91 protein-coding genes, 12 tRNA genes and 2 pseudogenes are annotated in these 110,334 nt (G+C 44.9%); 50 read left to right on the top strand and 55 right to left on the bottom strand.

All coding sequences use genetic code 11. The annotated features are described in order from the left end of the window. Positions 1–135: 135 nt before the first annotated feature. The 6 genes from hisS to DWX84_RS07335 all read right to left on the bottom strand — a co-directional run bounded on the left by hisS (position 136) and on the right by DWX84_RS07335 (position 7,055). Positions 136–1,491 carry a histidine--tRNA ligase gene (hisS, locus tag DWX84_RS07360; protein ID WP_022193202.1) on the bottom strand — a complete coding sequence of 452 codons (1,356 nt, stop codon included), beginning with the start codon at positions 1,489–1,491 and terminating at the stop codon, positions 136–138. Positions 1,492–1,666: 175 nt separating this feature from the next. Further along, positions 1,667–2,353, bottom strand: a complete 687-nt coding sequence (locus tag DWX84_RS07355) for a zinc metallopeptidase (RefSeq protein ID WP_005868492.1) — start codon at positions 2,351–2,353, stop codon at positions 1,667–1,669. A gap of 120 nt (positions 2,354–2,473) precedes the next feature. Further along, positions 2,474–3,745 (bottom strand): adenylosuccinate synthase, encoded by a 1,272-nt coding sequence (locus DWX84_RS07350; RefSeq protein ID WP_005858796.1) that lies wholly within the window; start codon positions 3,743–3,745, stop codon positions 2,474–2,476. A gap of 33 nt (positions 3,746–3,778) precedes the next feature. Further along, complete coding sequence (locus tag DWX84_RS07345) at positions 3,779–4,240, bottom strand: Fur family transcriptional regulator (RefSeq protein ID WP_121961214.1); 462 nt, start codon at positions 4,238–4,240, stop codon at positions 3,779–3,781. 55 nt (positions 4,241–4,295) lie between these two features. Then, positions 4,296–4,991: a DNA alkylation repair protein gene (locus DWX84_RS07340; protein ID WP_121961215.1), complete on the bottom strand. Its 696-nt coding sequence runs from the start codon at positions 4,989–4,991 to the stop codon at positions 4,296–4,298. Positions 4,992–4,994: 3 nt separating this feature from the next. Continuing rightward, a complete protein-coding gene (locus DWX84_RS07335; protein WP_172618170.1) occupies positions 4,995–7,055 on the bottom strand; it encodes a dihydrofolate reductase in 2,061 nt (686 codons plus the stop codon). Positions 7,056–7,225: 170 nt separating this feature from the next. Between DWX84_RS07335 and mnmA the strand changes: the two genes are divergently transcribed. Next, positions 7,226–8,302, top strand: a complete 1,077-nt coding sequence (mnmA, locus tag DWX84_RS07330) for a tRNA 2-thiouridine(34) synthase MnmA (protein WP_005868490.1) — start codon at positions 7,226–7,228, stop codon at positions 8,300–8,302. Between the two features lie 80 nt (positions 8,303–8,382). Here the strand turns inward: mnmA and DWX84_RS07325 are convergent, their stop codons facing one another. Then, positions 8,383–9,324 carry a ribose-phosphate pyrophosphokinase gene (locus tag DWX84_RS07325; protein WP_008772599.1) on the bottom strand — a complete coding sequence of 314 codons (942 nt, stop codon included), beginning with the start codon at positions 9,322–9,324 and terminating at the stop codon, positions 8,383–8,385. Positions 9,325–10,025: 701 nt separating this feature from the next. On the opposite strand from DWX84_RS07325, the gene DWX84_RS07315 reads away from it, so the two are divergent. Together DWX84_RS07315 and DWX84_RS07310 are read left to right on the top strand one after the other, a co-directional pair. Continuing rightward, a complete protein-coding gene (locus tag DWX84_RS07315; protein ID WP_121961217.1) occupies positions 10,026–10,673 on the top strand; it encodes a DedA family protein in 648 nt (215 codons plus the stop codon). A 53-nt stretch (positions 10,674–10,726) separates the two neighbouring features. Beyond that, positions 10,727–10,900, top strand: a pseudogene (locus tag DWX84_RS07310) (inorganic phosphate transporter); the annotation flags it as partial. 161 nt (positions 10,901–11,061) lie between these two features. Here the strand turns inward: DWX84_RS07310 and DWX84_RS07305 are convergent. Further along, positions 11,062–12,765: an alpha-amylase family glycosyl hydrolase gene (locus DWX84_RS07305; RefSeq protein WP_172618169.1), complete on the bottom strand. Its 1,704-nt coding sequence runs from the start codon at positions 12,763–12,765 to the stop codon at positions 11,062–11,064. 59 nt (positions 12,766–12,824) lie between these two features. Next, positions 12,825–13,661 carry a patatin-like phospholipase family protein gene (locus tag DWX84_RS07300; protein ID WP_005868483.1) on the bottom strand — a complete coding sequence of 279 codons (837 nt, stop codon included), beginning with the start codon at positions 13,659–13,661 and terminating at the stop codon, positions 12,825–12,827. 165 nt (positions 13,662–13,826) lie between these two features. Between DWX84_RS07300 and DWX84_RS07295 the strand changes: the two genes are divergently transcribed. Both DWX84_RS07295 and DWX84_RS07290 read left to right on the top strand, forming a co-directional pair. After that, positions 13,827–16,031: a sodium-translocating pyrophosphatase gene (locus DWX84_RS07295; protein ID WP_121773322.1), complete on the top strand. Its 2,205-nt coding sequence runs from the start codon at positions 13,827–13,829 to the stop codon at positions 16,029–16,031. A 145-nt stretch (positions 16,032–16,176) separates the two neighbouring features. After that, a complete protein-coding gene (locus DWX84_RS07290) occupies positions 16,177–18,369 on the top strand; it encodes a glutamine synthetase III (protein WP_048928163.1) in 2,193 nt (730 codons plus the stop codon). Between the two features lie 107 nt (positions 18,370–18,476). Here DWX84_RS07290 and DWX84_RS07285 read toward each other — a convergent pair whose 3' ends face one another. Continuing rightward, positions 18,477–19,364, bottom strand: a complete 888-nt coding sequence (locus DWX84_RS07285; RefSeq protein ID WP_232054478.1) for a TIM barrel protein — start codon at positions 19,362–19,364, stop codon at positions 18,477–18,479. A gap of 74 nt (positions 19,365–19,438) precedes the next feature. On the opposite strand from DWX84_RS07285, the gene DWX84_RS07280 reads away from it, so the two are divergent. Further along, positions 19,439–20,767 carry an MATE family efflux transporter gene (locus DWX84_RS07280; protein WP_005868477.1) on the top strand — a complete coding sequence of 443 codons (1,329 nt, stop codon included), beginning with the start codon at positions 19,439–19,441 and terminating at the stop codon, positions 20,765–20,767. A 70-nt stretch (positions 20,768–20,837) separates the two neighbouring features. Continuing rightward, the gene (locus tag DWX84_RS07275; RefSeq protein WP_048928161.1) at positions 20,838–22,118 is read left to right on the top strand and encodes an O-acetylhomoserine aminocarboxypropyltransferase/cysteine synthase family protein; all 1,281 of its coding nucleotides are present in this window, start codon (positions 20,838–20,840) and stop codon (positions 22,116–22,118) included. Positions 22,119–22,243: 125 nt separating this feature from the next. Here the strand turns inward: DWX84_RS07275 and DWX84_RS07270 are convergent, their stop codons facing one another. From DWX84_RS07270 to DWX84_RS07260, 3 genes are all read right to left on the bottom strand, one after another. Beyond that, positions 22,244–23,398 (bottom strand): glycosyltransferase family protein, encoded by a 1,155-nt coding sequence (locus tag DWX84_RS07270; protein ID WP_048928160.1) that lies wholly within the window; start codon positions 23,396–23,398, stop codon positions 22,244–22,246. After that, entirely contained in the window at positions 23,395–24,165 is a 771-nt protein-coding gene (locus tag DWX84_RS07265; protein ID WP_121961219.1) for a UDP-2,3-diacylglucosamine diphosphatase, read from the bottom strand. The genes DWX84_RS07270 and DWX84_RS07265 overlap by 4 nt, the downstream gene beginning before the upstream one ends. 159 nt (positions 24,166–24,324) lie before the next feature. After that, on the bottom strand, positions 24,325–26,481 hold the full coding sequence (locus tag DWX84_RS07260) for a translation factor GTPase family protein (protein ID WP_048928159.1): 2,157 nt from the start codon (positions 26,479–26,481) through the stop codon (positions 24,325–24,327). A gap of 190 nt (positions 26,482–26,671) precedes the next feature. Between DWX84_RS07260 and hemW the strand changes: the two genes are divergently transcribed. The 3 genes from hemW to DWX84_RS21615 all read left to right on the top strand — a co-directional run bounded on the left by hemW (position 26,672) and on the right by DWX84_RS21615 (position 28,676). Then, positions 26,672–27,799 carry a radical SAM family heme chaperone HemW gene (gene hemW / locus DWX84_RS07255; RefSeq protein ID WP_005868470.1) on the top strand — a complete coding sequence of 376 codons (1,128 nt, stop codon included), beginning with the start codon at positions 26,672–26,674 and terminating at the stop codon, positions 27,797–27,799. A gap of 117 nt (positions 27,800–27,916) precedes the next feature. Then, on the top strand, positions 27,917–28,516 hold the full coding sequence (locus DWX84_RS07250; RefSeq protein WP_005858862.1) for a zeta toxin family protein: 600 nt from the start codon (positions 27,917–27,919) through the stop codon (positions 28,514–28,516). Further along, positions 28,509–28,676, top strand: coding sequence for a hypothetical protein (locus DWX84_RS21615; protein ID WP_005858864.1), 168 nt, complete (start codon positions 28,509–28,511; stop codon positions 28,674–28,676). Before DWX84_RS07250 ends, DWX84_RS21615 begins: the two co-directional genes overlap by 8 nt. 139 nt (positions 28,677–28,815) lie before the next feature. Here the strand turns inward: DWX84_RS21615 and DWX84_RS07245 are convergent, their stop codons facing one another. The 3 genes from DWX84_RS07245 to DWX84_RS07235 are packed head-to-tail and all read right to left on the bottom strand — an operon-like array spanning position 28,816 to position 32,517. Beyond that, a complete protein-coding gene (locus DWX84_RS07245; protein WP_057326595.1) occupies positions 28,816–30,975 on the bottom strand; it encodes a S46 family peptidase in 2,160 nt (719 codons plus the stop codon). Continuing rightward, positions 30,972–31,445 (bottom strand): CYTH domain-containing protein, encoded by a 474-nt coding sequence (locus tag DWX84_RS07240; RefSeq protein ID WP_005858868.1) that lies wholly within the window; start codon positions 31,443–31,445, stop codon positions 30,972–30,974. Before DWX84_RS07240 ends, DWX84_RS07245 begins: the two co-directional genes overlap by 4 nt. Next, positions 31,435–32,517, bottom strand: coding sequence for a DUF2027 domain-containing protein (locus DWX84_RS07235; RefSeq protein WP_122297583.1), 1,083 nt, complete (start codon positions 32,515–32,517; stop codon positions 31,435–31,437). Before DWX84_RS07235 ends, DWX84_RS07240 begins: the two co-directional genes overlap by 11 nt. A gap of 124 nt (positions 32,518–32,641) precedes the next feature. Between DWX84_RS07235 and DWX84_RS07230 the strand changes: the two genes are divergently transcribed. After that, positions 32,642–33,856: an S-adenosylmethionine:tRNA ribosyltransferase-isomerase gene (locus tag DWX84_RS07230; RefSeq protein WP_044545984.1), complete on the top strand. Its 1,215-nt coding sequence runs from the start codon at positions 32,642–32,644 to the stop codon at positions 33,854–33,856. A 60-nt stretch (positions 33,857–33,916) separates the two neighbouring features. Continuing rightward, a complete protein-coding gene (locus tag DWX84_RS07225; protein ID WP_005868464.1) occupies positions 33,917–35,893 on the top strand; it encodes an OmpA family protein in 1,977 nt (658 codons plus the stop codon). Here the strand turns inward: DWX84_RS07225 and DWX84_RS07220 are convergent. The 3 genes from DWX84_RS07220 to DWX84_RS21460 all read right to left on the bottom strand — a co-directional run bounded on the left by DWX84_RS07220 (position 35,885) and on the right by DWX84_RS21460 (position 38,262). Next, positions 35,885–36,253 (bottom strand): hypothetical protein, encoded by a 369-nt coding sequence (locus tag DWX84_RS07220; protein ID WP_036618242.1) that lies wholly within the window; start codon positions 36,251–36,253, stop codon positions 35,885–35,887. The genes DWX84_RS07225 and DWX84_RS07220 overlap by 9 nt on opposite strands. Before the next feature lie 538 nt (positions 36,254–36,791). Next, entirely contained in the window at positions 36,792–37,940 is a 1,149-nt protein-coding gene (locus DWX84_RS07215) for an aldose epimerase family protein (protein ID WP_022193212.1), read from the bottom strand. Between the two features lie 145 nt (positions 37,941–38,085). Continuing rightward, complete coding sequence (locus DWX84_RS21460; protein WP_154396213.1) at positions 38,086–38,262, bottom strand: hypothetical protein; 177 nt, start codon at positions 38,260–38,262, stop codon at positions 38,086–38,088. Positions 38,263–38,333: 71 nt separating this feature from the next. Between DWX84_RS21460 and DWX84_RS07210 the strand changes: the two genes are divergently transcribed. The 6 genes from DWX84_RS07210 to meaB all read left to right on the top strand — a co-directional run bounded on the left by DWX84_RS07210 (position 38,334) and on the right by meaB (position 48,287). Then, positions 38,334–39,128 (top strand): thymidylate synthase, encoded by a 795-nt coding sequence (locus tag DWX84_RS07210; RefSeq protein WP_005858887.1) that lies wholly within the window; start codon positions 38,334–38,336, stop codon positions 39,126–39,128. 75 nt (positions 39,129–39,203) lie between these two features. Next, positions 39,204–39,701 carry a dihydrofolate reductase gene (locus DWX84_RS07205; RefSeq protein ID WP_057326591.1) on the top strand — a complete coding sequence of 166 codons (498 nt, stop codon included), beginning with the start codon at positions 39,204–39,206 and terminating at the stop codon, positions 39,699–39,701. Positions 39,702–39,788: 87 nt separating this feature from the next. After that, positions 39,789–45,470, top strand: coding sequence for an alpha-2-macroglobulin (locus tag DWX84_RS07200; RefSeq protein ID WP_122377457.1), 5,682 nt, complete (start codon positions 39,789–39,791; stop codon positions 45,468–45,470). 192 nt (positions 45,471–45,662) lie between these two features. Continuing rightward, positions 45,663–46,040: a DUF1573 domain-containing protein gene (locus DWX84_RS07195; RefSeq protein ID WP_005858893.1), complete on the top strand. Its 378-nt coding sequence runs from the start codon at positions 45,663–45,665 to the stop codon at positions 46,038–46,040. 27 nt (positions 46,041–46,067) lie between these two features. Continuing rightward, the gene (locus DWX84_RS07190; RefSeq protein ID WP_048928155.1) at positions 46,068–47,177 is read left to right on the top strand and encodes a DUF1573 domain-containing protein; all 1,110 of its coding nucleotides are present in this window, start codon (positions 46,068–46,070) and stop codon (positions 47,175–47,177) included. Between the two features lie 12 nt (positions 47,178–47,189). Beyond that, positions 47,190–48,287, top strand: coding sequence for a methylmalonyl Co-A mutase-associated GTPase MeaB (gene meaB / locus DWX84_RS07185; RefSeq protein ID WP_005867941.1), 1,098 nt, complete (start codon positions 47,190–47,192; stop codon positions 48,285–48,287). Positions 48,288–48,330: 43 nt separating this feature from the next. Here the strand turns inward: meaB and DWX84_RS07180 are convergent, their stop codons facing one another. From DWX84_RS07180 to porQ, 6 genes are all read right to left on the bottom strand, one after another. After that, the gene (locus tag DWX84_RS07180) at positions 48,331–49,803 is read right to left on the bottom strand and encodes a PD40 domain-containing protein (protein ID WP_121961244.1); all 1,473 of its coding nucleotides are present in this window, start codon (positions 49,801–49,803) and stop codon (positions 48,331–48,333) included. Between the two features lie 3 nt (positions 49,804–49,806). Further along, positions 49,807–51,558 carry a DUF6057 family protein gene (locus DWX84_RS07175; protein ID WP_121961243.1) on the bottom strand — a complete coding sequence of 584 codons (1,752 nt, stop codon included), beginning with the start codon at positions 51,556–51,558 and terminating at the stop codon, positions 49,807–49,809. An 82-nt stretch (positions 51,559–51,640) separates the two neighbouring features. Then, the gene (pfkA, locus tag DWX84_RS07170) at positions 51,641–52,621 is read right to left on the bottom strand and encodes a 6-phosphofructokinase (protein WP_005858904.1); all 981 of its coding nucleotides are present in this window, start codon (positions 52,619–52,621) and stop codon (positions 51,641–51,643) included. Between the two features lie 97 nt (positions 52,622–52,718). Continuing rightward, complete coding sequence (locus DWX84_RS07165) at positions 52,719–53,591, bottom strand: 4-hydroxy-3-methylbut-2-enyl diphosphate reductase (RefSeq protein WP_005867938.1); 873 nt, start codon at positions 53,589–53,591, stop codon at positions 52,719–52,721. A 184-nt stretch (positions 53,592–53,775) separates the two neighbouring features. Continuing rightward, positions 53,776–54,465 carry a (d)CMP kinase gene (gene cmk / locus DWX84_RS07160; protein WP_057327887.1) on the bottom strand — a complete coding sequence of 230 codons (690 nt, stop codon included), beginning with the start codon at positions 54,463–54,465 and terminating at the stop codon, positions 53,776–53,778. 20 nt (positions 54,466–54,485) lie between these two features. Next, positions 54,486–55,496, bottom strand: coding sequence for a type IX secretion system protein PorQ (porQ, locus tag DWX84_RS07155; RefSeq protein WP_008772632.1), 1,011 nt, complete (start codon positions 55,494–55,496; stop codon positions 54,486–54,488). 206 nt (positions 55,497–55,702) lie between these two features. Between porQ and DWX84_RS07150 the strand changes: the two genes are divergently transcribed. From DWX84_RS07150 to DWX84_RS07115, 8 genes are all read left to right on the top strand, one after another. Further along, positions 55,703–56,395 carry an energy transducer TonB gene (locus tag DWX84_RS07150; protein WP_048928203.1) on the top strand — a complete coding sequence of 231 codons (693 nt, stop codon included), beginning with the start codon at positions 55,703–55,705 and terminating at the stop codon, positions 56,393–56,395. Between the two features lie 80 nt (positions 56,396–56,475). Then, a complete protein-coding gene (locus tag DWX84_RS07145; RefSeq protein WP_005867931.1) occupies positions 56,476–57,450 on the top strand; it encodes a polyprenyl synthetase family protein in 975 nt (324 codons plus the stop codon). Between the two features lie 3 nt (positions 57,451–57,453). After that, on the top strand, positions 57,454–58,239 hold the full coding sequence (locus DWX84_RS07140; protein WP_048928151.1) for a TatD family hydrolase: 786 nt from the start codon (positions 57,454–57,456) through the stop codon (positions 58,237–58,239). A gap of 147 nt (positions 58,240–58,386) precedes the next feature. Further along, positions 58,387–58,474: transfer RNA gene (locus tag DWX84_RS07135), tRNA-Ser, on the top strand. An 80-nt stretch (positions 58,475–58,554) separates the two neighbouring features. After that, positions 58,555–59,289 carry a MotA/TolQ/ExbB proton channel family protein gene (locus DWX84_RS07130; protein ID WP_122377456.1) on the top strand — a complete coding sequence of 245 codons (735 nt, stop codon included), beginning with the start codon at positions 58,555–58,557 and terminating at the stop codon, positions 59,287–59,289. Positions 59,290–59,298: 9 nt separating this feature from the next. Beyond that, positions 59,299–59,772 (top strand): hypothetical protein, encoded by a 474-nt coding sequence (locus tag DWX84_RS07125; RefSeq protein WP_005867928.1) that lies wholly within the window; start codon positions 59,299–59,301, stop codon positions 59,770–59,772. Positions 59,773–59,804: 32 nt separating this feature from the next. Continuing rightward, positions 59,805–60,395, top strand: a complete 591-nt coding sequence (locus DWX84_RS07120; RefSeq protein WP_005858924.1) for a biopolymer transporter ExbD — start codon at positions 59,805–59,807, stop codon at positions 60,393–60,395. Then, entirely contained in the window at positions 60,395–60,862 is a 468-nt protein-coding gene (locus DWX84_RS07115) for a biopolymer transporter ExbD (RefSeq protein WP_005867927.1), read from the top strand. Before DWX84_RS07120 ends, DWX84_RS07115 begins: the two co-directional genes overlap by 1 nt. Before the next feature lie 56 nt (positions 60,863–60,918). On the opposite strand, the gene DWX84_RS07110 is transcribed toward DWX84_RS07115, so the two are convergent. Further along, positions 60,919–61,467, bottom strand: a complete 549-nt coding sequence (locus DWX84_RS07110) for a GNAT family N-acetyltransferase (protein ID WP_048928150.1) — start codon at positions 61,465–61,467, stop codon at positions 60,919–60,921. 144 nt (positions 61,468–61,611) lie between these two features. Between DWX84_RS07110 and DWX84_RS07105 the strand changes: the two genes are divergently transcribed. Continuing rightward, on the top strand, positions 61,612–62,082 hold the full coding sequence (locus DWX84_RS07105) for an Lrp/AsnC family transcriptional regulator (protein ID WP_005858930.1): 471 nt from the start codon (positions 61,612–61,614) through the stop codon (positions 62,080–62,082). Positions 62,083–62,165: 83 nt separating this feature from the next. On the opposite strand, the gene asnS is transcribed toward DWX84_RS07105, so the two are convergent. From asnS to purB, 3 genes are read right to left on the bottom strand one after another with little or no spacing between them, the layout of a single operon-like run. Further along, positions 62,166–63,572, bottom strand: a complete 1,407-nt coding sequence (asnS, locus tag DWX84_RS07100; protein WP_008772638.1) for an asparagine--tRNA ligase — start codon at positions 63,570–63,572, stop codon at positions 62,166–62,168. Between the two features lie 15 nt (positions 63,573–63,587). Then, positions 63,588–65,075, bottom strand: a complete 1,488-nt coding sequence (locus DWX84_RS07095) for a pseudouridine synthase (protein WP_048928149.1) — start codon at positions 65,073–65,075, stop codon at positions 63,588–63,590. A gap of 59 nt (positions 65,076–65,134) precedes the next feature. Then, positions 65,135–66,478, bottom strand: coding sequence for an adenylosuccinate lyase (gene purB / locus DWX84_RS07090; protein ID WP_005867921.1), 1,344 nt, complete (start codon positions 66,476–66,478; stop codon positions 65,135–65,137). 235 nt (positions 66,479–66,713) lie between these two features. Between purB and DWX84_RS07085 the strand changes: the two genes are divergently transcribed. The 7 genes from DWX84_RS07085 (at position 66,714) to DWX84_RS07055 (ending at position 67,436) form a co-directional block, all read left to right on the top strand. Beyond that, positions 66,714–66,788, top strand: a tRNA-Val gene (locus DWX84_RS07085). Positions 66,789–66,821: 33 nt separating this feature from the next. Continuing rightward, a tRNA-Val gene (locus DWX84_RS07080) sits at positions 66,822–66,896 on the top strand. Positions 66,897–66,929: 33 nt separating this feature from the next. Then, positions 66,930–67,004: transfer RNA gene (locus DWX84_RS07075), tRNA-Val, on the top strand. Positions 67,005–67,037: 33 nt separating this feature from the next. Then, positions 67,038–67,112 (top strand) — tRNA-Val (locus tag DWX84_RS07070). A gap of 33 nt (positions 67,113–67,145) precedes the next feature. Next, positions 67,146–67,220: transfer RNA gene (locus tag DWX84_RS07065), tRNA-Val, on the top strand. Between the two features lie 33 nt (positions 67,221–67,253). Further along, positions 67,254–67,328, top strand: a tRNA-Val gene (locus tag DWX84_RS07060). 33 nt (positions 67,329–67,361) lie between these two features. Beyond that, a tRNA-Val gene (locus DWX84_RS07055) sits at positions 67,362–67,436 on the top strand. 69 nt (positions 67,437–67,505) lie between these two features. On the opposite strand, the gene DWX84_RS07050 is transcribed toward DWX84_RS07055, so the two are convergent. The 12 genes and pseudogenes from DWX84_RS07050 to DWX84_RS06985 all read right to left on the bottom strand — a co-directional run bounded on the left by DWX84_RS07050 (position 67,506) and on the right by DWX84_RS06985 (position 80,048). Further along, on the bottom strand, positions 67,506–67,946 hold the full coding sequence (locus DWX84_RS07050) for a DoxX family protein (RefSeq protein ID WP_005867918.1): 441 nt from the start codon (positions 67,944–67,946) through the stop codon (positions 67,506–67,508). A gap of 1,124 nt (positions 67,947–69,070) precedes the next feature. Further along, positions 69,071–69,469 (bottom strand): lipocalin family protein, encoded by a 399-nt coding sequence (locus DWX84_RS22165; protein ID WP_048928147.1) that lies wholly within the window; start codon positions 69,467–69,469, stop codon positions 69,071–69,073. 76 nt (positions 69,470–69,545) lie between these two features. Further along, the gene (locus DWX84_RS07035; RefSeq protein ID WP_048928146.1) at positions 69,546–71,012 is read right to left on the bottom strand and encodes an Ig-like domain-containing protein; all 1,467 of its coding nucleotides are present in this window, start codon (positions 71,010–71,012) and stop codon (positions 69,546–69,548) included. A 1,351-nt stretch (positions 71,013–72,363) separates the two neighbouring features. Further along, positions 72,364–73,038, bottom strand: coding sequence for a recombinase family protein (locus DWX84_RS07025; RefSeq protein WP_048928144.1), 675 nt, complete (start codon positions 73,036–73,038; stop codon positions 72,364–72,366). 89 nt (positions 73,039–73,127) lie between these two features. After that, complete coding sequence (locus DWX84_RS21815; RefSeq protein ID WP_081024193.1) at positions 73,128–73,403, bottom strand: hypothetical protein; 276 nt, start codon at positions 73,401–73,403, stop codon at positions 73,128–73,130. A gap of 91 nt (positions 73,404–73,494) precedes the next feature. Continuing rightward, a complete protein-coding gene (locus DWX84_RS07015) occupies positions 73,495–73,770 on the bottom strand; it encodes a Txe/YoeB family addiction module toxin (RefSeq protein WP_048928143.1) in 276 nt (91 codons plus the stop codon). Further along, positions 73,758–74,048 carry a type II toxin-antitoxin system Phd/YefM family antitoxin gene (locus tag DWX84_RS07010; RefSeq protein ID WP_048928142.1) on the bottom strand — a complete coding sequence of 97 codons (291 nt, stop codon included), beginning with the start codon at positions 74,046–74,048 and terminating at the stop codon, positions 73,758–73,760. The genes DWX84_RS07015 and DWX84_RS07010 overlap by 13 nt, the downstream gene beginning before the upstream one ends. A gap of 116 nt (positions 74,049–74,164) precedes the next feature. Continuing rightward, positions 74,165–75,181, bottom strand: coding sequence for a DUF3871 family protein (locus DWX84_RS07005; protein ID WP_048928141.1), 1,017 nt, complete (start codon positions 75,179–75,181; stop codon positions 74,165–74,167). Between the two features lie 308 nt (positions 75,182–75,489). Continuing rightward, on the bottom strand, positions 75,490–77,454 hold the full coding sequence (locus DWX84_RS07000; RefSeq protein ID WP_048928140.1) for a hypothetical protein: 1,965 nt from the start codon (positions 77,452–77,454) through the stop codon (positions 75,490–75,492). Between the two features lie 576 nt (positions 77,455–78,030). Beyond that, positions 78,031–78,441, bottom strand: a pseudogene (locus DWX84_RS06995) (tyrosine-type recombinase/integrase); the annotation flags it as partial. 128 nt (positions 78,442–78,569) lie between these two features. Continuing rightward, on the bottom strand, positions 78,570–79,835 hold the full coding sequence (locus tag DWX84_RS06990) for a site-specific integrase (protein ID WP_048928139.1): 1,266 nt from the start codon (positions 79,833–79,835) through the stop codon (positions 78,570–78,572). Positions 79,836–79,974: 139 nt separating this feature from the next. Beyond that, positions 79,975–80,048 (bottom strand) — tRNA-Arg (locus DWX84_RS06985). Between the two features lie 196 nt (positions 80,049–80,244). Between DWX84_RS06985 and asnA the strand changes: the two genes are divergently transcribed. After that, complete coding sequence (asnA, locus tag DWX84_RS06980; RefSeq protein WP_022193225.1) at positions 80,245–81,282, top strand: aspartate--ammonia ligase; 1,038 nt, start codon at positions 80,245–80,247, stop codon at positions 81,280–81,282. 21 nt (positions 81,283–81,303) lie between these two features. Next, positions 81,304–81,975 carry a uracil-DNA glycosylase gene (locus DWX84_RS06975; protein ID WP_005867913.1) on the top strand — a complete coding sequence of 224 codons (672 nt, stop codon included), beginning with the start codon at positions 81,304–81,306 and terminating at the stop codon, positions 81,973–81,975. 70 nt (positions 81,976–82,045) lie between these two features. On the opposite strand, the gene DWX84_RS06970 is transcribed toward DWX84_RS06975, so the two are convergent. The 3 genes from DWX84_RS06970 to DWX84_RS06960 all read right to left on the bottom strand — a co-directional run bounded on the left by DWX84_RS06970 (position 82,046) and on the right by DWX84_RS06960 (position 87,872). Further along, positions 82,046–84,790, bottom strand: a complete 2,745-nt coding sequence (locus DWX84_RS06970; protein ID WP_005867909.1) for a putative LPS assembly protein LptD — start codon at positions 84,788–84,790, stop codon at positions 82,046–82,048. A 65-nt stretch (positions 84,791–84,855) separates the two neighbouring features. Then, positions 84,856–85,398, bottom strand: coding sequence for an HDIG domain-containing metalloprotein (locus DWX84_RS06965; RefSeq protein WP_048928137.1), 543 nt, complete (start codon positions 85,396–85,398; stop codon positions 84,856–84,858). 59 nt (positions 85,399–85,457) lie between these two features. Then, entirely contained in the window at positions 85,458–87,872 is a 2,415-nt protein-coding gene (locus tag DWX84_RS06960) for a DPP IV N-terminal domain-containing protein (protein WP_048928136.1), read from the bottom strand. A gap of 95 nt (positions 87,873–87,967) precedes the next feature. Between DWX84_RS06960 and DWX84_RS06955 the strand changes: the two genes are divergently transcribed. Together DWX84_RS06955 and DWX84_RS06950 are read left to right on the top strand one after the other, a co-directional pair. After that, positions 87,968–89,161 carry an exo-beta-N-acetylmuramidase NamZ domain-containing protein gene (locus DWX84_RS06955; RefSeq protein WP_048928135.1) on the top strand — a complete coding sequence of 398 codons (1,194 nt, stop codon included), beginning with the start codon at positions 87,968–87,970 and terminating at the stop codon, positions 89,159–89,161. Positions 89,162–89,167: 6 nt separating this feature from the next. Beyond that, positions 89,168–91,225 (top strand): TonB-dependent siderophore receptor, encoded by a 2,058-nt coding sequence (locus DWX84_RS06950; RefSeq protein ID WP_048928134.1) that lies wholly within the window; start codon positions 89,168–89,170, stop codon positions 91,223–91,225. 49 nt (positions 91,226–91,274) lie between these two features. Here the strand turns inward: DWX84_RS06950 and DWX84_RS06945 are convergent, their stop codons facing one another. The 3 genes from DWX84_RS06945 to DWX84_RS06935 all read right to left on the bottom strand — a co-directional run bounded on the left by DWX84_RS06945 (position 91,275) and on the right by DWX84_RS06935 (position 93,603). Continuing rightward, positions 91,275–91,724, bottom strand: a complete 450-nt coding sequence (locus DWX84_RS06945; protein ID WP_008772651.1) for an META domain-containing protein — start codon at positions 91,722–91,724, stop codon at positions 91,275–91,277. Then, positions 91,724–92,149 (bottom strand): META domain-containing protein, encoded by a 426-nt coding sequence (locus DWX84_RS06940; RefSeq protein WP_041525709.1) that lies wholly within the window; start codon positions 92,147–92,149, stop codon positions 91,724–91,726. The genes DWX84_RS06945 and DWX84_RS06940 overlap by 1 nt, the downstream gene beginning before the upstream one ends. Before the next feature lie 83 nt (positions 92,150–92,232). Next, positions 92,233–93,603 (bottom strand): MATE family efflux transporter, encoded by a 1,371-nt coding sequence (locus DWX84_RS06935; RefSeq protein WP_048928202.1) that lies wholly within the window; start codon positions 93,601–93,603, stop codon positions 92,233–92,235. Between the two features lie 126 nt (positions 93,604–93,729). Between DWX84_RS06935 and DWX84_RS06930 the strand changes: the two genes are divergently transcribed. Both DWX84_RS06930 and DWX84_RS06925 read left to right on the top strand, forming a co-directional pair. Further along, on the top strand, positions 93,730–95,046 hold the full coding sequence (locus tag DWX84_RS06930; RefSeq protein ID WP_241679011.1) for a M23 family metallopeptidase: 1,317 nt from the start codon (positions 93,730–93,732) through the stop codon (positions 95,044–95,046). Between the two features lie 3 nt (positions 95,047–95,049). Then, positions 95,050–95,418 carry a YccF domain-containing protein gene (locus DWX84_RS06925; RefSeq protein WP_005858967.1) on the top strand — a complete coding sequence of 123 codons (369 nt, stop codon included), beginning with the start codon at positions 95,050–95,052 and terminating at the stop codon, positions 95,416–95,418. A 311-nt stretch (positions 95,419–95,729) separates the two neighbouring features. Here the strand turns inward: DWX84_RS06925 and murI are convergent, their stop codons facing one another. The 8 genes from murI to ribD all read right to left on the bottom strand — a co-directional run bounded on the left by murI (position 95,730) and on the right by ribD (position 104,729). Continuing rightward, positions 95,730–96,560: a glutamate racemase gene (murI, locus tag DWX84_RS06920; protein WP_005867900.1), complete on the bottom strand. Its 831-nt coding sequence runs from the start codon at positions 96,558–96,560 to the stop codon at positions 95,730–95,732. 90 nt (positions 96,561–96,650) lie between these two features. After that, entirely contained in the window at positions 96,651–97,145 is a 495-nt protein-coding gene (locus DWX84_RS06915) for an OmpH family outer membrane protein (protein ID WP_005858972.1), read from the bottom strand. Between the two features lie 74 nt (positions 97,146–97,219). Next, positions 97,220–97,735 (bottom strand): OmpH family outer membrane protein, encoded by a 516-nt coding sequence (locus tag DWX84_RS06910; protein WP_005858974.1) that lies wholly within the window; start codon positions 97,733–97,735, stop codon positions 97,220–97,222. A gap of 172 nt (positions 97,736–97,907) precedes the next feature. Next, positions 97,908–100,598, bottom strand: a complete 2,691-nt coding sequence (gene bamA, locus DWX84_RS06905; protein WP_005867898.1) for an outer membrane protein assembly factor BamA — start codon at positions 100,596–100,598, stop codon at positions 97,908–97,910. 14 nt (positions 100,599–100,612) lie between these two features. Beyond that, the gene (locus DWX84_RS06900) at positions 100,613–101,356 is read right to left on the bottom strand and encodes an isoprenyl transferase (RefSeq protein WP_005858978.1); all 744 of its coding nucleotides are present in this window, start codon (positions 101,354–101,356) and stop codon (positions 100,613–100,615) included. A gap of 11 nt (positions 101,357–101,367) precedes the next feature. Next, entirely contained in the window at positions 101,368–102,072 is a 705-nt protein-coding gene (locus tag DWX84_RS06895; protein ID WP_008772658.1) for a DUF6089 family protein, read from the bottom strand. Positions 102,073–102,153: 81 nt separating this feature from the next. Beyond that, the gene (locus DWX84_RS06890) at positions 102,154–103,530 is read right to left on the bottom strand and encodes a DUF6242 domain-containing protein (RefSeq protein ID WP_005867894.1); all 1,377 of its coding nucleotides are present in this window, start codon (positions 103,528–103,530) and stop codon (positions 102,154–102,156) included. 119 nt (positions 103,531–103,649) lie between these two features. After that, a complete protein-coding gene (gene ribD / locus DWX84_RS06885; RefSeq protein ID WP_048928132.1) occupies positions 103,650–104,729 on the bottom strand; it encodes a bifunctional diaminohydroxyphosphoribosylaminopyrimidine deaminase/5-amino-6-(5-phosphoribosylamino)uracil reductase RibD in 1,080 nt (359 codons plus the stop codon). Positions 104,730–104,785: 56 nt separating this feature from the next. Between ribD and DWX84_RS06880 the strand changes: the two genes are divergently transcribed. The 10 genes from DWX84_RS06880 (at position 104,786) to DWX84_RS06835 (ending at position 110,217) form a co-directional block, all read left to right on the top strand. After that, positions 104,786–105,742 (top strand): HemK/PrmC family methyltransferase, encoded by a 957-nt coding sequence (locus DWX84_RS06880; RefSeq protein WP_044545210.1) that lies wholly within the window; start codon positions 104,786–104,788, stop codon positions 105,740–105,742. Next, complete coding sequence (locus DWX84_RS06875) at positions 105,739–106,239, top strand: regulatory protein RecX (RefSeq protein ID WP_044545209.1); 501 nt, start codon at positions 105,739–105,741, stop codon at positions 106,237–106,239. Before DWX84_RS06880 ends, DWX84_RS06875 begins: the two co-directional genes overlap by 4 nt. Next, entirely contained in the window at positions 106,220–106,909 is a 690-nt protein-coding gene (locus tag DWX84_RS06870) for a ComF family protein (RefSeq protein WP_048928131.1), read from the top strand. The genes DWX84_RS06875 and DWX84_RS06870 overlap by 20 nt, the downstream gene beginning before the upstream one ends. Before the next feature lie 86 nt (positions 106,910–106,995). Then, positions 106,996–107,631, top strand: coding sequence for an orotate phosphoribosyltransferase (gene pyrE / locus DWX84_RS06865; protein WP_005858992.1), 636 nt, complete (start codon positions 106,996–106,998; stop codon positions 107,629–107,631). Between the two features lie 22 nt (positions 107,632–107,653). After that, a complete protein-coding gene (locus tag DWX84_RS06860; RefSeq protein WP_005858994.1) occupies positions 107,654–108,067 on the top strand; it encodes a polyketide cyclase in 414 nt (137 codons plus the stop codon). Positions 108,068–108,080: 13 nt separating this feature from the next. Then, a complete protein-coding gene (gene argH / locus DWX84_RS06855; RefSeq protein WP_044545207.1) occupies positions 108,081–109,421 on the top strand; it encodes an argininosuccinate lyase in 1,341 nt (446 codons plus the stop codon). After that, positions 109,414–109,875, top strand: coding sequence for a (2Fe-2S)-binding protein (locus DWX84_RS06850; RefSeq protein WP_044545206.1), 462 nt, complete (start codon positions 109,414–109,416; stop codon positions 109,873–109,875). Before argH ends, DWX84_RS06850 begins: the two co-directional genes overlap by 8 nt. 73 nt (positions 109,876–109,948) lie before the next feature. Continuing rightward, positions 109,949–110,021, top strand: a tRNA-Gly gene (locus tag DWX84_RS06845). 23 nt (positions 110,022–110,044) lie between these two features. Then, positions 110,045–110,129 (top strand) — tRNA-Leu (locus DWX84_RS06840). A 15-nt stretch (positions 110,130–110,144) separates the two neighbouring features. Further along, positions 110,145–110,217, top strand: a tRNA-Gly gene (locus tag DWX84_RS06835). Positions 110,218–110,334: the final 117 nt, after the last annotated feature.

Raw genomic sequence — 110,334 nt, 5'->3', positions numbered from 1 at the left:
TGGTCGTTTCATTAATTTATAAGTTTAGAACCATTTGAACACGGACTACACGGATGACACGGAACACACGGTATTAGTATTTATCCGTGTGTTCCGTGTCATCCGTGTAGTCCGTGTTCCATAATCCACTATTCTCTAAAAGCGTTCTATCAACTCCTCGATAGTCACAAGGTTTTGCTCACCCGTGAGCATATTCTTTAAGTTGATTTTATTCTCGGCCATCTCATTCTCTCCGACTATCGCGACAAACGGGATTTTCTTAGCGTCCGCATATCCCATTTGCTTTTTCATTTTAGTAGACTCAGGATATAGCTCCGTACGAATCCCCGCCTTGCGAACCTTAGCGATCAACGGCAATAAATGAATCTCCTCTTTCTGTCCGAAGTTCACGAATAGAAGCTGTGTAGTCTTCAAAGACCCTTCCGGATATAAATCCAATTGGTTCAATACATCAAAGATACGATCAGCGCCAAAAGAGAAACCGACACCAGACACGCCTTCCATGCCAAACACCCCTGTCAGATTGTCATAGCGACCACCACCCGTGATACTACCGATCTGTACGTCCAAGGCTTTCACCTCGAAAATCGCACCTGTATAATAGTTTAAGCCACGAGCCAATGTCAGATCAAGCTCTAATTCCGCACGAATTGGCGTATGAGAGATGCGCTCCAAGATAAAATCCAATTCGGCTACACCTTTCAAACCAGTCTCAGACGCAGATAATACCTCTTTCAAGGTAGCGATCTTTTCTTGATTTGAACCCTGCAGCATAATGATCGGCTGCAAACGCTCGATCGCCTCCTCGGGTAAACCCTTGGAACGAAGCTCTTCATTCACGTTGTCCAAGCCAATCTTATCCAGCTTGTCGATAGCTACCGTAATGTCTACGATCTTATCCGCCTCGCCTATGATTTCGGCAATACCGGAAAGGATCTTACGATTGTTCATCTTGATACACACACGAATGCCAAAACGATGGAACACCTCGTCCATAATCTGGATCAGTTCCACCTCATTGATCAAGGAATCAGAACCCACAACGTCGCCATCACATTGGTAGAACTCCCGATAACGTCCCTTTTGCGGACGATCGGCACGCCAAACCGGTTGGATCTGGTAACGTTTGAACGGAAAACTGATCTCATTACGATGTTGTACCACGTAACGGGCGAACGGAACGGTCAAATCATAACGCAAGCCTTTCTCACAAGCCTTAGCAGCAAATCTCAACGGGTTCTTTTCCATTAACTCCTCATCCGAGATACCAGCGAAACAATCACCGGAATTCAATATCTTGAAAAGGAGCTTATCCCCTTCCTCGCCATATTTACCCATCAATGTAGAAAGGTTTTCCATGGCAGGAGTCTCTATTTGCTGGAAGCCATACAAGTGAAATACTTCACGGATCGTGTTGAATATATAATTACGTTTCGCCATTTCCTCCGGCGAAAAATCCCGGGTACCTTTGGGTATGGAAGGTTTTTGCATGATCTTATGTTTTAAATGATTATTCTGTCCGCAAAGGTAATGTTTTTGCTCGAAATAAATAAGAAAATAACAATGCCCACTGTAAGGAGCTTACAATCGCAGTTATAAGCATCTTACAATGGGCATTCTAACATCTTTATAATGGGCATTCGAGGAAAGCCTCCTCCGAGACTTATCAATCCCTGCTTCTTCCCCCCAAGAATATCATTATATAATATAATAATGTAGCAAGCGAACCTAACGCTGCGACCACGTACGTATAAGCGGCGGAACGTAAAGCGTCCTCTGCCTTATCATGCGTATAAGCATTTGTTATACCGGCATTGCTCAACCACGCTAAAGCACGTTGGCTGGCATTGATCTCGACCGGAAGCGTGATAAAGCTAAATAGCGTAGTCGTAGCGAACAAGATTATACCGAATAACAATAGCTGAGGAAACGTATGCAATAATAACATACCACCCAGCAACACCCATGTCATGATATTAGAGGCGAAACTAACAACCGGAACCAAAGCCGAACGCATTCTCAACGGAGCGTAAGCGGTAGCATGCTGCACAGCGTGACCGCACTCATGGGCGGCAACCGCAGCGGCGGCGATACTATTGCTATAATAAACCGACTCACTCAAGTTCACCGTCTGGTTAGCGGGATTGTAATGGTCCGTCAGATGTCCGGGTGTAGAAATCACCTTTACATCATAGATACCATTGTCATGCAACATCTTCTCAGCGACATCTTTTCCTGTCATGCCATTCGGCATAGGGATTTTCGAATACTTCTCAAACTTGCCCTGAAGGCGGGATGACACCAGCCAACTCAATAGCGCAAATCCAATAAATATAATCCAATACATACTCATAAATTTCTATCTTATTTAGTTTTATAAAACAACGACAAAAAGTTTGCCAAAGACAAAAATGGCAGGAGACACCCCTTGAGGAATGTGGTCTTCTGCCATTTTGTACGATTTATAACGAGTTTATTCTTCTGTATATCTGACAATCGTCTGTTCACGATCCGGTCCTACGGAAACGATCTTCACAGGCACACCCAGTTCTTCCTCCAAGAAAGAAAGGTAAGCGTTGAACTCCTCCGGGAACTCGTCCTCGCTCTGCATCTTCGTCATGTCCGTCTTCCAACCCGGTAATTCCACGTATACAGGTTCGATCGTATCATCGATCTCATACGGGAACTCATTAGTCTCGACACCATTCATCTTATAAGCCACGCAAGCCTTGATCGTATCGAAGGTATCCAACACATCACTCTTCATCATGATCAATTGGCTTACACCGTTGATCATCACGGCATATTTCAAGGCTACCAAATCAATCCAGCCACAACGACGTTTACGTCCCGTAACCGCACCGAACTCATGGCCTAATTGACCGATCTTATCTCCCACCTCATCAAACAACTCGGTCGGGAACGGACCGCTACCTACACGTGTACAATAAGCCTTGAAGATTCCATATACCTCACCGATATTCCGGGGAGAAACACCCAGTCCCGTACAACATCCGGCACAGATCGTGTTAGAGGAAGTCACGAATGGATAAGAACCGAAGTCTATATCCAGCATCGTACCTTGAGCGCCTTCCGCCAAGACCGACTTACCTTCCTTCAAATAGTTATTGATGACATGCTCGCTATCAATCAATTTGAATTGTTTGAGGTAGTTCAAGGCCTCCATCCATTGAGCCTCCATCTCGGTTATATCATATTCATAGTTCAATGAACGCAAGATCGCTTCATGTTTTGCTTTAGCGGCCGCATATTTCTCTTCGAAGTTATGCAATAAATCGCCCACACGAACACCGTTACGGCTAATCTTATCCGTATAAGTCGGGCCGATACCCTTTCCTGTCGTACCGATCTTTCCGGAACCTTTTGCGGCCTCATAAGCGGCATCCAAGATCCGGTGAGTAGGTAAAATTAGGTGAGCTTTCTTAGAGATATAAAGCTGCTTGGTGATATCGTGACCACTCGCTGCCAATGATTCCGCTTCCTGCTTGAACAATAACGGGTCCAGAACGACACCGTTACCGATTACGTTTATTTTTCCACCTTGGAAAATACCGGAAGGAATCGAACGTAACACATACTTTTCCCCGTTAAACTCCAATGTATGTCCGGCATTAGGGCCTCCTTGAAAACGAGTTACCACATCGTAATTCGGAGTCAGCACATCGACAACCTTGCCTTTGCCCTCGTCGCCCCATTGCAATCCTAACAAAACGTCTACTTTCATCTTTTCTATATTTATTATAGGCTATTAATATTCTTATTTAACTGACCTTTGCTGCTTAAACTTGCATTTACTGCACAGGCCATAAATGTACAAACAATAATACTCCGGCGTAAAACGAGAAACTTTCAAGTTTCTCATATCCGCTTTCAACGCACTGTTTCGCAGCTCCCGGATGGCCCCGCATCTCGTACAAACCAAATGCAAATGCGTATCGGCATAAATCCTCAACTCATATTGCACCGACTGGACGGTTATTTGATGACGCACCACCAAACCGGCATCAACCAGTACATCCAACGTATTATAGAGTGTTGCCTTACTGACATGGAAGTTGTCTTGCTCCAACCGATCCGAAAGCATACACACATCAAAATGACCGGGAAAAGCACATATCTCCTTGAATATAGCATATCTCTCCTCGGTTTTCCGCAGTTTCTTCTCCGTTAGATATTCGGTAAACAACGCACGTATTTCCGTATAAACTTTCGCTTCCATCTCCTAAAGACCGCACAAACGACAAAGTTAGCGCATTTATTTTAAACGCAAAGCCTTACCGATAATATTCAAACTCGAATTTTAATTCATTATAGATTTCTTGTAATTCCGGCGTGTTTCCCGCAGCCTCCTGAAATTCCTTGAAACCGTCTAGGATCCTTTCCGCATTCCCCTCGGATTGACGCCCATAAAACTTCATGGCTTGAATAGACGCTTGTTTCTCTTTCAGCGTAGACTTAAAACCCTTAGTCTCCGCTAAGCTGCTTAAGGTTTCTACCAAAAAAGATCCTAAAACCACAGAAGACAAGCTACCACCTCGCTTGAAATTCTCGGCCCAAGTAAGAAAGGCGACCGTGCGGGCGAACTCATTTTCCTTATCAGCAACCAGATCAAACGTGAAGTCCTCCATATAAGGCAGATGAACGAACAAGTTCCGGCAACAATGCTCCGCGATCTCTAAATAAGGAATCTCCTTGACCCAACGTTTCGCCTCATCCAAAGGCAACGTCTCGGCAGGTTGGAGAAATGTCGCCAAGATCTTAAACTCACGAATATCTTCTTTCCATAGAGCCGCCGCCAGTTCTCCATTCGGTTTATGCTTGCGGGCGATTTCTTTTATTTCGGGGTACGGAACCCCGAAATTTAACTTATATACGATACCTTTCTCACGCATACTCGTAGAAATCACCCCGTTCATCGCCAAACGAAGTTGCTTGCGGATCTCCCTTATCTCGTCTTGTAAACTTTCCATCTATTAATTATTATAAGTCGGCAAGAAAGAATAATCACGGCCATAACGAAGCATCTGATCTGTATAACCTTCCGTGTAGTCCAAGACAATATCAGTAACCTCACCGTTAGAGTTCTTTACCTCTTTCATCACAGGATTGACAAAACCTTTATAGGGAGCCAAGTTTAACTTAGCATAGCGCTCCAAGACCTCCGCATGCAGCTCCGGATCTACTTTCACGCCGTATCCTTCAACAAGATTCTTTCCGGCCGCATAGTCACCCTCACTCTTGATACGTTGAATCTCAGCAAGCAATGTCCCAAACAACTCACGTAACCTCGGATAGTCATTCACAACCACATAGGTCTTGCCATCCCGTTTTTTCAGTTCGATCACATTCGCTTCCTTCCCTTTCTCGTAAGCCCACTTAGCGATCAACTGGCGGTTACGCATATGCGCCTCTTCTACATTCTTGCCTAGCTCGATGCGAACCAACTGGGTCATCAAGCCATTCATTATATATTTATAGTATTCCGATTTATAAGCCTCGCCGTCCGGAAGCAATCCCAGTTCCACCAGCTTCGGATCTGCCAAATAATACAGGCCAAACAAATCCGCACGGGTTTCCTCCAGTGTAGAGCTATAGGCTTTCAGCGCATCCGGGTCCGTGTTTTCCAGCAATTTACCGGAACCATGTCCCAGACACTCATGTAAATCCGTATGTAGATTATCCGTTAAGAAACCGTACTGTTTCATACCGTTCCGCTCCACGTCACTCCATACAAACTCTTCGCTAAAGCCATTTCCCTGAGATGCCTTATCATAAGCCTCCGTGATATTCTCTATCGTAACAGACTTCGAGCCATGATCTCGACGAATCCAATCCGCATTTGGCAAATTGATACCGATCGGGGTAGCCGGATAGCAATCACCTCCCAACATAGATACCGTGATTACCTTAGCACTGACTCCTTTCACCTTCTCTTTCTTGAAACGCTTATCTACCGGAGAATGATCCTCAAACCATTGCGCATTATCACTGATGATTTTCGTACGCTTAGTCGCCTCCTTATTCGTAAAATTCACGGTAGACTCCCAGCTTGCTTTCATTCCTAACGGATCCCCATAAGTCTCGATAAAGCCATTCACGAAATCCACCTCCGAAGCTGTATCCTCTACCCAAAGGATCGAATAAGCATCGAACGTCTTCAAATCGCCCGTTTGATAATATTCGATCAATTTCCCAATGATCGCTTTCTGCGTATCATTCTCGGCGAAAGGCAAGGCTTGTCGCAATTGATCTACGATTTTTTCTATCGCGGCGGAATAAAGCCCTCCTACTTTCCAAACCTTTTCAACGACCGTACCGTTCTCTTTTACCAAACGGCTATTCAACCCGTAAGAAATCGGGGAAATGGTATCCTTTCCCATTTTCATTTGCGCATAGAAGTCCTCTACCTCTTTTTGACTGATGCCTCCCCCGTAATAATTATTAGAAGAAGCTTTGATCAGATCACCGTCACCGCTTTGTACGCTACACTTTGGCATAACGCCCGGATCAAAGATTACCGGAGCGATCTCGATCATGAACTGATCCACGTTTTGATTCTCACGAAGAGGTAACTTCTTAGCGTCGATTTGGTGAATACAATCCATCAAGAACTCAGGAGAAAACCCCGGGGCAAACTTGTCCAACGCATAATGATGATGGATACCACTGGAGAACCACACCCGTTTCAAATAGGTTTCCAAAGCCTTGAATTGAGGGTCCTCCCGATCTCCCTTATAATTCGTATAAATAGCCTCCAGTGTCCTGCGGATCGCCAGATTATAGCGTCCATTCTGATCGAAGAATATATCACGTCCCATCAAGGCCGCTTCGGAAAGATGATATAATAGTTGCTTTTGTCGCAAGGACAGGGATTCGAAACCCGGAACTTTATAGCGAAGAATCTCCAGATCAGCGAACTGATCCACTACATAATTGAACTCCTTATCGGAATTTTGAGATGCCGTATCCGACTGTTGGCCTGTACAAGCCGTCATAACCATAGCTGTCATAAGCGATAACATTATTTTTTTCATATCTTACTACGATTTGCTTTTCCTATAATATATTACATCTAAAGTACATAGTTTGAAGGCCCGCATTCCAATAAGGGCCAACCGCAAAGATAGAGAATATACAGTCAATATCAAAGGTTTGAGATTTTTTCTCTACTTTTGTAAGTTCAAAAGCAAAGACAAAAAAGAGAATGGAAATAGCGGCATTAGTTTCAGGAGGAGTAGACAGCTCTGTCGTAGTGCATCAACTCAAAGAGGCAGGATACGATCCGACCATCTTCTATATCCGTATCGGTATGGAAGACAAGGATGGCTATATCGATTGCCCGGCGGAAGAGGATATCGAGATCACCTCATATATCGCCCGCAAGTATGGATGCCGGTTCGAGATCGTCTCCTTACACGACGAGTATTGGGATCGGGTGGTAAGCTATACGATCGAATCTGTCAAACGCGGTCTTACCCCTAACCCGGATATGATGTGTAATAAATATATCAAGTTCGGTTGTTTCGAGGAAAAATGGGGCAAGGATTTCGATAAGATCGCTACCGGTCATTATGCCACGACCACGGAGATAGACGGCAAGATATGGCTTTCTACCGCCAAGGACCCGGTAAAAGATCAGACTGATTTCTTAGGGCAAATCACCCGCCTACAGATACAGAAACTCATGTTTCCGATCGGGCATTTAATGAAAAGTGAGGTACGTGCCATCGCCGAGGCCCAGAAATTGCCGAGCGCCAAGCGTAAGGATAGCCAAGGCATTTGCTTCTTAGGCAAGATTAACTACAACGACTTTATAGAGCGTTATTTAGGGAAACGCCCGGGAAAAATCGTGGAACTAGAGACGGGTAAGGTCTTGGGTAAACACAATGGATATTGGTTCCATACGATCGGCCAACGTAAGGGATTGGGATTAAGTGGCGGCCCTTGGTTCGTTATCCAAAAAGACATTAAGCGAAATATCATTTATGTCTCCAACGGCTACGACCCGGAAACGCAATATGGTAAGGTGATCAATATGCAAGGCTTCGATTTCATCACGGAAGATCCATGGGGAGAATTTGAGGGTGAGAAAGAAATCACTTTCAAGATCCGTCATACCCCGGAATTTACGCATGGCTACATCCGTCGTATCGGAGATCTATATCGTGTAGAATCCGACGAAAAGATTCAAGGTATCGCTCCTGGCCAATACAGTGTAATCTACGACAAAGACCATCACTTATGTCTGGGCAGCGGCATGATTATTGATGAGACCAAGTAACACATATTCAGATTTATTCTAAATAAAAAACGGTCGCCTCCAAAAGGAAGCGACCGTTTTTATTTTTCTATCTTATTCTATTAAATAGCATATAAAGAGCTGATAGACTCACCACTACATACACGACGGATCGCCTCTGCAAACATGTCAGCGACAGATAACACCTTTACTTTCTCGCATTTCTTAGCGTAAGGAATAGAATCCGTAAAGATCATTTCCGTTAAAGCGGACTGATCTACACGAGTAGAAGCCGGATCAGACATCACAGCGTGGCTGGCGATAGCACGAACAGACTTCGCGCCATTCTCCAACATCAAGTTCGCAGCTTTCGTAATTGTTCCGGCCGTATCCACCATGTCATCAACCAAAAGGACATCCAAGCCCGTCACATCACCGATAATACGCATCTCGGCCACCTCATTGGCACGCAAACGAGATTTGTGGCAAATGACCATCGGCAAGCCTAAATACTTAGAATAGCTGCTGGCACGTTTCGTACCACCAACATCCGGAGTCGCGATACACAAGTTATCCAAAGGCAAAGACGTCTTGATATAATCCAAGAATACGGAAGAAGCATATAAGTGATCCACCGGCACATTAAAGAATCCTTGGATCTGATCCGCATGAAGGTCCATCGTAATCAAACGATTGATACCTGCCGTGCTCAACATATCAGCGATCAACTTAGCGCCAATAGAAACACGAGGCTTATCCTTTCTATCCTGACGAGCCCAACCGAAGTAAGGGACTACAGCGATGATTGAATGTGCGGAAGCACGTTTAGCCGCGTCAATCATCAGAAGCAACTCCATCAGATTGTCTGAATTAGGGAATGTAGATTGTACTAAGAATACATCTCTACCGCGGATAGACTCTTCATAAGAAACAGAGAACTCACCATCGGCAAAGTGCTGGATATTCATCTGTCCCAGAGGACAACCTAAACTGTTGCAAATTTTCTCTGCAAGATACCGGGAGTTCGTTCCCGAAAACACCAAGAAAGGAGTTTGTGCACTCATTATTCCGAATATTTATCTTAAAGTGAATAGATTTGAATTGTGCCGCAAAAGTACAAAACTTATTTACAATAACCTCTTTATATTTGGAAAACTTTCTATATTTGCAACCGCAATGATGAAGTATTTACTCTATTTCTTCGTATTGGTAAGTGTATTTCTGACTTCGGGTTCTTCATCAACTCCCGAGAACCAACAGAAATACAAGGATATTTACACCATGTACTCTCCGAATGAAGACAAGACGGAATACAATATCCCCCAAACAGATATCGAACGATACGAAAAAAAGCTATACAACGGAAAACAAAGCTATAAGATGGAAGATGGCTATATCAAGGCTTCTTCACTATTCCGCAGCACCTCCACATCAAAAAACTCAAGGACAAACCTATCCTCATCCGCGGAAAGGATCGTACGGTTTATAAAAACTCAATATCCTAAAGAAAGACAAACATTCATTTCATTTTGTATAAATCCCCTTAAATTCTCCTATGGGTACTATATCTATACCCTAAGACGTATTCTCATTTAAACTCTCTTTCCCCCTTATTTCCATCAAAAAAGTAGAAGATAGCACTTTAATGTCTGCTTTCTCACTATTCTTATTTTCTAGATTTCTCAAAGGGAACAGAATAAACATCTATTTTGTTTTCTTATTGGGTCATATAGGATAGTTCTTATCAATTAATAATCAATCTAAAATGGAATTTTTATTAGACTTCATCTTACATATCGATCAGCATATGATCGAGATCGTACAAGAATATCATACTTGGGCCTACGCGATATTATTCCTAATCATTTTTTGTGAAACGGGATTGGTAGTCACCCCATTCTTGCCCGGGGATTCCCTCTTGTTCGTCGCCGGAGCGATAACAGCGTTACCCGGTATGCCTTTAGAGATAAATCTCTTAGCCTTGATATTATTCGCGGCGGCAGTATTGGGAGACTCCTGTAATTATATGATAGGTCATTTTTTCGGTCGTAAACTATTTAACAATCCCAACTCCAAGATATTCAAGAAAAGCCATTTGGATAAAACGCATGAGTTCTACAAAAAATATGGAGGCAAAACCATAATCATCGCCCGATTCGTACCGATTGTCCGTACTTTCGCTCCCTTTGTAGCCGGAATGGGTAAAATGCACTATTACTATTTCATGATCTACAACCTGATAGGCGGCGCTTTCTGGGTACTGCTTTTCTGCTATACGGGATACTTTTTCGGAGATCTTCCTTTCGTACAGCAGAACCTCAAGATATTGATCATAGCAATTATATTCATATCCATACTTCCTGCCGTAATAGAGGTAGTACGGGCAAAACTAAAAGCACGGAAACAGAGATAAAGTTCCGCCAAACGTATTACCATCTATAACCCACGCCCCATCTCTGATAGCGGAGTACCACGCATACGATTACAGGGGCTATTATCGGAGTTGGTGCGACCAAACGTTTCTCAGCCGTTCGTTGGGGAGTAACTCAAAGCTTGATGGCTGCATGGGTTCTTACGATCCCGGGAAGTGGGCTTTTAGCGGCTGGCATTTATTATACGGCTTCCCTTCTTTTCATTTAAATCAAAGGAAAAAGTCACCTAGCTTCATTGGGCAAGTATGTTAAGTTACTTTGGCATTTCACTTAAGTTACTTGCCCGATGAAGCTAGCTGTCCCGTATCAACCACCTAACTCCACCAATGAATTATCTATACAGCACTCCTAAACTTTTCAAGAAAGCTCTTATTTATGGAGAAAAGAGAACTTTAGCATCTTACCGGAATAAGCCGGGAGTTTCACTTGATAAGGATAAGCGTCTGTTAGCGTACTGATAGTCGTTTCCCCGGTTAACAAGTCGGTCAATTCAGCCGGTTTGTTATCCTCAAAATCAAGAGCCTTGAATGCCTCGACCGGGATATTTACCCATACACATTGATCGGCATGGTCGAAATTCACGACCACCAGAAGCACCTCATTCTTCCATTTGCGCAAGAACGCATACTGACGGTTCGGATTGAAATAAGGATTACCGGAGTTCGCGTACATCAAATCATAAAACGCTCCCTCGACAATAACCGGCTCGGATCGTACCACATTCAATAACTTAGCGTACATCTCACGCAACGAGCGTTCTGCCGGCGTTAATTTAGCCCCATCAAAGAGTCCATTATTATTCCAGTTTCGCAAACTCTCGACGCTCCAATAATCGAAGATGGTCGTACGGCCATCACGTCCACTGAAACCTTCCGCGTCCATTCCTCTTTCGCCAAGTTCCTGACCACTATAGATCATAACCGGATTCGTATTCATGGCAGCGGAGACAATCATGCCCGGAATACCCGGACGAGCATCCCCCGCAAAGAAATCAGAAGCGACACGCTGTTCATCGTGATTCTCCAAGAAATTCAACATATTTTTCTGGATTCCCTCCAACGATTGCCAACAATGCGATATATTACTAGCCGGAGCCTGTCCGCACATCACCGCACGAACCGTATCATAAAGACCAACCTTGTCATACAAATAATCAAAGTGTCCCGTATAAATATAATTCCTATACTCATCCGGATTATACACCTCCGCTATAAAGATCACATCACGCACCTTCTTCACCTGAGGAATCACCCAGTTCCAAAACTCTACCGGGACCATCTCAGCCATATCACAACGAAAACCATCCACCCCCTTATCAGCCCAGAACAACAAGATCTCCAACATTTTCTCCCACGTATTGGGAATGGTATTGAAATGGCAAGCACCACCGTGCATATAATCCACGCCGTAGTTCAGCTTCACCGTCTCATACCAATCGTTCTGGCTTGGATAGGCATCGAAATGATTGTTACCGGTCACCTTCGCCGGAAACTCACTATAGGCAAAATCCTCCTCACGCTGCGGATCAAAACGAAGCGTCAAGGTCTGCCCCGGAAGATAATAAAAGTTATTATTCACATCAAAAGCCTTGGACACATTATCCGTTTGACCTAAGTCCTCCACGAAAGGTTCCCGTGCGTCCGAGAAATATTGACGTGCCACATGGTTGGGTACAAAATCGATAATAACCTTCATCCCAGCCTCATGCGTACGTTTCACCAAATCCTCGAACTCACTCATACGGTTCTGGATATTATCCGCCAAATCCGGATCTATATCATAGTAATCTTTTATAGCATATGGAGATCCGGCCTTACCTTTTACTACGGCAGAATGGTCTTTCCGGATGCCAAACATGGTGTAATCGGTTTTTGTAGCGTGCTCTATCACCCCTGTATACCATACATGAGTAACACCTAGTTCTTTGATTTTGGATAAAGCCAAAGGAGTAAAAGCCGAAAACTTACCCACTCCATTCTCGGCTAAACTACCATTCATTACAGGAGATGGTCGCAGATTCCCAAACCAACGCGGGAATACCTGATAAATTACCATCTTGTTTTTTTGTTCCATTGCGTTCATCTATATATAAAGTTTTTGTGGGAAAGCGCTTTGTCCAGACAGACGATTTGTCACGGCATCAGGCCTTTCTTTCTTGCCGCGATCGCTTTCACCAAGGTTTCATATTTATTCTCATCCAACACTTTCTCAAAGCAACGGGCAGCGGCGGAATAGCCAATATTACAAATCACGTCTACATTCTCAAGATCGAATGTCTTATATAAGCCAAACTCCTCCGCCTCTATTAAGACATCACACATCTCTCGATCCTCCAGCGTATTTGCCCGGAACATATAATGATAAGAGCGCTCGGCGATATGGAATATGGTCTGCTTATATTTTTGCGGGATCAACGGGCTTACGTTCACCCCGATAATACGCTCACATTCCTCACGGATGATGGAGACCGGAAAGTTGTGAAATAATCCTCCATCCACATAATGAACGCCATTGATGACTACAGGACTGAAAATAATCGGGATACTACAAGAAGCTGTCACCGCCTCAACAATAGGACCACTCCTAAATTCATGGCTTTCGCCATTATCCAAATCAGTCGCGACAATCACCATCGGAATCTGCAAGTCCTCGATGTTCTTGGTCCGCAAGTGTCGCCTCAAGAAATAACGAAAGCGCTTACTATCGAACAAACCCGCCTTCGGAATCTGCAACTGGGCGAATTCCGAGAACTCACGTCCGGTAAAAAGTTCTTGGATCTCCGCCGCCGAATAGCCATCGGCAAACAAGGTGCCCATTAAGGATCCGACACTGGTACCGGCTATGATATCCGGCTTCAGCCCGCATTCCTCCATCATCCGGAATACTCCGATATGCGCAAAACCTTTCGCTCCGCCTCCGCTAAGCGCCAAGCCCAACCTATAGGGTTTATGGTTTGTCTCTTCTGCCATTTATTTCTTATCTCTTAATCAAGTGACAAATATGCTGTTTTTTTTAATTACAAACATTATTATTAGGGAAAAAGTTTCCATCCTCTTTTATTTTTGCTACATTTACACGGAAAGTAAAGGTGTTGTCACATTGCTTTCTAAGTATAACATTAAATCTACCATGTTATGATTACGAGTATTTTCTGGATTATCCCGTTAGCGTCTGTCCTAGCGCTAGCATTTGCCTGGTACTTCTTCAGGCAGATGATGAAAGAGAGTGAAGGAACTGAGTTGATGAAAAAGATCGCCTCCTTTGTGCGTGAAGGGGCGATGTCGTATCTGAAACAGCAATACAAAGTAGTCGCCTCGGTTTTCGTTGTCCTAGTAATCTTATTCTCTATTATGGCCTATGGCTTCCATGTTCAAAACGAATGGGTTCCGATCGCCTTCCTGACAGGAGGTTTCTTTTCCGGATTAGCGGGTTTCTTAGGCATGAAGACAGCGACTTATGCCTCGGCCCGTACGGCGAACGCGGCCCGCACTTCCTTGAACAAAGGCTTACAAGTCGCTTTTCGAAGCGGGGCGGTCATGGGCTTAGTCGTTGTAGGACTTGGATTGCTGGATATCTCATTCTGGTATATCCTGTTAAATGCTTTCATCCCAGACGAGGCTTTGGACCCGACCCATAAACTCACCATTATCACGACAACCATGCTTACATTCGGAATGGGTGCCTCCACGCAAGCCTTGTTCGCACGTGTGGGAGGAGGAATCTATACGAAAGCCGCCGATGTCGGAGCGGATTTAGTAGGTAAAGTTGAGGCTGGGATCCCGGAGGATGATCCTCGTAACCCGGCGACAATCGCCGATAACGTAGGCGACAATGTAGGTGACGTCGCCGGTATGGGAGCCGACCTATATGAATCTTATTGCGGTTCTATCCTAGCGACCGCCGCATTGGGAGCCGCCGCGTTCGTTTCTTCCGGAAGCGTAGAATTACAATATAAGGCGGTTGTCGCCCCAATGCTTATCGCCGCTGTCGGTATCATTTTATCTATTATTGGTATTTTCGCCGTCCGTACGAATGAGAACGCGACGATCAAGCAACTATTGAAAGCCTTAGCCATAGGAACGAACTTGAGTTCCGTATTGATCGCTATCTCCACGTTCGGGATTCTTTATGTATTAGGCATGGAGAATTGGTTCTGGATCGGTTGTTCCGTGATCGTAGGTCTGCTAGTCGGAATCGTGATCGGGCAGGCGACGGAATATTATACCTCCCAATCCTATAAACCGACCCGGCTCGTCTCCGAAGCGGGACTGACTGGGCCGGCAACGGTTATTATCTCCGGTCTCGGACTAGGTATGCTCTCTACGGCCATCCCGGTACTTGCCGTCGTGGTCGGTATTATTTGTTCCTTCTTGTTCGCCTCCGGATTCGACTTCACGAACGTGGGCATGGGATTATACGGAATCGGTATAGCGGCCGTAGGTATGCTATCGACCTTAGGTATTACGTTGGCTACAGACGCTTACGGTCCCATAGCGGATAATGCCGGAGGCAACGCCGAGATGTGCAACCTAGGGAAAGAAGTCCGCAAGCGTACAGACGCATTGGATTCATTAGGAAATACGACTGCCGCTACAGGTAAAGGTTTCGCTATCGGTTCCGCCGCGTTAACCGGCTTGGCTCTGTTGGCCTCTTATGTAGAAGAGATCAAGATCGGTTTGCTCCGTTTAGGAGAGACCGTCCTGAACTTTACCGATGGCAGGAGTATCGAAATATCTAAAGCCTCATTCTCGGACTTTATGGTATATTATGATGTTACCTTAATGAATCCTAAGGTTTTAGCCGGAATGTTCCTAGGTTCCATGATGGCATTCATGTTCTGTGGCCTTACGATGAACGCTGTAGGGCGTGCGGCCGGGCACATGGTGGAGGAAGTTCGCCGTCAGTTCAAGGAAATCAAGGGTATTCTGACTGGAGAGGCACAACCGGATTATGCCCGTTGCGTTGAGATCTCGACGAAGGGAGCGCAACACGAAATGGTACTTCCCTCCGTTTTAGCTATTATCGCCCCCATCTTAACCGGACTCATATTTGGTGTGACAGGCGTTGTCGGACTATTGATCGGTGGATTAAGCACAGGCTTCGTATTAGCCGTATTCATGGCGAATGCCGGAGGAGCATGGGATAACGCAAAGAAATTCATCGAGGAAGGAAACCACGGCGGCAAGGGTAGCGAGGCGCATAAGGCAACCGTTGTCGGCGATACGGTCGGCGATCCGTTCAAAGACACTTCCGGCCCGAGTTTGAATATCCTTATCAAGCTGATGAGCATGGTAGCGATCGTGATGGCGGGATTGACGGTGGCTTGGAGTTTGTTTTAATAGTTGACCGTTAGTAGTTGGCAATTGACAGTTAGAGAAGTAAATTGACAAATTAATAGAGAAAACTAAATAATTGTCAATTGCCAACTGTCAATTGTCAACTGTTTTGTATTTTTGCGTCGTAAAAACATAAAACAATTCAACAATGTCAATCTCACGCTTTAATGCTGTGGAGAAGGCATCCAACCGAAAGGCCGTGGAAGCCGTTACTCCCGAACACAAAGTATCTGAGTACTATGGCGAGAATGTCTTCAACCGGAAGGCGATGCAAAAATATCTCTCCAAGGAAACGTACAAAGCCTTGACCCACGCCATTGACAATGGCACACCTATCGACCGGGAAATCGCCAATCATGTGGCAGCCGGCATGCGTATGTGGGCACTGGAAAAAGGAGTCACTCATTACACCCACTGGTTTCAACCGCTTACCGATGGCACCGCCGAGAAGCACGACGCTTTTGTAGAACACGATGGCAACGGCGGCATGATCGAGGAGTTCAGCGGCAAGTTGCTCGTCCAGCAAGAACCGGACGCTTCCAGTTTCCCGAACGGTGGACTTCGCAATACCTTCGAGGCCCGCGGCTACTCCGCTTGGGACCCTTCCTCTCCCGCTTTTATCGTAGATGACACACTTTGTATCCCAACCGTATTTATCGCTTATACCGGTGAAGCGCTGGATTATAAGACCCCGCTGATCCGCTCTATCGAAGTATTGGGAGAAGCCGCCAAAGACGTATATCAGTATTTCGATGAGGATGTCAATAAGATAATTACTTACCTTGGTTGGGAACAGGAATATTTCCTTGTTGACGAGGACTTGTATTCCGCCCGTCCGGACCTCTCACTCACCGAGCGTACCTTGCTAGGACATGAGAGCGCGAAGAACCAACAATTAGACGACCATTATTTTGGCGCTATCCCCTCTCGTGTACAAGAATTCATGAAAGACTTGGAAACCGAATGCTATAAACTAGGCATCCCGGTAAAGACCCGCCATAACGAGGTAGCCCCCAATCAGTTCGAGCTAGCTCCTATTTACGAGGAATGCAACCTTGCCAACGACCATAACCAATTATTGATGTCGGTCATGAAACGTGTCTCCCGCCGTCATAATTTCCGTGTATTATTGCACGAGAAGCCATTTAACGGGGTAAACGGTTCCGGTAAACACTGTAACTGGTCTATGGGAACAGACAAGGGGGTAAACTTATTCTCTCCGGGTAAAGACCGTGAGGACAACCTGCGCTTCATCACCTTCGTGGTGAACACCATCATGGCCGTTTATAAATACAACGCTTTATTAAAAGCGAGTATCGCTTCCGCCACGAACGCACACCGCCTAGGCGCGAACGAGGCACCTCCCGCTATCATCTCCACTTTCCTCGGAACGCAAATCAGTGATATCTTGGATAAGTTCGAGAATAGCTCTATCGAGGACGCTATCGAGGTAGACGATAAAAAGGGCTTGCATCTTGGCTTCGGGCAGATCCCCGAACTGCTGTTGGACAATACGGATCGTAACCGTACCTCTCCTTTCGCCTTCACCGGAAACCGTTTTGAGTTCCGTGCCCCGGGCTCTTCCGTGAACTGCGGATCGGCCATGTTAGCGTTGAACTCCGCCGTAGCCTATCAATTGCAACAATTCAAGAAGGACGTAGAGGCTTTGCAAGCGGAAGGAAAAAGCAAGGAAGTAGCGATCTTCAAGGTGCTGAAAGCCTATATCAAGGAATCTAAGCCGATCCGCTTCGATGGAAACGGTTATTCGGACGAATGGAAAGAGGAAGCTGCCAAGCGAGGTCTGGATTGCCAAAACAGTGTTCCCTTGCAATATGACGCTTATCTTAAACCGGAGTCGATCGAGATGTTCACGTCTACCGGCGTACTTACCCAGAAAGAATTGGAAGCGCGTAATGAGGTAAAATGGGAAGTCTATATCAAAAAGGTACAGATCGAGGCTCGGGTATTAGGGGATTTATCCTTGAACCATATCATCCCGGTAGCCGTTCGCTACCAGAGCGTATTGCTGGATAATATAGCGAAGTTGAAAGAGACATTCGGCGATGACCCGGAATTCCGCGATATGTCGGAAGAGCCCCGTCGCTTGGTTCGTAAGATAGCCGGGCATATCTGTGCCGTGACCAAGAAAGTGGATGAGATGGTAGAGGCCCGCAAGAAAGCGAACCGCTTGACCGATATGCGGGAAAAGGCGATCGCTTACCACGACTCGGTAGCCCCTTATTTGGATGAGATCCGTGACCATATCGACGATCTGGAGCTGATGGTGGACAACCAGATGTGGCCGTTGCCAAAGTATAGGGAACTCCTGTTTATCCGATAAAAAACACCAGTACTGGCGTTGCCTTGCGCCAGTATCGGCATAGCCTCACACTGATATAGGCGCAGCCTTATACCGATACTGGCATAAGGCTACGCCTATACTCCCGTTTACCACTTCACATAAGAAGCATTCATCAAGAAGTCATAATCATGTTTCATCGCTTGCAGCGGTGTCATATTATAACGCTCTTGCTCAATGAAGTAATCCTCTAATCCGGCTTTCTCCGCCACAGCGAATAAGGATTTGAAGTCTACGATTCCGGCGCCCATCTCCGTGCTGCCCTTTCCATCCGCGTTCGCGTCTTTCAAGTGCCAGTTGGCGAAACGACCGGGATAACGGTTCACGTAATCATGACATTTAAAACCGCCATACACTAATTGAGCCGTATCGATCTGGAAAGTAACCAACCCCTTGTCCGTATTCTCGATCATCACGTCGAACGGGATCCTCCCTTCCAGCTCATGGAACTCATCCACATGGTTATGGAAAGCGAAACGCAACCCGTTCGCCTTCGCGATCTCACCACATTTATTAAATTGATCCGCTAAACGCTTCACGTCCGAAAGGCTCTTGATATCTTTGGAGGGATAACCCGCCTGAACAATCCATTTACAACCTACCTCTGCCGTATCGGCGGCATTCTTTTTCCAGAAGTCCCATCCTTTGGTATCACCCTCCGCCAGCAAACCGCTTCCGGTATGGGAACCTACCATACGGGCACCCAGATCCGCCAGATATTTCTTCATCTCGGCCGGGGATTTCCCGTAGAATTTGCCATCCCGGTAACCGGCGGCTTCCATCCGTTTATAACCGATATCCACCAAAGCCTTCATCGTACCGTCAAAATCCGTCTTCAAGTCGTCCCGGACACTATACAACTGTACACCTATCGCTTTCTCTTTCTTAGCCAAGATAGAGGCAAAGCCGTTCGGTACTACACTCAGCGCAGCCACAGCGGCACCCGCTTTCAAAAAATTCCGTCTCGTTATCATCATACTATTCTTTAAGATTAACGTCGCTAAAGGTAGCAAAATTATTTCTACTTTCGCGCACATTTAAACAAACGATCATGCAAGGAACAAAAAATCTGACCGAAGGGGTCATCTCCCGGCAACTATTCAATCTGGCGATGCCGATCATGGGTACCTCATTTATCCAAATGGCCTATAGCATCACCGACATGGCTTGGGTAGGCCGATTGGGAAGCGAGGCCGTAGCCGCTATCGGCGCCGTTGGTATCCTTACTTGGATGACGAACTCGATCTCTTACTTGAATAAAGTAGGCTCGGAGGTGAGTGTCGGGCAAAGTATCGGGGCGCAAAACGTGGAAGATGCCCGAGGATTCGCTTCCCATAACCTAACGATCGCCTTGATCCTCTCGCTTTGTTGGGGATTCTTGCTATTCGTCCTCGCTCATCCGATTATCGGCTTCTACAAACTGGAGGAACCGATCGCGTTGAATGCCGTGGAATATTTAAGAATCGTCGCTTCCGCATTCCCATTTATCTTCCTCTCGGCGGCGTTTACCGGGATTCATAATGCGGCGGGATTGAGTAAGATTCCATTTTATATCAGCGGAACAGGTCTTTTACTGAATATGGTGCTAGATCCTTTATTTATACTCGGCTTCCATTTGGGCACGGCGGGCGCGGCTTGGGCTACGTGGATCTCCCAAGCGGTGGTTTGCGGACTATTCGTCTATCAGCTAAAATGCCGCAATAAATTGTTCGGGGGATTCCCTTTCTTTGTCCGTTTAAAGGAACGTTACACCAAGCGGATCTTCCAATTGGGCCTGCCGGTAGCGTTATTAAATACATTCTTCGCGATCATCAATCTTTTTATGGCCCGTACGGCTTCCACCTACGGAGGGCATATCGGTTTGATGACGCTTACGGCAGGCGGACAAATGGAGGCGATCGCATGGAACACCTCACAAGGCTTCAGTACGGCCCTCTCCGCTTTCACCGCTCAGAACTACGCCGCACGCAAGAAAGAACGTATCTTGACCGCTTATCATACGACGCTTAAAATGACTTCTATCATCGGTGTACTCTGCACGTTGTTATTCGTCTTTTACGGTAGCGAGGTCTTCTCGCTGATCGTGCCGGAGCAAGCCGCTTATGAGGCCGGTGGTATATTTCTCCGGATCGACGGATATTCGATGATCTTCATGATGCTGGAGATTACCACGCAAGGCATGTTCTACGGTACCGGCCGAACGGTTCCGCCGGCGATCATCAGCATCTCGTGTAACACCTTACGCATACCTTTGGCCATCGGGCTAGCGGCAGCGGGACTGGGTATTACGGGTGTTTGGTGGGCGATCAGCCTTTCCAGCATGCTAAAAGGTGTCGTCGCTTTCATTTGGTTCAGTATCTTACAGAAGAAGATCTTGTAAGCGGAACAATTCTTACCGATTTTCCGTACATTCGCGATTAAAATGACATTCAATTAAAAAAACAACCTATATGGATAACAAATTCAAACCGGAAACCCTGTGCGTACAGGCCGGTTGGCAACCCAAGAAAGGAGAACCCCGTGTCCTCCCGATCTATCAAAGCACGACATTCAAGTATGAGACGAGCGAGCAGATGGCTAAATTGTTCGATTTGGAGGAAAGCGGCTATTTCTATACCCGCCTTCAAAACCCGACAAACGAGGCTGTAGCCGCCAAGATCGCGGCGTTGGAAGGTGGCGTGGCCGCCATGCTGACCTCATCCGGACAGGCCGCTAGCTTTTTCGCTTTCTTCAATATTTGCGAGGCTGGCGATCATATCGTAAGCGCTACCAGCATTTATGGAGGTACTTATAATCTACTGGCCGTTACCTTGAAGAAGCTGGGAATCGAATGCACGTTCGTAGATCAAGACGCGAGCGAGGAAGAGATCTCCAAGGCTTTCCGCACGAATACGAAGGCGATGTTCGGCGAGATGATCTCCAATCCGGGCGTTATGGTATTGGATGTGGAGAAGTTTGCCCGCATCGCCCATAATCATGGCGTACCCTTGATCGTCGATAATACGTTCGCCACGCCGATCAATTGCCGTCCGTTCGAATGGGGGGCGGATATCGTTACGCACTCCACGACTAAATATATGGATGGCCATGCCACGAGCGTGGGTGGTTGTATCGTGGACAGCGGTAATTTCGATTGGGAAGCGCATGCCGAGAAGTTCCCGGGACTTTGCCAACCGGACCCTTCTTACCACGGATTGACCTATACCAAGGCATTCGGGAAATTAGCGTTCATCACGAAAGCGACTAGCCAACTGATGCGTGACCTTGGAGCAATCCAATCCCCGCAAAACGCATTCCTATTGAATCTGGGATTGGAGACCTTACATCTTCGTGTACCGCAGCATTGCAAAAACGCCTTGGCGGTAGCGCAGTGGCTACAGAAATGTGATAAGGTAGCTTGGGTTCATTATCCGGAATTGGAAGGCAATCCGTACCATGAACTCGCCAAGAAGTATCTACCGAATGGCTCTTGCGGTGTATTATCCTTCGGATTGAAAGGTGGACGTGAGGTGGCGATCAAGTTTATGGATAGCTTGAAACTCGCCGCTATCGTAACTCACGTAGCGGATGCCCGTACTTGCGTGCTTCACCCGGCCAGTCATACGCACCGCCAGTTGAGCGACGAGCAATTGATAGAGGCTGGCGTAGCTCCGGACTTAATCCGCTTCTCTGTAGGTATTGAGAGCGCCGATGATATCATCGCCGATATTGAGCAAGCGCTGAATAAATAAGACATCTGTGCCATGCTGATGAAACGCTTGTGCCATCAGCGTGGCACGCTTGTGCCATCAGTGTGGCACGCCTGTGCCATCAGCATGGCACACCTGCATCTACAGCACGGTACTGCTATAAGTTCCTAGATAGGCAGGAATCTCCCCAGACGCGCCACCCAATTTGTCGTAATCCTCCCTAGGCTCGTTACCGGATGTTCCTCACGCAACAAATCCTCACGGAACTCACGAAGAATAAGCCAATCCGCCTGTTTCACCCAATGCCGGAAGACCGAATTCTCCACATGACTTTCCGAAATGGATAATAACACGTCCAGATCAAAACAATCAGCGACAACGCCTGCGCCAGACAAAGAGGCATCGTAAGCATTGCAAGCTTGCTCAATATGTGTAGGAACCATCAATACAGGTTTATTCAGATACATCGCCTCACATACGGATTCGAACCCGGCGGTCGTAGCATAAGCCTTCGCCCCCGACATATAACGTAGAAACAACGTATCATCCAGCTGATGGAAAGAAAGGCAATCGTCTATTTTCACCTCGGCTCGCTGATCTTTCTTATCCCAAAAGAAATGCATCGGAACCGAAGGATGACGGGAATGCCAAGAACGGATCTCCTCACTAAACCCGCTATTCAACAAATAACCATGCAAATAACTGCCGTTCGAGGGAACCGCATCCAAGACTTCTTGCCTTAATAAAGGAGGAACCACGACTATTCCTCCCAACGGCGCCTCGCGCATCTTCCGGAAAGACAAGGCTAATTTTTTGACGGAGCCTATCGCCGTTAATCTCGTAAAAAATCGTAGCGATGCCAACGACAATGTGCTCTGCTTCGGGAAAACGAAGTCCGGATGCAAGAATAGATATTGATGGGCGATACATACCATCGTCGCTTTCGGACGGAGAATCAAGTAAGTCAGCCCCGTCAACAGCTCGTAGAAATTCACGACAACATCCGCATCCGTCTGCCGAATCATCCGGTCGATATAACGGATACTTCCCATGTATTTATGCAGACGCAATACATTATATAATACGCTACGCATCAAACTCACTTGTTTATTCTTAGCCGTCGGTAAAAAATTCGGACTCTCAAACGGATATACCGGCGATTGTATCTTATTCAAGAAGAAATCCGGCAAACGGCGGGCCGGGCTTTTTCCTACCAACACACCAACGATCTCATGTCCTTCGGCCATCAATTTCTGGCGTAAGGATAACGCTTGGGTCAAGTGCCCACGTCCCTCACCTTGTATGATAAACAGAATTTTCATACGGCATCCGCATATAGTTGTACATTATTATATGTAACAATATCCCACTCTCCTTGTTCATCCTCCACGAGAGCGGTCATGCTTTCCACCCAATCGCCGGAATTTAGATAATGCACATTACCATACCATACGCTCGCCGCTTGATGAATATGGCCGCAAATAATCCCATCCAAATGCTTGGCCTCCGCTAAGCGTACCAGCTCTTTCTCAAACTCCGAGATATAAGAGACCGCACTTTTCACCCGGTGTTTCACCTCTTGGGATAAAGAGAAATAAGGTTTTCCTTGCCGCTCTCTACGATGATTGTAAACCTTATTCAACCACAATAAAAAAGTATATCCCACCTCCCCGAGCATGGCGAGCCAACGCATATGGGTCGTAACCGTATCGAAAATATCGCCATGTGTCACGAAATAGCGTTTTCCTTGTCTCGTCTTCAGTAAATAATCCTTTACGATCGATATATTGGAGAACTTAAAAGGAGCCAAGCTGTCGAGAAAATCATCATGGTTCCCCACTACATAGATAATCTCCGTACCCCTTTTCTCCATCATCTTCATCAATACCTTAAAGAAATCGGTATGCTTTTGTTTCCAGCGTTTACCGGATTTCTTCAATTGCCAGCCATCGATGATATCACCATTCAAAATCAATCGATCGCAATCTACGTGCTTGAGAAAACGGGTGACCTCCTCCGTCCGGGAATGTTCCGATCCCAAATGGATGTCTGAGAGGACAATAGTCGGATAGTACTTTCTTAATATCATCTTTTCCTTGTTTAAGATGATACAAAAGAACACTTTCGGTATTACAAGCTCACGACAGCCTAATGAAAAAGACATAACAAAAAGGCCAGCTCTTCACAAAGCCGGCCTTTTCTCGTTTAACTTTAAATATTAAAAAATTATGATGACATTTTACTTTACCTATTCTTCTGATTGAGTAGCCTCGTAAGCCTTTAACAACTTCTCTTGTACATCGGCAGGAACTAACTCGTAACTAGCGAACTTCATCGTAAACGAAGCACGTCCGCCCGTAATGGAGCTTAGTGAAGTAGAATAGTTAGACATCTCTTTCAAAGGAACTTTCGCCAATAGTTTCTCAAATCCCTTCTCGCTATTCATACCCATAATCAAGGCACGGCGTCCTTGCAAGTCACTCATCACATCTCCCAGATAATCGGCAGGAACGGAAACCTCGACATCGTAAACAGGCTCCAAGATCTTAGGGCCAGCCTCCTTGAAGGAAGTACTGAAAGCATTACGTCCGGCAAGCATGAAAGAGATCTCATTACTGTCTACCGGGTGCATCTTACCATCGTATACGCAAATACGCACGTCGCGAGCATACGAACCCGTCAACGGCCCTTGCTCCATACGAGCCATGATACCTTTTAGGATAGCCGGCAAGAAACGAGCGTCGATAGCACCACCAACGATACAGTTTACGAACACGACTTTACCACCCCAATCCAAATCAATTATCTGAGTATCACGAACATTCATCTTATACTCCTGTCCGCCGAAACGGTAGGTATCCGGAGCAGGCATACCTTCATAATAAGGCTCGATAATCAAGTGAACTTCACCGAACTGGCCTGCGCCACCAGATTGTTTCTTATGGCGGTAATCCGCACGGGCCGCTTTCGTAATCGTCTCACGATACGGGATCTTCGGCTCCAGATATTCGATCGGCAATTTATCATTATTCTCGATTCTCCATTTCAATGTACGAAGATGGAACTCACCTTGACCGGAAACGATTGTCTGCTTCAATTCCTTGGACTGCTCGATTACCCATGTCGGGTCTTCCTCACGCATACGTATCAAGATTTCCATCATCTTCTCGGCGTCAGCCTCATTCACCGGCTTGATAGCACGACGATATTTCGGATCCGGATATTTAATGAAGTCGAAACGATAATCACAACCCTTTCCGTTCAATGTATTACCACGGCGAACATCCTTTAACTTAACGGTCGCTCCAATATCACCCGCCACCATTTCCGTAACCGGGGTACGAGTTTGTCCGGCTACCGCAAATAACTGTGCGATACGCTCCTTGGAACCACGATCGGCATTCATCAAATCGTCACCTTCTTTTACTTTTCCTGATATCACTTTAAAATAGGAAACCTGACCAATATGAGGTTCCACGGTAGTCTTGAAGAAGAACAAGCTAGTAGGACCATTCGAGTCCGGAGTCACCTCTACGCCTTCCGTAGTAATCAGACGAGGCATCTTGTCGGTACAAGGAACCACGTTACCCAAGAACTCCAACGTACGACGAACACACATATCACGACCGGCACATACGCAGAATACCGGGAACATACCGCGAGTAACCAAGCCCGCACGGATACCGGCACGCATATCATCCTCGCTCAACGCACCTTCCTCGAAGAATTTCTCCATCAACATATCGTCGTTCTCAGCGGCGGCTTCCACCAAGGCTTGATGCAGCTCCATCGCCTTATCCATTTCCTCGGCGGGGATTTCCAATACATCAGGAACTCCACCTTCCGGTTTCCAACGATACATCTTCATTTTTAATACATCCACCACGGCATTGAAAGAAGAGCCGCAGCTAATCGGATATTGGATCGGAACGATCTTACTGCCCCAACGGTCTTTCAACTGGGCGATAGTTCCCTCATAGTCGGCTTTATCATTATCAAGCTGATTGACAACGAAAATCACCGGTTTATGAAATTGTTCAGTATACCGGAACTGGTTAATGGTTCCAACCTCAACACCGTACTGGGCATTCAATACCATCAGTGCCGTATCCGTGACATTCAGAGCGGAAACAGCTCCTCCAACGAAATCATCCGAACCCGGACAATCGATGAAATTCAGCTTCCGATCCTGCCACTCAACACTGAAAACGGTTGAGAAAACTGAGTATCCATACTCTTTCTCAACCGGGAAATAATCGGACACCGTATTTCCTGCCTCAACGGAGCCGCGGCGTTTTATAACTCCACCCTCGTAAAGCATAGCTTCAGCGAGAGTGGTTTTCCCAGAGCCCGAACTTCCCAAGATAGAGATGTTCTTAATTTCATTTGTTTGGTATACTTTCATGATATCAGGATTTATTTGAGTTTAACAATACGTTTATTTGGCGTGAATCACTTTCACGAGGGCGCAAATTAGAGATTGTAAAGGAAAAAAGCAATTATCGCCCGGTGTTTGAGAACTATGTTGTGCAGCAGCAAGGTTTTTTGAAATTTAAATTATATCTTTGTGTAAAGATATAATTGTGTCCATACAGATGGCAGGTTTATACATCCACGTTCCTTTTTGCGCCAAGCGGTGTTTATACTGTGACTTTTTTTCCAATACGGAGATGAAGTATAAAGAGCCGTATATAAACGCACTTATAAAAGAGATGGAATTGCGGAAGGGATATATAGGAAACGAAGCATTAGAAACCATTTACTTCGGGGGCGGTACTCCTTCCCAATTAGACGAGAAGGATTTTGGCAAGATATTCGAGGCCATCTATCGTCATTTTGATGTAGCCGAGCAAATGGAGATTACCTTAGAGGCGAATCCGGATGACATGAAACGAGAATATGTATCGCTTCTCCGTAATTATCCTTTTAATCGGGTCAGTATGGGTGTACAGAGTTTTCATCCGGAAGATTTGCGTTTTCTGAATCGTCGCCATGACCGGGAACAAGCGATTAAAGCAGTAGAACTATGCAAGGAATATGGGATTACAAATATCAGTATCGATTTGATCTACGGACTCCCCAACCAAACGCAGCAAGCATGGGAAGAGAATTTGCGACAAGCGATCCGGTTGGATGTTCCCCATCTTTCCGCCTACCACCTCATTTACGAGGAAGGTACCGCACTTTACAAATTGCTGGAAGCGGGAAAAGTGACCCCCATAAACGAGGAGTTAAGCGTCTCGTTCTTTTCCACATTAATAGATCGGTTGGCAGAAGCAGGCTATTTGCATTACGAGATATCTAATTTCGCCCGTCCCGGGTTCTTCTCCAAGCACAATAGCTCCTACTGGACCGGAAAGAAATATCTAGGCCTCGGTCCTTCCGCCCATTCTTATAACGGGATAGACCGGGAATGGAATCCATCTTCTCTACCTATATATATAGACGGTATAGAAAATGGGCATCCGACAATAGAATCCGAGGATTTAGACCTATGCACCCGGTACAACGACTTCATCATCACCGGCCTTCGAACCATGTGGGGAGTCTCTTTCGCTGATATCCAGACAAAATTTGGCAGGAAGCTCCTTTCTTATTGTCAAAAGCAAGCTCAACCCCATATCAACCAAGGTCTCTTATTACAAACCGGTGACAAATTGATTTTATCCAAGTCAGGAATCTTCGTTTCCGACGGAATCATGAGTGATCTACTTTGGGTATAAAAATTAACAAAACCACCGCTTTCCCCAACAAACCTGTTAGTTAAAAGTACATTTCCTGCACATTTTCACGATTTTTGAGAAATAAAACGACGCATATTAAAAAACTATTACATATATTTGCAGCATCAAAAACAGCAAACAGTGCCATATTTGTATATAATATCAGGTTGCAACGGAGCAGGAAAAACAACAGCTTCCTTCACTATTTTACCAGAAATGCTAAAATGTAGGGAGTTTGTTAACTCAGACGAGATAGCCAAGGGACTTTCCCCTTTTAATGCAGACAGTATAGCCGTCGCCGTTGAAGCTAGTCGTATTATGTATAAGCGGATAAAGGAACTCATCGGTGCTGGTGAGACTTTCGCAATGGAAACTACGCTGGCCACCCGTTCAGTCGCAAACCTGATACGGGAAGCACAAAGGGAAGGTTATTATGTTACATTGCTTTACTTCTGGCTAAATACGCCGGATCTAGCCGTGGAACGTGTGAAAATGAGGGTAGCCGCCGGAGGTCACAATATTCCGGAAGCAACGATACGGCGTCGGTATGAGGCCGGTATCCACAATTTATTTGAGCTATACCTTCCTATTAGTGACTATTGGATGATAACTGATAATTCGATGTCTCCCATGGAAGTGATCGCCAAGGGATTCAAGAATGATAAAAGGGAAGTGTATAATCTAGATATTTTTACAAAACTTGAACATCATGAATGAGCAAGAAGTTAGAGAATTCGAAGAGAATATAGTAAAAGGTGCAAATATAGCTTTTCAGCGTTTGGTGAATCAGAAGAAGAAGGAAGACGGAGAGTTGGTATTCTCTCGTAACGGTCATATCTTCAGAGTCAAAGCTGTTGATCTTGACAAGATTTATTAAGTTATAGATATACATATACAAAAAGAGGAGACGTATCTTTCAGGGATATGTCTCCTCTTTTTGGCTTTATAGAAAAAGGAACTTAGGTTCATGGGCGAAGTATGTTAACATACTTCGCCCACGAAGTTAACCTACTTCTCTATCTTGAGAATTCCATCTCGTTCAATAAATAACCGGCTCCGGCATATTTATCGATTACGAATAGGACATAACGGATATCTACGATAATACTGCGTTGATAATCGGGCAGATATTGGATATCCCCTCCTACTCCTTCCCAGTTACGGTCGAAATTGATACCGATTAACTCTCCTTGTCCATTCAATACCGGACTACCGGAGTTCCCTCCCGTTGTATGGGTCGTAGCACAGAAGGCAACCGGCATTTTACCGTTAGGCATCTTATAAGGGCCAAAGTCTCCTGCTTGATATAATTCCTTCAAACGAGCAGAAACCACAAATTCCCAATTCGTAGAATCCTCCTTCTCCATGACGCCGTCTAAAGTGGTTTGATGACCATAATAATCGCAATCACGAGGACTGTAACCTTTCACCTGCCCATAAGTCAGACGAAGCGTAGAGTTTGCGTCCGGAAAACTAGCCAAGTCTCCATACATCGCTAAAAGTCCTTTCACATACGCACGATGGGCGATCGCATATCCGGCATCAAAATCAGCCAAGGCCTTATCTAACGCCTTTTTCTCATCCTTTACGGATTGTGCGAACAGAATCATCGGATCTTCTCTCAAAGTTTTGACAGACGGATGCTCCTTGAACGCATTGAAGTTCTTCTCACTACCATAGATCGATTTATCAAACAGATAATCAACGAATTTATCCACATCCCCCTTAAACTTGCTATCGATTACGGAAAAATAAGCCGGCTGCGACTTCGGAGCGACCAAACGCCTATATTCCTTTAACATGACTTTTGCTATCTTCTTATCAACCATCGGCGCATAATCCTTATCAGCGAAACGGTGGAAAGCCCTCTCCAATTGAGTGACCTGTTTTTGCTGCTCGGAACGATCTTTCCCCTCCAAAGCCTCACAAACAGTCTCGATATCGGTCGGAACTTTGGAGAACTCGATGCCACGGCTCAATGCCTCATCCAACATCCAACTACGGAAACGCAAATCCTTACGATCATTAACGATCTGCTCCAATGTCAGAAGCGCTTCCGGATAAGCAGGCTCACACATCTTCTTCGACCAAGCGATCAAACGATCCTGCTCATCGTTTTTCACCTGCTCAAAATTACGTTTGTTGATCGCCCAGTTACTACCGATCGCATTCTTATAAGCGTTCGTAGAACCCGCATACTTACTAGCGTATTGAATCCGGACTTGCGGATCTTTCAGCATTTCTTCCAGCATCGCCTCTTGACGGAGATTACGGATATTGATACGTACCGCATTATCTATATCCCGACGTTCGGCTACCTCCCATGAGGTATAGTATTTATTGGTACGACCGGGGAAACCCATGATCATGGCATAATCGTTCTCCTCCACACCTTTTAAAGAAAGCTTTAGCCAACGTTTCGGACGAAGCGGGACATTGGTTTCCGAATAAGGTGCCGGATTTCCGTTCGCGTCGGCATACACACGGAAAAGAGAGAAGTCTCCGGTATGGCGAGGCCACATCCAGTTATCCGTATCCGCCCCGAACTTACCGATAGAGGAAGGGGGAGCACCGACTAAACGGACATCCGAATAGACCTTCTTGGTAAACATATAGTACTTATTACCTCCATAAAAAGCCTTGATCTCGACTTCCGTACCGGGGTTATCCTGTAAGAACTTCTCACCTACTTTCGCTTTAGCGAGGCCATTCAAGTACTTAGCGGACAAGAATTCCATGCTGTTCGGATCCGTGATCTTTTTCAGTTCCGTCCTCACATAATCCGTCACGTCGTCGATCTTATCGATAAAAGTAACCGTCAATCCCGGATTCGGAAGCTCCTTATCACGAGACATCGCCCAAAAGCCGTCCGTCAGATAATCATGTTCCAAGGTACTATGCCGTTGGATGCTACTATAACCACAATGATGATTCGTCAGCACCAACCCGTCCGGAGAGATCATCTCGCCCGTACAACCACCGCCAAAACGAACCACGGCGTCTTTCAAGGAAGGAGCCTCGGCGCTATACACTTCCTGATCGCTTAATCGCAGACCAAGGGCCTGCATCTCCGCAAACTTTTGTTGCTTCAATAAAGGGAGCAGCCACATGCCCTCATCGGCCAAGACCGGAAACGCCAATATAGCGGCCGCTACAGATAAAAAGAGTTTCTTCATGTATTTGAACTATTAAAAGGATGTTTTGTCAACATTGAATTATAATAACGGCGATCTCCACTTACCTCCTTACCCAGCCAAGCCGGTTTCTCAAAAGGCTCGTCCTCAGACGATAACTCGATCTCCGCAAGGATCAACCCTTCATTCGCTCCGTGGAAAACATCGACTTCCCACGTATGGCTGCCTCTGGGAACCAGATAACGAACCTTGTCGATCGCACCCGGCTCGCAAAGCTCCAACAACCGCTCGGCATCCACCAGAGGAATCTTTTGCTCAAACTCATAACGGCTCAAGCCTTTCTCATCCGAAGCGCCTTTGATCGTTAGAAATCCCTCCTCTCCCCGGATACGAATACGAACCGTACGTCCGGGCTGTGAGCAAATATATCCCTGCACGATACGGGTGGAGCTAACAGCCTCCGGTAAGAAATCACCGGAGACCAAGAATTTCCGTTCTATCTCAATGGCCATGTTGCGAGGTATCAGCCTTAATCGTTACCATCGTCGCACCAAAACCATATTCGCGGAAAGAAGCATCTTGAAAATAATGTTGTTTATAACGGGTCTTCAAATCCTTCTCGATCGCCTTACGCAGCACGCCATCGCCTTTTCCATGGATAAAGACAATCTTCTGTCCGTTATTAAGAGCGTACTGATCCATCACCTCACGGAATTTTCCCAACTGGTACGTCAGCATATCCGCATTGCTCAATCCATTCGTATTATCCAACAATTCGGTTATATGCAAATCGATCTCAAGGATAGCGCTATTCGTCGGCTTCTTTTTCACGATTTGCCGGGGAACCCTACGTTCCTCACGAACCTTTTGCTGCATAGCTTCCTTCAACTCTGCCGCAGAGACCAATAGTTCTCTCTCGGGCAAGTCATTGCGGATAATCGGATAAATCAAGGCATCCTCCTCAAAGAAATCATTCTCCATAAAGCAGTGAAGCTTGTAGAACTTAACCGTATCCAAGCGCAACTCTACAGATACGGCGTTTTTCAACGAATAGGGTTTATCTTTCTTGAAAGCGATCAGTTGCACGCAGATCCTTTCCAGATCATTCAACTCCGGCTTACCGAACTCCTCTAGGAATATTTTCGTATTCGGCTCGATAATCCCGTTATAACGGCTTGTCCAGCTATTATTCGTCCGGTTCATATAATTGAAGAACAAATAGTAATTGCTATCATTCACGAAATACGTCTCATAGCCGCATTGCTGAAACGCCTTCGGATCGACCGGGAGATAAGCCAGATACACATTCAGACGCTCTCCCTCCGGTGTCTCCTCGACCTTTTCCTCTTTGGGTTCAGGCTTCATTGGGGAAGGAGTCTCTACCGGAGCCTGTACTTTCGGACGGTTCAAACTATGCACTTGCATATCATTACCCCCAACCACGACACATTCCTTGATCAAGGCAGGAACCTCAAACCCATCCTCATCCTCAACCAACACTTGGTCCTTTCCACGGAATCCACGTACGACTCCACCTCCCACACTATTCAGGAAGCGAACTTTATCACCTATTTGAATACTCATATTCTATACCTTATTATATTATGCGCACAAAATTAGGGAATAATCCGCGAATCCGAAACCTATTTACTACTTTTGCACCCGGAATCCGTACAAACGGATGTTTTTTAACAGGACAGAAGAAGTAATGAAGACGCAAGAAATACGTATTGAAGATTATAACTATTCGTTACCGGACGAACGAATCGCGAAGTTCCCATTGCCTAAAAGGGACGAGTCCAAACTTTTACTCTACCGTAACGGGGAAATAAGCGAAAGTATCTTTAAGCATATCACGGATTATCTTCCCCAGAACACCTTGATGGTATTCAATAATACCCGGGTCATACAAGCCCGCCTACTTTTCCAGAAAGAGACCGGCGCACGCATCGAGATTTTCTGTTTGGAGCCCATCGAGCCTCATGATTACGCTTTGATTTTTCAAGAGACCCGACGCTGTAGCTGGACTTGCTTGGTTGGCAACCTTAAGAAATGGAAAGAAGGCACTTTATCCAAAACGATCTTCATTAAGGATGAACCGGTCGTGCTGACAGCGGATAAGAAAAAGTCTCATGGTGACACACATTTGATCGAATTCACTTGGGATAATGAAGCTTATACGTTCGCCGATATTTTGGATGCCGCCGGGGTCTTGCCGATTCCTCCTTATTTGCACAGGGAAACAGAGAAGAGCGACCTACAGACCTATCAAACGGTTTATTCTAAGATAAAAGGCTCCGTCGCCGCACCGACCGCCGGACTTCATTTCACTCCGGAAGTACTTGCCGATATAGATGCTCGGGGCATCGGGCGGGAAGAAGTCACCTTGCATGTCGGAGCGGGTACCTTTAAACCGGTAAAAAGCGACACGATCGAAGGTCACGAGATGCACACGGAATTTATCTCCGTCCGACGCAGTTCCATCGAACGTATCAAAAGCAACCTTGGAAATATCATCGCCGTAGGAACGACTTCCGTACGGACCTTGGAAAGTCTCTATTACATGGGCGTGATCCTAGATAATAACCCCGAAGCGACTTCCGAAGATCTCGTCGTAAAACAATGGATGCCTTACGAGATGAATAACAACCGGCTGACAGCGGAGCGTTCCCTTCAAAACATCCTCGATTATCTGGATAAGCATGATGCGGATACGCTGGTAACGGCTACGCAAATCATCATCGCCCCGGGCTATGAGTTCAAGATCGTAAAAGGAATCGTCACCAACTTCCACCAGCCCAAAAGCACCTTGCTCTTGCTGATCTCCGCTTTCGTAAAAGGAAACTGGAAATCCATCTATGAGTATGCCTTAGAGCACGATTTCAGGTTCCTGAGTTATGGGGATAGTTCCTTGTTATTGTAACAGACATACAATAAGATCCCATACAATTCGTTATATTTGCACGAATATATTCCAGATTGAATGAAAGCGCATTTTACTATATATATTTTATTTTTGCTTATCGTATCTTCCTTGTATTCCTGCAAATCGGCGAAGTTGAGCGATGCCGAGGAGAAGCAGCGTATCGGGGAATACTATGAGGCAGCCGCCATTTATCGTAAGGTTTACACGAAAACATCCCCGAAGAAAAGGGATTTGCGCGGCTATATCGCTTACCGTATGGCCGAATGTAACCGGTTGATCAATAATACGGCGAAAGCGACTAGCGCCTATATGAACGCCATCCGCTATGATTACCCCGATAGTACCGTCTACCTACGCATGGGACAGATGCTGCAGAAGACCGGACGTTATCCGGAGGCGATCAAGAACTACGATATCTACATGGAGAACGATCCTAGCAATTTATTAGCCATCAACGGCATACAAGGATGCGAGTTAGCTCCCGGATGGAAAAAGAACCCTACCCGCTACGAGGTAAGACGCATGGATAAATTCAATTCCCGCCGGGGAGAATTCAGTCCGATGCTGGCCGGAGATAAATACGACCAACTATACTTCGCTTCTTCCCGCTCGAAAGACAAAGACGCGAAAGTCAGCGCCATCACCGGGCAAAATAACAATAACCTCTTCCTTGTCAAGCAAGACGAGAAAGGGGCTTGGCTAGCTCCCGTAGAGCTCGAAGACGAGGTGAATACGGAATACGACGAAGGAACCCCCTCTTTCTCCCCCGATGGAAACACGATGTATTATACCTATTGCGCCCAAGATCCGGAAGGCCCTCGTACCGCCGAGATTTACATATCTACCCGAAGCAGCGCCAAATGGGGAAAAGGAACCCGTGCGACGATCGTAAAAGACTCGGTTACCGCCCTCGGTCATCCTTCCATCTCGCCGGACGGCAAATACTTGTATTTCGTATCCGACGCCGTGGGCGGTTTCGGTGGCAAGGATATTTTCCGTGCCCGGGTAGCGGGAAACGATTTCGGCCCGATGGAGAACCTAGGAGAAGAGATCAACACCCCGGGAGACGAGATGTTCCCGTATGTCCGGGATTCCGTCACCCTTTATTTCGCGTCCAACGGACATCCGGGAATGGGCGGCCTCGATCTGTTCAAGGCCACGCAAGACAGTACAGGGAAGTGGAAGGTCGAGAACCTAGGCGCTCCCATCAACTCTATGGCAGACGATTTCGGTATCACCTTCGCCGGAAAAGAGGAACGGGGCTTCTTCTGCTCCAACCGCAACGACGCACGGGGCTATGACCATATATATTCCTTTGAACGGCCTACGATCACCATCTTCATCGAAGGAATCGTAAACGATGTCGATGAATATCCGATCGAGGACGCTACCGTACGCATCGTCGGAAAAGACGGACTGAACGTGAAAGTCCCGGTCAAGAAAGACGGTACCTATCGTGTCGAGTTGGAACGGGACATCCGTTATGTCATGATGGCCAGCGCCCGTGGTTACCTCAACCAGAATTACGAGTTGCATACCGGCCCCGAGGAGAAAAACGAGACGTATATCGTGGATTTCTTTCTCTCTCCGATCAGCAAGCCGGTTGTTATCGATAACATTTTCTACGATTTCGATAAAGCGACCCTTCGTCCGGAATCCAAGAAAGCTTTGGACGAGATGATCAAGATGCTGAACGATAACCCGAACGTAACGATCGAACTGGGTGCCCACACGGACCGGAAAGGTACGGACCAGTATAACGAGCGTTTGGCTCAACGCCGTGCGCAATCGGTCGTGGATTACCTAATAGCGGGAGGTATCGAGGCGGCTCGTCTGGAAGCGAAAGGATATGGAGAAAGCGTTCCCAAGACGATCAATAAGAAGATGGCTAAACAATTCGATTTCTTGAAAGAAGGCGATGTGCTTACCGAGGAATTCATCCTTGCCCTGCCGCCGGAACAGCAAGAGATCGCCGACCAGATCAACCGCAGAACGGAATTCAAGGTCTTACGTACAAACTATAACTTATTTTGAGGGAGCAAAGAGCGTGATCTCCTTAAAAGAGACCGGCCAATCGATCGCACTCATCAGCACATCGAAGGACAGGCGTTGCTGATAAGAGACCGAGGACTCCCTTGAATACAAGTCATGAGCTACCAAACCGATCATCATCTTAACCTTATAATGCAATTCCTTGGATAGTACCAAGCAGGCAAGTACACTCAAATCTCTCGCTTCTTCCCAATCCCGATCCGCAAAACACATCTCCTTTTGAAGTGCCGGATAATGACGAGTCCGCATGATCAGATCCGGATCACGGACCTCACACGCACCTTCCACTACATCCAATAATATACGACAGACAGCCAAACGTTGCTTTTTAATTACCTCCATATACGTTTCCCTCAAACCGGACCGTTCACCTTGTTCGGTATTTCTATATGCTACAAAAAAGAAGCGTGGGAACTGTTAATCTACTATTCGAAACTGAGGCATCGCCAAACACCCATCGGACAAATAATAAACAACAGCCCACGCCTTATTACGTATACTATTAGGCAGTATATATAACAAGCGTGAGCGTTTAGTTGCCTATTATCTCTGTCCGACTTGAAACTTGGCGATTTTCAGTTCCAAAGATAATATCTTAAACGCTTATCGTAATCACACTTTGATTCATAAACCCTTGAATTTCCACAAGAGTTTACTTTATCGATACAAATATAACGCTTTTTCTCATACATCATATGGATTTATTTTTCTCTTTTAAAATCTATTGGGAAAAGATAGCGTATACTCTCTAGCGATAAATTCTTCCACTATAAACAAGATGCTTCCGTGAGTAAAAAAGAGAGGCGCATATACATCCTATTTATGTATATACGCCTCACCATTATGTGGATATTTCCAAATCCGGAACTTTCTTCCTTATTTACTCTACCGAGAACTTATAAATACACTCACTCGTATATTTCTCGCCCGGACGAAGCACTACGCTCGGGAATGCCGGTTGGTTCGGGCTATCCGGGTAATGTTGAGTCTCCAGACATAGAGCGCCACGATGCGGGTAAACCACACCTAACTTGCCTTTATCACCCGCTTTCGTCATTGAGTTGCCGGCATAGAATTGAAGACCCGGCTCGTTGGTGTAAACTTCCATAACGATACCGCTTGTCGGAGATACAACTTTAGCGGCTACCTTATTGATATCGCCGGCGGCGTTCAATATCCAGTTATGATCGTAACCACCACCGTAAACCAATTGCGTAAACGGATTGTCGATATCAGCGCCTACCACTACCGGTTTGCGGAGATCCATCGGAGTGCCTTCCACGGGTTCGATACCGGTCGGGATCAAAGTCTCGTCCACCGGGTTATATGTATCCGCATCGATCATGATCGTATGATCCATGATTTGCGAGCCGGGAACACCGGAAAGGTTGAAATAACTATGGTTTGTCAAATTCACGACAGTAGGTTTATCCGTCGTAGCCTCGTACTTAATATCAACGGCGTTATCATCCGTCAACTTATAGATCACCTTGATATCCAGATTACCGGGGAAACCTGCCTCTCCGTCTTTCGATAGATAAGTCAACTCCAAGGTTTGGTCATCGATCTGTTTCGCGTCCCAAACTACCGCATGATATCCTTTCGGACCTCCATGCAAGCAATGCCCGTTATTATTCTGCGGAAGTTGATACTCCGTTCCGTCCAACGTAAACTTACCATTCGCAATACGGTTGCCATAACGTCCGATCAAACCACCATAGTTATTATCCGGAAAAGCTACATACTGAGCGATATTATCATACCCAAGCACAACATCCGTCATCTTACCGTTCTTATCAGGCACCATCACGGAAACCAAGCGTCCACCCCAATTCGTTACGCAAGCCTCAGCCCCTTTCTTATTCTTCAACACATACAAAGCAGTCGGCTTACCATCTACCTCAGATACAAAATCCGACTTCATCAAACCAGAAAGAGTGGCCTCTTCCGTAGCCGCCCCCTTCTCATTCTTACCTCCGCATGACAATAACATACACATTGCCATGACCGCAAAACAAAGTTTTTTCATCTCTTTCCTTTAAAATTAATAAATGTTATTCTTCGGGCAAAGATACGCATTCTATCCACATGAGGTCCAATATCCTTACGCATTTTCTCGGGAATCCTTACCGATTTCTACTCGAAGTACTACACCATTCCTCTTGACATCTTAATCATCCACCAATTGGTAGATGATCATGCAACAGCCGTTGGAAGATCATGCAACAGTTGGTAGATGATCGTCCAACAGATGATAAATAAGCTAGACCTTCATACAAATCCCCTAATACCTCCCGAAGAAACAGCCAAGGATACATGAAGAAACCGTTTGAATCCTCAACCGATTTCATATTTTGACCCGTTATTCTAGTATAATACGATTCACTTTTGTACATTTGCACACTATTGTAATAAGTGAGTAATGAAACAATATTTAGAGCTGCTCAATAGAGTGCTTACCGAGGGAGTTAGAAAAGAAGACCGGACGGGTACGGGAACGATCAGCGTATTCGGTCATCAGATGCGGTTCAATCTGGAAGAGGGATTCCCGCTACTCACTACCAAGAAGCTGCATCTGAAGTCTATCATCTACGAATTGTTATGGTTCCTGAATGGAGATACCAACGTAAAATATCTGCAAGATCATGGCGTACGCATCTGGAACGAGTGGGCCGACGCGGATGGTAGCCTTGGGCATATATACGGTTACCAATGGCGGTCATGGCCGGATTATAAAGGAGGATCTATCGACCAGATCACCGAGGCCGTGGAGACGATCAAGCATAACCCGGATTCACGACGAATCATTGTAAGCGCATGGAACGTGGCGGACTTAGACAACATGAACCTGCCTCCTTGCCACGCTTTCTTCCAGTTTTACGTGGCGAACGGACGGTTGAGCCTACAATTGTATCAACGTAGCGCGGATATTTTCCTTGGCGTTCCGTTCAACATTGCCTCCTATGCCTTGTTATTACAAATGATGGCACAAGCTACCGGCCTTAAAGCGGGAGATTTTGTTCATACGTTGGGAGACGCCCATATCTACAGCAACCATTTGGAGCAAGTTAAGTTACAATTGACACGTGAGCCACGTGCGTTGCCACGTATGGAGATCAACCCAGACGTAAAGAGCATCTTCGATTTTAAGTTCGAGGATTTCAATTTGACCGGATACGACCCGCATCCCCACATCAAGGGAGAAGTGGCCGTCTGAGAATTGGCAGTTGACGATGGACAGTTGACAGTTAATTCATAAATCATAAATTACAAATCATAAATCAATAAGTCTATGAGTACAATTTCTATCATCGCAGCAATCGCAGATAAAAGCGCGATCGGAAAGAATCAGCAATTATTATGTCACATGCCTTCAGACATGAAGCGTTTCAAGGAATTAACCACGGGACATGCGGTAATCATGGGACGTAAGACATTCGAGTCTCTCCCTGTAGCGCCACTGCCCAATCGGAAGAATGTCGTATTGACGACTATGCCCGAGGCTGGTTTCGTGAATTGTTTCGCTTGCGAGTCTATGGGGGCCGCTCTGGATTTATGTGAGAAAGAGGACGAGATATTCATCATTGGCGGCGCGTTGGTCTACAGACAGGCTTTGAGAATAGCCGACAAAATGTATATTACCCGCATCCATCATGAGTTTCCCGACGCTACCTCGTTCTTTCCCGTCGTAAACTGGGACCTTTGGGAAGAGACTGAACGTGAGGAACATCCCGCAGACGAGAAGAATCCTTACCCCTACACCTACATCACTTATGTGCGTAAAAAGTAAACATTAACGTACGTTTTACAACTTTTTGCTCTTTCTTTGTATCTATATAGGAAAGGTTTATTGTTAAACTTATAAAACCCAAAAGATATGAAGATAAGAGCAATTATTTTATCTGCCCTGATACTTTGCGGCATCTCGGCGGTTATTATGTATAGCCGGGCCGCCCAGCCTCAACAAAAAAGTTCTGTTATCACGCAAGCTATAAACGATAAGAATACCCCTATGGTGATCAAGAATCTTATCCTTAAAATGAAAGAACAGATGGAGGTAAACGATGATCAGTTCCCGGAACTGATCAAGGAGGTGGAGAATTACACCAACAGTTGCGCCGACTCGGCTTCCGTGGCGGTATTACATTCCATGCTGGCGGAGATGTATCAGAACTACTTCCAACGGAACCAGTGGACCATCAACCAAAGAACCCAATTAAGCGGTTATATCCCGGAGGATATCCGGGTATGGACTTCCAACTTATTCACGGATAAGATCAAGGAAGAGATCGATTTATCATTGCGACCTACGGCTTTATTGCAAAATACGCCTGTCAGCAAGTTCAAGGATATTCTGGAGATCGGAAAGGACTCGCAAACCCTGCGTCCGACCCTCTATGAGTTCCTTGCCTTCCGGGCACTAGACATCCAACCAACCGTACAGATCTATAAAGACTTGATCGCCTTTCAAAATAAGGAGCCAAATATGAAATCGGTCCTCCTTACGGAATTGGATTACCTACGATTCCTTTACGGGGATAAAAGGGATAAAGAGTCTTTCGTGGCTTACATGAACGCATTGGATGAGCTTTACAGGAACTTAGCTTCTCAAAACTATGCAGCCGAGATCTTAATCGCTAAATTGGATTTGGTTAGTGGCAGTATGTTTCGTTACGTCTCTACCCAATGGGATTCTATCAAAGCGGAAGAGGTGAAACTATGCGAGGAGGGTATCAAGCGGTATTCCGGTTACCCTCGCACGGCTATCTTAAAGAATCGCTTGGCACAATTGGAACAACCTACTTTATCCGCATCTACAAACAATACGGTTTATCCGGGACAGCAACTGGGGATCAAGCTGGAATATAAGAATGTACAGAAAGTCATCGTACAAATCTATCGAAGCTCGAAAACACCTTTACAAGCGGCAGCCCATACATCCGCAAAAAAATCAAGTAGCAGCACCTTGGGACAACTCGTAAATGAGAAGACATTCTCTTTGCTACTGCCCAACACCTATTCGCAGCAAGATACGACCTTACATATATCTATGGATCAACCGGGATTGTATGAATGTGTCGTAACCGTACCCGGACAACAGCTAAAGACGATCAATACGGTTAGCGTAACCCGATTGGCCGCGATCTATCGTAATCTTTCCGGTAATAAACAAGAGGTCATGGTTACCGACTATCTTAGCGGGAAGCCTGTTGATGGGGCTATCGTTACCTATTACGGAGGTCAGCGTCGTAGCTTGCAAGAACTGGGTACCGTCAAGACAGACCGGGAAGGCTTGGCCACGCTTCCAGCGAACAGTCAAGTATTGGCGTTCCAAGCCAGCAGACCGGGAGATACCAACGCTATGTTGACAAATATCTATCCGATGGGTTCCGGCCACAAACCGGAAAAGAACCCGATAGAAGTCTCTATCTTTACGGACCGTGGGCTTTACCGTCCGGGACAAACCATTTTCTTCAAAGGCCTCGCCTATGTAAAAGACTCGAACGACCCGCATGCCGTGGCCGGACAGCCTTTTACGGTGACCTTATACGACGCTAACGGGAAAGAGATAACCCAGAAGAAAGTCACGACCAATGAGTTCGGTTCCTTTAACGGAGAGTTCTCCCTCCCCAAACAGACCCTAAGCGGCGTCTTCCGGTTAAGTACCGGACAGATGAGCGTATATATTCATGTAGAGGAATACAAACGTCCGACTTTCCAAGCGTACTTCCTCCCAATCAAGGGCGATATCGCTTTCGGCGATTCCGTTACCATACAAGGCAAGGCGGCTACATTCTCCGGCGTGTCACTGCCCAGCGGAGATGTCACTTGGCGTATTACACGCAGGCCCTTCCTGTTGTGGAGGTATTTCCGTCCGAGCGCTCCGACACAAGTTGCGGAAGGGAGTACCACCCTTTCCAGCGATGGGACATTCAACGTATCTTTCCGTCCCCAAAAAGAGGAGGATACGAATCCATACGCTTCCGCATACCAGACCTACGAGGTATCGGCTACCGTAACCGATAGCAAGGGAGAGACCCAAGAGGCGAATTACACTTTCTCGGTAGGAGAATCCAGTATCGTCTTATTCACGAACCTACCGCCACAAATCGAGAAAGACTCAGTAAAAGCCGTAGTCGAAGCCCGGACAATCAATGGGGAGATGGTTTCCACCTCCGGTACTTTCAAGATCGTAGAACTGATCGCAAACCGATCCGATAAGAACAGCGGAGAGAGCTATAAAGAAGGCAAGCAAGTAGCTTCCGGTAGCTTTACCAGTGGCAAGGAGATCAGTCCGGCTATTTTCAACCCATTGCCCTCCGGACGTTATCGCATTTTAGTAGAAGCCAAAGATAGCCAAGGACGACCCAGTAAAAACCAGTCCGATTTCATCCTATACGGAAAGAACGACAAGCGTCCTCCCGTATTTACCCATACTTGGCTGCTGAAAGAGAAGACAACTTGTTTACCCGGGGAGGAAGCGGAGATCGTATTCGGCACCTCCGACAAGGACGCCTACGTACTCTATGAATGGTTTGCCGGAAATAACCGCATCCATCACGAGTTGATAAAGCTAAGCGACGCGAACCATCGGTTTAAGATCCCGTTCAAGCCGGAATATGGAGAGGGAATCATCGTATCCTTTACGTTCGTAAAAGAGGGTGAGCTATATATCACACAAGTACCCGTAGAACTTCAGCTACCCAACCGGCAATTAACCATCAAGCCGATAACCTTCCGGGATCGTTTACTTCCGGGAAGTAAAGAGAGCTGGAAATTCCGTATCACCGACGCAGACTCCACGATCGTATCCGCCGAGGTACTGACCAGCATGTATGATGCCTCGCTAGATAAAATCATACCATTCAATTGGTATTTCTCCCCGCGGCGAACGATCTTGCTACAAGCTCCCCGTTTCTCAACCGGAGCCGGATTCCAGCGTAGTTATCAATATGACCAGACAGAGGCCAAGTATATAAAAGTACCTCAATATCAGTATGACCGTTTAAATTGGTTCGGTCTATTCAATGAGATTGTCATACGAGGATACGGTTCCAGCAACCGGGCTTTCGCCACGGGTGGTATCATGCTGAAATCCGCAGCAGCCCCAGTAGTGGCGGAATCCATGAACATCATGGAAGACAGCGCCGTGTTAGAAGAGCCTAGTGTGGAATCTACGGAAGGGGAACCCGTGTTCAGCCTATCCGATCCTTTCGCCAAAGAGAGCAGCCAGCCGATAAGTCCGGAGCAAATCCGGCAGAACTTCGCGGAAACCGCCTTTTTCTACCCGACCTTACAAACGAACGAGGAAGGAGACGTATTCGTAAATTTCACCCTGCCGGAAAGTAACACGACTTGGAAACTACAGATGTTGGCCAACACCAAAGACCTAAAATACGGTCTGCTTACGAAAGAGGTCATTAGCAGCAAACCCTTGATGGTTCTACCGAATCTGCCTCGTTTCGTCCGCCAAGGGGATGAGGTCAGCATCAGCACGCAAGTCATCAACAATTCCAAGGAAGCGGTATCCGGCCGTGTACGCATCGAACTATTCGATCCCGCTACAGACCAACCGATTATCTGCTTGAGCAAGTCACAACGTCCGTTTGAGTTGCAACCGGATAGCATCGCTACTGTAAGCTGGATAATCCCGGTCCCCAAACAGATCAGCCTACTGGGCGTACGTATCCTAGCCGACTCTGAAAAGGGAAGCGACGGGGAGCAGCAGATCGTACCGGTTCTTTCCAATCAATTGCTTATCACGGAAAGTACCCCGTTCTATTTGCTCAAGGAAGGAGAGAAACAAATCCGTATCTCCGGGAACTCGGAGGGAGCGACACCGTTCCGTCTCACGCTGGAGATGACCGGGAATCCGATTTGGTACGCGGTACAGGCATTACCGACGATCACACAGCCGAACAATGATAATATCTTATCTTGGTTTGCCGCTTATTACAGCAATACGTTGGCTTCCTATATCGCCCAAGCCCATCCCCGCATCCAGAAAGTGATCAACCAATGGACCGCCCAAGGAGGGAATGCCTCTACCCTCTATTCAAACTTGGAAAAGAACCAAGAGCTGAAGAACATACTCTTGGAAGAGACGCCTTGGGTACTGGCCGCCGATAACGAGACAGAGCAAAAACAACGCTTGTCTTTATTGTTCGACCTAAACCGTGCGGACGGATTACGGGAAGCGGCCTTGCAACAACTGATCCAACAACAGAACGAAGAGGGTGGATGGAGCTGGTTCAAAGGTTTCCCCGCAAGCCGTGCGATCACTCTTTCTATCCTGAAAGGTATGTCACAGCTTGTACAGCTAAACGCGATCCAATATGGGCAAGCGGAGAAAGAGATGCAAATGAAGGCCCTCAAGTTCTTGGACAAAAGTATGCAAACGGATTATGAGAACTTGCTGAAATACGATAAGAAATGGCAAAACGCATGGCCCTCGCCGGAGCAGGTAGAGTTCTTATTCGTCCGCAGTTCCTACCGGGATATCCCGGAACTGGGAGACGCCCGGGAAGCGATCCGTTTCTATACGAACCAAGCGGAGAAGCACTGGAATCAATATTCCTTAATCAGTAAGGGCGAAATCGCCTTGTTAATGCATCGAAACGGTAAAAAGGAGGTGGCGACAGCGATCCTGACAGGACTAAAGAAGACCGCTACGATCTCCGAGGAGAAAGGTATGTATTGGGCAAACAACCGCAGGGGGAGTGATTATTTCACCTCACCGATCGACACGCATTGCTTATTAATGTCCGTCTTTAACGAGATCGCGCCGGATACCCAGAATACAAACCGGATGAAACAATGGTTGCTAAACCAGAAACGTACACAAAACTGGGAATCCGTACCCGCCACGGTAAACGCCATTTACGCCTTGCTACTCACGGGTAGTGATTGGCTGAACACGCAAAACACTTGTGTAGCGACATGGGACGGCAAGACCTATAGTACCGCGGAAGGGGAAATCGCCACCGGTTACCTCAAAACGATACTTCCGAACGAGCCGGCAAATAGTTCCGCCAATCCCGTGCTCTCGATCCGCAAGGAAGGAAACACGCCGGCATGGGGAGCTGTTTACGAGCAATACTTCCAAGAGATCGACAAGGTAAAAGGACAAAAAGGGGTGTTGAGTGTCGAGAAGAAATTATTCGTCGAGACCAATAACGGTACCAACCGCCAAATCCGTCCCATAACACCGGAGCAACCGCTCCGCATCGGAGACAAGGTAATCGTTCGGCTAACGATCCGGACAGACCGTGAAATGAATTACGTATTCTTGAAAGATCTACGTGCGGGCTGCTTCGAACCGGCCGATCAACTTTCCGGCCCGGAATCAAGAGACGGTATCTGGTATTACAGATCCCCGAAAGACGTATCCGAGAATTTCTTCATCAATCGTCTGCCGGAAGGTACGTTTGTCTTGGAATATCCGGTCTACGTATCCCGTAGCGGCGAATACGCCGGAGGTATCAGTACTATTCAATGTATGTACGCCCCGGAATTCGTGTCGCACACCGCCGGAGAAAGCTTGCGGATCATGCCCTAAACAAGCTTTTTCTTACAATGCCCGTTCTAACCTCCTTACAATGCCCAGTATAAGGAGGTTAGAATGGGCACCGTAAGAAGGTAAGAATGGGCATCGCAAGAAGCGTTATCTTCCTCTAATTTTCAATTTTCAATTCTCAACTTTCAATTGAAATGACTATCTTTGTAATTCGAATTAAAACTAAACGATAAGATGAAACAAATAGTTTTTATTTTCATGGCGATCCTGTTAGCGACAGGAATGGCTTCAGCTCAGAAGAAAGCAGTTATTTCCGCGGAAACAACCAGTTTCGATTTTGGTACCATCAAGGAAGCAGACGGAAAAGTATCCCATACGTTTGAAGTATCCAATACGGGCGATATGCCTCTGGTCATTACACGTGTAATCGCGTCTTGCGGATGTACGACCCCGGAATGGCCGAAAGAACCGGTAGCTCCGGGTAAGAAAGCCCAGATCAAGGTTACTTTCGATCCGGCAGGACGTCCGGGTCCTTTCACGAAGACCATTTCCGTATACAGTAACGGGAAAACCGGAAGCTTCATCATGAACATCCGGGGAGAGGTTGAATAAGAAATACGTAAAAAACCCCCAATTGGAATGCTGAATATAAAAAGGTTGATCCTTGCTCTTACAGCAATTATATCTATAACGACAGCTTGGGCACAACAAGGCGCCCAAATCTTGTCGGACGAGTTGACTTATAATTTCGGGACAATAGCCGAGGCCGATGGATTCGCCAGTCATACTTTCACGATAAAGAATACGGGAGACGCCCCTTTGGTCATCACCCGTGTTACCGCGTCATGCGGTTGTACACGGCCGGAATGGACCAAGTCGCCGATCGCTCCCGGTAAGACCGGTGAAGTTAAGATAACGTATAATCCGAAAGGACGCCCCGGCCCGTTTTATAAAACCGTATCGATATTCAGCAATGGAAAGAAAGGGAGTTACAGCCTAGCCATTAAAGGAAATGTCACCCCGAAACCTTCGCAGCCGGTCTTTACGTATCCTTATTCTATCGGTGATCTGAAGCTGCATACGAAGACTGTTCTATTCAGCAGTATCCGTCCGGAGGAAACGTTGGGCGAGAAGATCAACATTAAGAACGAGGGAAAGACCTCGGCTACGATTCATCTGGGTAAAGTACCTCACTATCTCAACGTACAGGTGAACCCGGCTACCCTTCAACCGGACGAGGTCGGTGCCATTACGATCCTTATGGATGCCAAGGTCTTGAAGCGAAAAGGACGAGTCTCTACGCTTTTGCCGGTCATGGTACAGAACGCCGGAAAGAAGGAAGTATCCGGAGATATCCAGATCTCCGCCAACGTGATCGATAATTTCAGCAAACTATCCGCTGCGGATAAAGCCCAAGCCCCAATAGCGGAATTATCCGGCACTTTACTGGAATTCGGCAAGCTACCGAACAAGAAAAACATCGTTCCGTTGATCGGTGGTAAGGTATCGGGTACATTTGAGATTACGAATGCCGGAAAGACTCCGCTCACGATCTACAGCGTCACTTGTGATGATGAGCGTGTCGATTTGTCCGGCGGCAAGAAAGAACTTAAACCGGGAGCGACCGCTACTTTCAAAGTAACCTTGCGACCGAAAGAGATAAAGACAAAACTTGAAGCACTTATTAATGTCGTATGCAACGACCCGAACGGGCCTATTCGCTTGATCAAGGTCACCGCATATAAATAATGAATTATTAATATGGAACATCCAGAAAACGATGATCAGTACAAGGGATTGAAAGTGAATAAGGGCATTGCGGATGTCCCTACCGTAAATCCTTATATAAAAAAGCGTGCCCAACGCAAGGTATATACGCCTTCCGAATTCGTGGAAGGTATCTTAAAAGGGAATATCACGATACTCAGTCAAGCGGTTACCTTGGTGGAAAGCTCTAAGCATGAGCACCAGCAGGTGGCGCAGGAGATTATCGAGAAATGTTTGCCTTTCGCCGGAAAATCGGTCCGTATCGGTATTACGGGTGTTCCCGGAGCGGGAAAGAGTACCTCTATCGACTCTTTCGGCATGCACTTGATCAACCAAGGGCGTAAGCTTGCCGTACTAGCGATCGACCCGAGTAGCGAACGCTCGAAAGGTAGTATCCTAGGAGATAAGACTCGTATGGAGGCCTTGTCGAGAGAGAAAAACGCCTTTATCCGTCCTTCACCATCCGCAGGCTCCTTAGGGGGGGTCGCCCGTAAGACCCGTGAGACGATCGTATTATGCGAGGCCGCCGGTTTCGACACCGTATTCGTAGAGACCGTGGGTGTTGGACAAAGCGAGACGGCCGTACATTCTATGGTGGACTTCTTTCTATTGATCCAACTTGCCGGTACCGGCGATGAATTGCAGGGTATCAAGCGAGGTATCATGGAAATGGCGGACGGTATTATTATCAATAAAGCGGATGGAGACAATATCGATAAGGCGAATCTCGCCGCCGCTCAGTTCCGGAACGCTTTGCATCTTTTCCCACCTTCGGAATCAGGTTGGTTCCCGAAAGTATTGACTTATTCCGGTTATTACAACATAGGTATCAAGGAAATATGGGATATGGTCGGAGAGTATATGGAGTTCACCAAAAAGAATGGCTACTTCAACTATAAACGTAACGAGCAAGCTAAATACTGGATGTACGAAAGCATCAACGACACGTTGCGGGATAAGTTCTACCATAACCCAGCGGTAGAAGGCATGCTGGAACAAACAGAGAAGCAAGTCTTGAACAACGAGATCAGCTCTTTCGTGGCAGCCAAACGAATGATTGATCTATTCTTGGATCATATCGCTACGAAATAAAAGTATAAGAATGTCGCACGATCGGATCATGCGACACTCTTTTTCACTTGAACCTTACATCAATTCCTTTATCTTCTTTCGCTTTCACGGCCAACGTGCGTCCTTGTCTCTTTACCTCTCCTGTGATGAATTCAGGTATATTGTAGGATTTCATAAAGCGAAAATAAAAATCCGTATCCTTCTGGGGTAACAGGAAAGGTTTGCAAGCCTGTCCTTTCTCATCGATATAAGCGATAAACGGTCTTGTATACAAACCATCCATCCGCCGGCTGCTAAACACGATCCAACGGCTATCGCTACTCCATGAATGATAGCTTTCCACATCGTCGCTATTCGCCGCCTCCAATGGATAACTTCGCAGAGTCGATAAATCAATCATGTACAAATCGGCATCCTTATGCCAAATAGAGAAATTCCCATAACCGGACAAGGTATAGAGCAAATACTTTCCATCCGGGGAAACCCGGGGAAAAGAAACGCTTTTATCGATCTCCGATGCCTTATACAAAGTATCGACTACCGTCCCGAAACGGCGTGTAGCGGGATCGAATGAGACAGAGCATAGATCGTATCTCACTTGATCGTATTCCTTGGGCATCGTACGGGATTTAGCCGAACAGAAATAGAGCGTATTTCCATCCGGGGAAAATGTAGGGAAAGTCTCGAACGCTCCCTCTGAAGACAGCAGCGGAGAAGTCACGATCTCATGCTTTTGCGTATCATAGACGACCACATCCGAAGCCGAGTCGAATACCTCCACCCGATTCCTATCGTTCATATGAAACGCTTGCTTGGTTTTATTCACAGAGAAAGCGACATATTTTCCGGAAGGATGCCAAGAAGGATAGACCAGTGGAGAAAGGGTCTGATCGGTCTTCGTATTCAGCTTCTCCACCCTATCTCCATCGATCAATAAGGTACAAGAGTAGGTCTCACGCATATGGAAAAGCATTTTCTCCGGATTCTGCATACAGAAAGAATGGCAGTTCATACAGTTATTGCCGCTCATCTTATTTTCGATGATCGCGTTCTCCGTATAATTTTCCAAGTTACGTTGATAGATACCCATACGGTTCCACAACTCATAGCCCGGTTCGATTAAACGATAAGCCAACCAACCATCGACCGGCTCCTTCGCCACCTTGATGATGAAGGGGGCATACGCAATCCATTCATCATTCACGAAGGCTTGTACGGTTACATTCAGATGATTCCCGGAAGCGGCACGCAACAGCCTTTTCCAACCGGAGGCCGGGATCACGAAACAAGCGTCTTTCCCGGTCTTGATCTCTAATTTCTCCGGGCCACATTCGAGAATGGCACGGGCCTCAGCGCAAGCGTCTTTCAGCTTAAAATTCAAGGGAGCTATATTCGGCGGGATTGTCACATCCGCATAATCCGGAAAGATCTCCGGCTTGACTTCCAGATTCTTCTGTATACGTACCGGACCGGAACAAGCCATCAAGCCCAGAATCATCCACAGACATATACATCTTATTATATACATTTTTCTCATCTCCTATTTAAACATATAATAATACCAATACGTATCGCCATAAGAGCGATACATCAAACCGGGCAGCGCATTACTATTATTCCGCCCAGCGAGCACTTGCCTCTTATAATCGGTGAATCGCCCTACGATAGATTCCGAGACACCGAAACGTTTCCAGTAATCCGGATCTTTCTCCGATAGGATGATGACCGCCTCTTGAAAAGAGACCGGTAAAGAAGGGAGTAAATCCGTTCCGTAATAGGTTTCCACCAACGTCTTAAAGCGCGTCACATCTTTTGCTAAAAGATAGAATACGCCGGCATAGTGGAAAGCGGCTTTATTGGAAGGATTCTGCTCCGCCAAGCGAATCAAGTCCGTGTCGAATCCATCCATCTGGATCAGATGATTCTCAGCTAGCAGGTTCCTGCGCATATTCCCCAATAGAGGATCTGTCTCGACCGCCTCATCATTATACAGGAATTTCCGCTGCGCTTTGGCCCAATCCTTATAATAGAAAGTATTCTCTAAGACAGCGATATATTTCTCCGCAACCGGATAGGCTCCATAAATCAAGTTCGTTTGTACCAAACGTTGCGTCATGCGGGGATTTCCATCACATAAGGCACCAATATTACTTTCGAAAGCCATCTCTTGAGCCGCGGCGACATTTCCCATCGTAAAATAAACATCACTCAGCAAGGCGGATATGGTAGTCGATTTATTCCATGCCACCATTAATCCACGAGGCCCGTGCTGCGTGTACTTAAACGCCTCATCCGCCAGAATACCTTTCCGAGCCAAAGCCATATTTTGGTAACATAAATAGAGTTGATTAGTGGTCGGCTCCTTGCATGATACCAAGATCCGGTCCCATTGCTCTGTCCGGGTAAAATAGTCCATCATCTTCAAGCGGTATGATTTCTGTTCGCCATATAGATCGAAGCCTTTCCAGAAGATAAGCCCTAAGATAATGAATTGGGAGATTCCCAGCGCTAGACGCTTTTTACCAGCCCATGATTCCTTGTTTTTACAGAGGCAGGTTACAACCAGCGCCGCATAGAAAGCGATCCATGAGAAATAAATTACCTTATCCGGCACCAAACGGAAATAATAATAACTATCCGGTAAAAAGACAAAGCGGTATTCTCCGATCACCGAGTAACGCACACATAATCCACCCAAGATCAACACGATCATCAGTAAAATCGCAGAATAATACCAACGGGGCGTCCGGCTCATGGCCTCGTATCCCATCATGGACAAGGCAAACAACAAAGAGACCGGCCCGGCCAACCCAAAGAGTAACAGGGAGGCAAACAGACTTGCTATCAAACGAGGTATGAAATTCCTTATCACTAAAACGAGATATAAAGCAAGCAGCATCATACCGAAGGCTACCGTTCCTTGAAACCTGTAATTAAAATCCCATTGCACAAACAACAAGGATAGGACAGGAAGCCAAGCCCATAAAATACCATGGCTTCGCGGATCGATCCGCCTCAAGATCGCCCAGAACAAGGCCCCTAGGCCTGTCAGCAGGGCCGCCGTTATCATAGCTCCCACATTCGGGAGAATGAAGAACTGCACCAAACAACCGGAAAGAACCATCGCTAAACCTCCCGGTTGCATCAACTTATCGATAATAAAAAAGGGAGTCAACTGAAATAACTGGTTCTGCTCGACACAATAAAAGTGGTACTCACTGAATATCCTCAAGAAGATAAACAGAAAGACAAATACGATTACATGCAAGGCCACGCCGCTATACTTCTTCATGATATCAGGTTCTTCAAATAAAAAACCCGGATGTACGCAATCGCTACATCCGGGTTCCTATTCGTATAAATATATGCCTTATTTAGATTGAAGAAACACGGAGCGTGTTCAACAAATCCCGGTTAATAGGCTTATCATTCTTGATCGCTTTAGAGAACGGTACATAGACGATCTGGTCGTTCTGGATACCCATCATCACGTTACGCTGGTCATCCAACAAGGCATCGATCGCGGCCACACCCATACGAGTCGCCAAGATCCGGTCTTGTGCCGTAGGAGAACCACCACGCTGCAAGTGACCTAAAATAGAGACACGCACGTCGAACTGCGGATATTCCTTCTTCACACGCTCAGCGACACCCATAGCGCCACCGGTTACCTCACTTTCGGCAACCAATACGATACTACTGTTCTTGGACTTACGGAATCCATTCTCGATCATCTCGGCCAATTGGTCTTTCTCCAAGGAGATTTCCGGGATAATAGCGGCTTCGGCGCCAGAAGCGATCGCTCCGTTCAACGCCAAGAAACCCGCATCGCGCCCCATAACCTCCACAAAGAACAGACGATCATGCGAGGTAGCGGTATCACGGATCTTATCCACGCATTCCATGATCGTGTTCAAGGCCGTATCATAACCGATCGTCGTATCCGTGCCATACAAGTCATTATCAATCGTACCCGGCAATCCTACGATCGGGAAATTAAACTCCTGAGCGAAAATACGCGCTCCCGTCAACGTTCCGTCACCACCGATAGCGATCAAGGCATCGATCCCATGCTCTTGCAACTTATCATAGGCCTGTTTTCGTCCCTCGGGAGTCTTGAACTCCACGCAACGGGCGGTCTTAAGAATTGTTCCACCGCGCTGAATTATATTACTGACATTTTGTGTCTTAAACTCTTCAATCTCATCTAGGATCAACCCTTTGTAACCACGGTAAATACCTTTCACTCTCATTCCGTTATAAATAGCGGAACGTGTTACCGCACGAATAGCGGCATTCATTCCCGGGGCATCACCTCCGGACGTTAAAATACCAACACACTTTACTGTAGACATAGCGTCATTGATTTTAATGTTCTCCGGCAAAAGTAGTAAATATTTAGTTATCCTTCTGTCTTTCTCCCGGAAAGTTCACGTAATTTTAATCAAAATATCATTCCGAAGCATTCAGTTCCTTGATCCGGACCGCCACTTCCTCCATCAACCACTTGGGAGTGGATGTAGCGCCGCAAACCCCGACCCGGCGCACGCCCTCGGGCAAAGGCTCGGTAATCTCTGATACCTCGGAAATAAAAAGCGTATTCGGGTTCGCTTTCCGGCACTCCTCGAACAGCATCTTTCCGTTGGAACTTTTACGACCGGCCACAAAATAGACCCAATCGTGGCTGGAGGCGAACGCTTTTATATTCGGAAGACGATTCGCCACCTGACGGCAAATCGTATCGTAATAATTAAACTCCACCCCTTCCGCCATCCGCTGCTTGATCTCAGCCACTACCGCCTTGAATCCATCCAAGGACTTCGTGGTTTGGGAAAACAGACTGATCGCACGGGTAAAGTCCAGACGATCGAGGTCTTCTATTTTCTCGATAACAATCGCCGTACCTTCCGTCTGCCCCACCAAGCCATTCACCTCCGCATGGCCTTTCTTTCCATAGATAACCAACTGGGTGTTATTCGCCCGGGTCTCTTGATAACATTTATGGATCTTGCGCTGCAAACGCAAGACAACCGGGCAAGTAGCATCTATAATCGTGATATTGTTTCGCTTCGCTAAAGAATAGGTAGAAGGTGGCTCGCCATGCGCCCGGAGCAACACCTTCCGGTCTCTCAACTTTGAAAGGCCATCATGATCGATCGTATGCAGCCCCATATGCTCCAACCGCTCCACCTCCAAACTGTTATGAACGATATCGCCTAGGCAATACAGCGTATCCGTATTACCCAGCTCCCGCTCCGCGCTTTCTATGGCGGTAACAACCCCAAAGCAGAATCCGGAATCTTTATCTATCTCGACTTCTATCATATCTATAATATCATTAACAAACAAGCACTTACAGTTTTCTTAATTTTCAATCACAAGAAACTAAAGTTTCTTCATAACAAAACTAGAGTTTTCCCTAAGAGAAACTTTTGTTTCCTAGTAACGAAACTACAGTTTTCATTCGAAGAGACAAAAGTTTTCTTTATAGGAAACTCCAAGCACTCGTTTATGAACCGATCGCTTTATGATATTGTTCCAGCAACCAAGCCTTTTGCTCGTCCAAGGTCATATGGGAATTATCCAGCACCAAGGCATCATCCGCCTGTCTCAAAGGACTTTCCTCCCGGGTTGAATCTATATAATCCCGCTTCTTCACATTCTCCAGCACTTCCTCGTAAGAAGCGGGGATCCCCTTCGCCTCCAGCTCATCGACCCGGCGCTTGGCACGTACCTCCGGCGAGGCCGTCACGAAAAGCTTCAACTCCGCATCCGGGAATACGACCGTACCGATATCACGGCCATCCATCACGATGCCTTTCGCCTTCCCCATCTCTTGTTGCTTAGCGACCAACGCACGGCGCACAAAGCCTAGAGTGGCTATCGGACTCACTTTATCCGCCACTTCCATGCCACGGATCTCTTTCTCTACATTCACACCGTTCAAATAGGTATCTGGCCGGCCGGTCTCCGCGTTCAAACGAAATGAAATATCGATATCATGGATAGAAGCCTTCAGCTCTTCCTCCTTAATCTTCTCTCCCTCAAAAAATCCATGCTGGATGCAATACAAAGTCACGGCCCGATACATGGCACCCGTATCGATATACGTATATCCGATCTCCTTGGCAAGATCTTTTGCCATGGTACTTTTGCCACTGGAAGAGTGGCCGTCTATAGCGATAACTATTTTCTTCATATATATATTAATGTATAGGTTTATTCTGTCACCTTCTTAAAATCGGCCAAGGTCGTAGATACGCTAATCATCATCGACATGGCGGACGGATGATATTTCGCCAGCGAGAAGCCCACGTCAAACATCTTGATCCTTACGCCTGCGCCAGCCGAGAAGCCGGAGAAACTTCCCCCGCCTTTCAACTTCATATCCATATTGACCTTCGGATTGAATCCTACGCCCACCCAAAAGTTCTCGGACGGGATAAAATCCACGCCGATGATAAAATGCTTCGCCAACGTCTTAACGAAAGAATCCCCGTCATACTCTTTATCCGTATTATCGATATAATCGAACTTCCAACGGTTCAAGTATTGGGCCGTCAAAGAAAAACGAATCGGGGCATGCGCCATTTTCTGCGTGATACCCATCTGGATATCCCAAGGCATCTTTTGTCGCTCATCCTCGTAAGCTTTCAGTTGCGCGCCGATATTCTTCAAGGCGAAACCAAAAGAAAAACCCTTATCCGAATTATAATAACTCAATCCCGCATCCACGCATAAACCGATAGAGGTATAATCAGCCAAGCCCGAATACAAGAACTTCAACGACAATCCACCCCGCCAACGCTCGCTCAAGTCGCGGGAGTAGAAACCATTTACGCTGATATCTTTCGCCGAAAGACTCGCTCCGGTCACGACATTATCCGGCAACACCTCCTGGATATCGCCATAGCTTATAAACGTAGCGCCTACGCCCCAAGCCCCTTTCTCGCCATGCGCTTTCGTGAACAAGGCACTCCCTACGTTGATATCCGAGATGTAATTCATATAATTCAAGTTGATCATCCCATCCATCTCCGCGCCTAGCAACGCCGGATTATGGAAAATAAGTGAAGGATCTCTTTCTACCAACGCCACGGTATGCCCACCCAAGGCGTTAGCCCGGGTCGAGGTCGGAAAACGTAAGAAAGTATACGCCTCGCTCCCGTTTTGCGCTGAGACAGACAGTGTAACAACGAATAAAATCAGTATAAATAGTTTATTTCTCATATTTTCATGCAAAAAATCGTTCAAAGATACATTAATTCGGAAAAATGTTTTTACTTTACACCCGCAAATCTCAGAAATACGGATTTCACATTAACAGAAACGGGAAAAATGCCAAAAAGGTATATAATCGCTCTCATTTTTGTTTGATATATGAAATAATTTGTATTTTTGCAGAAGTGAAAAACACTTATAATTATTATAAACGTATGGAAATTAAAAAATCACCGAAAGCGGACCTTGAGAAAGGTAAGACCCTAAGCATCCTTATGGGATTTGTAGTGGGCTTAGCTGTCTTGTTCGTGGGCTTCGAATGGAGTACCCGCGATGTAATGGTCGTTCAGGCTAGCGAGGGTGTAGCAGACATCATCGCTGAGGAAGAAGTGGAAATCACGAGACCGGAGAATACGCCTCCTCCACCTCCACCACCTCCAGCACCAGTTGTAACCGAGGTTTTGAACGTTGTTGAAGATGACGTTGAATTGGAACAGCAGGATATCTTATCATCAGAGGATGACCAAACCTCAGCGCAGGAGGCTGTTTATACTCCCCCCGCAGTTGTAGAAGAGGAAGAAGAGTCCGCACAACAGATCTTTACAGTTGTAGAAGAAATGCCGAAGTTCCCCGGTGGAGACGCAGAATTGCTGAAGTTTATCGCTAAATCAATCAAGTATCCGGTAATCGCACAGGAAAACGGTATCCAAGGTCGTGTAATCTGCGCATTCGTGGTTAACCGAGACGGATCAGTAGTAGACGCTGAGGTATTACGTGGTGTAGACCCATCATTGGACAAAGAGGCTCTTCGTGTGATCGGTACCATGCCTAAATGGACTCCGGGTAAGCAGAGAGGTAAACCAGTACGTGTTAAGTATACTGTGCCTATCACGTTCAGATTGCAATAGTATAACATTAAACATATCAAAAAGGCTGCTTCATTTTCGCAGCCTTTTTTTATTTCATAACTCCATTAATTGATACAGCTATGTTAGCATTCGAGAATATACTTCAAAGAATAAAAAGCGAGATCTCTCAACTACAATTCACCAATCCTCCCAAGAGCTTATACGAGCCGATAGAGTACATCTTGTCCCTCGGAGGAAAAAGAATACGTCCGGCGTTAACGTTGATGGCATGTAATATATATAATAATAGTATAGAGAATGCGATCAAGCCCGCTTTAGGTCTGGAAGTTTTCCATAACTTCACCTTGCTGCACGACGACCTGATGGATGAAGCTGATAAAAGAAGGAACAAACCTACCGTACACAAGGTATGGAATGCCAATACGGCGATTCTTTCCGGAGATGCGATGCTAATAGCGGCTTATCAATTAATCGGATCAACGGAACACGGCCACCTCAAACAAGTGTTGGATTTATTTACGCAAACCGCAGCGGAAATATGTGGCGGCCAACAATTCGACATGGAATTCGAGTCTCGCATGGATGTAAGCGAGGAAGAATACATCGAGATGATCCGGCTAAAGACAGCCGTACTACTGGCCTGCGCCCTTAAAACAGGTGCCTTACTCGGAGGTGCCTCACAGAAAGACGCAGACCATTTATATGCGTTTGGTATTAATATTGGTCTAGCGTTTCAACTGCAAGATGATTTACTAGATGTATATGGTGACACCGCCACTTTCGGGAAAAACATTGGCGGCGATATCCTTTGCAACAAGAAAACATTCTTATTGATCAACGCTCTCAGACTGGCCAATAAAGAACAAGCGGAAGCTCTCCGTAGCTGGATGGATAAAAAAGAATTCGACCCGGCTCAAAAGATACAGGCATTCACCTCTATCTACAACGAATTGCAGCTAAAACAATTAACAGAAAATAAAATCCAAGCCTATTACGACGCATCCGTAGAGAACTTAAACGCTTTACAAGTCGCCCCCGAAAAATTAACGATCCTAAAAGAGGTTTGTGATCATTTAATGCATAGACAATCCTAATCCATGAGCTTAATAGACACACATTGCCATTTATATCTGGAGGATTTCGATCCGGAGCAAGACGAACTGGCTCAAAAAGCAAAAGACTCAGGTATCGACACCCTGCTTCTGCCAAACGTAGACCTGACGACGATTGACAGAATGCACGATTTATGCGATCGATACCCAGAGTTCGCTTTCCCTATGATGGGATTGCATCCGACCAGTGTGGATAGCAATTATATCGATATCCTAAAACAAACGGAATCCTATCTATCTAAACGTACTTATTGCGGTATCGGTGAAATCGGGATCGATCTATATTGGGATAAGACTTATTTGAAGGAGCAACAAATCGTTTTCGAGGAACAACTGCGTTGGAGCATCGATCTGAACCTGCCCGTAGCCATCCATACCCGTGACGCATATCCGGAAGTTCTGGAATGCATACATAAAGTCGGAGCGGAAAGACTTAAGGGCGTATTTCATAGTTTTACCGGCACAACGGAAGAGCTGGAAGAAATAAAGAAACTGCCCACCTTCAAGATCGGGATAAACGGGGTTGTCACCTTTAAAAATTCAAAACTGTCCGAAGTCATCCGGCAAACGGATCTTGAAAAGATACTCTTGGAAACAGATGCCCCCTATCTTTCACCAGTCCCCTACAGAGGTAGACGGAATGAGCCTACTTACATATGGAAGACGGCCGAGAAAGTGGCGGAAACATTCGGCCTCACGCTAGAGGAAACCGTAAACGCTACTCGAAAAAACACATTAGAATTGTTTAAAAGCCTAAATAAACCCATATAGACACTTTTTTTCGAATGAAGTCAAAATTTATTTCGCGGATATTGTGTATATGTCAAGCAAAAACTATAGATTTGTGCACTGAAAAGATTGCATATGGGAATTTTTTCGTATTTTGCGGTCGTTTTAGAAGAAGCTAGGCGAATAATTGGAGAGATGCTCGAGTGGTTGAAGAGGCACGCCTGGAAAGCGTGTAAACCCCTAAAGGGTTTCGCGGGTTCGAATCCCGCTCTCTCCGCAGTGGAGAATACCATGAATTAATTAACAATAAAATAAAAACAAATAAGAGAATTATTAATCTTAAAAATTAAACACACAATGAAAAAGTTATTTGCAAAAGCATTCTTGGGTTTATGTGCCCTTGGAACTTCTACCGTAGCATTCGCACAGGATGCGGCTCCAGCAATTGAAGGAGGTCTGTATCAAGCATTAAAGACAAAGTTTATCGAAGGTGGTGCCGACTTCATGAGTTTGGTCGCTATCGCTTTGATTTTCGGTTTGGCATTCTGCTTAGAGAGAATTATCTACTTAAACTTGGCTGAGACAAACTCCAGCAAACTGTTGAAAGGTATTGAGGATGCTTTAGACAAAGGTGATGTTGAAGGCGCTAAAGCTATCGCTCGCGACACAAGAGGCCCTATCGCTTCTATCGCTTACCAAGGATTGATGAGAATTGACCAAGGTATCGACGTTGTAGAGAAATCTATCGTTTCTTACGGTGGTGTTCAAGGCGGTCTTTTGGAAAAGAATATGTCTTGGATCACATTGTTTATCGCAATGGCTCCGTCTTTGGGATTCTTGGGTACTGTAGTAGGTATGATCATGGCGTTCGATAAAATCGAGCAAGTTGGTGATATCAGCCCGACGGTTGTAGCAGGTGGTATGAAAGTGGCCTTGATTACTACTGTAGGTGGTTTGATCGTAGCCCTGATTCTTCAGGTATTCTATAACTATTTGTTAAGCAAATTGGAGGCTATTTTGAACCAGATGGAAGATGCTTCTATCTCTTTGCTTGACTTGGTTATCAAATACAACGTCAAATTCAAAAAATAATAACGAATTATGGCAGTTACTAAAATAAGAAAAATATCCAGTTGGACTTTACTGATAAGTTCTATTATCAGTATCATTGTGCTGGGTATGTTTTATGCGGGTGGAGTCGTTGACCCTGCCGCAGAAATGAAAGAACCCATCTATACAGGGTTATTGATTAACTGGACTTCTGTATTGTTCTTCGTGACAATCATCAGTACAGTATTGTTTGCGGTTTGGCAATTCTTGACTTTGCTGAAGACTAACGCTAAATCAGCTATCATGTCTTTGGTAGTATTAGTTTGTTTCGTAGCCGTATTGTTCATCACCTATACAATGGGTGACGCGACTCCTTTAGCAGGCTTGAACGCAGACTCTCAAGTTTACAATACTCCGGGTTGGTTAAAGATCACAGACATGTGGATCATGTCTACAATCGTACTTTTGGTTCTGATCGTAGCATGTGTAGTTTGGGGTTCTGTAAAGAGAATCATGGGTAAATAATAGTAATAACGAACTGATAAAACAAGAAAGAAATGGGTAAGAAAAGAAAGACACCGGGTATCAATGGTTCTTCTTCGGCCGATATCGCTTTCATGTTGCTTATCTTCTTCCTTATTACTACATCAATGGATACAGATAAAGGTTTGGCAAGACGTTTGCCGCCCCCTGTACCTAAAGATCAGAAGAACGATACCGATGTTGACATCAAAAAGAGAAACTTGTTGGTTGTATTGATCAACAGTAATAACCAGATTCTCTGTGGTGATCAATTTGTCGATATCAAGCAATTGAAAGAAAGAATCAAAGAGTTCATTGATAATCCTTACAATGACGAACATAAGCCTGAACGTGTTGAGGCTGATGTTCCATTCTTCGGAAAGATGATGGTAACGAAGAACCACGTAATTTCTTTACAGAATGACCGTGGTACCGAATACCAAGCTTATATCGATGTGCAGAATGAAATCGCGGCTGCTTATAACGAATTGAGAAATAAGGTTTCTAAGGAAAAATTCGGGAAGAATTTCGCTGATTTGGACGAAGAACAACAAAAAGCTGTACAGCAGATTTATCCGCAAAAGATATCAGAAGCTGAACCTAAAAATTATGGAGGTAAAAAGTAATGGGAAAGTTTAGTAAAGCGGGCGGTCGTGAAATGCCCGAATTGAATACATCATCATTACCTGACTTGGTGTTCGCTTTCTTGTTCTTCATCATGATGGTAACATCTATGCGTGAGGTAACATTGAAAGTAGAGTTCCATGCTCCACAAGCTACAGAGCTTCAAAAATTGGAGAAGAAATCTTTGGTTACATTTATCTATGTAGGTAAGCCGACTAGAGATTTGAGAGCGAAGATGGGTTCTGAGACTCGTATCCAGTTGAATGACGCTTTTGCAGAGACTTCGGAAATTCAGGATTATATCGCACAAGAAAAGTCCAGTATGAAAGAAGAGGACCAGCCGTTTATGACAGTTTCTATTAAGGCTGATAAAGAGACCAAGATGGGAACGATCACCGATATCAAGCAGGCTCTTCGTGAGGCATACGCATTGAAGATTAGTTATTCCGCAGCACAACGTGTAGAGTAATAATTATTCAGATATAGCATTATAAAAAGGGGCGGGATTTATTTCCCGCCCCTTTTTTATTCCACTCCATAAACGTTTTGGTGAATAATGGTCTTAACTCGCTCAAAAGATCGCTCCAGATCAAGCTCCCCATGAGTCATCAAACGCATTTCTAAAAATGCCTCTCCCTTACGATAGGGAGGTTGGAAATATACATGGTGATCCAAGACAAACCCCAGACGTTCATAAAAACCGATTCTACGTTTACTCATCTCCTCTGTCGGCATCTCTACCTCTAAGACAACCGGATCTTCGTGGAGAGCTAAAAAACTTGTCATTGCTTTTGCTCCGATTCCTCCGTTACGAGCGGACTCGTCGATTGCGAAATGCTCCGCATAAACAAAGCCCTCAAATTGCCATCCCGTAATGAAACCCACATAAATACCATCCCGTAGCAAGGCATACATCTCGAAACGGCTATCTTCCTCCAAAAGCTTACGTACCAAAGAGAAATCACGACGCTCTTCCTCGGGGAAAGAACTAGTATATGTTTTCTCTACTAGATCCAATAAAGGATCGGCTATCTCCCGGACAGGCTTACTAATTATTACATGATCTTCGCTCATAAAAAAAATACTTAATAATTGAATAAAGAATGCTTACAAAATCAAAATAATCTACCATAATCTTTAGGTGATTATAAGATTATCATTATATTTGTATTAAATATGAAAGATATAATCTAACAGTAATACAAATATACTGAATATATGGCACATCATCAACTAGATGAACTGGACGAGAAGATACTTAAACTAATCATCGGCAATGCGCGTATGCCATTTTTGGAAGTAGCGAGGGAATGTAACGTATCCGGAGCGGCTATTCATCAACGCATACAAAAGCTGACTAATTTAGGGGTTATCAAAGGTTCAGAATTCATCGTGGATAACACAAAAGTTGGGTATGAAACTTGCGCATATATGGGGTTATTCCTAAAGTCTCCCGGACAATTTCCAAGCGTTACCGAAGCGCTGTTGCAGATACCGGAAGTCGTGGAATGCCATTATACAACGGGGCAATACGACCTGTTTATAAAAATATACGCAAAGAACAACCAGCATTTGCTAAGCATCATCCACAACAAGCTTCAACCATTGGGCTTGGCTCGCACCGAATCGCTTATATCCTTTAAGGAGGCATTCAAAAGGCAAATTCCTATTGATCTGGACGACGATTAAACAAAGGAAGCTATATAAGAAAAGGGTCCGTAATCCGGTTGAAACCGGTTACGAACCCTTTTTATCATGATCACTAAGCGCTATTAGAACTCAGCGTTATTCGGTGTACGCGGGAAAGGTATCACGTCACGGATATTTCCCATACCCGTAACGAACAACAAAAGACGCTCAAAGCCCAAACCGAAACCAGAGTGAGGCACCGTACCAAAACGGCGAGTATCTAAGTACCACCACATATCCTTCATCGGGATGCCCAATTCGTCAATACGACTCATTAGCTTATCATAGTCAGCCTCACGCTCGGAACCGCCGATGATCTCTCCGATCTTCGGGAATAATACGTCCATCGCACGTACCGTCTTTCCATCCTCGTTTTGCTTCATATAAAAAGCCTTGATCTCTTTCGGGTAATCCGTTAAAATTACAGGACGTTTGAAGTGATCCTCCACTAAGAAACGTTCGTGCTCGGAAGCCAAATCTACACCCCAATAAACAGGGAACTCAAATTTATGTCCTTTAGCGACAGCCTCTTCCAATATCTTGATTCCTTCAGTGTACGGCAAGCGAACGAATGAGTCTTTCAAGACCCCTTCCAGACGAGCGATCAATTCCTTATCGAACATATCGTTCAAGAACTTGATATCCTCCATACAGTTATCCAACGCCCATTGTACGCAATATTTAATGAACTCCTCGGCCAACTCCATATTGTCCGTGATATCATTAAAAGCGACTTCCGGCTCAATCATCCAGAATTCCGCCAAATGACGAGGCGTATTTGAGTTCTCCGCACGGAACGTAGGGCCAAACGTATAAATCTGTCCCAAGGCTGTAGCAGCCAACTCTCCCTCCAACTGTCCGGAAACCGTCAAGCTAGCCTGCTTGCCGAAGAAGTCGTCCTCATAAATGATAGAGCCGTTCTCATCCTTTTTCAAGTCGTACAAATTCTTGGTAGTAACTTGGAACATCTGTCCGGCACCCTCACAGTCGGAAGCCGTGATGATCGGCGTATGGAAATAGAAAAAGCCTCTATCATGGAAAAACTTATGGATAGCGTAAGCCATATTATGACGAATACGGAATACCGCTCCAAATGTATTCGTACGAGGACGCAAATGAGCGATCTCACGCAAAAACTCCATGGAGTGTCCTTTTTTCTGCAATGGATAAGTAGCTGGATCAGCCGTACCGAAGATCTCAATCTCGGTAGCCTGTATCTCCACATTTTGCCCCTTACCTTGGGATTGTGTCAAGATACCATTTACGCTGATACTAGCTCCCGTGGTAATCGGTTTCAAGAACTCATCACCCAATTTATCTACATCCACAACGATCTGAACATTATTAATTGTAGAACCGTCATTCAAGGCGATAAAATTCACCTGTTTGCTACCACGGCGGGTACGTACCCATCCTTTCACATTCACGGTAGTACCGAAAGCGTCGCTTTTCAGCACGTCTACAATTTTTGTTCGTTTAATTGTTTCCATCTGTATCGTTTTTTGTTATTCGAAAGCTCCCATCCTAAGAGCGTTCACTTCCCTTTCATTTAAGTAACGCCATTTACCGCGGCCTAAGTTCTTCTTAGTCAAACCGGCGAAATAAACACGATCCAATTTCGTCACATGATATCCCAACGATTCGAAAATACGGCGCACGATACGGTTACGGCCGGAATGGATCTCTATACCCACTTGGCTCTTATCGTCCTCGCTAGCATAGCTGATAGCGTCCGCATGGATCTCTCCATCCTCAAGCTCAAGGCCGTTGGCGATTTTCTCCATATCCTCGATAGCCACGTTCTTATCCAACCACACATGGTAGATCTTCTTCTTCTTGAAAGATGGGTGAGTCAATTTAGAAGCTAAATCACCATCGTTCGTCAACAACAAGACTCCTGTCGTATTTCGGTCCAAACGGCCTACCGGATAAATACGTTCTTGGCAGGCGTTCTTCACCAAATCCATTACCGTCAGGCGTTCTTGAGGATCATCAGAAGTCGTTACGCAATTCTTCGGCTTGTTTAATACAATATATACTTTGCTCTCGATCTGAACCGGCTTCTCGTTAAATGTAACAACATCTTGACGAGTAATCTTAGTACCCAATTCCGTTACCACGACATCGTTTACCTTAACAGCTCCTTTCTGGATAAACTCATCAGCCTCACGACGAGAACAAACACCAGCGTTAGATAAGAATTTGTTCAAACGAATCGGTTCGTTTGGATCCGCCAAGACTTCCTTATACTTGATCTGTTTCGGACGAACGTTGTATCCCTGCGATCTTTGGAAGCCACCTCCTCCACCGGGACGGCGATTATTATTGTAAGAAGGACGGCGATTATTTCCATATCCACCACCCCCTTGACGATTACCGCCATAAGAGTTATCGTTACCATACGAACGTCTGGGTGCGTAACCGTCCCCGCCGCTTGAACGTGAATCATTGTAATCAACCCGGGTATCACCTACTCTAGGTCTTCTTTTCTTCATACCATCCGCAGACATTCCCTCTCCGGAAGGACTAGCGGAATAAGCCTTTGCCGGTCCATCATAATTAGGACGAGACGGACGATTGTATTGCCCTCCTCCATTCCCATATGACGGGCGGTTATTTCCATAAGACGAGCGGCCGCTGTTGTAGCCACCTTCACGGTTGTTGCCATAAGACGGGCGATTATTTCCATACCCACCTTCGCGATTGTTGCCATAAGATGGACGACTATTACCATAGCCCCCCTCACGGTTGTTGCCATACCCGCCTTCACGGTTATTATCGTAAGAACGCGGACGGCTCGGACGATCCCCGTATGAAGGACGGTTATTTTCTCCATAAGACCGATACGGTCTACGTTCATAGCTACCCTCAGGTTTATTATAACCCTGATTGTAAGGTCTTCTTTCACCTTCTTGGTCTGTGTTTTCCCGTCTGATACTTGGTATCACTTTTTTTGGACGCGGTTGAGATTCATCTCTTTCTTCTGTACTCATTTGTTATAAATTAAACAATGGTTAAAAACTTGGTAGCCTCACGGCTACCTGTATTATCACTAAATTCCTGTATAATTATGAGGCGTTATAGCCCTTAATTCATCTTTAATCCGGTCGCTAACATTCAAGGTTTCGATAAATTCCTTGATAGATTGCTCCGTAACAGTCTGGTTCGTACGTGTCAAAGCTTTTAATGCCTCGTAAGGCTTCGGATAACCCTCACGGCGTAAGACCGTCTGGATACCCTCGGCTACCACAGCCCAGCAATTATTCAAATCCCTACTTAGGGCGCTCTCGTTCAATAACAATTTACCCAAGCCTTTTGTTAAGCTCTTGAAGGCAATTTCTATATGTGCCAAAGGCACGCCTACATTTCTCAACACGGTAGAATCCGTCAAGTCTCTTTGTAAACGAGATACCGGCAATTTCGTAGCCAAATGCTCTAAAATAGCGTTAGCGATCCCTAGATTACCCTCAGCGTTCTCGAAATCAATCGGGTTCACCTTATGTGGCATAGCAGACGAACCGATCTCACCCGCCTTGATCTTTTGCTTGAAATACTCCATGGAGATATATTGCCAGAAGTCACGATTCAAGTCGATCAAGATCGTATTGATACGCTTCAAGCCATCGAAGATCGCTGCCAGATTATCATAATTAGAGATCTGGGTAGTCCACTCCTCACGTTTCAAGCCTAACACCTCACTAACGAACTTATTACCGAATGCCCTCCAATCATATTCCGGATACGCTACATGATGCGCATTGAAGTTTCCTGTAGCACCACCGAATTTAGCGGAGATAGGAACGGCCTTTAACAATGCCAACTGTTGCTCCAAACGGTAAACAAAGACCATCACCTCCTTACCCAAACGAGTCGGAGATGCCGGTTGCCCATGTGTCTTAGCCAACATCGGGATATCCATCCATTCCTCGGCGTATTTTTTCAAGGCGCCGATCACCTCTTCCAAACCCGGATAATACACCTCTTGCAAAGCGTCCTTGATCGATAAAGGCACAGATGTGTTATTAATATCCTGAGAAGTCAATCCAAAATGAATAAACTCGTGGTATTTCTCCGCAAGGAAATGATTTGTTTTTTCCTTAATAAAGTACTCCACCGCTTTCACATCGTGGTTTGTCACGCTCTCGATCTCCTTCACTCGTAAAGCGTCCTCCTCCGTAAACTCCTGATAAATCTTCCGGAGCCCCTTTTTTACTTCCGCCGCATTTAACTCGCTTAATTGCGGAAGAAACTCAGATAGAGTAATAAAATACTCGATCTCAACTCGCACCCTATACTTGATAAGTGCGTATTCTGAAAAATAAGCCGCCAGATTCTCAGCCTTATTCCTGTATCGCCCATCCACGGGCGAAATAGCAGTCAGTGTCGATAATACCATATACATTATTAATATAGAGTCGCAAAGTTAAGTCTTTTCCATTGAATAATAAGGTAAGCAATCGTTATTTTTAACTAAATGCCCCGTTTTTAGGACCATCAGACACTTACGTAGCCACATCCAAACAAAATTCATATTCATCCACATTTTTTCGTCAAAAAGTTTGGTGGTAATAAAAAAAGCCGTATCTTTGCAGCGCTTTAGAGAGATAAAGCGAACGAAAAATAAGTTTAAAGGGCGTTTAGCTCAGCTGGTTCAGAGCATCTGCCTTACAAGCAGAGGGTCGGCGGTTCGAATCCGTCAACGCCCACCTTTAAATTTATTATTTCACCGAAAGATTTTCGGGCGTTTAGCTCAGCTGGTTCAGAGCATCTGCCTTACAAGCAGAGGGTCGGCGGTTCGAATCCGTCAACGCCCACCTTTAAATTTATTATTTCACCGAAAGATTTTCGGGCGTTTAGCTCAGCTGGTTCAGAGCATCTGCCTTACAAGCAGAGGGTCGGCGGTTCGAATCCGTCAACGCCCACCTTTAAATTTATTATTTCACCGAAAGATTTTCGGGCGTTTAGCTCAGCTGGTTCAGAGCATCTGCCTTACAAGCAGAGGGTCGGCGGTTCGAATCCGTCAACGCCCACCTTTAAATTTATTATTTCACCGAAAGATTTTCGGGCGTTTAGCTCAGCTGGTTCAGAGCATCTGCCTTACAAGCAGAGGGTCGGCGGTTCGAATCCGTCAACGCCCACCTTTAAATTTATTATTTCACCGAAAGATTTTCGGGCGTTTAGCTCAGCTGGTTCAGAGCATCTGCCTTACAAGCAGAGGGTCGGCGGTTCGAATCCGTCAACGCCCACCTTTAAATTTATTATTTCACCGAAAGATCTTCGGGCGTTTAGCTCAGCTGGTTCAGAGCATCTGCCTTACAAGCAGAGGGTCGGCGGTTCGAATCCGTCAACGCCCACAGAAAATAGAGTCTGTTAATCTAATGATTAACAGACTTTTTTATTTATCCTCAACCGCACATTCACGCTTACTTCTGCTTTCGAGACAGAGGAACAGCTATCAGACGATCTAACGAGAATTTTCCGGGTCCCGTTATATACATCAGGATAAAAACCACCAAATAAATGAATGCTAACTCTTTCAAAGAAAATGGGTCATTCCCATGGATGACGAAAAAAGCCATTCCCATGGTAAAAATCATGGGGATCATCGCAAGCCGATAAAGGGCCCCGAATATAAAACCGATGGAACAAGCAAGCTCCCCAAATATCGCAAGGCCCAAAGATATTGAATGCCCTACACCTAACGGATCAGGAAATGAGGCCGACATACTATCGAAATTTGTCCACTTTTGCATCCCATGAGATAATAGTAATCCACCGAAAAGCAAACGAAGCGCCAACAATAGTAATGAAATAGCCGTTCCATCCGGCTTCATTGGAAAAAGAAATTTGTAAATTACTGACATACTCTTCTGTTTTTAATCTTATCATTCTGTCTTTTTGATTATAAAACAAAATCAAGTTAGGGTTAGTTCAGTAAATATCCGTTTATAATCGGGGCTAAACTAAAAAAGCCCCCTTGATTTTTCAATCAAAGAGACTTCCTTTCCTTCGTGACCCGGGTGGGACTCAAACCCACGACCTTCAGAACCGGAATCTGACGCTCTATTCAACTAAGCTACCTTGTTATCAACACTTTAATTATCTCTATATAAGTTCAGAGGTCAACTATAGGTCAACATTGAACTATGATGCAAATTTACTAAATATTCCATTCATAACGAAATCAACCAATGTAAATTAGACTGTACAAGTAGAGATTAATATGTAGGATACTCTAATTCACACACTATGAAATGAGCTTATTATAAGTCCATAACGCAGCCACAGCGATGCCTAATAGTAGATGATAAACAAGAATTGGCAAGAGTAAACTTCCCCATCCCAAACCACATATCAATCCTACCACAACTATAATGATATATAGGAGTAGCATTGTAGCTGCTGCTAACATAATACCTTGGCTTCCAGCTACGACATAATGAAACGGAGCATTAGGGGTTAGAGAATCTGTCTTGAGTGAATTGTTAGGTAATTCAGATCGTGTCATATGTAAATAGTATTAATTCGTAAGAAGTATATTCAAGTCTGGTTGTGAAATCTTGCATAGTGTATTAATCTTTGGTCTACATTACTGTAATAGTGAAGATGAGAGTATAAGAAACTGCATAAGAGTTCTCTCAAACACCATTCTTTAAAGAGGTATGAAATCCATTCATCCCATATATGAACTAATATTTAGTAATTCTGTACCTCATGCCATTTAGCCATTAACAGCCCACTTCACACCGGTTGGTTCAATTCTATGTCTTCAATCTAATCCTCTGTCAGACAGTCTGATTTAGCTTAATATCGTATGATATTTAGTTTGGTGGACTACTTTGAATTGACTAAATTTGTAGTAATTAATCAGTTAGTCAATTAGTATATCTGATTAACTCTCAACCTAAGATGTTTGTGTGAGATTAATGAAGGAAGGCGGCAAAGAGTAATCAATGCCGCCTTTGCTATTTTGTATCTGCCTTATCTACTATTCTACCCGCTGGTAAGAATAAGGTTTACCACGAGGAGTAACCCCATCATCATCTAAATCTTGAATGGATAAGGTTTCAGAATTTAATAAGAGTATCTCACCAATCACCCATTCGTCTTCGTCACTGAACATCTGGTATAGGAGATTATCTACTATCTTGTAAGTCCCATGTTCCTCATAATCCAATTCATCCGTACTGGTATAGCTGAATGTTCCGTCTTTCGTAAAGGTAACATGTGTATGCGTGTATCCCTTATCCACAGTCAATTTCCATGTACCAACGATAGATGGAGTGATCTCCTTATCTCCATCCTCCTTATCATCGCCACAAGCTACTAAGTTAATTGCTAACATGACCATTAATAAGGCCATTCCTAAATGTTTTAAATTCTTCATCCTTTTAATTACTAATTGTTATTATATCCAGTTTAAGAGAAGGTCTATGAGACATTCCATAAACCTTCTCTGCTAATCATAATGAAGTTGTCACTTTATATTTTGTAGTATATGTGTACTTCTTGCCATTATGTATATAAGTCCATCTCAATGTCAATTCATTGAACACGCCTCTAATACTAACATCTTCTCGATAACTGGAACCAGCTTTCAAGATATTATTGTCATAAGGATTGGTAAGAAGAACGTTCTCATTATCATCTATGACTGTATAATTAGTCAACAGTATGTCTTCCTTGCTATTATTAATGATTTCACATCCAATGATACCTTGTATATATCCACCAACATTAATCATGGAAGTAAATGTTTTGGAGGTTATGTAATCACTAATCTCCTTCTTCTTTACTATGATATTAGATGTAGCTGTAAATCCACCGTCCTCTGTGGTGACTGTGATCACCGACTCACCATAAGATTTAGCCGTAACAAGTCCATTCTGATCTACGGTTGCCACAGATTCATTTGAGCTAGTCCAGACTACCTTGCTATTCTCTGCGTTGTTAGGTTTTACCGTGTCAACCAATTGAAAGATCTCTCCAATATCTAACGTTACTTGAGATTTGTTCAATGCGATGCTTGTAACTTTAACACCTTCCTCTGCTACATTTGCTTTACCGTCTTCCATGTTGACAGTGAAGATGTAGCTATGTTTCATTCCATTATATAGGACAGCATCCACCTTGTATTCCCAAACATTAGCAGACTTGTCAAGTATAGTGTAACTGATTTTAGAGTCAGATGGTAGTTCAATATCAGTAAGATTGGTTTTCCAAACGGATTTACCCTCTTTAATATTAAACCTCTCAAATGAGATAGGAGGGTAAGAGTAGTCAAACTTGATGCCTTCTTCATATGAAATGGGGGTTACATTCCCATCTCTAAAAAAATAGCTATCCTCAATTGTAAACAGAGGGTCTCCTTCACTGGAATAGCAACGATTGCCTATTAAAACTGACTCATTGTACCAATCATAAAAGGTCTTATTTTCACTGTCTATCTCTAATGGTGTACGTTTAGTTTTACCGTTACTGGTGAATATGATTTGAGGAATATCGTCTAAGCTAAAGCCTACAATATCTCCTGCCTTTGTTTTCTTATAATAACCAAAGATAGCAAACGTTATCTTCATCTCTTTATATTCCCCATAGCCAGAATAAACCTGTTGTATGGTATCTGTTTCTTCAATATCCAGCCATGTTGATTTGAGCTTCTTTGTTGTAGTATCAAATTCACTAAACCAAAGATGTTTGTTCTTTATGCCAGATAACTGCATAATTCCTTCTCCTGCTTGAGCATATCTGCACTTAATGTCAGAATAATCATCCATGTACTCTGCGAACTTCTTATCAGTGTCATTAAAGATGTTATCTGGAGTAACAGGTATAGGTGGTGTATCTACAAAATCATCTTTACTACACGAGTATAACCCCATACTCAATGCAACCAATAGTAAGGTTGCTAATAATCTTAATGTCTTCATTATTATATAATTATTAAAGTGTTTAATTCTTAATCATCCTTAGTTACTACATTGTAAATAATTATTACTATAATGATAAATAGACAGAACATGAACGTTCCAAAGGACATTGGATTTTCATCTGGCAGTCTATCTCCTGCTATTGCTATTAAAGGAAGGAAAGCCCACAAAAGCATGGTGAGAGTTCTCTTATTCATAAATAATAGTATTGTGCTCACCTATTCCCTCTGGTAAGCTATTAAATATAAGGACGTGAGGAACCACAACATTTAACTGCTGCCACGTCTGTTTAATTTAGATTGATTGTTAATTCTTGAATGAATATAAGTCTTCCCTCACTATTTGCAAGAAGGAGTATAGATCATTATCCCTACCTTGAATTGGTATGATAACACTCATCGCTGCATCTGGCATCTTATCACCTTTACTTGATAAGGTCTGTAACCTATTTTCTACTTCAAGGCATAATCCTGCTTTGTCTGGCTTAGGACACCTTTGCAATTTCACCATCAACTTCATAATGGCTCTACAATCACGGAGTAAGGAAATCCTGTCTACTAGTGTGAATAACCCCATAAGATTAAATTTAAAGCTGCTTACCTGTTCCCTTCAGTAAGCTATTAAACACAAAGAAGGCGTGGAAACTACTGGATATTACTATCATGGGGCACTCTTGTTTCCAAGAGTTTCTGGACTGCCTAACACAAGTAATAAACAATAGCCCACGCCAGACTGTTATATAATCCACTGTGAAGTAGGTATATAGCACCGACGTGAGCGTTCTTGCCTATTATCCTTGTGTTATAGAATTGTCCAGATTCCATGATAGGATAATATATCAAACGCTCTTCGTAAATTTATGTCCTCCCTTAACGTCCTATCGCTTTAGGCATAAGAGATTGGGACAAAGTTACTAAATCGTTTGAATTGGCAAGAACTATTGTTCATTAAAAATCAGAGATAATCCTAAAGTCATATATCTGGGACAGGTATGAAATCTTACTCTCCCCATATAAGAGTCAAATTCTCAACTTCCATACCCGCCTTGAATTTTCATCATCATGTCAACATATTGTTGGTGATTTACAATGGGCTATCTTCGACATAAGTTTTAAGACTTTAGATGTATATGGATTCTTGGAATTGGTGTAATTGACTATATAGTATAGGGCTGAAATGCCAAACTGTGAAGAATTGATTTTAGATGCTTCTCAACTTAATATTTTAGATGTACCATATATATAAGGTGTAGATGCTTACTTCTCCGTTTGAAATTTAGGGTAGAACAAACTTAGATTGGGGTATATAAAGCTAACCTTACTTTAAATTTGTCCTGCCTTTCAAAGTGATTTCACGACATTAACCCTACTCTGACAAGTAACCTCTTAACTTGGGTTATCTGGAATTGGCAACCCTTAGATGTTACGAAGCCTTGCTCATTCAACAAGTCAGTCATTTCAGAGAGTGACTTACCCTGCATTGACAGTGACCGTAGCAATGCGATTGCCCTCATATTATTGGGATTGTTTTCAGCTTTAGCCTTATTGGTACGGGAGCTATTGTAGATAGCTTGCTCAAACTTGTTCATCAAGTTATCAGACTTTCCTAACTTGATTCCTCTTGCTTTCTTAGCCTGTAATGATTGCTTGGTTCTCTGACTAATTAACCCAGCTTCGTATTCTGCAATGCTGCTTATGATATGCAAGATTAACCTATTAGCTTGTGGAAAGTCACAGAAGACAATCTCAACATCTGATTCCAGAAGTTTAGATGTAAATGCTACGTTCCTTGACAACCTATCCAGTTTAGCGACAATCAGAATAGAATTTGTTTTCCTGCACATTGCCAAAGCTGTGAGAAGCTGAGGTCTGTTAGACTTCTTGCCGCTCTCCGTTTCAATATATTCAGCAAGTATTTGTTTATTCTTCACATGGTTGTGTATAATTTCTCGTTGGGCTTCCACACCTAAACCAGACAGCTGTTGTTTCATGGTAGATTGCCTTAAATATGCGATGTATGTCTTCATGATTCACATTAATCAGTAGTTGGTTACAAATGCTGAATGTTCGTTCAGCTTATGTAAGTTGGACACCCAAATGAGGATGCCCAACTGAATTAGAACGGTCTATCTCCATATTGGTATGATAAGATGGAATGATAAACCCTGTCATAGAATGAAAATCCAGCACAGGCATGGAAGTAACTTTCATGTATCGCTGCATATTCACCATTTAGTCTGCTGGTTCTATCCAATAAACTGTCAAACTTATGCAGCCAGTATTTCAATGCTTGCAACCGCTTGATGTATTGGAGATTGTTCTCACAGGTGGATAGCTTTTCCTGTAATGATATAATGTGATTAATCGCATTATCAATGTCTTTGGTATTCATAAGATGTAATCTTTAAATAGTTAGTAGATATAAAGAAAGGACACCTAACTTAATAGATGCCCTTTCAATTAGTAAATTGTATGTAGTGGTACTACTTCTTGGAGTAATGGTGTCTCATTGAGAAGATGGAGACCTCTATCATATCGTCATGTACAGAGTAAATGAGACGGTGCTCTGAATTAATCCGTCTTGACCACTTACCTGCCAACTCATATTTAAGAGGTTCAGGTTTTCCAATCCCAGCATAAGGGCGTTCAGCTATATCATTCAATAAAGCTTTAATTTTATCTATGATAGCTGTATTGCCACTTCGTAAGAAGTATTGATAATCCTTACGTGCTTGGTCTGACAATATTATTCTGTACATGCTACCCGATTTAAGAAATCATCAATGCTTTCTCCTTCATTCTGGGCGATGGCATTACCATTCTTAATATCTTCCTCTCCTTTACGAATAGCGCCCATTGTGTCAGGTGACGACATGATATATTCTGTCTCCTTTAATGAATTGTATTCATCAAGGGAAATCATCACTACTCCGCTTCCCTTACCACGGTTGACGATTACAGTTTCACAATCATCAATTACAGAGTCAATATAACCTTTAAGATTTGCTCTTAAATCAGTATAATTAGCTGTTCTCATAAGTCCTCCTTTTATTTACTGCAAATATATGTACTTATTTACGTACTTGCAAGTTTAATTAGTTAATTATTAGACAAAAGGAAGGACACCTAAGTAAATAGATGCCCCTTCCTCTCTCAATCAATAAACCATCTATAAGCATCATCACCTTGCAGTGCTGATGTTATGCCTTGTGCAATATCAGTAGCGTTTAACGCTCTGTCCAAATAAGTATCAATATAGCTTGATTTGTTACTTCCTGTAAGTAAGTTGTAGAACCGCCACATCGATAATTCCCTGCCATATCCGTAGAAATTTTCATCATTCACATAAGCCCTTGCCACTTGGTTTATTTGACTATCTGTCATTAACATAGGTGGAAGTTTACGCTGGTTGATAGAAGGTAAACTTTGAAAAAGTCGCATTTTACCTAATATCTGGCAGAATTGATGTTGGGTGAGTGAATGATTACCAAATTCATGCATCAGTTGAAGATGGCGGTTTGGGTTGTACTGCTGAAACAACTCTAAAGCTTCTTTGAATAGTTGAGATGTATCACTGACCCTAATATCGTTCTTCAATCCGTCTGTGAACAGACAGAGGTTACAGCAAACAAGGTTCTTGAATCCAATTCCAATGCTGAACCTTTCCACTGTCTTACGTGAATATAGGTTCTCTCTGTTGAAGGCCCGCACACCTGTAACAGTAAGATTGAGCTTATTCCCTTCAACGATCTGCTGAATGGATGGAACTTCATAAGCGAATGCGCAACGCTCGTAGTAGATCGTACGATCACTATCCTGTAATTGGCTTGCTGGCTTATGAATGGCAGATGGTACTCTACCTTTAATAATATGGGACACACGAATGCCTGGTTGTTCAATCCGTTCACCGCTAAAGAAATTCTGGACTGCTTCACCTACTGTCTCAATGAATGCAGCGTGTGAAACAGTAAGCTCGTTATCCTTGCTGAAGACTGGAACAATGCAATCGTTCTTTAGGTGATTGATGGTTGCTTCCTGCGTGTTACTCTCAATGAAGTGTAGGACATTCTTGTGCTTGGGCACTAGCAAAGTAGCTTCCTCCGCTGCTGATTGTAAACTCTGAAACCTTCTCTCTCTTGCCTCAAACGGCATGATCTGTAATGTACTCATAATGTAATTGAATTAAGTGATTATTGATTGATTGGCAAGTATGTGAATGAAGTCCTAAATGAAACGGATCGCTCAGTTTACAATTTAGGACTTCATTACTACTTGCTAAATGACTATAAGTGTTATATCATTAGGATATTTTACATATAGGGCTATTTAGTGTTACCTTTTACAGATTCGCTCAGTTGGAGATTGGGGAGTTGGTTGGTGAGTATAATTTTATTTGTGATTGATGGTGTACCCCCATGCCTGTCAGAATTTTGATTTTCCTTCTGGCAAGCATGGGGGGGAGTAAATGAGGGGTGGGATCAACCGGGGAGAACATTAGGTATTATATGTTCCTCACAGTCCTTCCGTTTAAACAACTCCTCTTTAAACCGAACAAACTTGACCTTGGCCTCACCCTCCCGGTTACTACGCCTCGGATCGAAATATTCCTTGATGAGAGCTTCGGACAACTTGCACATTGCATCTTTCTTGCCGTCTCCATATCGGGAGTAGGTTATTCCGTAACAGTCCAACAGGTATCCAATCCTGTCAAGCACATTCTTTACGGGAATATATAAATCGTTACCTGTTTCTGACTCGAACTCTCTGATCATATCATGAAGAAACTCCGGGCTGAATCTTCGTTGTAGGGCTTCTTCCTCCTCGGTCTGTTTCAATAGTTTCTTGATCGCAGTCTTACCGTACTGTTGTTGTTCGATAACCTCCTTCCCTAACTTGAAGAAGGCGTTGATAAGCCATTCTTCCTCCACGCATTGTGCCCGGACGAACCGTATCGCCTCGGCATTGTCTTTTGTCGCTTCTAATGTGGATACAATAAGCTGGTATTTATCCTTCGCTTTAGCGGCTTTAATTCTGTAAATGTCATCTTCACCGACCGCTTCATCTTCGGGTTGGAAGTCCACATTGAAATATCCTGTATCTTCGTATGCCTGTCTAAGTGCATTGGGTGAGAGATAATATCCTTTCACCTGCTCGTCAAGTAATAGTTGCTCTATGGAGAACCTGTCAAATCCGTTCCGCTCGGAATTTAAGACCTCATTCAGCCGTAGCCGTTTTAATTCCTTATCATAATATGTGGGATCATCAGCTTTTATCCCTTCCTGCTGAATGGCTCGGTAACATTTGATTCTCGCCTCGATGTCTTTATATATTTCTTCTTCGGGTTTAACTTCAAGCTCGTTAGGAATTGAAGCTATAACCGTAAGAGAGTTATATCTCTTCCCGTTGGGGAACACATGCCTAAATCTGCCTTGACACTGGATGGCTTCGGTGAACGGATTGATTAGGGTGTGCTTCACATGATCGTAGTTCGACAGTATCAGCACATCGCAAAGTTCTTTCAGATTGATGTCTATTGACGGGAAGAACCTCGATGTAAACAGATTCACCCTTCTTAGAGGAAGTTCCAGCTTATCCGTACTATGTTCCAAGAAGCGGCTCTTTAGCTTGTCGGCACTGTCCTTTGAGCAGAAGACCTTGTAGTCGTCCTCTTTTATTATTCCGTCATGCAGCAATGATTCCACGATGCTACAGATTCCCTCTGTTGTCTTATAGAAGATGCACACATGGGGAGAACCGTTATCCAACAGCCTTTTTACTTCCTGCTTCACCCGACTGTAAAAGCTACGGGTTGTTATCAAAGTCATATCCTCCCGATAGTCATAGTCGGGCTTAATTTCTACCCACTTGAATTGGTGACGCAAGAACAGTGTTAAGGTGTACTTGCTCGGCTTTAACGGAGTGGCAGACACGACAGCCTTTCCCTCGAATTTGAAGAACTCCTTCATTGGGGCGGATATGCTTCTACGATAGCCTGTATCTTCTGTCAAGTGCTCGGATTCATCGAACAGGCAGAAGAACTCCTTATAAATATTCAAGCCCAAGTCCTTTGCCACCTTCAAGACTTTGCTCTGAAACCCTTCGGGGGTGGTTATGATCTTTTTGTACTTGATGTTGGGGTTCTTGAGGTAAGCGATCAGTTTCTTGACGGTCACTTCTTTGAACACCCCTTGAGCTTCATTAAAGGTCAGTACCTTGTTCTCCACCGAAGATTTGAACGGCTCAATCACGATAGAGTTTCTTGGACTTAACTTCGCGTTCAATTCCATGTAAGTAGCTCCCGTACCTGTCATTACCTTATTAATAATGGCATTGCTCGGCAGCATGGGGTAGCCTTGTCTTTTTAAGGCTTCTGACAGGTATTCGCCTTTGGAAATGTTCAGTTCGACAACCTCCAACCCTTTAAATCCATTCTGTTCACTCATGGCAAGACGGGATTAATGGGTAAGAAACTTGAGTAAAATCGCTTATATATGGTCGGTACGGATTTCGTACCTCTCCCGGAATTGGGGATGCAGACGCATATATTGTTATTAACTCTGCGAGCCGGATTACTCTTACCTTGCTGGTAAGTCCCGATAGGTAGCTCATGCCAATTGTCCGGGAAAACAGAAACTTCTTGTTCATTTAATCGAAGTTTGAATGTTTAACAATTGGATTGAAGACAAAAAAAGCTCCTGCGACTAAGTTATAGTTACAAATAGACACATTACATCCATGTATAAAGATGCAAGAGTAATATGTCTAACGTAAGTGCGGGAAGTATATCCCGGTAACTTAGTTGCAGAAGCCGCTACCTATGGTAGAATTATTGCTGTTAGGCTTCTTGTAGAAGGCCATCTTTCTTGGTATCGTTTTTGATACTGCACTGTCACGTAGGCCATGTGATGAACAGGAGATTATTCCTTGTTCTTAATCCTTTTCCCTTACCTCGTTTGTAAGATTGGGGCAAATGTATGAAGAATTTCGAGATAAGCAAGCTAATCCATGATAATTTAGAGCTAATTCCTCATCGCCTCGTCCATCTGTTCATTGTCGAAGCTATCCAGATAGATTTGAGTTACGCTTTCTGAACTATGCCCCATCAACTCACGAATGATTGAGGTAGGCACACCAGCCCTTTTCATTACGGTTGCTTAACTGTGGCGTGCGACATAGGTCGTAAGGTCAATTGGAATATCCAATGCCTTGCCAATCTCTTTCAAGCGTTCGTTCACCTTGGAGATTACCTTATGTACCCTGTTCGCTCTTTGCAATTCAGTCTTGTGAAAATTAGATAGAATAGGGAACAGGTAAGTATTGTCTTTGATACTGTATTTCTCGATCAGATCCACGGCCTGCGGTTGCAAGGGAGCTTTGATTAACTTACCGGTCTTATGTCTGGTGTAAATCAATCTGCCATCAACAATATTCTTCTTGCAACGAAAGCAATGTATTCTAATTTATCTTCTGTTAATTCCATTAATATAAACGTTAGGACAACAAAGATAGACAAGTTATCCCCACCTACATTGCTGCAAGTGGGGATTTACCTTATCCATCAACCCAAAACATATTCTATCACTTTCAAATTAGCTTTATTTTCATTTACGAAGTCACGCTCGATGTAGATATCTGTAACCTTCATGCTTTCATCAAGATGATTCAACGCTGCATGCACAGTATATTTATCTATGCCTACCTTATTCAGGGCTATAGTAGCCCAAGAGTGACGGGCCGCATAAAATTCCAAATCTTCAACACCTAATTCCTTCCCCAATTCCTTCAACCCACAATTGATGGCTTTATTAAAAGTTGATTCATCCGCATAGTTTAAATAAAAATTGAATAGTCGTTTGCCAGTACAATCACTATATTTATTTACTATAGATCTAATAATTATAGGAATATCAACCATCATCTTAGCATCATCATCTCTACGTGCCTTTGTCTTCGTTCTATTGTAAACTATTGTATCTTCAATCCTTGTAGCAGCATTAAATAAGTCCACGGAATTCATTCCTATTAAACAAAATGAAAGCATAAAACAATCTTTCGCTAAATTATAACGGCAAATCGCCTCATTACCTTTAACCGTGTACCTATAGGGCAATTCCCATATCTTCTTTAATAAAACAGGGGTAATAGCTCTCTTACGTGTAACTTCTTGCTTTGGTACTTTAAAATTTTCAAAAGGAGAATTAGGTATGAGGATGATATTCCTGTCATAATCATTATAAAACCTCTTAGCCTCATTAAACAAATGCCTAACACTACTTATATAAAGAGAAGCTGATCTGTTAGAAGGTACTCGTTTACCAGAACAACGTAATACCTCGATTCTAGCCTCCCTCTCTTTATTTAAAAATTTAATGAATCCATTTAAGAAGGTTACAGTAATATCATTCACATTCAGATGTTCTTTATTGACATAACGAATTAGGGCATTCACAGCACTTTTGTAGTTCTTTACTCCTTTAACTTCTGTATTTGCAATCCACTCTCTAGCAAACTGAATAAAATCTACACTCCTATTCCTCTCACGTTCCTCGTCTAAACAATTAATAATTTCATCTAAAGTGTAACACTTCGATTCTATTTGAAAGTGAGCACACTTGTCCTGATAATAACGAACCAGATCATCAATCTCCCTTTTGATGGGAGTACCATCTTTAAAGGATAAGGACTTAGTAAGATCTTTAGCTGTTACGAACAGACTTGAAGACAGCCTTCTAACCTTTCTCTCATAAGTAAAACGAATCTTCACATTGTAACTTCCGTCATTTCTCTGTTTGTCCCTTTGGACTTCTGCCTTGATTGTCAACATTTTAATTCTACAATTTAGGGGTCAACAATAGGTCAACAACTAAGCTATATTAGTAGAATCTGCACAGAATTGGAGCCTTATCAAAGAGTCATAAAAAGAAAAAATCCTCAATAATCTAATGATTACCAAGGATTTCTTGTGACCCGGGAGGGATTCAAACCCTCGACCTTCAGAACCGGAATCTGACGCTCTATTCAACTAAGCTACCGAGCCAAAGACTGTGCAAAAGTACATATAATATCTTAGTTTAGCAAATACAGGAGAGAAATATTTTATTTTTGATATTTTGCATATAAGTATTCTGCTTATTCTGCCATTTTGCAAATAAAAGCGATCACATTCTTGTTATTTTGCCATTAATCATTATCTTTGCCGCACATATTTCACAAACACAAAGTACAACAAGTATATGAGCTATCTTATTAAACCCGCAGGGTATAAAGCCTTACTTAATTTATCCCAGACTGAAATGGGAATCAAGAAGATCAAGGACTTTTTCCAGCAAAACCTCTCATCCGAGCTGCGCCTAAGACGCGTAACCGCACCTTTATTCGTACTTAAGGGCATGGGTATCAATGATGATCTCAACGGGACTGAGCGAGCCGTTACTTTTCCAATCAAGGATTTAAACGACTCTAAAGCAGAGATCGTACACTCACTCGCCAAATGGAAACGACTGACACTCGCCGATTATCACATTGAAGAAGGTTACGGTATTTACACCGACATGAACGCCATCCGCTCAGACGAGGAGCTAGGCAATTTACACTCTTTATACGTGGACCAATGGGACTGGGAACGTGTAATGAGCGAAAGCGAACGTAATATCGATTTCCTCAAGGAAATCGTCCGTCGCATATATGCCGCTATGGTCCGTACCGAATATTTAGTTTACGAGATGTTTCCTCAAATCCGCCCGACGCTCCCCCAACAGATTCATTTCATCCATTCCGAGGATTTGTTACAAAAATATCCTACCTTTACACCGAAAGAGCGGGAAGACGCTATTACCAAGGAATACGGGGCCGTATTCATTATCGGTATCGGATGCTCGCTAAGCAATGGAGAGAAGCATGACGGACGTGCTCCGGACTACGATGATTGGTCTACGATCGCCGAGAACGGACAAACCGGATTGAACGGGGATTTATTGGTTTGGGATGATGTACTAAACCGTTCTATGGAACTATCCTCTATGGGTATCCGCGTCAATAAGGAAGCCTTGCTACGCCAGTTGGATATTTGCAAAGCCGGGGAGAAAAAGGAACTATATTTCCACAAACGCCTCTTGAGCGGTGAACTTCCGCAAAGTATCGGCGGTGGTATCGGACAAAGCCGGTTGTGTATGTTCTATCTTCGTAAGGCCCATATCGGAGAGATACAGGCAAGTATCTGGCCGGAGGAGATGCGCAAGGAAGCACGTGCGGCTGGAATGATGCTTATTTAGTTAACAGCCAACTATTATATTATGGACGTAAAGATTGAAGAAAGCTGGAAAAAACGGTTAGCCGACGAGTTTGAAAAAGATTATTTCAAGCAATTGACCGATTTCGTTAAACAAGAATACCGCCAAGGTACTGTTTATCCTCCCGGTCCTTATATGTTCAACGCTTTTGAGCACTGCCCGTTCGATAAAGTGAAGGTCGTTATCCTCGGCCAAGATCCTTATCACGAGCCGGGACAGGCGCACGGACTTTGTTTCTCCGTGCAGGATGGGGTACCTTTCCCCCCTTCCCTCATCAATATATTCAAAGAAATACAAGATGATCTAGGGCATCCGGTTCCAACAACCGGCAATTTGATTCGTTGGGCAGATCAAGGCGTATTATTGCTAAATGCCACTCTCACAGTACGAGCGCATCAAGCCGGTTCCCATCAAAATAGAGGTTGGGAGACCTTTACTGATGCTGTTATTCATCGTCTGGCGGCTGAAAGAAGCCATATCGTTTACATATTATGGGGTTCCTACGCACAAAGGAAAGGTGCTTTCATCGATTCATCCCGTAATCTGGTTCTTAAATCAGCTCATCCGTCCCCACTTTCCGCTTACCGGGGATTCTTCGGAAACAAGCATTTCAGCAAAGCCAATGATTATTTAATCGCAACTGGGCAAACCCCCATCAAATGGGGCGAGAATTAAAAATTGAGAATTGAGAATTATTGGATTGTGTAACTTTAATTTTCAATTCTCAATTCTCAATTTTCAATTATTAATACCACTGCTGTCCATCCCTATAATTACTTCTCTTATCATACTTCAAATCTTTCAATAAAGCAGAGCTTACAGCGATACTGAATGTATAGGATTTATAAGGACCGACCGGAACGAAACTAGCCGTCATTTGCCAACAGTGCAAGTTACGAGTTACGTTACAAGTCATATAAGAAATCTTCTTAGCGTCAAAATCATAAGTAGCGTTAAAGTTAAAACGCCAGTTCTTTGTCGGCTGGATATTTCCGTTAAAGCTCAAAGAGTGAGTCAAGGCGTAATCATACTCCAGTTTAGAACGATTAAAATCACCATACCGCAAGCTCAAACCATAACTAAACGAGAGGCTCCAAGGAATCTTGGAAATTAAATAGCCATCGGCATCTGTCTCACCGGTCTCTTTCTTTTTGCCCAACAGACGGCCACCACTTTCCTTATTCTCGCCCTCTCCTTCTCCATCCGGGTTCAATCCATCCGGATCTGCATTCGGATCCGTGGAAGCCGATTGATTCCCGGATTTATCCGATGAGCTATCACCTCCTCCAAACAACTTCTTGAACGTATCATTATTAAATGTATAAGAAAAACTGGTGCTAGTCCCTCTCAAACGGCCAATACCCTTGCCTGCTTTCCAACGGGGAATATCGACACGATGCCCATTCTCATCGTACGTATAGGTATCGAACTGACCATTCAAGTTCAACGTATAACTCTTGGATAATTTCAAACGTAAACCGACACTCAAGTCACTCCACTTAAATGAATCCGCCGCCATATTATAACTCATGCCTAACGACAGCTTATCGATCAGACTAATTTTCTTGAATCCAGTAGAGTCCTTATCCGAACGCACCTTCATCTCGATATTGTTATTTACGTCAAAACTGATATTTCCTTGTTTTCCCGTTCCCGGAACGCCATACATATTATGAGCGAACGGAGAATACGTATATTCACGATCCTCACCATTCGCGTCTTGATATACATAAGTCTCATAAAAACCAAAACGAGAAGAAGCGAAGTCCGGCTGGGCGCTTACCGTAATAGACGGCTCGAAGCGGTGACGGATCATCTCAACCTTATTACCCAAGAATGGCAACGGTTTATAAAAACCATACAAGGTAGTAGACGCAGAGATAGAAGCGTTAAAATCGTAAATACGATAAAAACCATACGTAGTGTCGCGGGCTACCAAAGCCTGTTTCTGCGTATCATATTCCTGTTCGATCTTGCTGGTGTACCAACGTTCCTTATAATTGAAAGAGGGAGAAATATTCAAGTACTTGAGCACGGAGAATGTAGCGCTTACCGGAATCGAGTGCTGCATAGCATTCTGCCAATCTTTGATCAAATTCGATTTGAATAATAAGTTTTCTTTTGTCGTTATACTATTACTAAACGTACCGGAATAACTCATGGAGATCTTCTCGTACCAACGCTCCTTCCCGACCGGATGTTTCCGCTTGAAAGGGAAGATACGACTCATCGTAACCGTCATGCTAGGCAAGGTCACGGCGATAGAAGAATCACGGGTCGTCTGGTTTATACTCATCGTACCGGAGATCGTGAACGGGTTATTCGGGAAACGTTTCGTTACGTTGATGGATGAACTCTTCGTATTCTGGTTCACATCGGCATATCCATTCGCATTCGGGTATAAACTGTTCTGATTATTACGGTCATACGAAGAGGTCGAGAAGTTTACGCTCGCCGAGAAAGACAGATAAGGATTCGCCTTAGGGTCTTGCGTATGCGTCCAGTTAACCTTGAAGTCCTTGGATAAATTATAGTCTGGCAAGCCCTTATCTCCCAATTTCGTCACCAAATAAGAAGCATTAAAACTGCCCGAGAATTTATAACGTTTGCGGTAAGCCGACTTGGCCGACAATCCCCAAGATCCCTTGGTATAAATCTCTCCCAACAAAGCCAAGTCCATATAATCGCTCAAGGCGAAATAATATCCACCGTCACGCAAGAAGAAACCTCTGGTAGACTCGTCTCCGAAAGTCGGCATAATAATACCGGATGAATATGTACTCGAGAACGGGAAGAAACAGAAAGGTAACCCGATCGGATACAACGGCACGTCCTCCAAGACCAGATAGACCGGACCCGTTACGATATTCTTTTTCGGGCGCACCTTCGCTTTCGTCATCTGGATGTAAAAGTGAGGATGCTCATGCTCGTCGCAGGTCGTATACTTACCACCCACCATGTTCAAGATATCCCCTTCCATCTTTTTCGTTCGCCCGGCGGTAACATACCCTTCGCCCTGCTGGGTAATCACGTCCGTGATATATCCTTTCTTGGTACCAAAATTATACCGCATCGTCTTCGACTCATACTGCTGATCGCCCTCCTTAAACAACGGATAGCCAAACTCCTGCCCGATAGAGTCGAGTCCAAACTTAGCGAACACGATGCTACTATCCATATTCATCTCAATCAATTCGGACTGCAGCTCGATATTCTGGTATTTGACATCGCCTTCCCCGTAAAGATATGCCCAGTTGCCAGCCGTCATCACGATAGAATCGGTCGCTTGATAACTGACCGGAGCATCTAACCCGGTCTGCTTTTCTGGAATCGAATCTCCCGCTAACGTTGTACTATCCGTAGGAGCCACCAAGAGAGAATCAGTCTGCGCCAAGCTATCGGCAGGAGCGACAATCTCCTGCGCTTGCACGCCCAAGCCTCCCAAGAGGAAAACGAATAGAATGATTAGGACTCTATATATCAAAAACATTACTTCGTTCTTTGCAGTGTGTTACAGCGTGCAAATGTATAATAAATAAACGAGCCCTTATGCTTTTATTCCCCTAAAAAGAGTTTACACCAGTGTTCAAACTGCTCAACTGTCTCATTTCCATACTTGGATAAGCTCTGTTTTATCTTATCAGCCGGTTTCTCTTTCGTCAATTTAGTCTTGCTAAAGAATTTATCAGCGAAACAGATCAATTGTTCTTCCAATGACACGGGACGCATATCCCGATGTGGAACAGGCAGGTTCCGTTCCTCGATCATGGCAAGCGAAAGCCCCGTTCCCGTATGCCTCTCGCAAACTAAGGCGTGGCGAGGATACCCCTCTTTCCGCATTAAATCGGCTCCCAGACAGCCATGGCAGATATAATCGGCCTCCCCATGGCAATCGATATCCGGTGCGTTACACAAAAAGATCCCTATGTCATGCAACATCGCCGCTTCCTCAATAAAAGTCAGATCCAGATTCATCTCCGGATGCAAACGGGCCAATGCTAATGCCTTATCCGCCACGCTGCGGCTATGAGTCACCAAAATCCGGTAGGCATCCGAACTTTCCGGATAATATTTCTTTATTATATCAAGAGGTTTCATCCTATTTATTTTTTTGCGAGACAAAAATAAACAATCTCTCTCACATATACTACTTTTCATCACTGATACCCCTGAAACCAATTGCCCAGTTTCAAATCTTTTATATCCGCACCTGTTTCCCGTTCGCCTCTCAAATACTCAGAGAAGTAATCGACCATCCGCCAGTAATAATACTCATTATAGTCATCAAAATGATGACGTTTTCCCGGTACGATCAACATATCAAAGCGTTTGCCAGCCTTGATCAACTCGTCCACGACAACAATGGTATTCGCCGGATGCACATTATTATCGATATCGCCATGGATCAATAACAGATGGCCTTTCAAGTTCCTCGCCAATTCCTGATTGGTCGGGATGCGAATATCGAACGAGATATTTCCCATATCATCCGTGATCTCCTTTACCCCATGATGTTTCTCTCCCCACCACCGGTTATAAATGTTATTGTCATGATTGCCGGCACAAGATACTGCCACCTTAAAGAAATCCGGATAAAGCAGCATAGCCGCTGTAGACATGAAACCGCCACCGGAGTGTCCGTGTATGCCAACCCGGTTGATATCCATGAATTTATAACGAGCGCACAACTGCTCGATAGCTACTTTATGATCCGCCATCGGATAATCACGCAAATTTCCATATCCATAATTATGATACCACTTGGAGCGACTGGGATGCCCTCCCCTGTGTCCCATGCAAACCACGACAAATCCGGCTTGCGCCAAACGATCCGTACGAGGATTCATCGGGATGTAGCGAAAGAAAGTTCCCTCCTGTTGCGGTCCGGGGTATACATAGTTAATGACCGGATATACTTTCGTGGAATCAAAATCAAAAGGCTTATACATGATACCATACAAATCGGTCACCCCGTCGGCCGCCTTTACCGAAAAAGGCTCAGGGAATTTATAACCTGCCATGAGTAATTGAGAGAAGTCACTCTCCTCCAAGGTCATCAACCGGTTACCTTGGTTATCATACAATGCCGTAGCCGGGATCGTATTGACACGGGAATAGTTATCCACGATATATCGCATGGATTTATCCATAGAGACCAGGTGGAAATAATCGCCCGGAGTAATCAGCTTTAAGCCCGAACCATCCAGATTCACCCGGTACAAATGCTCGTAATAAGGAGTCGTATCTCCCTTTTCCCGGGCATTCGCCTTGAAGTAAACGACACGATTCCTACTGTCCACGTCTACGATGGCGTCCACATGCCAAGGTCCTTTGGTGATACGGTTTTTCAAATTTCCTTGCGCGTCATATAGATACAGATGCGCCCAACCATCCCGTTCGCTCCAATGGATCAATTCCTTACCATTATCAGTCATCGCTAGCGGGCGGGTTTCCATAGAGGTATTTAGACGTTCCTCAATGATCGCTTTTACCGAATCCTCCCCGATCGTATACGAACAGATATCCACCCGTTTCATATCCCGGCTGACACGGGTCAAATAGAAGGTCTGGTTATCTCCCAACCAGATCGAGTTCCGAGTGAGTCCCGTACGCTCCTTATCCGGTTTGGAGGCTAGATTAATTATTTGATCTTTAAAACAATCCACCCGGATTTCTTTCCGCTTTCCGGCATTTTCCAAATCAAAGAGATATAAATGAACGATTGGAGAACCCGCCTCTCCCGGCATCTGATATTTATAGGTCTCAAGTGTAGGACGAGGTTTGGCGATCGAGTTAATCACCCATAAATCTTGTACCTCACGTTGATCCGACAAGGTCGCGACGAAATAACGACCATCGGGAGACCAGTTCCCCATTACATATTTCCGCTTATGGTCACATAAAGTATCGGTATTCAAGAAAGTCCGGGGAATACCAAAGCCAAAATCTTTTTCGCCATCCGTAGTCAAGGCGATCTCGGATATCGTCTTATCCTCCGGGTCCTTCACGGCCTTCTCATAATCCTCATAACTCATGACATACAGGTTCAAATCTTTCGCGAAGACGACCCGCTTTTTATCCGGCGATATATTCGCCCAACGGATTTTAGCAGGAATCTCGTCTTTCGTAATCCGAGTCAACCGGGAGGACGGATAATCATACGAGAAAAAATAGTTCCCGTTCGTACCCTTTATCGAGAAAGTAAACGTGCGATCATCTTCCTTTAAGCGTAAATCTTCGATAGGAAGTTGTTGTCCGGTAAAAGGCTCTCTCACGATCTCGCTTATCTGTGCCGCCAACTCATCCCGATCGAATAATAATCGTTTATTTCTCGAATCGGGGTCCACCAGATACCAGTTTGTCCCCTCACTCGTCTTATACTCGTACCAGAATTTGTCACTATTATTAAAATAATTGGGGGTAAGGGTATAAGAGAAAAGTAACTGTTCCGCATTCGACGGGGCGAAACGGCGTGCTTGCGTATATTCCGGTAGGACATCTTGCGCATAGGTGAAAGACGCCCATGATAAACTCAAGAAGGCTACCGCATAAAAAAGTGTTTTTACATTCATATTCTAGTATTGTCTGTTATTCGCCTCAAAAGTATAAACTTTCTGTGAAAAACATTTCGTACTTTTGCGGTTAGTATACAGTTATTATATATGTAATGAAACAGATCTTTATATTTCTAGTCATACTTTTTAGCCTGACGCCAACGGTCTATTCACAAAACGCCCCGTTAAAGCTAGGTGCCGAGCGGATGGATGTCGTCACTCGTTTACTGAAGGGCAAGCGGGTAGGATTAGTGGTCAACCAGACTTCCATCTTGGAAAAGCGGCAGATTCATTTATTAGATGCGCTAGTAGCGGAAGGCATAGACGTTAAGAAGGTGTTCGCTCCGGAACATGGATTCCGGGGAACCGGTGATGCCGGAGAGGAGATAAAAGATAGCCGAGACTTGAAAACAGGCATCCCCATCATCTCTATTTATGGGAAAAACAAGAAACCGTCCGCCGAGCAACTGGGCGACCTCGACGTGATTGTTTTCGATATACAAGATGTAGGTGCCCGTTTCTATACCTATATCAGCACGATGCATTACGTGATGGAAGCCTGCGCCGAAAACAACAAAGAGTTTATCGTGTTGGACCGCCCGAACCCGAATGACTTCGTAGACGGGCCGATCCGCCAGAAAGGATTCGAGTCTTTCGTCGGTGTCGATCCGCTCCCGATCTTGCACGGTTTGACCGTAGGGGAATTGGCATGGATGATCAATAAGGAAGGCTGGCTGAAAAGTGCGCCCGATACCTGCCGGTTAAAGATCGTAAAGATGGAGAATTGGAAACACGGAGATCCCTATTGGTTGCCGGTCAAGCCCTCTCCGAACCTCCCGAATGACCAGTCTATCCGCCTGTATCCGTCGCTTTGCTTTTTTGAGGCTACGAACGTTAGCGTGGGAAGAGGAACCTATTATCCGTTTCAAGTACTAGGTTTCCCGGACCCTAAATACGGGGATTTCACTTTTACCCCGACCTCCTTGCCCGGATTCGATACCAATCCCTTGCAAAAGGATAAAGTATGTTACGGCATCGATCTGCGGGAATATCCGTTCGAAGGAGGATTAACCTTGCGATTCTTCCTCGACTTCTACAATAAAGCGGGAAAGGATCAAGCCTTTTTCTTCTCCCGTCCGAACTGGTTCGATTTATTGGCAGGCACGAAGCAGCTCCGCTACCAGATCGTAAGGGGCTTATCCGAGAAAGAGATCCGGGAAAGTTGGAAACCCGAGCTGGATCAATACAAGGCCATGCGTAAAAAGTATTTACTTTATCCGGACTATCCTACTCAAAATAAAAAATAAGAACGAATGAATTATTGGGAATCGCATACCCAAGTCGCCGTACGTTTCCGCCGATTCGACCGGAAACGTTACGCCGCGTTCCGGAGTATGCACAAAGTCATTAACATTGGAGTCGTAACAGCAAGCACGTTACTATTCGCCCTGCCCGACACGGCGCAAGCCCAAAAGGTAATCGAGCCTAACCGGACCGGCGAGGAAGCTTCCGTAGAGCTGGAAGAGGTAGAAGTTACCGCCTCCCGTGCGCCTATCGCACGGAACCAAGCGACCAAGATCGTGACAGTCATTCCCGCCCGTGAGATCGCGGCGGCGCCTGTCACCAGTATCCAAGATCTTTTAGAATATGCCGCGGGAATAGACGTCCGGCAACGAGGAGAAGGAGGCACCCAAGCCGATATCTCCATCCGGGGAGGGACGTTCGACCAAATAGCGGTTCTCTTAAACGGGGTCAACCTCTCCAACCCACAAACCGGCCATTATAGTTTTGACCTCCCGGTGAATCTCTCGGACATAGAGCGCATCGAGGTGGTATCCGGCCCTTCTTCCCGTATATTCGGGGCCAGCGCTTTCGCCGGAGCGATCAATATCATCACGAAAACAGGAAAAGAGAACAGGATCTCGACCGACAATTACGCCGGAATGCATAAGCTCTGGAAACTGGAGGCTGCCATCAATCATGCGACCACTCATTTCGGACAGCGCCTTTCCGCAGGGTATGCCTCGTCCGGAGGGTATATAGACAATACGGACTTCAAACAATTAAATCTTTTTTGGCAATCGGAACTTAAAAGCGAGGAGGCCGATTTCCAATTCCAAGCCGGATACAACGACAAAGGTTATGGAGCGAATAGCTTCTACTCCGCTTCCTATCCCAACCAATACGACAAGACTCGCCGCTTCTTCCTCTCCGCCGGAGGAGAAACACATGGCAAAATCAAGTTCACCCCCAAGGTATACTGGACCCGACATTTCGACCGGTACGAGTTGTTCCGTAGCGATCCCGCCGATTGGTATACCGGGCATAATTACCATGAGACGGAAGTATTCGGAGCCAACCTCAACGCCACGACACAGTGGAAACTAGGAAGAACCAGTATGGGCGTGGAATTCCGAAACGAGGGAGTAAAGAGTAATGTATTAGGCAAGCCGATGAAGGAACCGCAGGATGTTCCTTTCGAGAAAGAGGGGCAATATCTAAAAAGCGATAACCGAAGTAACATCAGCTACTTTCTTGAGCATAACGTATTATTACGCCGCTTCACGTTGTCAGTCGGGGTCTTGGCAAACTATAATTCGGCCTTAAACGAAGGGATTCATTTCTATCCGGGAATAGATGCCAGTTACCGTATCGGGGACAATGTCCGTCTGTATGGGAGCTGGAACCGGGCATTGCGCATGCCGACTTTCACCGATCTTTATTATGAGGGTAAGACGAATAAAGGAAATCCAGACCTAAAACCGGAGGAAAGCGAGGCATTCGAGGTCGGACTGAAATACAACACTTACTTCCTCCGGGCTCATATAGCCGGCTTTTACCGAAAAGGCAAGAACATGATCGATTGGGTGAAAGAGAAACCGGAAGATATCTGGGAAAGCCAAAATCTGACAAAAGTCGATAACCTTGGTTTCGAGACTAACCTGAGTTTATTACCGAGGGAACTGGGCAACGAACGGTTCTTTATCCGGAAAATAGAACTGGGATATGCGTTTATCCATCAAGACAAGGATAGTGAGGGGTATATATCGAATTATGCGTTAGATTATCTGAAGCACAAGTTCACGGCTCAATTAAGCCATTCTATCTGGAAAGGTTTTTCGGCCACTTGGTATGTCCGTTGGCAAGACCGGGCAGGTAGTTATACTAAATACGAGAATCTTAAGCCGGCTTATGAGGAACCTTACGCTCCTTATTGCTTAGTAGATATGAAAGTAAATTGGGAATATCAGCGGTTAAATCTATATGCGGAGTTAAATAATCTGCTCAATTCCACTTATTATGATCTGGGAAATATCCCCCAACCGGGTATTTGGTTTAAGGCAGGATTCCGTTATAGTTTCAAATATTAATACCCAGTTGTAGAGACGGGGCGTGCCCCGTCTCTACAACTGGGTGATTTTATTTTTGCTTTTTGATCACCAACAACTTATCATTATTGGTCCCGAACAAAGCGATTTCCGTAACAGGAGCCGCCTCACCCTGTGCCTCAAAGCGCACCACCTTATTAAGCGCTTCCAGCAACTCACGTTCGCCGCTCATATCCGGGCAAGCCATTCGGGTAGTCGCTACCTGTGGGAACTTAATGATATTTCTATAAGCATCATTATATTCGATCTTCCCCATCAACCGATTGCAACCGGCATTTCCCGAAAGCCCTTGACGAGCCACGTCGAACACCAAAACCTGATGAGTCTCCTCGGGATTCAACGTCTTACCGTTCATCTCCACGACACCCCATTCACCATCCAGATCCGAGAAAGAAGCTACCACCGCTTTCTTGGATTTACAGCCGGCGAACAAACCGACGCCTACCAAAAGCAGGCAAATATAAAAAAGACCTTTTCGCATTAATTTCTCTCCAATACTAATAATACATTACCATCTTGGTCTACCAGCAACATCTCATTCTCATCTTTTCCGCCCTTCACGGAACGAACCTGATCCATCGATTGAAGCACGCTCGTCTCCAAATCCATATTCGGACAAGCCATCATAGTTGTAGCGCCCGGAGCGATCGTAATAGAAGATACATCTTCCGGATCTAACGTGATCGTCGTATTGAATAAATTACAGCCTGTATTTCCATGTAATTTCTTCTCAGCCATATTGAAGTCCATCTGCGGCAGGCCTTCTTCCAAGACTTTCTCACCTTTCACTTCTACCACATTCCATTTACCTTCCAACTTCTTCACATCTGTCTTGACATCTGAACAAGAAAACATCATCCCAACGAAAGCGGGAAGCAAAAACGCATAAAACAATACCTTTTTCATCTTCATCATAATCTTTTATAAAATATCTATTGTAATTAGTAAGACGCAAATAGAAGGCGAAATGTTCCCAAGAACACCCTGTTTTAGCTTATATTAACAGGATTCTTGATTAACATCCTCTTTTTCCACTTCTGCGTTCGCCACCGCAAACAGAGTACCGCTCCCCGGGAACACTCGTCCAAAGCAAAAGCGAACCACATCCCCGCTAAGCCTAATCCGAACACGATACCGAACATATACCCGCAGAACACGGCAAAGAACCACATACAGAATAACTCGATAATTACCGGGACCACGACGTCGCCTACCGAACGCAAGCAGAATAAGAACAGCAGTACCGTGGCCCGCCCTTGCTCCAAGAGTACATCTACCAGCAAGGCTCCCATCGCGATCGTTATGATTGCTTGATTCTCAGTAAATATCCCCAATAAAGGACGTCCCAACAGATAAACCCCGGTACTAGCGACCAGCGTAATCAGCAACGACCTCCTCCAAGCATACCAACTCAATAAATAAGCGGCTTGCTTCTTCCTCGCGCCCACCAAATTGCCGGTACAAATAGAAGTAGCTTGCGCGATCGACAAAGAAAAGATATAGCCGATTATCACGATATTCATCACATAAACACGAGCTGTCAAGTACTCATTACCCAGCATATTGATAAAGTAGACAATCGTCACCTGCGAGGCATCATACGAGATTTGTTCCGCTGCCGAAGGTAAGCCGATCTTCAACACATCTTTCAACTTCTGAAACGGGAACGGACGGAAATAAGCCAAAGGGATACGAGGCACCAACCGCTTGAACAGCATGATAAACAAAAGTGTCATCGCCACTCCCCGGCAAACAGAGGTAGAGATAGCCGCTCCTTGTACACCGAGGGCAGGGAAACCGAAATGGCCAAATATCAACGCATAATTCCCAAACACATTCAATACATTGATCAGCAAGGTCACCTGCATCGCGTAATTCGGCTTGTTCGCCGCACGGAGCACCGCCGATATCGTAAAACTAACCGCTTGGAAGAAGCCGAACCCTCCGACAATGTGCATATAAGTCTCAGCGTCCGGCATCAGATCCGGACGGATATCCATCAGGACCAACATCTCCCTACCGAACAAGAAAAGCATCAAGCTGATCAAGCAACCTACGCCGGCGTTAAACAACAAGGAGGTTCCTAACACCTGAATAAAACCCTTATTATCTTTCGCCCCGAAATAAAGGGCGCACATGACGGAAGTTCCGGTCGTGGTAATATTGAACAGCAGGAATACCATGTTCAGCAATTGATTAACCACACCTACCGCTGCCACCGCATTATCGGAATGATGGCTCAACATAAGCGTATCCACCACGCCTAAAGTCAACATCAGCAAGGTTTCCAGAAAGATAGGCCCTGTTAATTTAAATAATTTGCCTCTCAGCCCTCTCGGGGCACGGAATAGTCTATACATGTCCATTGATCTGCTTTCTACCTAAACACCTTTTTACGAGTCCGCGAAGGTACAAAGCTTTACGCTAAATAGGTTTCGCTATTTCTATTATTTTCCGTAAGTTTGTATCCGGTTGAATAATTTTTGATGAACAAACGAAGACAAATGGACAAGAAACTACCTATATGTATCGTATTAGCCATGTTGATGAGTTGTTTCTCCTGCAAACAGCCCCAACAGCCCACGGAAGATGCGGACATGGATACGCAGTGGGTGGATAGCTCACAACATCTGTATCAATACGGCATCTGTATCGATTCCTTGGACGTAAAAGAGTATTTGATGAAAAACGGGGATAATCCCGCCTCCATCTTCTCTGGGCTGGGCTTCTCGGCCTTGAAAGCAGACAGTATCAGCAGGGCATCCACCCATGTCCTCGATCCGACGAAACTGCGAGCCGGCATGCATTATTACACATTTTCCACGGTAGATTCCTTAGAGACGATCCGATATATCGCCTTCGCCAAGTCGCTGACCGATTATGCCGTAATCGACTTGACCGGAGATACGATCAACGCCTATGAATTTAATAAGCCGATCACCCTCAAGAAAAAATATACGGAAGGAGTATTAAACTCTTCCCTATGGAACGTGATCAAGGCCAACGGAGGTGATCCGTATCTGGCGATCAAGATATCGGACGTGTACGCTTGGCAAATCGATTTCTTTGACATCAAGGATGGAGACTCTTTCAAGGTTCTATACAATGAGGCTTACATCGACGATACCACCGCCTTGAGCATCGCCTCTATCGAGGGGGCTATCTTTACGCATCAAGGCAAGGATTTCGTGGCGATTCCTTTCACCCAAGACAGTATCTTCGAATACTTTGATGAGGAAGGGAACAGCCTTCGCAAGGCGTTCCTGAAAGCACCGCTGGACTTTTTCCGGATCACATCCCGTTTTACGAACGCCCGTTTCCACCCGATCCTCAAACGATACCGGGCGCATCATGGGGTTGATTACGCGGCACCGACCGGTACACCGGTACGCAGCATCGGAGCTGGTACGGTTATCGCCAAGGGATATCAAAACGGCGGGGGCAATTTCCTGAAAGTGAAACATAACTCCGTATACACCACGACTTATATGCACTTAAGCCGCTTCGCCAAAGGAATCCAAGTAGGCAGCCATGTGCAACAAGGCCAAGAAATCGCTTATGTAGGCTCCACCGGACTCTCTACCGGGCCGCACCTAGACTTCCGTGTCCACAAAAACGGGCAACCTATCGATCCGCTAAAAATGGAAGCTCCCCCTTCTGAACCGGTGAAACCGGCCTACAGGGATAGTTTCGCTTTCGTTAAGCGGCAAATCTTGGCGGAAATAGATAGCTTTCATGTAGCCACAGTTAGTAAAGCATCTGTTATATATGAGAAAGATAGTATCAACCATTTAAATAACTAGCGTATGAAATTCTTGGGGAATATAATATGGTTACTCTTCGGAGGGATTATAACAAGTGTAGAATATCTGATATCCAGCCTAATACTAATGATAACGATCATTGGTATACCTTTTGGCCTCCAGACCTTAAAATTAGCGATACTGGCTTTATGGCCTTTTGGCAGCCGTGTCGTAGACGAGGGGAATTCCGGAGGATGCCTGTCACTTATCATGAATGTGATCTGGATATTCGTCGGAGGCTTTTGGATTTGCCTTACGCATCTGGGATTCGGCCTTTTGCTATGTATCACGATCATCGGCATCCCTTTCGGCATGCAACATTTTAAGATGGCAGCTTTAGCCTTGGCTCCTTTCGGAAAGAGCATCCAATAAGAAAGCATCTAACTTTTCCGTAGAAGGCAGACATCCGGCAAGAATTTAAGATAGGATAAGGTATTATACCTATTTCTTTCTATACCTATACGTTCTCGCTCCTTGTTTTATTTTCTAATTCACGTCATGGTCTGTACAGACCACAACGTGAACTATACAAACCACGACGTGAACTCTACAGACCACGGCGTGATCTGTAGAATTATACTAGATATTCAAATGAATTCATCCGATATCTTTCAAGTATTCATAAGGAAGGAGGGAAGTATAAATAGCGTTCATATACATCTCCCTCATAGGGCCTAGGGGCGTTATAGCTCGATCTGGGAAACCGAGACCGGAGTATTCATGAAGATAGAGGCCGCCTCAGAAAACTTCTCTGCCGACTCCGTGGTAAGAAAACGGCAACTTCCTCCCTTCGTGAGTTTACGATCCATTTCCGGGTGACGCCCTAAATAATCTCGCAAACTCTCCGCTACATGCTCGCCTTGCGAGAATAGAGTGATGCCGGAAGGAAGAAAAGCACGGATCTTATCCATCAAAAGGGGATAGTGAGTACATCCCAAGATAAGCGTATCGATTTGCGGATCTACGGATAATAGATGGTCGATATGCTTTTTCACGAAATAATCCGCTCCCGGAGAATTAAACTCATTATTCTCCACCAAAGGAACCCACATGGGGCAAGCCTCGCCTGTCACTTGGATATGTGGGTACATCCTGCCGATCTCGATCGTATAAGAATTGGACGTAATCGTACCGCTCGTACCTACGATACCGATATGTTTGGTACGGCTGATTGTATCCACTAACTCAACTGTAGGACGGATGACTCCCAATACACGACGATTGGGATCCCATGTAGGCAAGTCTTTTTGTTGGATCGTACGAAGCGCTTTCGCCGATGCCGTATTACAAGCCAAGATCACCAATTGGCAACCCGACTCAAACAAGCGCGATACCGCCTGACGGGTAAATTGATAAACAACCTCGAACGAACGGGTTCCATAAGGAGAACGTGCGTTATCGCCCAGATAAACGTAATCATAACCGGGCATCAACTGATGGATCTTATCGAAAATCGTAAGTCCGCCATAACCTGAATCAAAAAGACCGATCGGACCGGGAGTTTGTGGAAACATATCAGAAACCTTCTTTTATAAAGTACAAAGGGTGCAATCCTTTCGGAAAACACCCCCTCTTTTATTCTATAGAATAAATTTTCTCGCTAATTACAAACCGAGTTTCGTACGAACAAACGGAGTTGCGTCTACTGCGTTAGTACCCGTATAAAGCAAAGCTGCCGGATCGATGATATACGTATATCCCTTCTCCTCGCCTACCTTCTGGATAGCCTCGTGCAACTTCTGTTGGATCGGTTGCAATAATTCTTGTTGTTTCTTTTGTACGTCTTGCTGAGCTACCTGAACGAAGTTATCCATACGTTCTTGGATATCTTGAATCTCTTGCATTCTTCTCAACTTGATATTTTCTGTTAATGAATCTTGCTGCGCTACGAAGTCTGAATATTTCTTTTGGTATTCATCTTGCATTTGCTTCAATTCAACTCTATATTTCTCATTCAAGTCTGCCATTTGTTTTTCCATACCAGATACCTCCGGCATAGCCATAAACACCTCTTGAGTTTTTACAAACGCAATTTTAACTTCCTGAGCGATAGCTCCCAACGGGAGAATCATCAACAATAAAACAATAAGTTTCTTCATTTTTACTATATAATTACTTTGTTATTAATCAAGCTTTCACACTTTTCATGCATAAAGCGCACAAATGTAAGCATTTATTTTGAATATCCTAACTTAATCAGCACTTCATTACTGATATCGATCTTCGGAGAAGCGAAAATAATGCTCATAGCTGAAGCTCGATCCCAAACAATTTGATATCCCTTGTCTTCCGAGATTTCTTTCACCGCATTATACACCTCGTCTTGAATCGGTTTCATCAAACTCTCGCGTTTCTTATATAACTCACCCTCAGGACCGAAATATTTACGTTTCAGATCTTGCGCCTCTTGCTCTTTCTTCACGATCTCTTCCTCACGTTTCGTTTTCATCTCGGCGGAGAGGAATACCAGATCGCTCTGATAATTCTTATACATATTCTGAGCTTCTTGCTGAATCGCTTCCACCTCATTTTGCCATTTCTTGGAAACTTGGCTCAACTGCTCATTGGTCATTTCGTAAGCCGGAATATTCTTCAATATATATTCCATGTCGATTAAAGCGAACTTCTGTGCCATGCCGGCAAAAGAACAAAGCAACATCAGACAGCTCAATGTGATAATCTTTTTCATACTCTCTTTATTTATAGTTCTACTTTATGACTGCAAATATAACAGAGGGTTTACTTACAGCCTACCAATATTCGTTAAAAGTATTTATTTAAATGTAGAGACGGGGCGTGCCCCGTCTCCACATACGGAACACGCCCCGTCTCTACATACGAAGCTATACCCGATCTATATTTTAGAATTCCTGTCCGATGATAAAGTGCAGGTTACTACCGCTACGTTTACCATTAGATCCATAATTCGGCTCGTCGAAACCATAAGCCCAGTCGAGTCCCATCAAACCGATCATCGGCAAGAATATACGGACACCGACACCGGCGGAGCGTTTCAAGTTAAACGGATTAAAATTCTTCAAATCAGTCCAAGCGTTACCAGCCTCCACAAATACCAATCCGTAGATCGTAGAGGAAGGCTCCAGCAAGAACGGATATCTCAACTCCATAGCCAAACGAGAATAAGCGTATCCATAAGAGTTGTAACCACCATTACCGGCGATACTACCATTCTCATAACCTCTCAAACCGATCGTTTCCTGAGCATAGGTACTGGAGTAACCACTCATACCGTCACCACCCATATAGAAGGTCTCGAACGGAGACTTCTTATTTTTATTATAAGTACCTAAGAAACCATACTCAACACGGGTCATCAATACCGGCGTACGTTTCACGGTCAACGGAGCCAACGGAGAGAAGATCTTCGCTTTGAACTTCCATTTATGATACTCGATGAATTTATACTTATCCGGGTCTGAGCTTGACATCGACGCATAATCCTTACCATCGAATAAAGAGTAAGGAGGCGTAGCAGCTACAGACAACATGAATTGTGAACCCTTACGAGTATACAACGGATTATCGATAGAGTTACGTTGCAACATCAACTCCAAGTTGATATTATGGCAATTTCCGTTATTAACCAAGAAATAGTCCCAATCATGCATCATATACAGCTGATAGTTCAACGTCGCCATGAACTGGAAGTAGTCATCCGGCCAATTCAAGCGTTTACCATAACCGGCCGCTAAACCGAACATCATGATAGACTTATCCGGGTCGTAAGCATACTCATAACTATTATTGTAACCATAGTTGCCGTAATAGTTGCTACCATAGCCATAACCGCCCCCATAATAACCGGGATAACCATAGCCATAGCCCGGATAGCCATAACCATAACCGGAATTGGTCAAGTAATTGCTACTGATATCGGTTTGCTTTGAGAAATAAGCGCTGACAGACAATGTATTCGGTCGTTTACCGCCGAACCAAGGATCCATGAAGGAGATGCTGTAAGCCTGATAGTAACGCCCATTCGTCTGGCCGCTCAAAGTCAATGTCTGTCCCTCACCTTGCGGGATGATGCCCTTATAGGTTTTCGGGTTCAAGAAGTTCTTCATAGAGAAGTTCGTAAACTTCAAACTTAACTTACCGATCACACCCGTCTGTCCCCAACCTGCGGAGAACTCGATCTGGTCATTCGCCTTGGAAACCAAGTTATACTCAATATCCACGGTTCCATTCTCAGGATCAGGCAGCGGCACCGGATTCATGTTTTCTGGGTCAAAGTGTCCCATCTGGGCCAACTCACGAACGGAACGCATCAAGTCATCACGGCTGAACAACATACCCGGCTTGGTACGCAACTCACGGCGAACGATATCCTCATACAAACGGTCATTACCATTAATGATAATACGGTTGATCGTCGCCTGCGGACCCTCTTGGATACGGATCTCTAACGAGATAGAGTCATTCGCTACATCCACCTCTACCGGATCGGCGTTGAAGAACAAATAACCGTTATTAAAATAGACATTCGAAACGGCATCATCATCCGTACTCAAACGTTCGTTCAATTTCTTTTGATTATACACCTCGCCCGGTTTCATACCCAACACGGCCATCAAATAGTCCGTAGAATATTGCGTATTACCCACGAAGCGAATATCTTTCAAATAGTATTTCTCACCTTCATCCACTTTCAAGAAGATATCTACCTTCTTCTCGTTAAAGTTCGCCACGCTATCGGACAATAATACGGCGTCGCGATAACCATGCTCGTTATATTTAGCGATTATATTTTTCTTATCGTTCTCATATTCCTCAGTCGTGAACTTCTTCGTGCTGAACATCTCCATGATACTGGTTTTCCAGTCGTTCGGCAAGCTGAACTTCTCGTTCGTCTTCTTCATCGCCTTCTTCAACTCCCGGGCAGTCAGTTTTTCGTTACCCTCAAAATAGATACGATGGATCTTGGTCTTTTCATTCTTATCGATATTGATATCCACGATCACCTCGCCTTCATTCGCGGGATCGTCCTTTTGCTCGATCTCGACATCCACGTTCTTAAAGCCTTTGCCATCGAAGAACTTCTGGATCACGATCTTGGCACGGTCCATGACGTTCGGTGTCACCTGAAAACCTTTCTTCAAACCCAGCTTCGCCTCCAAGTCCTCACGCTCGCCTTTCTTGATCCCGTGGTAATTGACTTGCGAGATACGCGGACGCTGCTTCAGCTGGATCTCCAGCCAAATCTGGTCGCCCTCGATCTTCGTTGCCAAAATCTTCACATCCGAAAACAAGCCATGTTTCCAAAAACGCTTCACTGCTGTAGTGATCTCCTCTCCCGGTACGGTAATCTCATCGCCTACCGACAAGCCCGAGAAGCCGATCAACACAAAATCATCATAATTCTTGATACCCGTAATCTTTATATCCGCAATCTTGTATTTCTTCGGAGCTAACGAGTACGAAATGACCGGCACTTCTGCCGGCGCCTCAACTTGGGTAGTGTCTATTTCTTGGGCAAACGCACCGCAAGCGAAACCCAAGCAAATAAAAAACAGCACTATTCTTTTGTACATATAACAGCTATTGTTTATAAGATTAATTGCTCACTTGTCTTACCGAAACGACGCTCACGTTGCTGGTAATACAATATAGCCTCATACAACTCTTCTTCTCTGAAATCCGGCCAAAACACATCCGTAAAGAAGAATTCAGCATATGACAACTGCCATAGCAAGAAGTTACTGATGCGTTTCTCTCCTCCGGTCCGTATCAAAAGATCGGGATCGGGGATATTTTTGGTCGTCAAGTGGTCCGAGACCATAGCCTCGGTTATATCATTGGGGTTTATTTTCTGTTCCAAGACCTCTTGGGCGAGTTGCCTAGCCGCTCTGGTGATCTCCCACCGGGAAGAATAACTAAGCGCCAAAACAAGTGTGGTTCCCGTATTCGCCGAAGTCGTATCGATACATTCTTGCAATGTATTATAAGCATCCTCACGCAAACGGGAAAGATCGCCTATGGCGGTAAGGCGAACGTTTTTCTTCATCATGTCCGGAGTCTCCCGGTGAATGGCAGAGACCAGCAAGCTCATCAGCGCTTGGACCTCTTCTTCCGGACGATTCCAGTTCTCGGTAGAGAAAGTGTACAACGTCAGATATTTCAATCCGAGTTGAGTGACCGCATCCATAATCTTACGGACCGAAACAACGCCTTCCTGATGCCCGAAGCTACGGTCTTTCCCCTTCGCCTTGGCCCAACGTCCGTTCCCGTCCATAATAATTGCCACGTGCCGTGGCAAGCGATTCTTGTCTATTTTCTCAATCAACGACATTTTTTATCTTACTAATATTCACTTATATTTTTCGCATTGTTACAAGTACGACACCTCGGGCCGAAATCCCATGTAACAGACAACAACAAGAAAGAGTACCAATCTTTATTCTTAAGAGCGCTACCCTTAACACCATACGGATCGTCCAACATGTCCTTTCCCTCTAGGCCATCGCCAAATAACTTACGAAACGAGAACTCGCACCCTAAATTAAGGCGGTTCTTGATCTTATATTTCATGCCCACGCCTAAAGGAATATTCGGGCTGGCGAAAGTCTTCCCGCCACCCGGAGCCACCGTCAGCCCTATGCCCACCAAGACATAAGGAGAGAAACGCTTCGCCCCCGCATAGTCGAACTTATCGCTATACGGGAAAAAATTGAACTCTGCCTGTCCCCCCAACTCCATGATACTACGGTTGAAAGAGGTTTGGGCATTATTCGGAAAAACGTTCTCCATACCTTCGGTCTTACCGGAAACCTGTCCCCACATCAAGTTGGCTTTCAAGGCCCAACGAAAGTTGATGTTATACCGGAACACGGCTCCCACCGCCGGATTCATTCCTTTAAATATCGTATTCTTGTTGGCGTCGCCCATATAAAAGGCGCCACCAGCCATACCACCGATCTCGTACTTATATTCCTGCGCCCAAAGCGTAGGGACCGTACCCGCTAATAGGATGATTATGAGAAGCCGCTGAAAAAAAGTTGAAGTCATAAGCCTTGCTGTTATATATACCACACTTCTTTTTCTAACGCTAAAAGCCTCATAAAATTATACATCTCCTATCGAACTTTTCTATTCCTTCGGGATCAAACGATTGATACGGCCTCTCCAAAGTTGGTTCAAGTCATTGGAACCAGTGCTGGTCTTTCCTCCGAAAATGTTCACGAAATTCTCTTTATCCACAATAATTGAGGAAAAGCCTCTCGCCGCATAGTCGGTCGGTAACACCACCATCGAGTCGATCAACGACCAAGAAATACCATAATCTATCGATTGATACATATCTTTCAATGCCTTGTTCGAAGCGTCGATACCTCCGATCAAGAAAAACTTATCGTCATAATTCGTGATCATCGCTCCCTCACGCTTCGTGAAGTTTGCGTCACCGGAAGCCATCAACGCCCAAGAGATACCATCCATGGTCGCCCAAGTCGTATTAACCACTTGGTTGTCCGCAGTACGTCCGCCGGCGGTCATCAAGTACTCATGATACATTGCGGCATATTGGAGATTGCTAAATCCGGTAACAGGGAATCCGCTAGCCACCGCATCTCCGGCGATCCACTCCATGGATTCGTTCATCGCATAGAACGCTAGCTTTCCTTCCTGATCCACGATCGTAGCTAAGGCGGAAGGCTGTTTCGTGCCCTGCTTCACGCTACCCAAAACGTATTTCACGGAAGGGGCGTTCTCTACAGCGCTCCAAGTCAAGCCATCCTCGGATCTATATAATGTGCCATTTGTAGCCGGCACATATAAAGCATTGTTATACTCAGTAATCTGGGAGATCAAAAGCCCATCGGAAGGCAGACCGGCCAAGGATAATGACTGCCAGCCCTTAGGCGCACTTACCGAAGCGTAATATAATTGGTAAGGTTTACCGGACTCGGCGGGTTTCACATACATAAAGTAATTCTCCGATCCATTATAATCGTAGGTTACCACCTTCTGATCCTTCACGGTAATGCCAATCATAGGATTCGCGTACATACTCCAAACCATAGAGTCCGGAACCACTTGATGGATATTCACCTGCGCCATATAGACTTTTGTCGTGACTTGGTCATACGCATGAACCACGAACTTTACCGGAGCGGAGAAATCGATGGAATCCGACAAACTACTTAAATAATAAGTGGAATCGGGATAAGCCTCGGGACTAGCCTCCACGCCACCTATCACTGAAGAATTAGCGAACCCAATCTTACAAACCACTTTCTCGATCTTCGTACCAAAAGGTAAAGAGTCTATATTAAAAATCCGTCCCGTTAGCTGGTCTATCGTAAACTTCACAGTATCCAACCCCGACACAGAATCATGACTTAATGAAAAAGTATGTATCTGGCAATTCTTAATAGCTTCTACACCAACGATTTCATCTGACTTCAAACAAGAAGACAGCACTAACGCAAAACAACCTGTTATAAATAGTACTAATTTATTTTTCATCAAAAACATAAGTTTGTCGCATATAAAGGCACAAAAGTAGAAACATTTTTTGCTTTCACCCTAATACCTGCTAATATTTATAATATTTTAGTTGATTATATGAGCCTTAAAATTCATAGTTATGATTTTTCGAACTCATCGTTATGATTTAAAATTTCATAGTTATGATTTTTAATGCTCATAACAGAACGTCTAGAGATGCCGCTAACAGCCTCCTTTCCAAGCATCGGCACATGCACCCCTTGATACAGGCGAACCGGAGCTGTTTCCACCCTCGCCTCGTCCCACACATCCGCTTCCACGAAAGAATTAATCAACTGGGCCCCACCTTCCACCAATAAGGAATCCAACTTCCGGGCAGCAAGATGATCTAGCACTTGCCGGATCACCGGGCCCTCGAAATCTATCCGGATATACTCCATGTTCTCTCGGTTTTCCACTTCCTTCTCCGTAAATATTAATGTACGTGAGAAACCATTCAGCAACCGATAAGAATCGGGAATAACGAGCCGGCGATCCAATACGACCCTAACCGGAGAATTACCGGACCAATGGCGCACGTTCAATGAAGGATTATCCAATAAAGCGGTCCGTGTACCGACCATGATAGCCGCCACCTCCGAGCGAAGTTTATGCACCAAGCGTGAAGTCTCCGGAGAAGACAAAACCGTGACCGGCTCCGACACGTCCGTACGCAAACGATCGATAAACCCATCCTCGCTCTGCGCCCATTTCAAGATAATATAAGGACGGCCTTTCGTTTGTAGCGTCATAAACGCCTTGTTCAACGCACGGGCTTCTTCCTCCATCACGCCTGTGACGACCTCGACACCAGCCTCACGCAACATCCGCACGCCTCGCCCCGACACCTCGGGAAAAGGATCCAAGCAACCGACCACCACCCGTGGAATCCCTTTCCGGATAATCAACTCGGCGCAAGGAGGCGTCTTCCCATAATGAGAGCAAGGCTCCAGACTCACATAAATCGTACTGTCTTTCAACAAAGACTCGTCTTTCACGGAAGCGATAGCATTCACCTCGGCATGCGCCTCCCCACATTTCCTGTGAAATCCCTCACCGATAATACGGCCCTTATGCACAACCACCGCACCAACCATCGGATTCGGACTGACATTTCCCCTCCCTCCTTTGGCCAACTCGATGCAACGAGCCATGTATTTCTCTTCAACCTCTACCATAATCTTTGCATATAAACGGTTTTTACACTACTTTCGCGATAAAACAAGAGTAAGATATGACTGAGACCATCGCCTACATCCGAAATTCCCTCAAAGATATTTATCCTCCCGGCGAAGCCCAAGCGCTCGTCCGGCTCATCATGGAACGTGTTTGCGGTCTTTCTACCCATCAACTCCTGTTAGGCAAAGGTAAAGAATTATCTGATACGGAGAAATTTAAAATCAAGGAGATTGTAGAAGGACTGCGTTTATACAAGCCCATACAATACTTATTAGGCATAGCGGATTTTTACGGGATGGAGTTTAAGGTGACGCCGGACGTATTGATTCCCCGCCCGGAAACCGCCGAGTTGGTCGAGCGGATCATCACGGACTACCAAGGCCAAGCCCCTCGTATATTAGATATTGGTACGGGAAGCGGCTGTATCGCTATTTCCTTGGCGAAACATCTTCCGAAGGCAGAGGTAGCGGCGGTGGATATATCACCCGAAGCGCTCGCCATGGCCGAGGAGAACGCCCGACTGAATCAAGTTTCCGTATCTTTTCTCGAATTGGATATCCTTTCCGAAGGTTATCCCAGTTTCATGCAAGGAAAACTAAAGTTTCACGTAAGGAAAACTAAAGTTTCACGTAAGGAAAACAAAAGTTTCACGTACATGAAACCAAAATCCCATACGGAAGAAACCGCTGTTTCTCCTATAGGCAACTTCAATTGCATCGTCAGCAACCCTCCTTATATAATGAATAAGGAGAAAGCGACCATGGAAGCGAACGTTTTGGAGAACGAGCCTCACATGGCCTTGTTCGTTCCCGATGACGATCCGCTTCTCTTTTACCGGGCCATCGCCCGCTTCGGACAAAGGCATTTGGTGGAAGGCGGGCATCTTTACTTCGAGATCAACGCCCTTTGCGGAAAAGAGACCGTAGCGATGCTACGTCAAGAGAATTACACCGAAGTCGAATTAATACAAGATTTATACGGAAAAGACCGTATCGTAAAAGCAAAAATATGAAAGAGATAACCGAACCCGAGATGTTGCACCGGGCAGCCGCCTATTGCTCCACCGCCGAACGCTGCATACAAGACGTACAGAAAAAGATCGATGCCGCCGGACTTCCTCCCGACGCCTCCGAGCGTATCATCGCCCGCTTGCTGAAAGAGCGGTTTATCGACGAATCCCGTTACACCCGTTTCTTCGTGAACGATAAGCTACGGTTCAATAAATGGGGACGGGTAAAAATAGGCTACGAGCTTTATAAGAAAAACATCCCCTCCCCGATCCGGGAAGAATCGCTCGCCGCCATCGACGAGGGAGAATACCGCTCCATCTTACTCGATTTACTAAAAAGCAAAAAGAAATCGACCAAAGGAAAAGACGAGCGGGACCTATTCAACAAGTTACTCCGTTTCGCCGCCGGACGAGGTTTCGAAAGCCGGATCACGTTGGATTGCCTAAGCCAATTATTCAAAGGAACAGACTGCGAGGATTATGCCGACGACATGGAATAATCTGCTCAACCTGTTTTTCCCAAACTTATGTAAAATATGTAAACGACCACTCGTCGAGGGAGAAGAACAAATTTGCCTGAAATGCCTATGCGACCTGCCGCACACGGGATATCATCAACTGGTGAACAACCCCGTCGAGCAACTTTTTATCGGACAGAACCGGATCGAATACGCCACCGCTTATCTACGATACGAGAAAGGCGGAAAAGTACAAAGCCTGATACACTCGCTCAAATACCATGATAATAAAGAGCTGGGCTATCTACTCGGACGACAGATAGCGAGAGAGCTCCAAGCGGATCACAGCCCGATATGTACCGTAGACCTCCTTATCCCCGTTCCCCTGCATCCCCGCAAAAAACGGCAAAGAGGTTACAACCAGTCCGAATGGATCGCCTCCGGCATCCGTTCCATATGGGATATCCCCATCGATACGCAAAGTCTGGCCCGCACCACCCACACAAGCACCCAAACTCGTAAGGCCATTTACGACCGCTGGTTAAATGTATGTTCTATTTTTAATGTCATTCATCCGGAAAGCTTAAAAAACAAACATATCCTGCTCATAGACGACGTGATCACAACCGGAGCCACGATTTCCGCTTGCGCAAAGGCTTTATCAGGGATTCCGGGCATACGCATCAGCATTTTAGCCCTATCTGTCGCATAAATATTAATAAAAAATTAACGTACGATATTCAAGGTAATGTCATTCAGTTTATCTATTTTTGCAGACTGATATAAATATAGGATTGTATGAAAACACTGGAAAGTTTAGTAGCAGAAAAATTATTAAAGATTAAAGCCGTAAAGTTGCAACCGGCCAATCCGTTTACTTGGGCATCCGGCTGGAAATCTCCGATCTACAATGACAACCGAAAGACTCTTTCTTATCCGGTCGTTCGTAGCTTCATTAAATTGGAGTTGGCTCGTGTGATTAGTGAAAAATTCGAGAACGTAGATGCCATTGCCGGTGTTGCTACAGGCGCGATCGCTCAAGGTGCTTTAGTAGCCGATTTATTAGGATTGCCATTCGTATACATCCGCTCTACGCCAAAGGATCATGGATTGGAAAACCTTATCGAGGGAGAATTGAAACCGGGTTCTAAAGTAGTGATCATCGAGGATTTGGTATCTACCGGAGGTAGTAGCTTGAAAGCCGTACAAGCTGTACGTAACTTTGGTTGCGATGTTGCGGGTATGGTAGCTATCTTTACCTATGGATTCCCTGTAGCGGAAGCCGCTTTCAAAGACGCTAAAGTAACATTGACTACATTGAGTAACTACGACGCTGTCTTGGAAGAAGCTGTCCGTACGCATTACATCGATGAGTCTGAGATCGCGGTTCTTCAGGAATGGCGTAAAGATCCGGCTAACTGGGACCCGAAATAAGTAATAAACAAAAAGACACTCAATGACTGAAGAATTTGTGAGTGAGGTCAAACAGATCCCACACAATGATGAACGTATCTTCACGATGTTGTCCGATCTTTCCAACTTGGAACGTATCAAGGATCGCATCCCGCAAGATAAAATAAAAAATTTTGAGTTCGACAGCGATACCTGTAGTTTCGCTGTCGATCCCGTTGGTAAGATTACCTTCCAGATCGTAGAAAGAGAGCCGAATAAATTAATCAAGTTCACGACGACCAACTCTCCTGTTCCCCTTTTCTTGTGGATACAATTGAAACAGGTGGCCGAGGACGACACACGGTTAAAAATCACGGTTCGTGCCGATCTGAATCCGTTCTTGAAACCAATGGTATCGAAACCTTTGCAAGAGGCTGTGGATAAAATCTCGACCGTTATCGCCTCCTTGCCTTATTAATTCCTTTTTCATTATGGCTCAGAAACTTTGGGAAAAAAATGTACAGGTAGATCATGAAGTAGATATCTTCACGGTAGGTAAGGACCGTGAGATGGATCTTTACCTCGCTAAATATGACGTATTAGGCTCTATGGCGCATATCACGATGCTGGAAAGTATCGGTTTATTGACCAAAGAGGAACTAAACGTCTTATTAGCAGAATTACGGAATATATACGCCGTAGCGGATCGTGGAGAATTCATCATCGAGGAAGGCATCGAGGATGTGCACTCGCAGGTGGAACTCATGCTTACACGCCGTTTGGGCGATATGGGCAAGAAGATCCATAGCGGGCGTTCCCGCAATGATCAGGTTCTATTGGATCTGAAACTTTTCACCCGTTCGCAAATACAAGAATTGGTTGAGTTGGTTTCCGGCTTGTTCGACGTTTTGATCTCCCAGAGTAACCGGTACAAGGATGTACTGCTTCCCGGATATACGCATCTACAGGTAGCTATGCCCTCTTCGTTCGGACTTTGGTTCGGCGCTTACGCGGAGAGCTTGGTAGATGATTTGCAACTTATGCAAGCCGCATACCGTATTTGCAACCGTAACCCGCTGGGTTCCGCCGCCGGATATGGTTCATCCTTCCCGCTAAACCGCCAGATGACTACGGATTTATTAGGTTTCGACTCGCTGGACTACAATGTGGTATACGCCCAGATGGGACGTGGCAAGATGGAACGCACCGTGGCTTTCGCTATGGCGGGTATCGCCGCTACGCTCTCCAAGTTAGCGTTCGACGCTTGTATGTTCAATAGCCAGAACTTTGGCTTCATCAAACTGCCGGATCAGTTCACGACCGGCTCCAGTATCATGCCGCATAAGAAGAATCCGGATGTATTTGAGTTGACACGTGCCAAATGCAATAAGCTTCAAGGCTTGCCTCAGCAAATCATCTTGATCAGCAATAATCTTCCTTCCGGTTACTTCCGGGATCTCCAGATCATCAAGGAAGTCTTCCTACCGGCTTTCGACGAGCTGAAGGATTGCTTACGCATGGTAACTCATATGATGCGTGAGGTGAAAGTGAACGAGCATATATTGGACGATGATAAATATTCTCTATTGTTTAGCGTGGAAGAAGTGAACCGCCGTGTCTTGGCCGGAATGCCTTTCCGTGACGCTTATAAGCAAGTAGGTTTGGATATCGAGGCCGGTAAATTCGTTCCTTCGAAGAGCGTTAACCATACACACGAAGGCAGTATCGGTAATCTATGTAACGAACCAATCGCCACCATGATGCGTAGCGTGATAGGTTCTTTCTCTTTCGAACGGATGAACGAGGCTGAAAAGAAATTGGTCCATGGATAAGATAAGACGGATATTTCCACTTTTGATCTTGTTTACGCTATTATCTTGCGCAGATACGATAGAGACTCGCATTCCCTATCGTGCGGTCTATCTGGAACTAGATCTGACTTATCAAGATAAAGCATTAAAGGCAATATTGGCCTATAAAATCTATACACCCAAAAACGTAGATCAAGCCAATGAGCAGACCGGTTTTGGTGGAGTTTTGGTTTATCATGGTTTACCCGATGCATTTTTCGCTTTTGACACTGCCTGTCCTCATGAGGCTTCGAGTAATACCATTGTAGAAATTGATGAATCAGGTATGTATGCGATCTGCCCGAAGTGTGGTAGTAAATTTGACATATCATATGGAAACGGCAATCCGGTGGAAGGACCTTGCGCTGAGGAGAAACAAGCCCTCAAACAATATGTCGTCGATACAAACGGTAATAAAATTTACATCCATAATTAAATTTTTCACCGAAAATGTTTGGTAGTATAAATATTTGTACTACCTTTGCACTCGCAAAAGAGAAACAAACAATGCGGAAGTAGCTCAGTTGGTAGAGCATAACCTTGCCAAGGTTAGGGTCGCGGGTTCGAGTCCCGTCTTCCGCTCAACTCTTAGAGAAGAGGTGGATGCTCGAATGGTGGAATCGGTAGACACGAAGGACTTAAAATCCTTTGGCCATTGCGGCTGTGCGGGTTCAAGTCCCGCTTCGAGTACGATCTAATTTAAATGCGGAAGTAGCTCAGTTGGTAGAGCATAACCTTGCCAAGGTTAGGGTCGCGGGTTCGAGTCCCGTCTTCCGCTCGCTTCCAAAAGGCCTCGCTGTTCGAAAGAATAGCGGGGCTTTTTATTTCTAAAATATAATCGTATCTTTATCTTCAATTAAAGTGAGGGCTCACCCGATAAACCTGGGGGATTAAG

It is taken from the genome of Parabacteroides sp. AF21-43 (genome assembly GCF_003635435.1).
GTDB classification, from domain to species: domain Bacteria; phylum Bacteroidota; class Bacteroidia; order Bacteroidales; family Tannerellaceae; genus Parabacteroides; species Parabacteroides distasonis.
Note: the sequence above shows the minus strand (reverse complement) of the source record. Positions and strands in the feature narration are given on the sequence as shown.

Excerpts from the sequence above, each read along its gene's own strand:
- DWX84_RS07350 (WP_005858796.1), bottom strand. The coding sequence starts at position 3,745 with ATGAAAGTAGACGTTTTGTTAGGATTGCAATGGGGCGACGAGGGCAAA.
- DWX84_RS07015 (WP_048928143.1), bottom strand. The coding sequence starts at position 73,770 with ATGTACAGAATAATATTGTCAGACCAAGCACGTAAGGATTATCAATAC.
- DWX84_RS07290 (WP_048928163.1), top strand. The coding sequence starts at position 16,177 with ATGTCAATCTCACGCTTTAATGCTGTGGAGAAGGCATCCAACCGAAAG.
- DWX84_RS06940 (WP_041525709.1), bottom strand. The coding sequence starts at position 92,149 with ATGAAAAAGGTATTGTTTTATGCGTTTTTGCTTCCCGCTTTCGTTGGG.
- DWX84_RS07220 (WP_036618242.1), bottom strand. The coding sequence starts at position 36,253 with ATGGAGGTAATTAAAAAGCAACGTTTGGCTGTCTGTCGTATATTATTG.
- DWX84_RS07345 (WP_121961214.1), bottom strand. The coding sequence starts at position 4,240 with ATGGAAGCGAAAGTTTATACGGAAATACGTGCGTTGTTTACCGAATAT.
- DWX84_RS21615 (WP_005858864.1), top strand. The coding sequence starts at position 28,509 with ATGAATGAGCAAGAAGTTAGAGAATTCGAAGAGAATATAGTAAAAGGT.
- DWX84_RS07165 (WP_005867938.1), bottom strand. The coding sequence starts at position 53,591 with ATGATAGAAGTCGAGATAGATAAAGATTCCGGATTCTGCTTTGGGGTT.
- murI (WP_005867900.1), bottom strand. The coding sequence starts at position 96,560 with ATGTTTCCACAAACTCCCGGTCCGATCGGTCTTTTTGATTCAGGTTAT.
- DWX84_RS06890 (WP_005867894.1), bottom strand. The coding sequence starts at position 103,530 with ATGAAAAATAAATTAGTACTATTTATAACAGGTTGTTTTGCGTTAGTG.
- DWX84_RS07355 (WP_005868492.1), bottom strand. The coding sequence starts at position 2,353 with ATGAGTATGTATTGGATTATATTTATTGGATTTGCGCTATTGAGTTGG.
- DWX84_RS07120 (WP_005858924.1), top strand. The coding sequence starts at position 59,805 with ATGGGTAAGAAAAGAAAGACACCGGGTATCAATGGTTCTTCTTCGGCC.
- DWX84_RS06960 (WP_048928136.1), bottom strand. The coding sequence starts at position 87,872 with ATGAATGTAAAAACACTTTTTTATGCGGTAGCCTTCTTGAGTTTATCA.
- DWX84_RS07325 (WP_008772599.1), bottom strand. The coding sequence starts at position 9,324 with ATGAGTGCACAAACTCCTTTCTTGGTGTTTTCGGGAACGAACTCCCGG.
- DWX84_RS07125 (WP_005867928.1), top strand. The coding sequence starts at position 59,299 with ATGGCAGTTACTAAAATAAGAAAAATATCCAGTTGGACTTTACTGATA.
- DWX84_RS07175 (WP_121961243.1), bottom strand. The coding sequence starts at position 51,558 with ATGAAGAAGTATAGCGGCGTGGCCTTGCATGTAATCGTATTTGTCTTT.
- DWX84_RS06950 (WP_048928134.1), top strand. The coding sequence starts at position 89,168 with ATGAATTATTGGGAATCGCATACCCAAGTCGCCGTACGTTTCCGCCGA.
- DWX84_RS22165 (WP_048928147.1), bottom strand. The coding sequence starts at position 69,469 with ATGAAGAATTTAAAACATTTAGGAATGGCCTTATTAATGGTCATGTTA.
- pyrE (WP_005858992.1), top strand. The coding sequence starts at position 106,996 with ATGAAAACACTGGAAAGTTTAGTAGCAGAAAAATTATTAAAGATTAAA.
- DWX84_RS07035 (WP_048928146.1), bottom strand. The coding sequence starts at position 71,012 with ATGAAGACATTAAGATTATTAGCAACCTTACTATTGGTTGCATTGAGT.
- DWX84_RS07200 (WP_122377457.1), top strand. The coding sequence starts at position 39,789 with ATGAAGATAAGAGCAATTATTTTATCTGCCCTGATACTTTGCGGCATC.
- DWX84_RS07210 (WP_005858887.1), top strand. The coding sequence starts at position 38,334 with ATGAAACAATATTTAGAGCTGCTCAATAGAGTGCTTACCGAGGGAGTT.
- DWX84_RS07285 (WP_232054478.1), bottom strand. The coding sequence starts at position 19,364 with ATGATGATAACGAGACGGAATTTTTTGAAAGCGGGTGCCGCTGTGGCT.
- DWX84_RS07270 (WP_048928160.1), bottom strand. The coding sequence starts at position 23,398 with ATGAAAATTCTGTTTATCATACAAGGTGAGGGACGTGGGCACTTGACC.
- DWX84_RS06990 (WP_048928139.1), bottom strand. The coding sequence starts at position 79,835 with ATGTTGACAATCAAGGCAGAAGTCCAAAGGGACAAACAGAGAAATGAC.
- DWX84_RS07150 (WP_048928203.1), top strand. The coding sequence starts at position 55,703 with ATGGAAATTAAAAAATCACCGAAAGCGGACCTTGAGAAAGGTAAGACC.
- DWX84_RS06970 (WP_005867909.1), bottom strand. The coding sequence starts at position 84,790 with ATGTTTTTGATATATAGAGTCCTAATCATTCTATTCGTTTTCCTCTTG.
- hemW (WP_005868470.1), top strand. The coding sequence starts at position 26,672 with ATGGCAGGTTTATACATCCACGTTCCTTTTTGCGCCAAGCGGTGTTTA.
- DWX84_RS07140 (WP_048928151.1), top strand. The coding sequence starts at position 57,454 with ATGAGCTTAATAGACACACATTGCCATTTATATCTGGAGGATTTCGAT.
- DWX84_RS07245 (WP_057326595.1), bottom strand. The coding sequence starts at position 30,975 with ATGAAGAAACTCTTTTTATCTGTAGCGGCCGCTATATTGGCGTTTCCG.
- DWX84_RS07190 (WP_048928155.1), top strand. The coding sequence starts at position 46,068 with ATGCTGAATATAAAAAGGTTGATCCTTGCTCTTACAGCAATTATATCT.
- DWX84_RS07340 (WP_121961215.1), bottom strand. The coding sequence starts at position 4,991 with ATGGAAAGTTTACAAGACGAGATAAGGGAGATCCGCAAGCAACTTCGT.
- DWX84_RS07235 (WP_122297583.1), bottom strand. The coding sequence starts at position 32,517 with ATGAGTATTCAAATAGGTGATAAAGTTCGCTTCCTGAATAGTGTGGGA.
- DWX84_RS21460 (WP_154396213.1), bottom strand. The coding sequence starts at position 38,262 with ATGAAATCGGTTGAGGATTCAAACGGTTTCTTCATGTATCCTTGGCTG.
- DWX84_RS06955 (WP_048928135.1), top strand. The coding sequence starts at position 87,968 with ATGAAACAGATCTTTATATTTCTAGTCATACTTTTTAGCCTGACGCCA.
- DWX84_RS06870 (WP_048928131.1), top strand. The coding sequence starts at position 106,220 with ATGCCGACGACATGGAATAATCTGCTCAACCTGTTTTTCCCAAACTTA.
- DWX84_RS07265 (WP_121961219.1), bottom strand. The coding sequence starts at position 24,165 with ATGATATTAAGAAAGTACTATCCGACTATTGTCCTCTCAGACATCCAT.
- DWX84_RS06945 (WP_008772651.1), bottom strand. The coding sequence starts at position 91,724 with ATGCGAAAAGGTCTTTTTTATATTTGCCTGCTTTTGGTAGGCGTCGGT.
- porQ (WP_008772632.1), bottom strand. The coding sequence starts at position 55,496 with ATGAGAAATAAACTATTTATACTGATTTTATTCGTTGTTACACTGTCT.
- DWX84_RS07005 (WP_048928141.1), bottom strand. The coding sequence starts at position 75,181 with ATGAGTACATTACAGATCATGCCGTTTGAGGCAAGAGAGAGAAGGTTT.
- DWX84_RS06915 (WP_005858972.1), bottom strand. The coding sequence starts at position 97,145 with ATGAAGAAACTTATTGTTTTATTGTTGATGATTCTCCCGTTGGGAGCT.
- DWX84_RS06880 (WP_044545210.1), top strand. The coding sequence starts at position 104,786 with ATGACTGAGACCATCGCCTACATCCGAAATTCCCTCAAAGATATTTAT.
- DWX84_RS07180 (WP_121961244.1), bottom strand. The coding sequence starts at position 49,803 with ATGAGAAAAATGTATATAATAAGATGTATATGTCTGTGGATGATTCTG.
- DWX84_RS07050 (WP_005867918.1), bottom strand. The coding sequence starts at position 67,946 with ATGTCAGTAATTTACAAATTTCTTTTTCCAATGAAGCCGGATGGAACG.
- DWX84_RS06875 (WP_044545209.1), top strand. The coding sequence starts at position 105,739 with ATGAAAGAGATAACCGAACCCGAGATGTTGCACCGGGCAGCCGCCTAT.
- cmk (WP_057327887.1), bottom strand. The coding sequence starts at position 54,465 with ATGAAGAAAATAGTTATCGCTATAGACGGCCACTCTTCCAGTGGCAAA.
- bamA (WP_005867898.1), bottom strand. The coding sequence starts at position 100,598 with ATGTACAAAAGAATAGTGCTGTTTTTTATTTGCTTGGGTTTCGCTTGC.
- DWX84_RS07305 (WP_172618169.1), bottom strand. The coding sequence starts at position 12,765 with ATGGAACAAAAAAACAAGATGGTAATTTATCAGGTATTCCCGCGTTGG.
- DWX84_RS07025 (WP_048928144.1), bottom strand. The coding sequence starts at position 73,038 with ATGAAGACATACATCGCATATTTAAGGCAATCTACCATGAAACAACAG.
- DWX84_RS06895 (WP_008772658.1), bottom strand. The coding sequence starts at position 102,072 with ATGACTTCAACTTTTTTTCAGCGGCTTCTCATAATCATCCTATTAGCG.
- DWX84_RS07240 (WP_005858868.1), bottom strand. The coding sequence starts at position 31,445 with ATGGCCATTGAGATAGAACGGAAATTCTTGGTCTCCGGTGATTTCTTA.
- DWX84_RS07110 (WP_048928150.1), bottom strand. The coding sequence starts at position 61,467 with ATGAGCGAAGATCATGTAATAATTAGTAAGCCTGTCCGGGAGATAGCC.
- DWX84_RS06965 (WP_048928137.1), bottom strand. The coding sequence starts at position 85,398 with ATGAAACCTCTTGATATAATAAAGAAATATTATCCGGAAAGTTCGGAT.
- DWX84_RS07115 (WP_005867927.1), top strand. The coding sequence starts at position 60,395 with ATGGGAAAGTTTAGTAAAGCGGGCGGTCGTGAAATGCCCGAATTGAAT.
- DWX84_RS06975 (WP_005867913.1), top strand. The coding sequence starts at position 81,304 with ATGGACGTAAAGATTGAAGAAAGCTGGAAAAAACGGTTAGCCGACGAG.
- DWX84_RS06850 (WP_044545206.1), top strand. The coding sequence starts at position 109,414 with ATGGATAAGATAAGACGGATATTTCCACTTTTGATCTTGTTTACGCTA.
- DWX84_RS07260 (WP_048928159.1), bottom strand. The coding sequence starts at position 26,481 with ATGAAAGTATACCAAACAAATGAAATTAAGAACATCTCTATCTTGGGA.
- asnS (WP_008772638.1), bottom strand. The coding sequence starts at position 63,572 with ATGGAAACAATTAAACGAACAAAAATTGTAGACGTGCTGAAAAGCGAC.
- DWX84_RS06935 (WP_048928202.1), bottom strand. The coding sequence starts at position 93,603 with ATGTATAGACTATTCCGTGCCCCGAGAGGGCTGAGAGGCAAATTATTT.
- hisS (WP_022193202.1), bottom strand. The coding sequence starts at position 1,491 with ATGCAAAAACCTTCCATACCCAAAGGTACCCGGGATTTTTCGCCGGAG.
- DWX84_RS07315 (WP_121961217.1), top strand. The coding sequence starts at position 10,026 with ATGGAATTTTTATTAGACTTCATCTTACATATCGATCAGCATATGATC.
- DWX84_RS07230 (WP_044545984.1), top strand. The coding sequence starts at position 32,642 with ATGAAGACGCAAGAAATACGTATTGAAGATTATAACTATTCGTTACCG.
- pfkA (WP_005858904.1), bottom strand. The coding sequence starts at position 52,621 with ATGTCTACAGTAAAGTGTGTTGGTATTTTAACGTCCGGAGGTGATGCC.
- mnmA (WP_005868490.1), top strand. The coding sequence starts at position 7,226 with ATGGAAATAGCGGCATTAGTTTCAGGAGGAGTAGACAGCTCTGTCGTA.
- ribD (WP_048928132.1), bottom strand. The coding sequence starts at position 104,729 with ATGGTAGAGGTTGAAGAGAAATACATGGCTCGTTGCATCGAGTTGGCC.
- DWX84_RS07300 (WP_005868483.1), bottom strand. The coding sequence starts at position 13,661 with ATGGCAGAAGAGACAAACCATAAACCCTATAGGTTGGGCTTGGCGCTT.
- DWX84_RS07275 (WP_048928161.1), top strand. The coding sequence starts at position 20,838 with ATGGATAACAAATTCAAACCGGAAACCCTGTGCGTACAGGCCGGTTGG.
- asnA (WP_022193225.1), top strand. The coding sequence starts at position 80,245 with ATGAGCTATCTTATTAAACCCGCAGGGTATAAAGCCTTACTTAATTTA.
- DWX84_RS07215 (WP_022193212.1), bottom strand. The coding sequence starts at position 37,940 with ATGAAAAAACTTTGTTTTGCGGTCATGGCAATGTGTATGTTATTGTCA.
- DWX84_RS07000 (WP_048928140.1), bottom strand. The coding sequence starts at position 77,454 with ATGAGTGAACAGAATGGATTTAAAGGGTTGGAGGTTGTCGAACTGAAC.
- DWX84_RS06930 (WP_241679011.1), top strand. The coding sequence starts at position 93,730 with ATGAACAAACGAAGACAAATGGACAAGAAACTACCTATATGTATCGTA.
- DWX84_RS07095 (WP_048928149.1), bottom strand. The coding sequence starts at position 65,075 with ATGAGTACAGAAGAAAGAGATGAATCTCAACCGCGTCCAAAAAAAGTG.
- DWX84_RS06900 (WP_005858978.1), bottom strand. The coding sequence starts at position 101,356 with ATGTCGTTGATTGAGAAAATAGACAAGAATCGCTTGCCACGGCACGTG.
- DWX84_RS07105 (WP_005858930.1), top strand. The coding sequence starts at position 61,612 with ATGGCACATCATCAACTAGATGAACTGGACGAGAAGATACTTAAACTA.
- DWX84_RS06925 (WP_005858967.1), top strand. The coding sequence starts at position 95,050 with ATGAAATTCTTGGGGAATATAATATGGTTACTCTTCGGAGGGATTATA.
- DWX84_RS07295 (WP_121773322.1), top strand. The coding sequence starts at position 13,827 with ATGATTACGAGTATTTTCTGGATTATCCCGTTAGCGTCTGTCCTAGCG.
- DWX84_RS07335 (WP_172618170.1), bottom strand. The coding sequence starts at position 7,055 with ATGAAAAAAATAATGTTATCGCTTATGACAGCTATGGTTATGACGGCT.
- DWX84_RS07205 (WP_057326591.1), top strand. The coding sequence starts at position 39,204 with ATGAGTACAATTTCTATCATCGCAGCAATCGCAGATAAAAGCGCGATC.
- DWX84_RS07225 (WP_005868464.1), top strand. The coding sequence starts at position 33,917 with ATGAAAGCGCATTTTACTATATATATTTTATTTTTGCTTATCGTATCT.
- DWX84_RS07280 (WP_005868477.1), top strand. The coding sequence starts at position 19,439 with ATGCAAGGAACAAAAAATCTGACCGAAGGGGTCATCTCCCGGCAACTA.
- DWX84_RS06910 (WP_005858974.1), bottom strand. The coding sequence starts at position 97,735 with ATGAAAAAGATTATCACATTGAGCTGTCTGATGTTGCTTTGTTCTTTT.
- DWX84_RS07130 (WP_122377456.1), top strand. The coding sequence starts at position 58,555 with ATGAAAAAGTTATTTGCAAAAGCATTCTTGGGTTTATGTGCCCTTGGA.
- DWX84_RS07010 (WP_048928142.1), bottom strand. The coding sequence starts at position 74,048 with ATGAGAACAGCTAATTATACTGATTTAAGAGCAAATCTTAAAGGTTAT.
- DWX84_RS21815 (WP_081024193.1), bottom strand. The coding sequence starts at position 73,403 with ATGAATACCAAAGACATTGATAATGCGATTAATCACATTATATCATTA.
- DWX84_RS07145 (WP_005867931.1), top strand. The coding sequence starts at position 56,476 with ATGTTAGCATTCGAGAATATACTTCAAAGAATAAAAAGCGAGATCTCT.
- DWX84_RS06860 (WP_005858994.1), top strand. The coding sequence starts at position 107,654 with ATGACTGAAGAATTTGTGAGTGAGGTCAAACAGATCCCACACAATGAT.
- DWX84_RS07195 (WP_005858893.1), top strand. The coding sequence starts at position 45,663 with ATGAAACAAATAGTTTTTATTTTCATGGCGATCCTGTTAGCGACAGGA.
- meaB (WP_005867941.1), top strand. The coding sequence starts at position 47,190 with ATGGAACATCCAGAAAACGATGATCAGTACAAGGGATTGAAAGTGAAT.
- argH (WP_044545207.1), top strand. The coding sequence starts at position 108,081 with ATGGCTCAGAAACTTTGGGAAAAAAATGTACAGGTAGATCATGAAGTA.
- purB (WP_005867921.1), bottom strand. The coding sequence starts at position 66,478 with ATGGTATTATCGACACTGACTGCTATTTCGCCCGTGGATGGGCGATAC.